The sequence below is a fragment of the Chitinophaga pollutisoli genome, assembly GCF_038396755.1.
Classification (GTDB): Bacteria; Bacteroidota; Bacteroidia; order Chitinophagales; family Chitinophagaceae; genus Chitinophaga; species Chitinophaga pollutisoli.
Genome location: NZ_CP149822.1, coordinates 2536129 through 2651471, shown reverse-complemented (window position 1 = coordinate 2651471; position 115343 = coordinate 2536129). Strand labels below are relative to the sequence as shown.

Here is a 115343-nt window from a genome sequence, read left to right as displayed (position 1 = left end):
GTTATACATTTCGCTGGAAGCGGCGTCGAGCGCGATGGCGATCTGGGAGCCGGGTTTGTAGCCAGCGGCTTCGATGGCCTGGAGCACGGTTTCGATCGCTTCTTCGTTCGACTGGATTTCAGGAGCGAAACCGCCTTCGTCGCCTACGTTGGTGCTGTATCCTTTCTTCTTCAGTACGGATTTAAGGTGGTGGAACACTTCCACGCCCCAACGGAGGCCGTCGGAGAAGGTGTCTGCACCCACGGGGATGATCATGAACTCCTGGAAGTCGATCTTGTTATCGGCGTGAACGCCGCCGTTGATGATATTCATGAGGGGCAGCGGCAGGGTGGTGCCGTTTACGCCGCCAAGGTAGCGGAAGAGGGGGAGGCCATAAGCTTCCGCAGCGGCTTTGGCTACTGCCATAGACACGGCGAGGGTGGCGTTGGCGCCCAGTTTGGCTTTATTTTCGGTACCGTCGAGCTCGATGAGGAGTTTATCGATGCCGGCCTGGTCGGAAATGTCCCAGCCGATGAGTTCGTCAGCGATCACTTCATTGACGTTTTTTACCGCTTTGAGCACACCTTTGCCCATGTAAGCCCCTTTATCGCCATCGCGCAGCTCTACGGCTTCGTGTTTCCCGGTAGATGCGCCGGAGGGAACGGCGGCACGGCCGAGGTGGCCATCTTCCGTGGTTACGTCTACTTCCACCGTGGGATTGCCGCGGCTGTCTAAAATCTGTCTGGCATGGATCTCTGAAATGATACTCATGGGTAAAATTTTTATTGTTAAATGCTAGAAAAGGTGACCGATTCTTACCACTAGTTTGTCAGTTCCCTGAACACGTCTTCGAGCGACAGCGAATTGCTCTGCAAAGAAAGGATGTTCCGGTTATTTATCAAAGCGAATTGCAGCAGGTTTTTCCGTACTGTTTCGGGTTCCGTGGTGTAAAGGCGCCAGGAATTCCCTTCGGCGGCGGTTACTTTTTGTACGCCGGGGAGTGATTGGAGGTCGGATGCGGCCGTTTCCTCGGCGAAGGCTACCTGGATAAACCCGGAAGCGCCCTGGCGGAGGGTGCTGATGGCGCCGTCGGCGATGATGTGGCCTTTGTTGATGATGATGGCGCGGCTGCAGAGCGCCTCCACTTCCTGCATGATGTGGGTGGAAAGCATGACCGTCTTGTTTTCGCCCAGTTCCCGGATCAGCTGCCGGATGTCTGCCAACTGGTTAGGGTCCAGGCCGGAAGTAGGCTCGTCGAGGATGAGGACTTCCGGGTCGTGCAGCAGGGCCTGCGCCAGGCCTACACGTTGTTTATACCCTTTGGAGAGCGCCCCGATCTTCTTGTGGCGCTCGGGGGTGAGGCCCGTCCGCCCGATCATCTCGTCAATCCTGGCGGTAGCCGCCTTGCCTTTCAGGCCGTGCATGCCGCCGGCGAACTCAAGGAACTCCCGGATGTACATGTCCGGGTACAGGGGATTGGCTTCCGGGAGGTAACCCACGCGGCGGCGAACCTCCAGCGGTTCGCTGGCCACATCGTGCCCGCAAACCGAAGCCGAGCCGCCCGTAGGCGGCAGATAGCCCGTGATAATCTTCATGGTGGTGGATTTCCCTGCGCCGTTAGGCCCCAGGAACCCGACGATCTCGCCTTTCTGGAGGCTGAAAGAGATGCCGTCTACCGCCTTTTGCTCCCCGTACTGCTTCAGCAGCGCCGTTACTTTGATTGACATGCGTCTTTTTTGCGGTGTCTAAATTAGGTTAAAAAAACAGTAACCGCTAATCCCTATAAAATAAACAAGGGCGGGGAATGATCCTCGCCCTTGGCATTTTTTGCTGTAATGAAGGTTAGTAGGAAATGGCGGGCTCCAGGTCTTTCGCCTGATCGATCATGGACTGGATTTCCGCCAGCGAAGGCGCCCGGCCGCTGAGGTTCTTCAGCTGGTTCAGTTCATACACTTTGGCGTGCAGGTTTTCCGCATTCCGGTTCCGCAATTCCTTCACGGTGTCCACGCCCGCCGCTTCGAGCAGCTCGGCGAACTGGTCGCCCACGCCGTTGAGGCGCATAAGGTCTGCATGGTTCACCCATGTCAGTATCAGTGTTTCGGGAATGCCGGTGGATGCCGCGATGCGGGACCTTCCGCTTTTCTGCCGGCCGTCTTCCAGCAACTTCGCCACGGTGTCGATGCCGATGCCTTGCAGTTTGCCTGCGTAGTTGGGGCCGATCCCCTGGATCTCTTGTATCGGGTAGCTCATAAAGAAGATTGGTTTTGGTAAATGGAAATTAAGGAAAACGGCACAGTTGTTGGCAAAAAATATGTTAATTCGCTGTCAATCATGGATTGCCGCCTTCCGGCTATCCTTTAACCATTACATTTGCACGATGAAAAGAACGATAGCTCTCTTGCTCATGCTCCCGCAGCTCGTGCAGGCGCAGTCATTGCCGGAGAAACATTACCCGAAAGGCTATTTCAGAAACCCGCTGAACGTTCCCATTGAACTTGCCGGTAATTTCGGCGAACTGCGGCCCAATCACTTCCATTCCGGCCTCGACCTCAAGACACAGCAACGCGAGAACCTCCCCGTTCACGCCGCGGCGGAAGGTTATGTGAGCCGGATCGGCGTGTCGCACACCGGCTTCGGCAACGTGCTTTACATCACCCATCCCAATGGCTACACGACGGTGTACGCCCACCTCAATAAATTCTTTCCACAACTCGAAGCATATATCGAGCGCCAGCAATACGAAAAGGAAAGCTGGGCCGTAGATCTCACCATCCCGCCGGACATGTTCCCGGTCACCAAAGGCCAGTTCGTTGCCTGGAGCGGCAATACCGGCGGTTCCGCGGGCCCGCACCTCCACTTCGAAATCCGCGACACCCAAACGGAAAAGCCCCTGAACGGCATGCTCTTCGGTTTCAATATTCCCGATACGCGAGATCCGGAAATCTCCCGCATCGTGATTTACGACCGCAACAAGAGCATTTTCGAACAAACGCCGGTGACGGTGCCCGTTCGCCGGGGAAAAGACGGTAAATACGCCGCCACGCGGCCCCTCGTGCAAATGCCCACCGACAAGGTGAGCCTGGGCGTCAGCGCGCTGGACAGGCAAAGCAATTCCCCCAACCCCAACGGCATCTACGAAGCCATGCTCATCCGCGACGGCGCGGTGGACCTCGGTTTCCAGCTCGACAATATCGGCTACGACGAAACGCGGTACCTCAACGCCCACATCGATTATAAAATGAAGAAAGGCGGCGGTCCGTATGTGCAGCTGCTGTTTTCGCTGCCGGGTAACCAGCTCGATATTTACAAAGAAGAAGGCGGCGACGGGGTGATTGATTTGTCGGACGGAAAGGCGCACCCGGTAACGGTGCGCGTAACGGACGCTTACGGGAACTACAGCGATGTAAAGATCTCGCTGCAGCAGAGCGGCGGTGCTTCGTCACCGGCGAACTGCGCCAACCGGATGTTCCCCGAGTCGATGAACATTTTCGAGAACAACCAGGTGGAATTCAGCCTGGATGAGGGCTCGCTGTACGACGAGTTGTGTTTCCGGTATTCGGAGATCGCGTCTGCCGCGGGTTATTCGAATATCTACCGGCTGCATTCGGCGCTGGTGCCGCTGCATGCGGGCTTCAGTTTGCGGATAAAGCCAACGCGCCCCGTGCCTGAGCATTTGCGGGATCATATGGTTTTGCAGCGCAAGGGGTTCGGGGAAAGTGTGACGGCGGCCGCGCCTGAGGCAGACGGCTGGTATCGCGGGAGCTCGCGGGACCTGGGGGATTTCCAGCTGATGGTGGATACCATCGCGCCGAAGATCACCGTGCTGGGCGGGGTGAAGCAAAACGCGAACCTCAGCGGCGCAGGGCGGATCGCATTCAGCATGAGCGACGGAAGCGGGATCAAATCCTACCGCGCGGAACTGGATGGAAAATGGTTGCGGTTTTCGAGGAAAAGTAACGTAGTTTCTTATAATTTTGATAAACATTGCCCTCCGGGGACGCACACCCTTACGCTCACCGTGACGGACATTGCCAATAACTCATCCACATATACTTTGACGTTTAAACGCTAGTAAAACCATGACGCATCTGCAACCTGGGGTAAGCGCCCCTGATTTCTCCGCCGTGGACCAGCATGGTAACACCGTATCGCTGGCCGATTTCAGAGGAAAGAAAGTAATCCTCTATTTTTACCCGCACGACATGACGCCGGGCTGTACAACCCAGGCCTGCAATCTCCGCGATCACCACTCCCAGCTCCTGGGCAGAGGGTATGCCGTGGTCGGCGTCAGCGAGGACGACGAGCAAAGCCACAAGAAATTTAGCGACAAGTACGAACTGCCTTTCCCCATCCTCGTGGATACCAGTCACGAAATTCTGAACGCGTATGGCGTTTGGGGTGAAAAGACATTCATGGGCCGCACTTACGACGGCACCCATCGCACCACTTTCCTCATCGATGAAAACGGCGTAGTAGCCCACATCATCGAGAAACCCGACACCGGCGACCATGCCCGCGAGATCATCGAGCTTTGGGAAGGTCATACCGACGGCTGGGTAGATGTGAAAGCTGAAGAAAAAGAAGAAGCCGCCGCTCCCGTGGCCGCCCCACCTGCCGCCGAACCGGTTGCTCCTGCTCCCGCAAAGAAAGCAGTGAAAAAGAAAGCTCCTGCCAAGGTGGCTCCCGTTGAAAAGAAAGCCGAGCCTAAGATTGCAGCGAAGAAGCCTGCAGCCAAAGCAGCACCCGCTCCTAAAAAAGCTGCCGCCAAAGCGAAACCCGCAGCGAAGAAACCTGCCGCCAAAGCAGCGCCTGCTCCTAAAAAAGCTGCCGCCAAAGCGAAGCCCGCTGCAAAGAAAGCCGCAGTTAAAGCGAAACCTGTAGCCAAGAAAGCTGCGGTTAAAGCGAAACCGGTTGCGAAGAAGGCAGCCGTTAAAGCAAAGCCGGTTGCGAAGAAAGCCGCTACTAAAGCGAAACCCGTAGCCAGGAAAGCCGCAGTTAAAGCAAAGCCCGTAGCTAAAAAGGCCACAGCCAAAGCAAAACCTGTTGCTAAAAAAGCTGCAGTTAAAGCGAAACCCGTAGCTAAAAAGGCCGCAGCCAAAGCAAAACCTGTTGCTAAAAAAGCCGCTGTTAAGGCAAAACCCGCTGTTAAAAAGGCCGCTGGTAAAGCAAAGCCTGTAGCGAAGAAAGCCGCTGCTAAAGCGAAACCGGTAGCCAGGAAAGCTGCTGTTAAAACGAAACCGGTTGCGAAGAAAGCTGCTGCTAAAGCAAAACCGGTAGTTAAAAAAGCCGCCGCCAAAGCGAAACCCGCTCCGAAAGCCAAGGCTAAAAAGAAATAATCTTCCTTTCTTTTCCCAACCAGGGAAAATGCGAAATAAAAAAGGCTGACCATTCGGTCAGCCTTTTTCTTGTATGCTATAAGAGCGGATTAGCGTTTCTGGCGCTGGGCGCGGAAAACCTGACCCGTTTTAAACTTGTTCCCTTCAGGGCTGCCCACACGGTCCATCGCACAACGGAAACCTACGGTGTTGGTCGCCATATCTTCCTGCATGTAACGGCGGGTGCCGGGAGAAAGCCAGTATGCACGGTCGTTCCAGCTACCACCTTTGATTACACGGGATTTATCGTTGATCAGCGTAGTTACGCCGTAACCATATTCCACCAGCGACAGGCTGTCACCATCGAGGTAGTTGATTACGTCGCCTTTCTGGTAGTTCAGACGGCTGGCGGATTCTTCATCCGTTACATCACGCATTTTCAGCGTACCCAGGCTGTCTTTTTCGAACTCCTTGTCTGCATTCTGATAAATCGTCTGGAATTTATTACCGCGGAAGTAGTTGAAGTCGTCGCCATCAATGGTGGTCAACGGCCTGTAAACGTCCTGCACCCATTCGCTTACGTTACCCGACATGTTGTACACGCCGAAGTTGTTGGGGAAGAAGGAACGAACGGGACCGGGGATAGAAGCACGGTCGTTCAGGCCGCCTGCCATACCCATGTTGTCACCGGAACCACGCTTGAAGTTCGCCAGGAACTGACCCTGCCAGTTGCCGCGGCGGATATCGCGGAGGCCTGCGTTGTTGGTGCCCCAGGAGTAAATCTGTTTGTTCAGGATCAGCTCTTCACCGCGTTTGCCTTCTTTCTTGGAAGGATTCGGGTTCTGGCCGATATATCCGAGCGCTGCATATTCCCATTCGGCTTCCGTGGGCAGGCGATAGGCCGGCAACATGATACCGTCTTCGAACTGCGCGCCGCGGGGAGAGCCGTCGGGGTTGGCGAATTGTTTCTTGGCGGATTTGGTCATCTTGCCGGGCGTGCCTTCGTACAGGCCTGCGAGGTAAGATTTGGAATCGAACGTGTTATCGTCGGCCTGGTTCATGATATCCGCCTGGGAAAGCAGGCCCGCGTCCATGAGGAGCTTTTCGTTTACACGGTTGGAACGCCATTTGGCATAGTCGGTCGCCTGTTTCCAGGAAACACCTACCACCGGATAGTCGTTGTACGCGGGGTGACGGAAGTAATACTCCACCAGGGGCTCGTTGTAAGCCAGCTCGCTACGCCAAACCAGGGAGTCGGGCAGCGCGCCGCGGTATACATCCGGGAAAGATTCCCCGTATACACGGTTGAGCCAGTACAGGTACTCGCGGTAGTTTACGTTGGAAACTTCGTTTTCGTCGATATAAAACGACGATACCGTAATACGGCGGGGGATATTGTTCCAGTCGCCCATCACATCCTGCTCCGTGGCGCCCATGGCGAACGTACCGCCCTGAACGAAAACAAGTCCGGGACCAGTGAACTGGTCCTTGCTCTTGGCAACGGAGAAACCACCCATTTTCGGGTCGTTATAATTCCAGCCCGTAGCGGAAGAAGATTCTTTCTTCTTTCCGAACAGCCCGCCGCCGTTCTTGCTGCAGGCAGACATCGACAGCATTACGCCGGCGCCTACAATCAAGGATAAGGAGGTTAATCTGTGCATGCGATAACAGCTTTTGATCGATACAATTTAGGTATTCAAATAGGTAAACGCAAATGTAATTCTTTTTATTTTATAGAAAAAATAAATAATCTGTAAACAGATGCTTGTAACGGGCGTTGTGAAACTCCCTGATATATATTAGGTTTGTATGATACAAGCTTTCCACCTTTATGCTCACCGCCCCCGGAAAAAGAGGTTCTTCGCCCTGGTAATCTGCCTGCTCCCCGCCCTGAACGCGGCGGCGCAGCGATACGCCAACCGGTCGGTATTGGCGGATGGCGATTGGCGGAAGATATCCGTCCCACGGGCAGGGGTGTACCGCATTTCCGTGCAGCAACTCCAGGCCTGGGGACTTGCCGCGGAAGGAAAACCCTCCGCCGCCGTCCGCCTCTTCGGCTCCGGCGGCGCCATGATCCCGGAAGATAATGCCATCCCCCGGCCCGACGACCTCCCCGAAACCGCCATCGCAGTGGCCGACGGGGGCGACGGTATCTTAAACGGCACGGACTATATTTTATTTTACGCCCCCGGCCCCCTCCGCTGGCGATATGCCGCCGGGGCCTGGGAACACCAAAGGCATCTCTACGCCGATTCCACCGTTTATTTTATTACACTCGGCAGCGGCGGTAGCCGTATAACGCAAGATCCCGCCGGCCCGGCGGTCAATACTTTCCAGCAAGACTATGATTACCGCGAAGTGTATGAAACGGACCGGCATAATATATTGTCAGGCGGCAGGGAATGGTTCGGTGACCGCTTTTCGTCGCTCCCGGAAGACGCCCTCGTGCGTAAGTACCCCATCGTCATACCGGACAACCTTTCGGAGGCGGTTTTGAAAGTGCGTGCCGCGGCGCGCTCGTCTTCCGCCGTCAAATTCGATATCTCCGCGGGCGGGCAGGTCCTGGGAACGCTCTACCCGCCGCCCGTGCCTGGAAATATCTTCGATACCTACGCTTCCACGGCCAGCGGTGCGTATCCGGTTGGGCCCGCCGCCGTTTTCACGATCTCCTTTGCGGGAAACGCAAGCGCACAGGGATGGCTGGATTATTATACCGTTGAAGGCCGCGCCCCGCTAAGGCTCCCGGCAACGGGTGCATTGCTTTTCCGGGATGGAAAAGATACAGGCCCCGGAAGCATTAAGGGATTCGCGATTATGGGCGCTGATGAAAGCACGCGCGTTTGGGACGTTTCTGATCCGCTGCAACCCGTGCAAGTGCCGGCAATTCTTATTAATAATGAGCTTCGGTTTTCCCGCGAGGCGGAGAAATTGAGAGAATTCGTGGCATTCAGGCCCGGGGGCTTCCCGCGCCGGATTATCTCGGGCCGGTTGCGAACCAGAATCTGCACGGGCAGGCGCCGGCGCAGATGCTCATCATCAGCCCGCCGGCATTCCAGCCGCAGGCAGAAAAACTGGCGGCATGGCGAAGGGAACACACCGGGCTGAGCGTGGCCTGCGTTCCTACAACCCTTATCTGGAACGAGTTCGGCAGCGGCATCGCGGAGCCAGCTGCGCTGAGGGATTTCCTCAAAATGCATTACGACCGGAAGTCGCTGCGATTTGTGCTGCTGATGGGCCGTGCTGATTATCAATATAAAAAAGCAGATCCGGAGAAAGTGCCCGTCTGGCAAAGCCCTGCGTCCCTGCATGGTTTAAATACCCATCCTACCGACGATTTTTACGGTTTCCTCGACGATAGCGACGATATCTCCCGCCCTGGTTCCCTCCTGGATGTGGCCGTGGGCCGGCTGCCCGTGACAACCACGGAAGAATCGGAAGCGGTTGTGAATAAAATCATTCGATACGAATCGCCCCGGACCTTTGGAGCCTGGCGGCAGGAGCTGACTTTCGCGGCCGACGATGAAGATGGCAATCTCCATTTCGAGGATGCGGAAATGGTTGCGGAGATGGTGGCGGAGGAAACGCCTGGCTTCCATATTCAAAAAATATACCTCGATGCATTTCCGCAGGTCTCCAGTTCCTCCGGCAGCCGTTACCCCGCGGTAAACGACGCCATCCGCCAGCGGATGAACGCCGGCAACCTCATCTGGAATTACAGCGGCCACGGCAGTGCCTTGCGGCTGGCGGAAGAAGCGGTTTTGAGCGAAGCTTCCGCCGCTGAATGGGAAAACAGCGACAGGCCGCCCTTGCTGATCACCGCTACCTGCGATTTTGGTCCTTATGACCAGCCGGAGATTTCGCCGCTGGGCGGGCAATTGCTGCTCCGCGAAACCGGCGGCGCCATCGCCCTGCTGACGACCACCAGGGCTGTGCTGGCAGCTTCCAATAAAGTGATGAATGCGAATTATTTCCGTGAAGCGCTCCGGCCAAACGCTTCCGGCAAAATGCCGCTCCTCGGTGAAGGCGCCATGCGCGCCAAAAATGCGACCTACGCGCAGTCGGGCGATGTGGTCAATAACCGGAAGTTTCAGCTGCTGGGTGATCCGGCGATGGCGATCGCTTTTCCGCAGCAGCGCGTGTTCCTCGATTCGGTGAACGGACAGCCCGCCAATGGCGCTGATTCGCTGAAAGCGCTGGGTTTTTACCGGTTGTCAGGCAGCGTGCGGGATGCGGGAGGTAGTGTGATGATGAATTTCAACGGCCGGGTAAGCATCACCGTACATGACGCGCCGGGAATAAAATACACCCGCGCCAACGATCCCGGCAGCCGGCAGGCGGCCTTTGGGGAAGACGACAGGGTGCTGTACCGCGGCACCGATACCGTGATCGCTGGGCGCTTTGCTACGGGGTTCGTGGTGCCGAAGGATATGTCGCAGTCGGGCGCCAGTGCCGTGATGCGATTTTATGCGCAGTCGGCTGGTGCGGATGCAGGCGGCGCCTGGCGGGGGATGCGGCTGTCGGGTACGGCGGCGGATGTGCAGCCCGATGGAGAAGGCCCGGAGATCGGGGCCTGGATGGATCACCGGGGCTTCAGGGATGGTGGGCATACTTCTTCTTCCCCTACGCTGCTGCTGCATTTGAAGGATATTTCCGGGATCAACGCGACGGGCAACGGCACGGGGCACGACCTTACCGCCGTGCTCGACGACAGCACGCAATTCTTCATCCTCAATAATTATTATACCGCCCTGCCGGGCACCTGGCGGGAAGGGGAGGTCATTTTTCCCATGGCGGGGCTTTCGCCGGGGAGGCATACGCTGACGATCCGGGCCTGGGATACCCGCAACAATTCCGCCACCCGGACCCTCCATTTTGTGGTGGGCGGGGAGGAAGAAGGCGGCCGGGCCTGGGTTTATCCCAATCCGGCCCGGGGTTTTACCCGGTTTATGGTCGATATCCCGTGGGAGAATGTGGATGTAAGCGCCGTTATCAGTATCTTTACAGCCGCCGGTCAACCGGTGCGGCAGATAAGAGGCACAATAAATACGAGCAACGGCCGTTTTGGGGATATACCTTGGAATGCAGACGCCAGTTCGGGAGCAAGACTGACCCCAGGAATTTACTTCTTTCAAATCAGCTTGAGCAAAAAGGAGGGCGGCCAACGTATACACGGCGGAAAGATGATATTATATTAATTCGTACATTATAAAATGGATGAATTTGAGCACATAATATTATGCCTTTGGTCCCCGTTTATTGCTTTTAATAAATTAGACATTATTTTTACATTTAAGCTAACTAAATAGAATTGCATGTTTTCCAGGATTTCGACAGCTGTTATTTGCATTTCCTCCCTTTGCCTTACCATGAATGCAAATGCGCAGGTTGACCCTACCGTTCCGGTTGACGGTAGGACAAATGTGATCAGCACGGCTGTTCCTTTCCTGCGTATATCCCCCGACGCCAGGAGCGGCGCGATGGGCGACGCGGGTGTTGCTATTTCCGCGGATGCGAATTCCGTATACTGGAACCTTTCCAAACTTCCTTTTGCCAAACAGAAATCCGCGGTAGCGGTAACTTATACGCCCTGGCTGAAAGAGCTGGTGCAGGATGTGTTCCTGGCCCAGTTGGCAGGGTATACGCAAATTGATGAGAACCAGGCGATCGGGGGATCTCTCCGGTACTTTTCCCTGGGCGATCTGGACATGCGCGCCGATAATGGACAGGAGTTGGGTAACTTCCGCCCCAGGGAGTTCGCCTTTGACGCGGGTTATGCACGCAAGCTGAGCGAAAACTGGTCAATGGGCGTAACGCTCCGTTACATCCACTCCAGCCTGGCCAGCGGTACCATCAACGACCAGACCATCCGTCCCGGGCGCGCCGTGGCTGCCGACCTGTCCGCCTTTTACACGAAGGATTTCGAGAATAACAACGGCATGACGAACAACTTCAGCGCCGGTCTTTCCATTTCCAACATCGGTAACCGTATTTCCTACACCCAGTCAGCGCAGAAGGATTTTCTGCCTACCAACTTCGGCCTGGGCGCGGCGTACACCATCGGCATCGATGATTACAACAAGGTAACTTTCACGGCAGACATTAATAAACTGATGGTGCCGTCGGTACAATACGTTGGCGATTCCGCCTACCTGCCCAACAAGAGCATGCTGGAAGGGATGTTCAGTTCCTTTGGTGACGCGCCGGGCGGATTCAAGGAAGAGTTGCAGGAGCTGATGTATTCGGTAGGTGCGGAATATTGGTATAATGACCTGTTCGCCGTTCGTGCGGGTTATTACAACGAGCATGCATCCAAGGGGAACCGCAAGTTCTTTACCGCCGGTGTGGGTGTGAAATACAACATTTTCGGCCTGAACTTCTCGTACCTGGTGCCATCCGGTACGGGCATCCAGCGGAATCCGCTGTCGAACACCCTGCGGTTCTCGCTGACGTTCGACCTGGGTGCAAATGAGGAATAGATAGTATATTTGCCATAATACTTTTTAAGATGCAATAAATCCTCCGGTCTTTTGGAGGATTTATTATTTTACGGAACTGCAAAAAATTGGATAATGAGTAAGTTAAGGATTGGATTGGGCGTAGATTTTCACCAGCTGGTGCCGGGCCGCGACTTCTGGCTGGGCGGGGTATTGGTACCGCATACGCAGGGCGCCCTCGGGCACAGCGATGCCGACGTGTTGCTGCATGCCATCTGCGACGCCATGCTGGGTGCCGCCGCGCTGGGCGACATCGGGACGCATTTCCCCGACACCGACAATACCTATAAAGACATCGACAGCAAAATATTGCTTTCCCGTTGCAGCGAGCTGATCAAGGCAAAGGGCTACAGCGTTGTGAACGTGGACGCCACCCTGTGCCTGCAGGCGCCTAAGATCAGGCCGTATGTTCCGCAGATGCAGGAGGTGATTGCGGAAAGGTTGGGGTTGACGGTGGAGGATGTTTCCATCAAAGCCACCACCACTGAAAAGCTGGGCTTTGTAGGGCGCGAGGAAGGCGTGGTAGCCTATGCCAACGTGCTCCTCGAAAAGCAATAACCTTTTATCGATAACCGTTACCTTTGTTCAATGGCTGATATTCAAGTAAAAATCATCAACCGTTCCGCCAACCCGCTGCCCGGATATGCCACGGCAGACGCGGCCGGCATGGACCTTCGCGCCAACCTCGAAGCTGCCGTTACCCTGCAGCCGATGGAACGTACCCTTATTCCCACGGGCCTTTTCATGGAACTGCCCGCAGGCTTCGAAGCGCAGGTGCGCCCGCGCAGCGGCCTGGCCATCAAACAGGGCCTTACCCTGCTGAACACGCCCGGCACGATTGATGCAGACTACAGAGGAGAAATCAAGATCATCCTGATCAATTTATCCACCGAACCGCAAACCATCCAGCATGGCGACCGCATCGCCCAGATGGTGATCGCCCCGTTCGTACAGGCCACGCTTACCGAAGTAGGCGAGCTGACGGAAACGGTACGTGGTGAAGGCGGATTCGGCCATACCGGCAAATCCTGAGCATGCGCGCCACCGGCATACTGATCCTGGCCATATCGGGGCTGCTCGCCGCTTCCTGCGGCAGCCAGCGCAAAAGCGCCGCCTCGATCCCCGCTCCGTTGCAACAGGAAATCCTGGCGCAGCGGGCGGACAGTCTTTTCTTTGCCGCGCAACGCTCCAAAATGCTCGGCGATTACAAGACTGCCATCACGCAGTATTCCGATTATCTACGCCTCAACCGCCAGAATGCGGCCGTTTATTACGAACTGAGCCGCCTTTTCATGGAAGCGCGCAACCCGCAATATGCCCTCGGTTTCGCGCGGCGCGCGGCCGGCATGGATTCTACCAATAAATGGTACCAGCTATCGCTGGCGGAAGCGTTCTCGGTGAACGATATGTTCGACAGCGCGGCGATCGTGTACGACAGGCTGATGCGGATTACCCCGCAGGACGACGATCTGCTTTTCAACAAAGGGCTTTCGCTCGCCAAGGCGAACCAGTTCTCTGAAGCCCTCCGCATTTTCGATTCCCTTGAAATGCGCGTAGGGCTGAACGATGAGATCGTATTCCAGAAGCAGCGGATTTACATGCGGCTCCGGATGCCCGACAATGCCGCGGCTGAAGTTCGGCGCCTCATCGTCCAGCAGCCCGAAGAACTCCGCTACTGGGGCCTCCTGGCGGAAATCTATGAAGCTGTAAAACGTACGGCTGATGCCAGGGCGGTGTACGACACGATCCTGTCTATCGACCCCCAGCATCCCCGCGCGCTCATCGCCGTAGCCAACCTGGAAAAGAAAAACGGCAACGAAGCCCGCTACCGCGCATTCCTCCTCAAAGCATTCCATAATCCCGATTTCAATATCGACGAAAAGGTGTCTTTCGTGTACCCTTATCTCCAGATGCTGGAAACGGATACTACCAAACGCGACGAAGGCATCATGCTGGCCAACCTTATCGTGGAATCGCATCCTGACGATGCGAAAGCCTACGCATTGAGAGCCGACATGTATTCGCAGGCCGATGTGCCCGACAGCGCGCTGATCAACTACAAACTCGCGCTGGACCTCGATTCTACCCGGTTCAGCGTCTGGTACCAGCTCATGTACCTGTATTCGCGTACCGAACAGCCCGACTCGTTGCTCCGTGTGAGCAACCACGTCAAGCAGCAGTTCCCGCGCGAATTCATGGGATATTATTTCAACGGTTTGGCCAATTATTTCAAACAACGGTATGACGCCGCGGTGAACGCCCTTTCCGGTGCGCTCGAGATCGGCGGTGAGAAACGCTTTGTGGCCGATGTATACGCCTTGCTGGGAGACACCTATCACGCCAGCGGCTTCCACAGCCGGAGCGACAGCTGCTACGAGATCGTGCTGGGCATGCGGCCGAAGGATCATATCGTCATGAATAACTACAGCTATTACCTGTCCATGCGCGGAGAGAAGCTCGATAAGGCGGAAGCACTCAGCCGGAAGTCCATCGAATTGAAACCGGATAGCCCGACTTACCTGGACACCTACGCATGGATACTATTCCGCCTCGGCCGTTACCGCGACGCCAAAGTCTGGATCGAGAAAGCGCTCGAATTCAACGAAGCGCAGCAGGATCCGGATGTGCTGGAACATTATGGAGACATCCTCTTCAACCTGAACGAGAAGGAAAAAGCCATGCAGTTCTGGCAAATGGCGAAAGCCCGCGGCGCGAATTCCCATGGCCTTGCCCGCAAAATCGCGGAGAAGCGTTACATAAAAAATATGGACCGTTGAATGGCGGGCTAAAAAAAATCGTCGAACAGAGTATCATGAATCGTAAAATAGAACTTCCAATTGTTGCATCGCTGATCAGTCTGGCATTGTTTTCCTGCCGTTCCACGCGCATCACCCGCGCCACTTTCCCGTCCGACTCCACTGCGCCCGCTACCCGGCCCGATACCGCCGATACGGAAAAGGCATTCGCCGAAGCCCGTGAGATCCGGGAGAAAGTGAACGCCAACCGCGTGACGTACGAGACGTTTACGGCGGATATGAAGATGGATTTTGAAGACGACAGGGGGAAGAAAGGGAACAATCTTGGCGTGAACATCCGGATACAGCGCGACAGCGCCATCTGGGTGCGGATCGGCGGCCCGCTCAATGTGGAAGGCGCCCGGATCCTCATCACCCGCGACAGTATCAAGGTCACCAACCGGCTGGAAGGTACGGTGATGCTGCGCAGCACGGCGGAAGGGCAGGAACTGATGAAGCTGAACATGAGCCTGTCCGAATTGCAGGACCTGCTGGTGGGCAACCCAGTGTTCCTCGGCGATACGGTGGAACAGGTGGTGCGCACGCAGTCGGTGATTTCGTTTGTATCGAAGATGCAGCAGCTGCTGAGCCAATTCAATATATTCGCCGACGATTATTCGGTGCAGCAGGTGAAGATAACAGATGCGGATGAGGCGAGGGCCACGCCGCGCGTGGTGGAGCTGACTTATGGTGATTTCCGTACAGTGGAAGGGCGCAAGCTGGCATTCCAGCGGAAGATTTATGTGGAAGAAAAACAGGTTATGAAAGTAGCGCTGGACATCCGGAAGATGGAATTCAACAAGCCCGTGAGCTTTCCGTTCCCCATTCCGGCGTCTTACACGCGTCAATAGAATACAATTTCGTTGTATATTTAACGTTATTAAACATCACTTCGGAACCATATGATGCAATTGAAAAAGTTCATTCCGGTATTCTTGCTGGCGCTGGTATTGGCGCCTGGCTTGCTGCATGCGCAGAACCAGAGCCGGGAAGAACTGGAGCAGCGGAAGCGTGAGATCCAGAAAGAACTGGATGATACGCAGAATATGCTGAAGGAGACCAAGAAATCGAGCCGGGAAAACCTGGGTCAACTGCGTGCGCTCCGCAACAAAATTGAGGCCCGCGCCAAGCTGATCCGCAATATCAACGAAGAGCTGAACTTCATCAACGGCGACATCAACACGGCGCTGCGCGATGTGAAAACCTTGCAGCGCGACCTCGATACGTTGAAGGAACAATACGCCCAACTGATCGTGTCCGCGTATAAGAACCGTAGTTCATATGCTTTGCTGAACTTTGTATTCTCCGCCAAAAGCTTCAACGACGCCGTTAAACGGTATAAATACCTGCAGCAATATCGCGAATTCCGCCGCCGCCAGGCCGATAACATCATCGAAACGCAGGAACAGTTGCGGATCAAGGTGAAAAACCTCCAGGACCAGCGGGAGAAACGCTCCGTAACGCTTACCGCGGAGCAGAAGGAACGCGAAACCCTTGAGAAAGACCGCAAGGAAAAAGACGAAGTGCTCAGCAAGCTGAAAGGCCGTGAAAAAGAACTCGTTGCCGATATCGCGCAGAAGCAGAAAGACCAGAAGAAAGTACAGGACCTCATCCGCGCCGTAATCCGGAAGGAGATCGAAGCCGCGCGCAGAAAGGCGGAAGCCGAAGCACTGGCCCGCAGGAAAGCCGAGGAAGCAGAGAAGAAGCGTAAGGAAGAAGAGCGTCAGCGCGCCCTGGCCGCAGCCCGCGAGGCTGCCAAAGCCGCGGCGGCCAACAATGCCGCCAATAACAACACGGCAGCCAATACCCCCGCGCCCGCTACGCCTGCGCCGCCACCGGCTCCCAAGCCCGAGCCCCCGGCCACGGCAACTCCCGAAAAACCAACCCGCGTTTACAACGTACTGGAAGCGACCCCCGAGATCGCCGCCCTGTCCGATAACTTCGAGGCTAATAAAGGCAAACTCCCCTGGCCCGTGGAATCCGGCTCCATCATCGGCTACTTCGGTATCCAGAAAAACCCGGACATCAGCCGCATCACCGAGGAAAACGACGGCATGATCTTCGCCACCCGCAAAGGCGGCAGCGTAAGGGCCGTGTTCAAGGGCGAAGTACGGTCCGTGTTCGCCATCCCCGGCGGCGGTGTGTGTATCACCATCCGCCACGGACAATACTTCACCAACTATGTGGGCCTGTCCAACTTCAGCGTGAAATCCGGCCAGGTAGTAAACACCGGGCAAGTGATCGGAACCGCCCGTACCAACGATGAAGAAAGCGCCGGTGTGGTGGAAGTGCAGATTTACAAAGTAGACAAGCTCCAGAACGCCAATTCCTGGTTCAAACAAAGATAATCCCGGGGTTACCGGACAAAAAAAGAGCGACGGGATACCGTCGCTCTTTTTTTATGTGATTTTACCGCATTAGTTACGCACTACCGACTGTTGGAGTACGGTGTCATACAGGGCTTCGTATTGCGGGATGATATTATCGATGTGGAACCGCAGGGCCTGTTCGAGGGCGCCTTTGCGCAGGGAGGCGAGCAGCTGCTCGTTTTTCAGGATGGCGATCGCATGGGCGGCCATCTGGTCAACGTCGCCAACGGGGCTGCTGTAACCGGTAACGCCGTCGATGTTGATTTCCGGGAGGCCGCCGGCATTGGAGGAAATGACGGGCACCTGGCTCGCCATGGCTTCCAGGGCGGCGAGGCCGAAACTTTCGTAGTCGGAAGGGAGGATGAAGAGGTCGGAGATGGACATGACATCTTCCAGCTGCTCCTGTTTGCCTACGAACCGGATATCGTCGCACAGGCCCATTTCGCGGCACATGCATTCGATCATGGGGCGGTCGGGGCCGTCGCCCACGAGGAGGAGTTTGGCGGGCATGGCGTCGCGCACCTGGCGGAAGATCTTCACCACGTCCGGAACGCGCTTCACTTTACGGAAGTTGGACACGTGCAGGAGGATTTTTTCCCCGTTCGGCGCGATGGCCTGGCGGAAATGGGGAAGGTCGCGGCGGGTGAAGCGCGCGGTGTCTACAAAGTTGTAAATCACCGAGATATCCTTTTCGATGGGGAAGGATTTATACGTCTCGTCCCGCAGGTTGTTGGACACGGCCGTGATGGCGTCAGATTCGTTGATGGAAAAAGTGACTACGGGGGCGTAGGTCTTGTCTTTCCCCACCAGCGTGATATCGGTACCATGAAGCGTGGTGATGAAGGGGATATGCCGGCCTTGTTTGGCCACGATCTGCTGCGCCATGTACGCTGTGGAGGCGTGCGGGATGGCATAGTGAACATGGAGGAGGTCGAGTTTCTGGTTGAGGATCACGTCCACCATCGTGCTGCTGAGCGCGCTTTCATACGGCGGGAAATCGAACAGCGGATATGTGGGGACCTGAACTTCGTGATAATAAATATTGGCGTGGAAGGCATTCAGCCGGACGGGTTGCTGGTAAGTGATGAAGTGCACCAGGTGCCCTTTGTCTGCCAGTGCTTTGCCCAGTTCAGTCGCCAAAACGCCGCTACCACCGTAAGTTGGGTAGCATACAATTCCAATGCGCATCCGTGAAGTGGATTTAATGAGTTGCTAAGGTAAGTATTTTAAAATTAGTTAGCTTTAAAGCCGTAAATCCGGATCTTATCATGATGAAGCCAATTTTAGCAGTGCTGGCCTGCATAACGGTGCAAGGAGCCGTTGCGCAGGACTCCGACTCGCTGACGATCCGCCGCCTGGCGGACGAGGTGCTGACAAACAGTGCCGCTTATGAGAATCTCCGCGTGCTCACCAAGCAGATCGGGGGGCGGCTGGCCGGATCGCCGCAGATGGTGAAAGCGGAAAAATGGGGTGCCGAAGTACTGAAAGCGGCCGGCGCGGAGAAGGTGTTTACGCAGGAATGCTTGGTGCCGCATTGGGTGCGGGGCGACAAGGAGCAGGCGAAGATTGTGAGCCGGCGCCGTGATTTGGTGCCGCCGCTGCATGTGATCGCTTTGGGGAATTCGGTGGGCACGGGCGCGAAGGGCGTTACCGCGCCGGTGCTGGAAGTGCGTTCCTTTGATGAACTGGAGGCGAAAAAAGACGCCGTGAAGGGAAAGATCGTGTTTTATAATTACCCGTTCAATCCGACGTTCGTTAAAACTTTTCATAGTTATGGCGATGCGGTGAAGTACCGGTCGCAGGGGCCCAGCCGGGCTTCGAAATACGGAGCGGTGGCGGTGATCGTGCGGTCGATGAGCCATAGCACGGATAACTATCCGCATACCGGAAGTACGCGGTACAATGATTCGTTTCCGAAGATCGCCGCGGTGGCTATCGGTTTGCAGGATGCGGAACGGCTGAGCAGGCGGATCGTGAACGATCCCACGATGCAGGTGTTTTTGCGGACCACCTGCGAGATGCTGCCGGATACGATCGGGCACAATGTGATCGGGGAATTACGCGGGAGTGAGTTCCCGGATGAATATATTACCGTGGGGGCGCACCTGGATTCGTGGGATAACTGCGAGGGAGCGCACGACGATGGGGCCGGCGTGGTGCAGTCCGTCGAGATCTTGCGGGCATACAAGTCGCTGGGGATGCGGCCGAAGCGGACGTTGCGCGTGGTGTTGTTTGCTAATGAAGAAAACGGGGTGCGCGGTGGAGCGAAATATGCGAAACTGGCGAAACTAAACAACGAGCGGCATTTGTTTGCGCTGGAGAGTGATGCGGGAGGATTTACGCCGAGGGGATTTATCATGGACATGAAGCCTGAGCAACGTGCGAAGGTGAAGAGCTGGGCGCCGCTGATGCTGCCATATGGGTTGTATGATTTTGATGAAGTAGGGTCCGGCGTGGATATTACGCCGCTGGGACGGGCGTTTGGGATTCCGATGGCTGAACTTTCTCCCGACTCGCAGCGTTATTTTGATATTCACCATGCCGCGTCGGATACATTTGAGTCGGTGAACAAGCGTGAGTTGGAAATGGGGGCCGTGGGCATGGGGGCGTTGATATACCTTGTCGATAAATACGGTTTATAATCCTGATATGAAAAAGTTCGTACTTATTATTGTTCTGATCATCCTGGTGGTGCTGGGAGGGTTCTTTTACTATCGCTACTATTTTGTATTCGGCCGTGGCGCGAAGGCGGGCGAGTTGAATTTCTTCGTGCAGAAGGGGTATATCTGGAAGACGTATGAGGGCAGGCTGATCCAGTCGGGTTTTAAGCCGCAGAGTATGGGCGGTGTGCAGTCGAACGAGTTCCAGTTTTCGGTGACGAATGAGAAGGTGGCGCAGTTGCTGATGAGCAGTAGCGGGAAGTTGCTGGAGTTGCATTACAAGGAGTACCTTGGAGCATTACCCTGGCGGGGTGTAAGTAATTTTATTGTAGATAGTGTGATATCCGTCACGGATCCCAAGACGGGTGTGCGAACGGCATTTTGACGAAGAAAGCCGGGCCTGAGGGTCCGGCTTTCTTATTTTGCACAATTTTATTTTCGGTTTTCTTTCCTTTCCGGAGATTTTCTCTTCTTTCCGGAGATATTCTCGCCCTTTTCTCATGGCGGGGTTCCCACCTCCCCTTAATTTTACCCATAGATAAAACCATTGTTTGTGAGATCCTTTTTTGATGTGGCGCACCTGATCGAGCTGCATGAGCGCCGTTTGATGTTATACGCGGAGAAGTACCAGCAGTATATGGACAAGTTGACGCATTTGCTGTTCATATATTCCGCGGTAGCGTTCTTCCTGATGCCGATCACCCGGGATTTATTCAAATCCGGGAGGGAAGTGCATGTGTTATACCATGTGTGTTACGTTACCATGCTGGGAATGTTGTCGGTTTCGATGATGTATGCCGCGCGCTTGGTGTTGGTGACGAAATCGTTATTACCGGCGCCGTTGGATAAATACTTTACGCTGTTGGAGAAGTTGATGTTGGAAGGAATGGAACCCGATGTCATTGATACGAATTTGCAGTTATTCTATATGGGCGACCTGGTAATAGTCGTGGAGAAGTTCGCGAAGTTGATCGTACGCAAAGAAAGATATCATAACTATATGTATGTATGGGGGTTGATGGCGATGGTACCGTATTTAGTTTGTTTAATTTTTCATTTGGTATATGAATTTGATGTATAAACTTTACGAAGAGACGTTGAAGGATTTTGTCGATTTTTTCCGCTTCATGTGGGATGATTATAAATGGCAGAAATATGAACGGACAATTCCGGACGTTGATGGCGCGGATGTGGTGCTCCGCTTCTTCGCTAAGCATTGGACTGAAGAGCAAATACAAGCCTATAGGCTCGAGCGGTTTAAGAGCAGAATGGAAGAGTGGGAGCGGGTTAAATGGATGCCGCGGTGGTTGCGGGAGGACAAGGGTTTGGAGGCTGAAAAGCCGGTTTTCAAGCCATTTGACATAGCAGAAATAGATGCCATTCTGGCTAAAAGGGAGGAGGCGCGCGAACTGGAAAGTAAACGGCGGGAGTATATACTGTGAATCCGGATATCATCCGGATTGCGAAATTACGGTCTGCAATTGTGGGATGGTAGAGGGGCCTTTTCAATTGCAATTATCCGGGGATGGCGGGCATTTATCCGGCGTATAATAAAAAAATCGCTGGTCTTTTATGGAAATCGGTGGTATCTTTTTTCCATTGCGCGACGGTTTGCGTGCGGATGAATTCATTGGGTGCGGTGAGGTCGGCGGCAACGCAGAGCAGGGTGCGGTCGGCGGCGTGCTGAAGGATGTCTTTCAGCAGTTGATTGTTGCGGTAGGGTGCTTCTATGAAGAGCTGGGTTTGCTGTTTTTTAGCGGAAAGCGCTTCCAGGTCTTTGATGGCTTTGGCCCGGTCGGGTGGTTTCACGGGCAGATAGCCTGTGAACTGGAAGTTTTGGCCGTTCATGCCGGAAGCCATGAGTGCCAGGAGCATGGAGTTCGGCCCTACCATGGGGATCACAGTGGCCAGCACCTGGTGTGCGGCTTGCACGACAAGGTTGCCAGGGTCTGCCACGGCGGGGCATCCGGCTTCGCTGATGACGCCGATGGAATGCCCTTCCTGCAGGAGTTTCTTCGCCAGTGCGGTGTCTGGCGGATGATGCTCGTTCATGAGATGGAGCTGCAGGGAGTCGATATCGATGGCGCGGTCGAGGGCTTTGAGGAACCGGCGGGCGGTCCGTTCGTTTTCCACGAAGAAGATGCGCAGTTGCCGTACCGTATCCGTGATGTACGGTGGCAGGCTGAAGAGCGCGTCTGCACTGAGGACCGTTGGAATGAGATATAATTTGCCCTTTTGCGTCATTGTCGGAAATGTTTGGAAGGCGCGCCGTTTTTTAACTGGCGGGCCGGATTCCCGCAAAGATAGGAATTCAGGCAGTAACGGGCGCCACGCGTTGAGGCGCTTTGCCGGCGTGAAAGGAAAGCTCTTTGAAATATTGTCAGTATTGCATGATGTCATCTGTCAGCTGTAACACTTCGCTGAAGCGCTGCTGCCGTGGCAGGTTCCTTGGCCATGATGTGCGGCGGGATGACCGCCCGGCGCAGGTTTTCAGCTGCACTGAGCAGTGGTTAATCTTCCGTACCCATGGGCAGCCGTTGCTGTTGCAGGTGGATGGTGGCTGCGATTACCGCGTAGCAGGGCGCCAGCAGCCAGCCCAGGACGGGAATGAACAGGAACAGGTAGAAAACGATGCCATTTCCCATCGCCATTCCTTTATGGTGCCGGATGTATGCGATGCTCTGCCGCATCGACCAGCGGTGGCGCTCGAAGCTGTAATCCATCATCGAAAATCCGAAGTAGTAACATTCGATGAGCATGGCGATCAATGGCGTCAGCCAGCCCAGGATAGGAACAAACGCCAGTATCGCCAGAATGAGCATGAGGGCGGTCTGGTAGACGAGGTTGCGGAGCGACAGGCGGATCCCGCGCACCAGGTCTTTCAGCAACTGCGAAGCGCTGAACGGAAAATCTTTCCCCTGCATGATGCTTTCTGTCTTCTCCGACAGGTAAGCGAACAAAGGGGATCCCACGATCAGGAATAGATATTTAAAAAAGAGAAATACATGATCAGGAAAATCATCCTGACCGCGAGCCCCACCAGGAGGAATAGGAAATTCACAAAACTGTTCTGCAGCTCTTCGATCCAGGTTTTCAGCGTCAGCAGGTTGAGGACATAATCAATGAACACACCCGAATATTCCCAAACGTAAATGATACCAGCCACAAACATGAGGCAGTAAACGATGCCTGGAATGATAATCCATTTCCAAAGCCGGTGAGCTGTGATAAAACGATGGGCGGCACCATAAGACTGAATGGCTCCCAGTACTTCTCTTAGTGAAAACAACGTTTGCGCTTTTTTAGAATGGTAGCAAAATATGGATGGAGTTTTTGCTCAAGCAACGGATGGGTCGAACGTAAATTAGTACTATTTTTCAGTATGCCTAAACTAGAACGTGCATTTTATCTGGAAAAAAATGTCCTGAAAGTCGCAAAGTCTTTGCTGGGGAAGGTTTTGGTTACGGAAACCGACGGAATCCGCACTTCTGGGCGGATTGTGGAAACCGAGGCTTATAACGGAGCCGTGGACAGGGCATCTCATGCCTGGAATAACCGTCGTACGGGGCGGACGGAAATCATGTTTGCCGAAGGGGGCGTGGCATACGTCTATCTCTGTTACGGCATCCATCATCTCTTTAATGTGGTGACTAACGTGCGGGAAGTTCCGCATGCGGTGCTGGTCCGGGCGTTGGAGCCCCTGGAAGGCATTCCCGTCATGCTGGAGCGTACGGGCAAGCCCAGGGTCGATTTCACACTGACCTCCGGCCCAGGGAGCTTATCCAAGGCCCTCGGCATCAATACGGCGCTTACAGGCCAGGATCTCCTGGGCAATCGTATTTGGATCGAAGACGCTGCACCTGTACCCGCGCGGGATATTCTCGCCGGGACCCGTGTTGGCGTTGCCTATGCCATGGAAGACGCCTATCTGCCTTACCGGTTTTCGATCCGCGGCAGCAAATGGGTGAGCCGGGGAAAAGGGCTCGCGCGCTGAGCGGGCCAGGGGGCTTCTGTACCTCTTACAATAGAAAGCCGGTGCCGACCCCGTCGTTCAGTAAGTGCCAGGCCGCTAATCGAACAAGTCGCAGTTGAGCCATGGAAAAGGTATGTGCGTTGAGCAGATCAAGTAAACTTTAATGCTGTAAGTTTTAAAAAAAACAGCGTCGGCTCCGGCAGTTCGGCGGTCGCGAACCCGCTAATTAAGCGAGTCGTGGTGAGCCGGAAAAAGGTCTTGAAGGTAAACTGGCCACGAAGACTTTAATGTTGTATGACCTCGAAGTCGGCATTGACCCCGGGCGTTCAGCAAACGCCAGCCAACTAATCAAGCAAATTGCAGATGAGCCGGGGAAAAGAGCCCGTGTGACGAGTAGCCAGGTTAACTGCAACACTTCTTGTTCCTGGAAGTCAGCATTGGCCATTCAGCATGCTTAACCCCGCAAATGCGATCTCGTTCCGGGCAAATGCGAATCTGCCGAAACGATGACAAAGTGGGAAACCTGAAAGAGAAAATAATAGCGAAAAGCCCGTCGGGAATGGATCAGAACTTCGGGCACAGCGTGCCGTTCTTGTTGCTGTCACCTTTCTTGCCGATGTAGATCACAGAAATCTCCATACCGCCGCGGTAATTGGAGGCCGGCTTCAGGGTAGACACGTTCATGTCGTAGCTCAGGCCTACTTTGAAGCTGTTGAACTCAAGACCCACATACGGATTGACTGCATCTTTCAGACGGAACCACGAACCCACGTAGAAAATGGTGGGTGCATCGGGCATATCGTTGAGCAGAAAGCCGTAAGCCGCGCCCATAGTAGTTTCTACAGCCTGGTTCTGACGCATGTAATGCGCGCTGAAGTGGATGCGGTTCCCGCCGTTCACAGGAAAAGATCCTCCGCCATGTACCGTGTAACGATAGCTCAGGCGGTTATTGTTGTTGTCAAGGAAAGTTTCTGTCGGTTGCGTGAAATGGTAATAGGAAGCGCCGAGGTAGATATTCGAAGATTCACCTACCAGGCCGCTATACAACAAACCTACGTTGTAATCCAGGTAAGAAATATTCGGATTCATGATCGTTTCGCCACTCGGCAGCGAAGGGTCGTATCCGTTATCCCCGATCTGCTGCTCGAAAATCAATTTACTCTGATCCACCCGCTTCTGTACCAACGCCATCTGAACCCCCAGCCCCAAAGTATGGTTGCCTTCCACATCCAGCCCTTTGTGATACGCCGTACTCGCCGCCACGAAGTTGGACGTAAGTGCCCCAGCGCCAGTCTTGTCGTACAATGCCAGGATACCAACTCCCCAGGTATCCGTGTAAGGAATGGAATTCTTCAAGATGCCAAAATCAGCCGCCAACGTGCCTGTAATATAAGGCGATGCGATACTGCGCCATTGACTGCGGTAATTGCCGGATAAACGAAGGTCGCCGGAGAAGTACCCCGTAAATGCAGGGTTCAGCGTGAGCGGAGACGCAAAAAACTGCGTGAAGTGCGGGTCCTGCGCCCTCACAGGGCTGAATGCATAAAGGGCTATGGTTAATAGGAGTAGTAGTTTTTTCATTTCGATACTTCGTCAGTTAAAGGCTGATAGGGACACTATACAATGCTAAGGTAGAAAATCAATTTCATATTCCAAATTAAATCTATATAATCGCGCGGTGCGTTGATTTAGATTTAGTTGTGAATGACAAGGCCAATTCGCAGGATAATTATTCTTCAACAGTGTCTGCTTTTAAAACGCGGATTTCCCTTTTTTGTTACTGCTGCACCTTCTCCCCGAAAGCCAGATCGCCCGCATCGCCCAGCCCGGGAACAATATAACCCTTGGCCGTCAGCTCGTCGTCGATATCTCCCGCCCAAATGCTGATGTTCGCATCGGCATTCCGCTGCACGTACTCGATCCCGATGGTACACGCAATTGCCGTAACAATATGAATATGAGCAGGTTTGCCGAACTCGCCCAGGTGCTCGATGGTTTTTACCAAAGAGGCGCCCGTCGCCAGCATCGGATCACTCAGGATCAGCACCTTCCCATCCAACGGGGGACAGGAAACATATTCCAGCCTGATTTCGAAAGTCCCGTCGCGGTTATGCTTGCGGTAGGCGGAAATAAAAGCATGGTCGGCCTTGTCGAAATAATTGACCAACCCCTGGTGCATCGCCAGCCCGGCCCGCAGGATGGTCCCGATTACCGGCTGATGCTTCAATACCTGAACATGCGCGCTGCCCAGCGGTGTTTCTACTTCCTTGTCCACATACATCAGCGTTTTGCTGATCTCGTAGGCGGCCACTTCGCCCAGCCTTTCCAGGTTGCGGCGGAACCGCATCCGGTCACACTGAATTACCTCGTCCCTTATCTCGCTCATCCACTCGCCTACCAGTGAGTTGGTGTCACTCAGATTGATTATCATAACCCTGCTGTTTTGCGTTCATGCCAAAATAGCATTTTTTTCGCTACCGGGGTGCTTTTTCCGCTATGATAACAAATGTTCTCTCCAGTGTTGACGGCCGTTTGGTAAAAGTCCGGCAGTGCCTTTCGGGCAGTCATAAAAGCGTAGGCCACACCTCCCTGTCATATGGGAGATGTGGCCCGGCATTGTTATAAAAACATGTTAATCCTTTCGGGCAATATCCTCCAGCGCCATCGCCTGTTTAATCATTTTCACGAGCTGCCCGCGGTACCCCTCCGCATCGGCCCCCTTCAATCCGCCAAGCAACGCCAAAGCCCCCGCGTAACTCGACTTCCCGGCGTATTCACTCTTCCGCAACAACATCCCGAATTGCGCAGCCGCCACTGCCAACCGGAAGCTCTCCGGGCTTTCCCCGACAGTGCGCGGACCACCCTTCAACGAATGCGCCAGCAGCTTGCTGGCACCGCCTTCGGGGTGCTTATACCGCACCTTGACCGTCAGCACCTCATCGCTTCGGATTACCGGGGCTTCCGTAGCCTGGTACTTCAGCGGGTCCACGTTCGGCCCCTCCAGCTTCACGCCCGGAGGCACCAATTCGTACAGCGCCGTTACGCTATGCCCGGACCCCATCTCCCCGGCATCTTTTTTGTCGTCGTTGAAATCCTCGTTTTCCAGCAGCCGGTTCTCATAACCAACCAGCCGGTAAGCCTGCACCTTTGCGGGATTGAACTCCACCTGCAACTTTACGTCTTTGGCGATGGTGAACAGTGTGCCGCCGAATTCCGTCGTGAACGTCCGGCGGGCTTCATCGAAATTGTCGATATAGGCATAGTGCCCGTTTCCTTTATCCGCAAGTGTTTCCAGCCGGTTGTCTTTGTAATTTCCCATGCCAAATCCCAGGACCGAAAGGTATACATTCCCTTCGCGTTCCTTTTCGATCAGGCGTTCCAGTTCCCCCACATCCGAAATCCCTACGTTGAAATCGCCGTCAGTAGCGAGGATGACGCGGTTATTGCCGCCTTTGATAAAGTGTTCCTTCGCCGTGGCATATGCCAGCTGGATGCCCGCGCCCCCGGCCGTACTGCCACCCGCTTCCAGGCGGTCGATGGCGCCGAGGATCGCGTCCTTGTTATTCCCCGGCGTCGACGGCAGGGAAAGCCCCGCCGCACCCGCATACACCACGATCGAAACGCGGTCTTGCGGGCGCAATTGCTTTACCAGCAACCGGAACGCCTGTTTCACCAGCGGCAACCGGTTGGCGCCTGACATCGAGCCAGACACGTCGATCAGAAAAACGAGGTTGCTCGCCGGCAGGTTGTCTATCGGGATCGTCTTTCCCTGTATCCCGATCCTAACCAACTGGTGCGCCGGGTTCCAGGGGCATTGCGCCATATCGGCCTGGATCGCCACGGGCGCGTCGCCGGCAGGTTGCGGGTAATCATACTCGAAATAATTAATCAATTCTTCAACCCGTACCGCATCTTTCCCCGGAATATTTCCCATGTTCAGCATATTCCGCACCAGCGAAAACGACGCCTTATCGACATCCGAAGAAAAAGTACTCAACGGCTGCTGCTGCACGAACCGGTAGCGGTTTTCCTTGATGGCGGCGAATTCGTCGCGGCTGACGGGCGTGCCAATGTAATCGGAACGCATTTCCGCCACCGGGGCCGTCGCGACTCCCCTGATCATCACGTTGGAAGCAGTAAGGTTTTCTCTTTTTTGCGGAGCATATGCGACTACCGCTACTTCCTGCAACGCTTGCACCGAAGGCGTTAGCTCGATAAGCACCGCCGTATCATTCATTGAAAATGATTTCACCAATTTATTGTATCCGATCCAGGAAACTTCCAGTGTGAAATTTCCCTTTGCCACCTTACAAATAAATTTACCCGTACTGTCTGTCAGCGAACCGAAATGGGTGCCGTCTATCCGGACCGTAGCACCCTGAATGGGATCTTTGGTGTTGATGTCGAGCACTTTGCCGGTGATCCGGACCGTCTGGGCAATGAGCTGCCCGCACGCCAATATACAGGCGCATAACAGGAGAATGCGTTTCATGATCGGGTAGGTTTGTTTCCCTACAGATGCAGATCACCCGCCCGATTCCATAAAAAAAGCCGGCCTTCCATTATCTTTACCAAAATTTTTCTAATGGTATATCACGTAATCGGGTTAATGTCAGGTAGTTCGCTGGATGGATTGGATATGGTTTATACGGAATTGACGGAGGTGAGGGGACAGTGGTCTTACCAGATCCACACCGCGGAATGCATTCCCTACTCGGAAGAGCTGAAAACCTCCCTGGCAAAGGCTACCAGCCTGAACGCCCGTGATTACCAGTTGTTGCACACCGCCTATGGCCGATTTACCGGCGAACAGGTGAACGCATTCATCAGCCGCCATGGCCTCGACCATAAGATTCACTTCATCGCATCCCACGGCCACACTACCTTCCACATACCGGAGCAAAACACTACCGCGCAGCTGGGCTGCGGCGCTACCATCGCCGCCGTTACCACGCTGCCCGTTATCAGCGACCTCCGGGCTGTTGACGTAGCCCTCGGCGGACAAGGCGCGCCTATCGTCCCCATCGGCGAAAAATACCTCTTCTCCGACTTCAGTTACCTGCTCAACCTGGGCGGTATCGCCAATATCTCCGCCAAAAACGGGGAACACTACCAGGCATTCGATATCTGCCCCGCCAACCGCGTCCTCGACGCACTGGCACAGGGCCTTGGCAAAGCTTACGACGAAAACGGCGCATTGGCGGCCGGCGGCGTCACCGATCAGGCGTTGCTTTCCGCGCTCAACGCATTGCCTTATTACGGGCAACCCGCGCCTAAATCCCTCGCTAACGACTTCGGAACGGATACCGTGCTGCCGCTTATCGCCAGGCACACGCTTTCCGTGCAGGGCAAACTACGGACCTATGTCGATCACATCGCCACGCAAATCGAAGCTTCGGTAAAAGGCATGAATCTCCCCACTAAAGGCACGCAAATGCTTGTGACGGGCGGCGGTGCGTTCAACCGCTTCCTCATCGAATCCATCGACGCGCGCCTCGACCCGCTGGGCATCACCCTCGTTGTGCCCGACGAGCAAACCGCCGCCTACAAGGAAGCCCTCGTGATGGCGCTCATCGGCGCACTCCGCTGGCGCCAGCAGCCCAATATCCTCTCTTCCGTAACCGGCGCCTCGCGTGATAGCGTGAACGGCGCACTCTGGGTGAGCGAAGCCTAAGCCTGGGCCAATTCCGTAAATGCAAATTTATCTCCGTCGAATAGCCCCCTGTCACTGAGTTTCAGGTGGGGGATGACGAGCAGCGCCATGAACGATAACGTCATGAAAGGCGCGTCGAGCTTGCTGCCGAGCGCTTTCGCGGCCTTGTCGAGCTGGCTGTAGCGGCGCGCCGCTACATAGCCATCGCCGGCGCTCATAAGCCCCGCCACCGGCAAGGGAAGAATGTATTCGTTGCCGCCGTCGATAACACAGATGCCGCCTTCCGCGCTGATAAGGACGTTCACAGCACGTTGGATGCTTTCATCATCAACGCCCACCGAAATAATATTATGGCTGTCGTGCGCCACCGTGGATGCGATGGCGCCGGCGCGCAATCCGAAGTTGCGGATGAATGCCACGGCCGGCGGCGCATCCTGGTAACGGTTAACCACCGTTATTTTCAGCACGTCCTGCGAAACGTCGCTGACCAGGAAGCCGTCTTTGGCGGTTAGCCGGAAGGTGAGGGGATGGGTGATGAGCTGGCCGTCCAGCGCTTCGATGACCTGCACGGTGGAAACGCCCGCCGGGGCGGGAACGCGGAAGTCGTGCGCGGATTTCGCGGTGCAGTGGAAGCGGTTGATGGGTTTCACTGGCACCGGGGCAATGAGGGTATTGCCTTCCGCCGCCACCTGTACGCCGCCGATCCAGGTTTCGAGGATGGTAAAATCGGAAAGATTATTGACGATTATGAAATCAGCCGGATCCCCCGCGCGCAGGAGCCCCGCGGGAATGCCGTAATGCCGCACGGGATTGACGCAGGCGGCCTGGAGGATGTTGAACAGATCGTGCCCCTTAGCCAGCGCTCTCTTCACCAGCAAGTTGATATGCCCTTCCTCGAGGTTGTCGGGGTGCTTGTCGTCGCTGCAAAACATCACCCGCTGGTGATGTGTGGCGATCAGCGGTTCGAGGGCTTCGAAGTTGCGCGCCGCACTCCCTTCCCGGATAAGAATGTGCATGCCCGCCGCCAGTTTGTCCAGCGCTTCATCGAGCGTGAAACATTCGTGGTCGGTGCTGATCCCCGCGGAAGCGTATTGCGCCGCCGTTTCTCCGCGCAACCCCGGCGCATGGCCGTCTACCGGTTTGCCGAATTTCCGGGCGGATGCGATCTTGGCCATCACTTCCGGATCGCCATGCAGCACACCGGGGAAATTCATCATTTCAGAAAGGTAATAGATATCGGGCCTTTGCAAGAGCCTGTCTACCCCATCCGGACCGATGACATCGCCAGCCGTTTCGAAAATGGTAGCGGGAACGCAGGAAGGCGCGCCGAAGCAGAAGCGGAAAGGCACCTGCCGCCCGTTTTCCAACATAAATTCCACGCCTGCCTCACCGCAGACATTGGCGATTTCGTGCGGGTCGGAAACGCTGCCTACCGTGCCATGCACCACCGCCATCCTGGCGAATTCGGAGGGGATCAGCATGGAGCTTTCCACATGTACATGCGCGTCGATGAAGCCGGGAAGGATGTAGCGTTGGGGCACCGGCTGATCCGTTGGAATTATGCCGGCGATCTTGCCGTCTGCCACGGAAACAACCGCGGGAAAGGTTCTTCTGCCGGGAACATCGACCACGATCCCCGCTAAATGCAATGCGTTCATAAGGTTAAAACTCGTAAAAAACAGTTAAAACAAGGTGAATGATTTTGCCAGTTTCCTGGAAAAGATACATTTGTGTTCAATAGACGTCTAAACATCCATCTATAAAATCCTGAACAATGAAAAAGATCCTCGCGTTAACCATCGCCATAGCCCTCAGCGGAGCGGCATTGCAGTCGAAAGCACAGTCAGCTGACGAAATCATCGGCAAGCACCAGGCCGCCATGGGCGGTGATGCCAAACTGAAATCCCTAAAAGCCATGGTCTCGGAAGGGAATATGTCGGTCCAGGGCATGGAGTTCCCCTTCAAGGTATCCGTTATCAGCAATACCGGCATGCGGATGGAATTTGAAGCCATGGGCACGCACAACATCCAGGTGGCCACCCCTACCGGCGGCTGGTATTTCCTGCCCATCCAGCAACAAACCGAACCAGTAGACGCGAGTGCGGAAGATATGAAAGACGTTGGCAATGACCTCGACCTCCAGGGCGAAATCATCGACGCCAAAACCAAAGGCCATAACCTGGAACTGGTGGGAAAAGAAAATGTTGACGGGAAAGAAGCCTACAAATTCAAGCTTACCCGTAAAAATGGCACCGTTGTAAATTATTTCATCGACGCCGCCAGCTATTATATCGTGAAGCGCATCCATTCTGCCACCGTTCAGGGGCAGACGATGGAGCTGGAAACGAAAATGAGCGAATTCAAGAAAACCGACGACGGTTTTGTATATGCTTCCGTTATCGAGCAATTGCCCATGGATACAAAAATCATGATCACCAAAGTGCAGGCCAATCCCGCCATCGACGCGAGCATCCTCCAGAAACCCGCGAAATAACCGCAGTACGGAATATAAATGAGAACCGCCCGGCAGCGCAAGCACCGGGCGGTTTTTTTATTGGTAACGATTTAATATATCAGTCGCTTCCTGACGGATCCTGTCGGCCAGGTGCTGCGGCTGAACGACTTTCACGCGCCCTCCGCTGCTGAGGATCAGCATCACCAGCTCGTGGTTCACCACAATCCGGAGGCGCACGCGGCATTCCTCTTCGTTATCGGTGATAATCTCCTGCGAAGGGTGCAGCGGCTGCGTCTTGACGTATTTGCCCTGTAGCGGCGTGTAGGAAAGGATGATCTCTTCCGGATCGCCCTCGGCTACGGTAATGCCGATGGCGTTTTTGAAATAGTCGGCATCGTCAAAATTCTTGGCGTCGAACTTATCGTTGGTGAGCCAGTGGTTAACGATACGGTCGAGCGCAAAGGTGAGCACCGTTCCTCCCCGTGATTTCTGGCTTTTGCCGATGAGGTAAAAGCGGTGGTTGTATTCGCGGAGATGGTAAGGCTCCACCCAGTGTTCTTTGGGCGCTGTGCGGTCGAAGGTTTGATACGCGATGCGGATGACTTCCAGGTTCTTGATGGCGTCCACGATGTCGGGGATGAGCTCTGCGCCTTTATAATGTGTGCCGCGGCTGAATTTGATAAGGCCGCGGTTCTCGAGGTCCTGCCGGTTCATTTTTACGCTGGCGGCGATTTTAAGGATCGCGTCTTCGAAGCGCTGGATCACTGGCAGGCTGCGGAACTGTTCCAGGATGCCGATGGCTACCTCCAGCCCCTGGAGGTCGGCTTCGTCGATCGGCGCGTTGCCGATGGAGAAGTTTTCGTCTTCATATTGATATACGCGCGTACTGCGGTTGTACACAATCGGCGCGAAATAATTGAGATCGGGATCGTTGCGCATATCCTCGATATCCTTCTGGATAGTACGCACGGCGATGGTTTTGTCCATTTTCTCCGACACGAATTCCACGAGGTCGTCCAGGCTGGGTTTGGGGAGACGCTTGTTGCGCAGGCGCTCGTCCAGCCAGCGGTAACGGGAAAGGGCGTCTTTGTTCTTGGGCATGGTAAGGTTGTTTTTCGGGTTAAAAATAAAACATTTTCACTACGCATATCCCCTGCGTAGGGCCCTTCTACTTTTGTATTGTCATCAATCACGAAACTATGAGAAAGGTATCCGTAACAACCGCAGCCCAACTGGAAGCCACCGCCATCAAGGTAGGACAGATTATCCTGGACGACTCTCATTACCTCACCTGCTGGGGGTATATGCAGACGGCCGAAGGCTGGCGCAAATGCGACTTCGTGACGAATTACGATGTGCTCAACACGATGCTCCGTGCGATAGAAGACAAGAGCGAAGCCGTTCAAATGGCTATTGTGCAGAAACTGGAACATATGGAACAGATCCCCGAAATCATTGATTTTGAAGCGCAATTGGGAGAGGCCGTTTTGTTCGACAATATCGCCTTCAGCCTGGAGCGCCCGGAATTCAACGGGGGGATTGGGCGGATTATACGAATGACGACTGTTATTACATCCGCCGGGCCGAGCCCGTAACGCGTGCGGAAGCCTACGCCCGTGGCGTGGAACATTGCATGCAGGCGCTGGGCAAAAGTTATGAGCTGTACCTGGGCTACCTGGAGCTGGAGTTCGACGAGGATGCCGCGCGCCAGCAGGCCGATCTGGCGGATGATATGAAATACACCCTTGCTTATTACGCGTACCGTCAGGCAGGTGAAAATAAGTAAAGCATTCCCCGCTATCCGTTGTTTTGAGAACCCTTGAAAGCGGTGGTTCCGGCAAAAGGCCGGTCCGCCCGAGCTGAACATCCCTTGTTACCCGGCCCGGAGGGGCTGCTGTGTCAAAACCCATCAGTAAAAGACGTTGCAGTTGTTCCGACATCCGTTGTAAAGAACCCCGGCGGCGGCTGGTCTCAGCCATGCGCCGCTTGTTTTAGATCCGTTGTTGTTAAACCGCTGATCGTCCATTGGAAGTCCGCAATACGTTGCGGGCTCTGTTAACCACGAAGCCGGTCCCCTGGCCTTTCACCCGCATGTAAACCCCAGACGGGCGCCATTGCCCGGGTTAACCCGCAGACGGACTGTTGAAATGACAGTTCCTTTATCCATTGTTGTCACCCGGCGGCGCTGCAATTGGCAACCGTCGCAGTTTTGCCTGATGTGAGCACCGGAGGCGGGCCTTTCTTCGAGAGCGGCCGTAAGCACCTTCCGGGCGATTAACCCAAGCGGCGGCCCCTGCATAATCTATGCGGGGCCGTCCGCGAGGCAAAATGAAATTCTGAGCGTTTCCCGCAGCAACCCGGCTGCCGTTAACCCAGGCCCTCCCGGAAACAACAAGCCCATATTGCTATCCCAAACGAATGCAACAAATATCCCTGTACCCCGGCCCGTAACTGCCGGAATGCGTACAGCGCACAGGTGCTGTCCTGTTTTGCGCCCTATACCTCCATGCCCCTCGCGCATTTTCCCTGGGGCGGCGCCGGTTTTCCCTGCCGGTTTACGTCCGGATCAGGCTCCTTCTCCAGGCCAGGTCCGGACCGCCGCTCCTTAAAATCTCCTTAACCCGCAAAAAAATATCGATAAAGTCTATTAAAATTGTAGGAAAATGCTATTTTTGAATTCCTTAAACAGGATATTGTTATGAGTTTAAGATTAGGGGACACAGCTCCCAATTTCACGGCAAAGACCACCATTGGAGAAATCAACTTTTACGATTACCTCGGCGACAGCTGGGGGATTCTCTTCTCCCACCCCGCAGATTATACCCCTGTTTGCACCACCGAACTTGGTAAAACTGCCCTCTTAAATGGCGAATTCAAGAAGCGCAACGTAAAAGTGCTCGCACTCAGCGTTGACCCGCTCGATAAACATAAAGGCTGGATCAACGATATCAACGAGACGCAAAACTGCAACGTTGACTTCCCGATCATCGCAGACGAAGACAAAACGGTGGCCAACCTCTACGGTATGATCCACCCCAACGCATCTGAAACTTTCACCGTTCGCTCCCTGTTCGTAATCGGGCCCGACAAGAAAGTGAAGCTGACCATCACTTACCCCGCTTCCACCGGCCGCAACTTCCATGAAGTGCTCCGCGTGATCGATTCCCTGCAGCTGACCGCCAACTATAGCGTGGCTACACCGGCTGACTGGAAAGACGGCGAAGACGTGATCGTTACCGCAGCGGTTAAAACGGAAGACATTCCGGGCAAATTCCCGAAAGGCCACAAAATTATCAAGCCTTATCTGAGAACAACACCGCAGCCGAATAAATAAACAACGTATCTTTGCCGCGGACGGCGCTTCCGTCTCACCGCGCGAAAGCTACTATCTTCCGGCAAGGAAGTTCAAAAATACTGGAGCACGAACCCTGTAACTCAAATAGTTGCAGGGTTTTACTCCTGATTCTTTTTTTAATGGTTGGTTTTTGATTTTACGAAACGGGGATTTTTCCCCGTTTTTTTATGCCCCTCCCGCCACAAAAAAAGAGGCTGCCGGTAAGGCAACCTCTTCTTGATATTGGAAAATCTTATGGATTTTATTGTTCTTTTACCTTGCGGCGGTCTTCCACCAGGCCGTTGAAGCGTTCTTCCCCGACTTCCTGGATCCGCATATTATCCGTATTCACCACTTTCCCGTTGGTCATGAGCACGGGAGCAGCCATCCTGGCGCCGGAGGTAGCCCCGGTATTAATCCAGTTGAGTGCGGTTTTGAGGCTGGATTCTTCCGGGTCGCCGAAATCGCGGGGGATGAAGTCCTGCGCAGCGATGTCCGGCGTCATGCCACCATAATAATCACCCTGGCTCAGGGCGTTTTTGCTAGAGAACTGAGCCATGTATACGGTGAATTTGTCGATCCCTATCGCAAAGAAGCCCACAGGCTTGCCATAAGTTTTAGTACCCACGGTGCGCACCGTCACGTTGTCCGGCCATGCCTTGAACGAATTGATAACCAATTCACTCGCAGATGCCGTAGCGCCTGATACGATGAAAACGACTTTTTTCACCGTGGTCAGCGGGCCTTGTTTATTGAAAAAGTAAGTATTCCCGTTTTCAGAGAAATCGAGGTCATCGTAAGTGAGCGCCTTCGAGCCCTGGTACACCTGCTGGTAGTTGGCGTCGAGGTAAGGGAGGGATTTGAGAATCGTGGCTTTTCCGGTTCGCACCAGTTCGTTGTAAACCTGCTTGTACATCACCTTCGTCTGCATCCCGGAAGGGGCGATGAGGTTGGTGACGTACTCCGCCGTGGATACATATCCGCCGCCGTTGTACCGGAGATCCACCACCACGGCGTTCACGCCATCGGTCGCGAATTGGGCGAAAGCTGCATCCAGCGAAGGCTTGGCGACCGTTTGCCGGGAAAAGTGCGCCAGCGCCAGGTACCCCGTTTTGTTACCGTTCTGCACCGGGAACGTTTTCCACATCACCACCGGGTCGCTTTTGTAAGCGGCTTTGGTGAGGGTAACTGTGGAGGTGGTGCCACCGTTCGGCCTGGTGAAAGTCAGTTTGGCCGTGGCGCTGTTCATGAGTGCATTGGCGCCGGCCGCGTCTGAGGGCGGATTGCCATCGTTCAGTTTCGTGATGAGGCAGCCGCGGGTCAGGCCGGCTTTGTCGGCCGGGGAGCCCTTTTCCACATTGCGGACATATAAAAATTTAGTGGGATCGGAACCGAAAGTGACGATCGTCAGGATAAGCCCCAGGTCGTTCCCGTCGCCTTCCAGGTCCACCGACGCTTTGATCCCCCGCGCCAGGTTCCCTTTTTCCACGTAGGAAAACTTGGCCCTGGTAGCCGACAGGTACTCATATGGCTTGTTGGTGGCCGGGTCGTTTTTGAGCTGGGTGATCTTAAACATCGCGTCCGACATGCTGGCAAACTCATCACTCCTGGCATATTGCCGGGGATTGAATGCTTCGTATGCCGGGATGGCGTCGTACCACAAATAAGTTTGTTTCGCGAAAAGGTAAAGGGAATCGAGGCTGAGTTGCAGCCTGGTGCCTTCGGAAGGCGTGGTGGGCGGCGGGTTAGTGTCGCCGGGAGAGGGGTTTCCGCTTTTTTTGCAGGCAGCGAAAGCCGCTATTCCTATGAATGCGGCAGCTGCGATCCGGAGCTTGAACATATATGCAAAGCAGTTTGACGGTAATTTACGCGAAAACACCCAAATGTAACGACATCCGGGTGTTAATGTATAGCAAACGGTAAAACCGTTGATTTAGTTGTCTTTAAGCCTTTTTATGTTTCCGCAATTGCTGGAGAACGGCCTGCATGTCTTTGGGAAGGGGGGCTTCCAGTTCCACGGTTTCCCCGTTGGGCCCGGTAAATTTCAGCTTCCAGGCGTGCAGGGCGAGCCTTTGCAGGAGGGGGCGCTCTTCTTCCGTGAATTTTCCCAACCGGAACTTCTTCTTAATGGCCGACAACAGCACCGGCGTAGCCGTGCCATACAACTCGTCCACCGCGATAGGATGCCCCAGGTGCTTCATATGCACACGGATCTGGTGGGTACGGCCCGTGTGGATGCGGAACCTCACCAGGCTGTATACCCCAAAAGCCTCTTCCACGGCATAATCCGTAAGGGAAGGGCGACCCTTGGCGTTTGTCACCATCTTTCCGCGCTGAACCGGGTGCTCCATAATGCCCGCGTTCACACTGCCCTCCGGCAGCGGCAGGTCGCCGTTGACCAGCCCCAGGTAGTATTTCTCCACGTCCCGCGACTCAAACAGCTGGGACAGGAACTTGTGCATCACTTCGTTTTTGGCGAAAATCACCAGGCCGCTGGTATCGCGGTCGATACGGTGAACGGTGTAGATTTGCCCGTATTTCTTTTTCAGCATCCCCGATAAAGAAGCCAGCTCGTTATCGTGCCGGTCGGGGATGGTCAGCAAACCCGAAGGCTTGCTGACCGCCACAAAATCGTCGTTCTCGAATATAATGAGGGATTCAATTCGCATGTTGCGCAGCCACTATTTAAAATGTTTGAGGAGGATCACTTCCTTCTCGCTGAGGAAGCGCCATTTGCCGCGGTTGAGGTTCTTTTTGGTGAGGCCTGCGTACATCACGCGGTCCAGCTTCTCCACGCGGTATTCGAGGTGCTCGAATATCCGGCGGACGATGCGGTTTTTGCCGCTATGGATCTCAATGCCGATCTGCTTTTTATCTTTCGTGTCCACCCAGGCCAGGCTGTCTACCGAAGCCATCCCGTCTTCCAGCTCCAGGCCGCCCAGGATGCGGTCGAAGTCGGCTTTGGTGAGCGGTTTGTCCAGCTCCACATGGTAGATTTTCTTCACGTTGTGCTTCGGATGGGCCAGTTTCTGCGCCAGCTCGCCGTCGTTGGTGAGCAGCAGCAGGCCTGAAGTATTCCGGTCGAGGCGGCCTACAGGGTAGAGGCGCTCTTCCGCTGCGTCTTCCACCAGTTCCATTACGGTCTGGCGGCCTTCGGGATCGTCGGTTGTGGTGATATAGCCTTTGGGCTTATTGAGCAGCACATACACGAGGTTTTTCTGCAGGTGGATGCGCTTGTCGTTCAGTTTTACAGCTTCCTTGCCGGTCACTTTGAAAGCTGGTTCCACGATCACTTCGCCGTTTACGGTCACCTTGCCTTCCTTGATATAATCCACGGCCTTGCGGCGGCTGCAGATGCCGCAATGGGCGATGAACTTGTTGAGGGGCATTTCGCCGCCCTCGATTTCCACCGGGGCCTCAACGGCAATACGCTTGCGGGTGCTCTTGGGTTTGTTGGATTTGGAACCGTGAACAGCGGCCTTGCGCTCGCTTTTACGCGGGCGGGGCTTGTCGCCACGAAGCTCTTTGTAGGATTTCTCGTCCTGGATCTCGCCGAAGGATTTGTCTTCCACGATATCCTTGGGATCTTTCGGTTTGCCTTTGCGGGAGCGGAGCTCCTTGAAGGGCGCGCCGTCGGCGAAGGCATGCTGGAAAAGCTTGTCGCCGGGTTTAACTTCGCGTTCCTTTTTAGGTTTGAATTCGCGGTCGCCGTCTGTTTTGGAAGATTTATCGAAAGTTTTTCCTTCTTTTTTGTCGCGGAAGGACTTTTCATCCTTATCGCCGAAGGTTCTTTTGGGCTTGTCGCCGTCGAAGGTTCTTTTGGATTTGTCGCCGAAGGGTTTGCCTTCCTTGTCGCCGCTGAATGATCTGCGGGGTTTGTCGCCGAAGGGTTTGCCTTCCTTGTCGCCACCGAAAGTTCTTTTGGGTTTATCGCCGAAAGGCTTGCCTTCCTTGTCGCCGCTGAAAGATCTGCGGGGTTTATCGCCGAAGGGCTTGCCTTCTTTGTCGCCACCGAAAGTTCTTTTGGGTTTATCGCCGAAAGGCTTGCCTTCTTTGCTATCCCTGTCGCGGAAAGATTTACCGGCGGGCTTGTCGTCGCCGGAGCGGGACGGTTTGCCGCTTTTATTTTCCTTGAACGGTGTGAAGCCTTTGCGGGGCGGTCTGCTTTGTTTCATGTTGTATGATTGTTTGCTGCATTCCTGCAGTATGTTTTATGCTTTGTTCGCGAGCTGTCCGCAGGCGGCGTCGATATCCTTCCCACGGCTTCTGCGGAGGCGGGCATTGACGCGGTTTTTACCGAGGTACTCCATGAAAGCCGTGGTTTTTTCTTCCGAGGGCTTCTGGAACCGGGCGTTATCGATCGGGTTGTATTCGATGATATTCACCAGGTCTACCGGTACCTGCCGGTAAATTTTGATCAGTTCATCTGCATCCTTGAGGGAATCGTTGAAGTCCTTGAACAGGATATATTCGAAGCTGATTTCGTTTTCGGTGGCCTTGTAGAAGTAATTAAGGGCTTCCACGAGGTTTTTGAGATTGTTGGAATCGTTTATAGGCATGATCTCGCTGCGTTTCTCATCGTTGGCGGCGTGGAGGGAAAGGGCGAGGTTGAAGCGCACTTTATCGTCTCCCAGCTGCTTGATCTGCTTGGCGACGCCTGCGGTAGACACCGTGATCCTTTTGGGGCTCATGGCCAGGCCGTCGGGCGAGGTGATCATTTCGATGGATTTCAGCACATTTTTATAGTTGAGCAGCGGTTCGCCCATGCCCATGTATACGATGTTGGTGAGCTTTTTACCGGCTGATTCCATGGATTGCCGGTTGATGAGCGCCACTTCGTCGAAAATTTCGTCGAATTCGAGGTTGCGCTTGCGGTCCATAAACCCGGTAGCGCAGAATTTGCAGCTGAGGCTGCAGCCTACCTGGGAGGATACGCAGGCGGTTTGACGGGAGGAAGTTGGGATGAGGACCCCTTCCACCAGGTACCCGTCGTGCAGGCGGAAACGGCTCTTGATCGTGCCATCGGTACTTTGCTGGGTCGCGTCCACGGTTACGGCGGGGAAGTCAAACCGCTCCTCCAGGCCGGCCCGGAGGTTTTTGCTCAGGTTGGTCATGGCGTCGAACCCGGGCGCCTGCTTGGCCCAGATCCATTCGTACACCTGCTGGGCCCTGAACGGCTTTTCCCCCATCTCTCCAAACACCTCCCGCAGCTGGGGGAGTGTCAGGTGCCGGATATTTTGCTTCCTCGTCATCCTGCAAAGGTACATCCGATTTTCGGATTGCCGAATTGTAGATTCGTTTGTGTGGCTGGTTATCCGGATTGGAAGCCCTACATTCGCAATTCCTAACCATTTCACGTATGCAAACTGCTTACATAGTTGACGCGGTAAGAAGCCCCATCGGCCGCTATGGCGGCGCCCTGAGCTCCATCCGCCCCGACGACCTGCTGGCCCTCATGCTGCGGTCCCTCCTCTCCCGGAACCCCACCCTCGACCCCTCGGCCGTGGAAGACGTGATCGCCGGCGCCACTAATCAAGCCGGAGAAGACAACCGCGACGTGGCCCGCATGGCCGTTCTCCTCGCCGGAATGCCCGTGTCCGTAGCAGGCAACACCGTCAACCGCCTCTGCGCCTCCGGCCTCCAGGCCATCATGGACGCCGCCAGGGCCGTTATGGTAGGAGAAGGGGACGTCTATATCGCCGGTGGCGTGGAAAGCATGACCCGCGCGCCCCTCGTGATGCCCAAGGCCGACGGCGCCTTCAGCCGCAAAACCGAGATCTACGACTCCACCATCGGCTGGCGCTTCACCAATAAACAGCTCGCCGACCGCTACTACCCTTTCTCCATGGGCGAAACCGCCGAGAACGTGGCCCGGGAATGGAAAATCTCCCGGGAAGACCAGGACCGCTTCGCCTTCGAATCGCAATCCAAATACAAAGAAGCCCTCCAGGCAGGGATCTGGCAGCAGGAAATCATTCCCGTGGAAATCACCCCCAACAAACAGGATAAAGTGGTTTTCTCAGCCGATGAGCACCCCCGCGAAACGAGCCTCCAGAAGCTGGCGGACCTCCGTCCCGCCTTCGCCAAAGACGGTACCGTAACGGCCGGCAACTCTTCCGGCATCAACGACGGCGCCTCGGCGGTGCTGATCGTCTCCGAAGCCGCACTCAAACGGTTCGACCTTACGCCGCTGGCTATGATCCGGGGGATGGGCGTGGCAGGGGTAGACCCGGCCATCATGGGCATCGGGCCGGTGCCCGCCACCGTCAAAGCCCTGCAGCGCAGCGGCATCCGCGTGGCCGACCTGGATGTGATCGAACTGAACGAGGCCTTCGCGGCGCAGTCACTCGCCTGCATCCGCGAACTGAAGCTCGATCCGTCGAAAATCAATCCCAACGGCGGTTCCATCGCCATCGGCCACCCGCTGGGCTGCAGCGGTGCACGCATCACCACCACCCTCCTGCACGAAATGCAGCGCCGCGAAGGCGCGAAATACGGGCTGGCCACGATGTGCGTAGGCGTGGGCCAGGGTGCGGCCATCGTATATGAAAAAGTCTGATCCCGGATTCCGGGATACCCAATAGCCGGTCCTGCCGGTGATCCCAACCGGCAGGGCCCTTACCAATACCATGAACAGGTCTAATTATGCGCTTGGCTACGCCATGGCCCTTGTGGGCGCGATGATGTTCAGCGCCAAAGCCATTTACGTCAAACTCATCTACCGGACGGAAGCCATAGACGCCATTTCCATGCTGGCGCTGCGGATGGCTTTCGCACTCCCGTTCTACGTCATCACCGCCATCGTACTTTACCGCCGGCCCGACAATGTGAAACTGACCCCGAAGCAATGGTGCTGGGTGGCGGGTTTGGGCCTGCTGGGGTATTACATCAGCAGCCTCCTCGATTTCCTGGGGCTGGCCTACATTTCGGCGGGGCTGGAGCGGCTGATCCTGTTCCTCTATCCCACATTCGCGTTGCTGATCGGCGCGGTGGCCTTCAAGCGGAAGGTGACCCGTACGCAGTTCCTGGCCCTGGCGATCGCTTACGCGGGGATGCTGGTAGTGTTCGTGGGCGACATCCGGCAGGAATGGAGCCCGGGGGTGATCACGGGGTGCCTGCTGGTGCTGGGTTGCGCGGTGACGTATGCTTTTTATATCGTAGGCGGCGGGGAGATCATCCCGAAAGTGGGGTCGATGAAGTTTACGGCGTATGCGCTTTGCTTTGCGTCGCTGGGAATTTTTGCGCAATATTTTGTAACCCACGGCGCGGAGGTGCGCCATTTCAGCAGGGAAACCTACTGGCTGTGTTTCCAGATGGCGATCGTATCCACCGTCATCCCAACCTTCCTCACCAGCGAAGGCATCCGCAAGATCGGGTCGGGGAATACGGCGATCGTGACCAGCATCGGACCGGTGGCGACTATTGTCCAGGCATATATTTTCCTGGGGGAACCGATTACCTGGGAGCAGCTGGCGGGAACGGCGCTCGTGCTCACGGGAGTATTGATGATAGGGAAGGGGAAATAAAAAAACGAGCGGTAGACTTGCATCTTACCGCCCGTTCATGGCAAGCAAAAAAAGGGCATTACAAACAAATCTGTTTTTCCGTCATCATCTTCCGGAGATTGATCAGGCCGTACCGCATACGGCCAAGGGCGGTGTTGATGCTCACCTGCGTGAGGTCCGCGATCTCCTTGAAGCTGAGGTCCGCATAATGGCGGAGAATAATAACTTCGCGCTGTTCTTCAGGGAGGAGGTCCAGCATGCGGCGCACGTTGTTGTGGCTTTGCCGCGTCATCATTTTCTCTTCGGCGCTGGGCTCGCTGAAATTCAGCACATTGAAAATATCTTTATCGTCTCCGGTCTTGATTACCGGCGTACGCTTGACTTTCCTGAAATAATCCACACAAAGGTTGTGCGCGATGCGCATCGCCCAGGGCAGAAATTTTCCTTTCTCAGTGTATCGGTCGGCACGTATGGTATCAATGATCTTGATGAAGGTGTCCTGGAAGATATCCTCAGCAAGAAAACTGTCTTTAACGAGTAATACGATGGAAGTGAAAAGTTTGTCCTTATGACGGTAAACCAACTCTTCCAGAGCGGAAGCATGGCCCTTTTTGAACAGTGTGATGAGTTGTTCATCGTTCAGCTTGTACATTACTTGCATATACGTCTACCAATAGCGGTTAGTAAATAGTACGGACGTTGCCGTCAGTAGGTTGTTTAGTAGCGTAAAAGTCGAACGATAATGTACAATTTTTTGTGATGAATCCAACCGGGGTGAACTAGGTATAAGCATACCGGTCAATGCAAATATAACGGAATAGTTGAATAAAACAACAAGCTTCCTGTAAAATACCCGTTAATACGTACATTTGTAATCCTTATGTGCGCAAAAGTCAAATCCAAGGAAAAAACCGTTGAACGTGAACCAGTTAGCGCTCCTGACGCCATCTTTATCAAGGGAGCGAGGGTGCATAATCTTAAAAATGTCAGCGTCTCCATCCCCAGGAACCAGCTCGTGGTTGTCACCGGTGTGAGCGGATCGGGAAAGTCCAGCCTCACGATGGACACCCTCTACGCCGAAGGCCAGCGCCGCTATGCGGAAAGCCTCAGCGCATACGCCCGCCAGTTCCTCATGCGGATGAACAAACCGGACGTCGATTATATAAAAGGCATCTGTCCCGCCATCGCCATCGAACAAAAAGTGGTGACCCGCACGCCCAGGTCCACCGTAGGCTCCATGACCGAGATCTACGATTACCTCCGCCTGCTCTTTTCCCGCGCCGGGCAAACCTTTTCTCCCGTTACCGGCCAGCTCGTCAAAAAGCACGAAGTGGCCGATGTGGTGGACTACATCTCAAAACTCCCCCAGGGCGCCAAAGTCCAGATACTCGTCCCCTTCCGCCAGCATGCCAACCGCAAGCCGCTGGAAGAGCTTAATATCCTCATGCAGAAAGGCTTTTCCAGGCTCTACGCAGGCGGCGCGCTCGTCCGGATCGAGGAGCTGATGGAAGAAAAAGCCCCGAAAATCGCCGCCGATACATTCGTGCTGATCGACCGCATCGTGGTGAAAGACTTCGAAGAAGACGACAAGCACCGCATCGCCGACTCCGTGCAAACCTCCTTCTACGAAAGCGAGGGATATTGCACCCTGGAGGTCGACGGCAAGCTGGGGCCCGTATTCTCCAACCGCTTCGAGCTGGACGGCATCCAGTTCGAAGAGCCTGTTCCGAACCTTTTCTCCTTCAATAACCCTTACGGCGCCTGCCCCACCTGCGAAGGTTTCGGCCAGGTGCTGGGGATCGACCGCGACCTCGTGATCCCCGACAAGCGCCTCAGCGTGTTCGAAGGGGCCATCGCGCCATGGCGCGGCGAAAAGATGGGCGAATACAAGGAAGCGCTCATCAAATCTTCCCGCAAATTCAATTTCCCCGTCCATAAACCCATCTCCGACCTTACCGACGAGCAGCTGGAGCTGCTCTGGTCAGGCAACGAGCACTTCTACGGTATCAACGAATTCTTCAAGATGGTAGAGCAGAATCTCTACAAGGTGCAATACCGCGTAATGCAGGCCCGTTACCGCGGGCGGACCATCTGCCCCACCTGCCACGGCGCCCGCCTCCGCCAGGAAGCCACGTACGTGAAAGTGAGCGGCAAGGGGATTTCGGAGTTGGTAGACATGCCTGTGGAGAAGCTGAAAGTCTGGTTCGACAACCTCGAACTGAGCGAATACCAGCAGCAAGTGGCCAAAAGGATCCTCATCGAGATCAACCACCGGCTGAAAACATTGCTGGACGTGGGATTGGGTTATCTTACCCTGAACCGGGTGGCCAATACGCTGTCGGGCGGCGAAAGCCAGCGCATCCAGCTGACGCGTACCCTGGGCAGCAACCTCACCAATTCCCTCTACATCCTCGACGAGCCGAGCATCGGGCTGCATGCCCGCGATACGCACCGGCTCATCCGGGTGCTGCATGAGCTGCGCGACCTCGGCAACACCGTAGTAGTGGTGGAACACGACGAGCAGATGATGGAAAAAGCCGATTACATTATCGACATGGGCCCACTGGCGAGCCACCTCGGCGGCGAGGTGACCTTCTCGGGCACTTATCCCGAAATATTGAAAGACGGCAAGAGCCTCACCGGCAAATACCTCAGCGGCCACTACCGCCTGGAGCCGCCGGCGCACCTCCGCAAGTGGAAGCGCTCCATCCAGCTGGAAGGCTGCCGGCAGAATAACCTGAAGAACGTGGATGTGGAATTTCCTCTGGGGATTTTCACGGTGGTGAGCGGTGTGTCCGGATCCGGGAAAACCACGCTTGTGAAGCAGATTCTCTACCCGGCGCTCATGAAGCTGAAAGGGGAGTTTACCGACCGTGTGGGCCAGTACCGCGTGATGAAAGGCGATATGGATTTCATCACCCAGATCGAAATGGTGGACCAGAACCCCATCGGCAAATCCAGCCGTTCCAACCCGGTTACCTACATCAAGGCATATGACGAAATCCGCGACCTGTTCGCCAAACAGCCCCTGAGCAAGATGCGCGGCTTCCAGCCCAAGCATTTTTCATTCAACGTGGACGGCGGGCGCTGCGACACCTGCAAGGGCGAAGGCGAAGTGATCGTGGAAATGCAGTTCCTGGCAGACGTACACCTGACCTGCGAAACCTGCGGCGGGAAGCGCTTCAAAGACGAAGTGCTCGAAGTGCAGTACAAAGGGAAAAATATCTTCGATATCCTGGAACTGGGCGTGGATGAGGCGATCGAATTCTTTAAAGAGGAGAAAGATGTTATCGCCAGGATCAAACCGTTGAGCGATGTGGGCCTGGGCTATGTGAAGCTGGGGCAGTCGAGCGATACGCTTTCGGGCGGGGAAGCGCAGCGTGTGAAGCTGGCGTCGTTCCTGGGCAAAGGCAAGGCGCAGGGGCATATCCTCTTCATCTTCGACGAGCCTACCACCGGTCTGCACTTCCACGACATCAAGAAGCTGCTGGATTCTTTCAACGCGCTCATCGACCAGGGGCACAGCGTGCTGGTGATCGAACACAACCTCGACGTGATCCGCTCGGCGGATTGGGTGATAGACCTGGGGCCGGAAGGCGGCGAAGGCGGCGGAACGCTGCTGTACGCCGGTCAGCCCGAAGGACTGAAGAAAGTGAAAGACAGTTATACAGGGAAATTCCTGTAAACGGAAATATATGACACGAAAGCCGGCTGATCCGTTCAGCCGGCTTTTTTGTTAATAAATGTAGGTTAACTCTGTAGTTAAAGGATGGATATGGGATATTTTCCGCATAGTTACTGTGTATTTTCGCCTGGGGGCTCGGTTACAGTTAGTATACAGTAACTATACAGTAACCATATAGGAACTATACAGTAACTATACAGTAATTATACAGTTGCCCCTGTCGAAACAGAAAAGCCCCCCGGCATGCGGAGGGCTTGCATATGGTGGCAATCGCGGATCAGCGGAGGCGGTCCAGCGATTTGATGAGCTTTTCATCTTTGTAGATGCCGCGTGCCGCCAGGAAGAGGCAAACAATCATCACCACGGGGAGGAAGGCGGGGATGAGATAAGAGCCGCGAATGCTCACGGCGCCGTCTGCCGCCAGCTTTTGCGCGCTTTCCCCGATTTTCAGGTAGATGAGCGCCAGGATGCCCACGGAAAGGAGCAGGTTCACGACCGTCAGGCGGAATTGCAGTTTGCGGTTTTTATACAGGAAGATACAACCGGCAGACAGGAGGATGCTAATGATCAACAGGATGAAAACCATGTAGTTGGATGTGGCGTTGAAAATATCCGTGCCTGCGGCGGCGCCTTTGGTGTAGGTGGCTTTCCACAGATCGAAGCGGGCGACGGCTACGCCGGCAACGGCCGCAAGAAGGAGCCAAAGGCTTTGTATGCGTTGTATCATATTAAAAGCGAATGTTTAACAGCGTAAAAGTAAGCAATTTTAACCAACAATGGGGAGGCATTTAAGGCCCGTTCGGCCCGAAGTCCGTATATTGCAGCCCCAATTCAATCTTTTTATGGCCAAGAAACTGAACAAGCAGGACGCGCTCGATTACCATGCAAAAGGGCGCCCCGGCAAAATCGAAGTCATCCCGACCAAAGACACCAAGACGCAGTGGGATCTTTCGCTGGCCTACTCGCCCGGTGTGGCGGAGCCTTGCAAGGAGATCGCGAGAGACGTGGAGAATGTGTACAAATACACCGCAAAAGGCAACCTCGTAGCCGTTATCAGCAACGGCACGGCAGTGCTCGGCCTGGGCGACATCGGCCCCGAAGCCGGCAAACCCGTGATGGAAGGTAAAGGCGTACTGTTCAAAATTTTCGCAGACATCGATGTTTTCGATATAGAACTGAATACGAAAGACGTAGACGAATTCGTGCGCGTGGTGAAAGCCATGGAGCCCACTTTCGGGGGCATCAACCTGGAAGACATCAAAAGCCCCGAGTGCTTCGCCATCGAAGACCGACTGAAAAAGGAGCTGAAGATCCCGGTGATGCACGACGATCAGCATGGCACCGCCATCATCTCCAGCGCCGCCCTGCTCAACGCACTGGAACTCGTTAAAAAGAAAATCGATAAAGTAAAAATCGTGGTGAATGGCGCCGGGGCTGCGGCCATGGCCTGCGTGCGGCTGTATGCCTCCCTGGGTGCGAAGCCGGAGAATTTCATCATGTTTGATAAAGACGGTGTGCTGAATAAGCAACGCGCCGACCTCGACGAGATGAAACAGGTCTTCGCCACCAGCGCAAAAGTTACCAGCCTCACCGAAGCGCTGAAAGGCGCGGATGTGTTCGTTGGGCTGAGTATCGGCAACGTAGTGACGGAAGAGATGGTGAGGAGCATGGCCAAGAACCCGATCGTGTTCGCCATGGCCAATCCCGATCCCGAGATCTCCTACGAAGCTGCCACCGCTGCCCGGAAAGACGTAATCATGGCCACCGGCCGCTCCGACTATCCCAACCAGGTGAACAACGTACTGGGTTTCCCCTACATCTTCCGCGGTGCCCTCGACGTGCGCGCCACGCAGATCAACGAAGCCATGAAACTGGCCGCGGTGCATGCTTTGGCTGACCTCGCCAAATCGCCTGTTCCGGATATCGTGAACCTCGCGTATAGCGAGCGCAATATTGTATTCGGTCCCCATTACATCATTCCCAAACCCCTGGACCCCCGCCTCCTCAGCACCGTAGCGCCCGCCGTGGCGAAAGCGGCGATGGAAAGCGGCGTGGCCACGGCTCCCATCACGGATTGGGAAGCATATGAGGCAGAACTGAACAACCGCCTCGGCCTCGACAACCAGCTGTTCCGCGTGATCGGCGTGAAAGCCAGGAAAGACCCGCGCCGCGTGGTATTCTCCGAGGCGGACAACCTCAAGATCCTCAAAGCCGCGCAAGTGGTGAGCGAGGAAAATATCGCCATCCCGATCCTGCTCGGGAGTGAAAAACGCATCCGGCAGCTCATGGAGGAAAACTCCATCGAGATCGATGATGCGATCATCATCGATCCCAAGAGTGATGAAATGGCGGAGAAGCGCCATCACTTCGGAGAGTTGTTTTTCCGGAAGCGCCAGCGCAAAGGGCTCAACCTGTACGAAGCCAAGAAAATCATGCGCGAGCGCAACTATTTTGGCTGCATGATGGTGGAAACCGGCGAGGCGGATGCACTCATCTCCGGCCTTACCCGCAAATATCCCGATACGATCCGTCCGGCCTTGCAGGTGATCGGTATGGAAGAAGGCGCCAAGCGCGTGGCGGGTATGTATATCATCCAAACCAAGCGCGGACCGCTCTTTTTGGCGGATACCACGGTGAACCTCAACCCCACCGCGGAAGAGCTGGCGGAAATCACGCTCATGGTAGCGAAGGAAGTGAAGCAGTTCAACATGACGCCGCGCATCGCGATGGTGTCGTACTCCAACTTCGGTTCGAGCCAGACGCCGGAAGCGCAGCTGATGAGCCGCGCCCGGGAGATCGTGAAACAGAAAGACCCCACGCTTACTGTTGACGGTGAGATCCAGGCGGCAATGGCTTTCAACAAACCCGTGCTGAAAGAAAACTATCCTTTCTCCGAACTGATCGGCGAAGACGTGAACACGCTCATCTTCCCCAACCTGGCGGCGGGCAACGTGGCTTACAATCTGCTGCAGGGCGTTGCGGGCTTCGATGCCATCGGGCCGATCCTGCTCGGTATGAAGAAGCCCGTGCACATCCTGCAGCTGGGCTCGACGGTGCGGCAGATCGTGAACATGGTGCTCATCGCCGTGGTGGACGCGCAAACGAAATGTAAAAAAGGAGCCGAAACGAACGGCAGGAAGAAATAACCGGGAAGGCGGGCTTTGCGGCCCGCTTTTTCTTTCATTATCTTACCCCGATATGAAGAAATTACTGTTCACACTGCTGTTGGCCGCTGTGGCCACGGGCGCCTCGGCGCAGGAGTCCGCCAAAACGATCAAGATCCGGGTGCTGCTGAGCCTGAACGGCGCTTCGCGGGTAGGCATGAATACCGTGAAGCAGATGCTGGCGCAGTACCAGAAAGCATATCCCTCGGTAGATACCGCCGTCTGGACGCGCATCGCCGGGTATTACAACGAAAAAGACCTGGCCAACCTGCTCGTTCCCATTTACGAGCGCTATTTTTCGGAAAAGGATGTGGATGGCATGATTGCATTTTATAAGTCGGATGCGGGAAAGAAGATGGTGGAAATGATGCCGCACATTACTGCAGAATCGCAGGTGGCGGGTAAAATCTGGGGAGAGGATATCGCAGCCAAAATCCGGAAAGACATCGAAGGCGCCATGAAATAGTCCCCGAAACCGGATAATTCGTAATTTCCGGCATGCAATCCATCTCGCGCAAGAAGATATTTTTTCCGCTCAACCCGGCATTCCGGAACTACCTGAAGCTGTATGAGCGGGAAATCAAACTGCCGGTAACGTATGAAGAACTGAAGTATTACGATTACGGCATCCCGGTATACGACAAGGAAGGCAAAGACTCGCTCTGGGAGTCGGTCCTTTACCCGCAGAGCATGACCCCCGGCCTGCATGCGGGGCTCAAGCGCATTTATTCCATCCTCAAGGCCGGCGGCGACCAGGCGGCCGAAGAACACCTGCACATCGAGCGGATCGATTACTGTACGTTCGGCAATTCCCACCCTTTCCGCATCAAGATCGTCAACAACTACAACGAGGTTTACGACTATTTTTACATCAAGATCGCTGACGCTTCGCGCATTTACGGCCTGGAGCTGGAACATATCCTTTCTCCGTACTGGATGAACTTTCTCGTAGACGGCAACACGCTGGTGGAGGAGCACATTGCCGGGGTGCCTGGCGACCAGTTCGCCAAATCCTGGCTGGACCGGCCCGAGTTCAACCCCAAGCGCATCGCCAAGGAGTTCGTGAAGTTCAACGAGCGGTGTTTTGTGCGGCTGCTGGGGGACATGCGGTCGTATAATTTTATTTTCGACATCACCCCCGATTTCGACGACGTGCAGTTCCGCATCCGGGCGATCGACTTCGACCAGCAGTTTTACGAAGGGAAGAAGACACTGTACATGCCGCAGTTCTTCAAGGAGAACCGGGTGTTCGTGGAGCTGGCGATGAAGCACCTCAACGCGGAGGTGGTGAAGCAATACCAGCAGGAAGAGCGGTCGCTGATCGCGCGGCGGATGAAGGTGCAGCGGCACCGGATCAAGGACCTGCGGGATGTGATCATGACCGACCGGGTGTCGTTTCCCGGGAAAATCAAACAGTTGGGGGAAGAGCTGGCGGAGCATTACCACGACCAGGTGTTTGCCCGGTGCAACACTATGGGCGAAATTATCGAGCGGAGCCTTAAACGGCTGCTGGTGGGGAGTTTGCGATAAAGGGGCGAAACAATTCATTTTCCCAGTATCTTTGACAAGTTATGGAGTTCAGGTTTTTTTATCATTTCGGCAGGTTTTTGCTGATGTTGAAAGGGATGTTCTCCCGCCCGGAGAACATGAGGATGTACTGGAAGGAGTTTATGAAACAGTGTGTGGACATCGGGATCGGATCCCTGGGCATCGTAGTGATCATCTCCACTTTCCTTGGCGCCGTTACAACGGTGCAAACGGCTTACCAGCTGGTAAGCGGGTTCATTCCCAAATCCACCATCGCGATGGTGGTGCGCGACACGATGATCATCGAGCTGGCGCCGACCATGATTTGTATCGTGCTGGGCGGCGTGGTCGGCTCCAAGATCGCGTCGGAACTGGGGAACATGCGTATTTCCGAGCAGATCGACGCGCAGGAGATCATGGGCATCAATACCAAAGCCTACCTGATAGGCCCCAAGATCCTGGCGGCTTTGCTGACGATCCCCGCGCTGGTGGTGATCGCGGCGTTCCTGGGCATTTTCGGCGGGCTGGAAGCGGGCAAGCTGAGCGGCATCCTGTCGCATGAGCAGTTCATGGAAGGGCTGCGCAGCTCGTTCGATGGGTACAATGTATTCTTCGCCCTGAGCAAATCTTACACATACGCCTTCATCATATCGAGCATACCGGCTTATTACGGGTACCATGTGCAGGGGGGCGCCCTCGAGATCGGGAAAGCCAGCACCACCGCGGTAGTTGTGAGCTGTGTGATGATCCTTTTTGCCGACTATGCCCTGGCGGCCATGCTGCTGTAACCCTCAAACCGAGAAGAACGATCTATGATAGAACTGAAAAATATCCGCAAGAGTTTTGGAGAAAAGGAGATACTGAAAGATGTGTCCGCCACCATGGAGGCCGGTAAAACGAACCTCATCATCGGCGCCAGCGGCAGCGGAAAAACGGTGCTCATGAAGTGCATGGTAGGCCTCATGCCCGTAGACAGCGGTCAGGTGCTGTATAGCGGGGAAGACTTCACCGCCATGGACGATAAGGAAAAGAAGCCCATCCGCCAGGCCATCGGGATGCTGTTCCAGGGCTCGGCGCTCTTCGACTCCATGACCGTGGAGCAGAACATCTTGTTCCCGCTGGACATGTTTTCCAGCATGAGCTACAAAGAAAAACGCAAGCGGATGCAGGAGTGCCTCGATCGGGTGGAACTGAAAGACGCGAATAAAAAATTCCCCGCCGAAATCAGCGGCGGGATGAAAAAGCGGGTGGGCATCGCCCGGGCTATCGTGCTCAATCCCAAATACCTGTTCGTGGACGAGCCCAACTCCGGCCTCGATCCACAGACCTCCCTCGTGATCGACAAGCTCATCAAAGACATTACCGTTGATTACAACATCACCACGGTGGTGAATACCCATGATATGAATACCGTAATGGAAAGCGGGGACCATATCATCTACATGCACCAGGGGCAAAAACAGTGGGAAGGCAGCAATGAAGACATCATTTTCAGTGAAGACAAGCTGCTGAACGACTTTATTTTCGCTTCCGAGTTCTTCCAGGACATCAAGGAAATGCGGAAAATGGAGATGTTCCGGGACAAGAAATGGCGGCAGAAGGGTGGAGAAGGCGGCAACAAATAGTTAATATTCCTCAACCAAGGCGGCTTTCCTTTTCTTTTTAGCCATTATCCGTTATTTTTGCCCCACCTTATCTAAAAAATAATTAAATCAGACGCGATGAGTGTTTTAGTTAATAAGAACAGCAAAGTGATCGTGCAGGGATTTACCGGTACTGAAGGTACTTTCCACGCCACACAAATGATCGAGTACGGCACCAACGTGGTAGGTGGCGTAACGCCGGGTAAAGGCGGCAGCTCCCACCTGGAGCGCCCTGTGTTCAATACCGTGGCAGACGCGGTAAAGGCGACGGGAGCGGATGTATCCATCATCTTCGTACCGCCGGCATTCGCGGCAGACGCGATCATGGAAGCTGCTGACGCGGGCATCGGCCTGGTAGTGTGCATTACCGAAGGTATTCCCGTTCAGGACATGGTGAAAGCCAAGAACTACCTCAAAGCGCATAATACCCGCCTGATCGGTCCCAACTGCCCGGGCGTTATTTCCGCAGAAGAAGCCAAAGTAGGCATCATGCCCGGCTTTATCTTCAAAAAAGGTAAAATCGGCATCGTATCCAAATCCGGTACCCTGACTTACGAAGCAGCCGACCAGGTGGTAAAAGCCGGTCTGGGTGTTTCCACCGCCATCGGTATCGGCGGCGACCCGATCATCGGCACCACTACCCGCGAAGCGGTGGAACTGCTGATGAACGATCCCGGAACCGAAGCCATCATCATGATCGGTGAAATCGGCGGTTCTATGGAGGCGGAAGCTGCGGAGTGGATCAAAGCCAATCCCCACAAACCCGTTGTAGGCTTCATCGCCGGCCAGACAGCGCCTCCGGGCCGCCGTATGGGCCACGCAGGCGCCATCATCGGTGGTGCGGACGATACCGCCGCCGCAAAAATGAAGATCATGCGCGCCTGTGGCGTTCATGTGGTAGACAGCCCCGCAGACATCGGCAAACGCATGGCCGAAGTGCTGAAAGGCGTTCCCGCCTGATCAACCCGGTAATATTTACCTATTATACATCCCCGTTGCGCATCGTGACGGGGATTTTTTTGCCCTTACCTTTGCTGCGGAATTTTTATGGAGACAGTAGATTACATACTCGCGGGCCAGGGCGTGGCCGGCACCTTGCTGGGATGGGAAATGCGGCAGGCGGGATTGAAGATCGCCGTGTTCGACGACGGGCGCGCCGATGCCGCGTCGCGCCTGGCGGCGGGGATCATCAACCCGGTGTCGGGGCGGCTGTTCGAAGTGTCGTGGCTATACGATACTATTTACCCGCTGGCGCTAGCCACCTATCGCGCCATGGAGGCGGCATTGGGCGTTTCCGTGTTCACGGAAAGGGATATCTGGAACGTGTGGCCTACCGCCCAGATGCGGGACGCATTTGCCGCGCACCCTACGCCATATAGCGTTTTCCCGGAAGGGGAAAGGTATGAAGGCTTGCTGGAAGCGCCTTTTGGCGCGGGGATCGTGAAGGGCGCGAACGTGGACCTGGGGGCATTGCTGCCGGCATGGGCGGCGCATATCGGGGCCCGGAGGGAGACATTCGAGATGGCGGCGCTTGAATTGAAGGATCATGGTGTTGTTTACAAGGACTTACAGGCAAAAGCAGTGATCTTTTGCGAAGGGGCGGCTTCCCCGCGAAATCCCTGGTTCGGAAAATTGAAATTCCATCCCAACAAAGGCGAAGCCCTCATCATCCGCCTCCCATTTGAAACCGCGGATATCATCAAAAAAGGCGTTACGCTCGTTCCCCTCGGCGACCAAACCTACTGGGCCGGCGCCACGTTTGCCTGGGATTATACCGATATCAACCCTACAAATGAGGCGCGGGCGCAGATCGAAGCCCAGCTGCAGCAACTGTTGCTAACGCCGTATGAAGTCATCGGGCACCGCGCGGCTGTAAGACCAACGGGGCCGGACCGGCGGCCGATGGCGGGGCTGCATCCGCATAACCCGCGGCTGGGGATTTTTAACGGTATGGGGTCGAAAGGTTGTTCCCTCGCGCCCTGGGCCGCACGGAAATTTGTGGGTAATCTCATCCACGGAGAAGCCATCCCGCCGGAAATTGACATAAATCGGTTTTTTAGAGCCTTGCGGTAGCATTTCCCGCAGCCTTTCTTATCTTTGACCTCCTTATTAAAAGAACAGCAAACAATGTACAGATCGCATACATGTGGAGAATTGCGCATGGAACATGTGGGCCAGCCGGTAACCCTGGCCGGATGGGTGCAAACCGTCCGCAAGTTTGGTAGCATCACTTTCGTGGACCTGCGCGACCGTTACGGCATCACGCAGCTCCTCCTCGGCGAATCGCTCAACGCACAGCTCGACCAACAGCCTATCGGCCGCGAATTCGTGATCCAGGTGAAAGGCACCGCCACCGAGCGTACCAATAAAAACCCCAACATCCCCACCGGAGATATTGAAATCACCGTATCGGAATTCAGCATCCTCAATGGTTCCAAAACGCCTCCCTTCACCATCCAGGACGATACCGACGGTGGAGACGAGCTGCGCATGAAATACCGTTACCTCGATCTGCGCCGCAACATCGTTAAACAAAACCTCACGCTCCGCTACCGCGTAAACCGCGCCGCCAGGAACTTCCTCGACGGCCGCGGGTTTATGGAAGTGGAAACGCCATACCTCATCAAATCCACACCGGAAGGCGCGCGCGACTTCGTAGTGCCCAGCCGTATGAACCCTAACCAGTTCTACGCCCTGCCGCAGTCGCCCCAAACCTTCAAGCAACTGCTCATGGTGAGCGGCTACGACCGGTACTACCAGATCGTGAAGTGCTTCCGCGACGAAGACCTCCGCGCCGACCGCCAGCCCGAATTCACGCAGATCGACTGCGAAATGAGCTTCGTCGACCAGGAAGACGTGCTGAACAACTTCGAGGAGATGACCAAACACATCTTCCGCGAAATCAAAGGCATCGAATTCAACGAGCCCTTCCCCCGCATGACCTGGGACGATGCCATGAAATACTATGGCAACGACAAACCCGATATCCGTTTCGAAATGAAACTGGTAGACCTCGGCGAGCCCGGCCGCGGCAACGGCTTCAAAGTGTTCGATGATGCAGAACTGGTAGTAGGGATCAACGTGAGCGGATGCTCGGAGTACACCCGCAAGCAGCTCGACGAGCTGACGGAATGGGTGAAGCGCCCGCAGATCGGCATGAACGGCCTCGTTTACATCAAGCACAACACCGACGGTTCCCTGAAATCGTCTGTCGATAAATTCTTTAACGAGCAAGCGCTGAAACTGTTTGCAGACCAGTGCCAGAGCCAGCCGGGCGACCTTATCCTGATCCTCGCGGGCAAGGAAGAGCGCACGCGCAAGGCGATGAGCGAGCTGCGCCTGGAAATGGGCGAGCGCCTCGGTCTTCGCAACAAGGACGTGTACAAACCGCTTTGGGTGATCGACTTCCCGCTGTTCGAATACGCGGAGGAAGATAACCGCTGGGTGGCGCGTCACCATCCGTTCACGGCGCCGAAACCGGAGCATATCCATTTGATGGATGATTTGTCGCAGTACGCGAAGATCAAAGCTAACGCGTACGACATCGTGCTGAACGGCACCGAGATCGGCGGCGGCTCCATCCGTATCTTCCAGCGCGACCTACAGGAGAAGATGTTTGCGGCGTTGGGTATGAGCAAGGAAGAAGCGGACCACAAATTCGGGTTCCTGTTGGGCGCGTTCGAATATGGCGCGCCTCCGCACGGGGGGATCGCTTTCGGGTTCGACCGTTTCTGCTCCCTGCTGGGCGGCAGCGAAACCATCCGCGACTTCATCGCTTTCCCGAAAAACAACTCGGGCCGCGACGTGATGTTGGATGCGCCGTCTTCCATCGACCAGGTGCAGCTGGATGAGCTGGCCCTTTCGCTCGTGAAAAAATAATCTTTCCGAAACGACATTTACCTAATGAAAGCCATATCCCCGCAGGGTATGGCTTCTCTTTTCAGCATACAGAAACAATGGAAACGACAATTCAAACCATCGCCGCCATACAAAAGCTGGATCTCCGCGACCAGGGGATTTTCCAGCTGAAGATCAATTTCGAGGACGAAACGATCGCCGTGACGCTTGCCGTGTACGACGAAAAATCGGACGAAGACCGCCTGTATCCTTTTGTATTCGACCAAACGGCTGATTTGCAGCTGGATATGGATCTGCGGGCATTTTACAACATGCAGATCGAAACCTGCGAGGTGATCCTGCTGGACGACGGCCGTTATTGGCTGAAGATGGTGGTGTACCAGGGACATGGCCTCCGCACCGGCCATCTGAATTTTACGTTTGCGGATTGCGCGCAGGATGAGAATTAACGCAACATGCAAAAATATTAGGGTGTGGTAGTTAATATGGTATTACGATATTGATGAATTAGAACATATTAACATATTACTTACATTTTATCTTTTAGAAAGGCGTAAATTTGCGGGGTGATAAGGAACCGGTGCAGATTGGATGATCTAAATAGTTCGCATGTTTTTATCCAAAAGAAGACTGCTGCTGGGCGGGATGCTGATAACCAGTTTATCCGTTTCGGCGCAGAAGACCCCTCAAAAGTACCTCGAGAAATTTAGCCCCGTTGCAGTTAGCCTCTCCCAGGAAACCGGTGTTCCGGCAAGTATCATCCTCGGCATCGCGATGCTGGAATCAGGAAGCGGTACGAGTAAGAATGCCCGCTTGCTCAGGAATCACTTCGGAATCGTCGGGAAAAACAACCTGGCGAAGCGCGGTTTCACTTACCGCAGCATGTACCGCGAATACACGACCGACACAGCGTCTTACCGCCATTTCACCAAAGTAGTCATGAAAAAGAAATGGTTTGCCACCATGAAGGGTAGCGATGATTATGAACAATGGCTCAATAAACTCATCCGTTCCGGGTATTCGACCGCGGGGCAGGTGTGGGTGAGCCGGGTACGGTCGATGATTAAAAAATATAAATTATACGAGCTGGATGATGCAATGAAGCTGGCCAAATATTAGATTTGCGACAGTTAGCGGCGGTACGTCCGCCTGTTTCGAATATGCCGACTTATGTCTTCCGGAAATAAACATCCCTATCCGCTTCTCATTACCCTGGGCGCTATCGCCGGCCTGGCCGCGATTTCGTTCGGGAAGCCAGTCGTAACCGCGGGAAACCACACCCTCCGCCCGATGGATATTTTTGCGGATCTCCGTACGCCCGATCCCGTTATGGAGCCGGCGGCGGATACTGCTTTGCTTGCCGCAACTGATCCCGCGGGCGGTTTGGATTCGCTGCAACGGGCGCCCCTCCCGCCGAGGGATTACCTCACTTACCCCGGTATTCTCGATTACGGCTACACGACGGGCCCCTCCGGTTCCGGTATGCACCATTTCATGGAAGCGCTCCGCCAACTCCGGACAGGATCCCGCAAAAAAGTACGCATCGCTTATTTCGGGGATTCCATGATCGAGGGCGATCTCATCACCATGGACCTCCGTGACAGCCTGCAATCCTACTTCGGCGGCGAAGGCGTCGGCTTCGTGCCCGCCACCTCCGTGGTTTCCGGGTTCCGCACCACCATCACCCACAGCTTTTCTCCCAACTGGACCGACTATCATTTCAAAAATTCCCCGCCCGCAGGCGTGGAATTAGGTATTTCAGGGCACGCCTTCGTGCCCGCGCCGGAAAGCTGGGTGCGCTTCTCGCCCGTCAAACGCCAGCGGCTCGACGAATTCGGGGAAGTCAGCATCCTGTACGGGAAAGGCTCCGGGAAAGTGCGCATCAACGACCGGCCGGCGGATCTGCAAGGCATCGGAAAACTCAATTCCTATTCTTTCTATACGGATTCGGCTACACGATCCCTCACGTTCAAATTTCCCGGCAATCAGCCACTGCCTTTGTATGGCGTGTGCTTCGAAAGCCGGGAAGGGATTTTCCTCGACAACTATTCTTTCCGCGGTATCAGCGGCGTGGAGCTGGGAAAGCTGAGCAGTGATATGTGGAAACAGGTGCAGTCCGTTCGGCCATACGATCTGATCGTGCTGCATTACGGCGCCAATGTGCTGTTTATGCCGGAGAACACGCGGTTCGACTGGTACGAGCGGCCCATGGAAAAAGTGGTGGATTCGCTGCGGCGGTACTTTCCGCAATCGAGTTTCCTGATCGTGGGCACGGCGGATAAGGCGTATCGCAAGAATGGCAGGTATGTAACGGCGCCGGGCGTGAAGGCGTTGTTGAAAGTGCAGCACGAATTCGCGGAAGAGAAAGGACTGGCGTACTGGAACCTGTACACCGCTATGGGCGGCGATGGGGCGATGGCGCGCTGGGTGGAAGGCGAGCAGGCGCTGGCGAATAAAGATTACACACATTTTAATTTCCGCGGGGCTTCCAGGGTGGGCGCCCTGTTGTATAAAGCGATCATGGATGAATTCAGGCAGGAAGCTATGTAGGCGGTTGGTTGCGGCGATGCTGGTTACCGGCAGCTGGATGGGCGCTTCCGCACAGAAGCTCCTTAACGATACGGTATTGTACCCGTTGTACGAAAAACTCGCTTCAGATTCAACGCGAATATCCATCCTTCACATCGGGGATTCCCATGTGCAGGGCGGCTTTTTCCCCGACGCGGCGCGAAAGGAATTGCAGGAAAGGTTCGGGTACGCGGGAAGAGGGTTTGTATTCCCCTACAAATTGGGCGGTACAAACGGTCCGGCCGATTACACCTGGAGCAGTCCCCAACGATGGAAAGGTGAACGGATGGTCGACCGGCATATCAGTGAGTGGCCGGGGATGGGTGGTTTGATGTTGTCGCGCGATAAAACCGCGGCGAGCATCACCTATACTTCCGACAGCACTATCGGGAAGCTGACTTTCTGGTTTAAGGGGCCCGACTTCCCGGAAGTGGAAAACGGCCATGTGTACGACGGCGGAGAGGATTTGCCTGCCCGGCGCGGTGTATATGTGGCAGACAGCGGTGTAACATCCGTCACGTTGCGGTTCCCTTCCATCTGGCGGTTTTATGGCGGAATGGAAGCGCGCGGTGATAAAGGGATTACATACAACGCCATCGGCATCAATGGCGCGCAGCTGATGCATTACAATCAGCAGTATGGAACGGAAGATGGGCTGATGGTTTACCTGGCGGAAGAATTTGTGCCGGACCTGGTAATTTTGTCATTAGCCACCAACGAAGCGTTTGGCGGCGTTTCGGCGGAACAGCTGAAGGCGGAGATGAAGACGGCCGTGCGGGATTTACAGCAGGGCCCCGGTGATCCGGTGTTTATTTTCACCACACCGCCTTCCGGGATGATGAGGAAGCGATCCGTTCCTTACCGTCCGAAAGGATCCAAAAAAACGCGTTACCGCACGACTTACGTAGCGGTGCCCCAGGCCGCAGTGCTCCGGCAGGCGATCATGGAGTTCTGCCGGGAGGAAGGGCACGCCTGCTGGGACCTGTTCGGCGATATGCGCGGCGATGCCAGATTCTCCCGCGCCTGGAGCCACGATCGTGTACATTTCAATGCCTATGGATACCGGCTGCAGGGCGAATTGCTCGGCAAAGCCATCCTGAACGGATATCAACAATGGCAACAAACCATACGGAAAAACTGACGCATGTCTTTCGAGAACCTCGCATCCCTGTTACTTTACAATGAAAAGTCGCCGATACTTTTCAACAGCGGTTTCTTTCTTTTCTTCCTCGCCGCGTTCCTGCTCTGCTACCAGCTGGTGCGCAACAGCGAAAGGGGCGCGTAGCGGTATTCAGCGGATTCAGCCTTTATTTCTTCTATCTCGCCTGCGGCGAATACGTATTGCTGGTCATCATCGCCGCCATCGTGGATTTCTATCTCAGCAACCGCATCCACCGGGAAACAAAGGAAAGCGTCCGGAAGGGGTTGTTGTGGTTTAGTGTGGTGATCAACCTCGGGCTGCTGTTCTATTTCAAATACACCAACTTCTTCATCACCTGCATCAACGACCTGGCCGGCGGAAACATCCATCCCATCCAGGTGCTGCTGCCGATCGGGATTTCCTTCTATACCTTCGAAAACCTCAGTTACACGGTGGACGTATACCGGCGGGAAATCAAGCCGGTGGACAAGTTCATGGATTATCTCTTCTTCCTGTCCTTTTTCCCGAAACTGATGATGGGGCCGATCGTGCGCGCGGCGGATTTCATCCCGCAGATCCGCAAGCCGTATGTGCTGAACGGGGAAGATGTAGGGAAGGGGATGTTTCTTATCATCAACGGCCTGTTCAAAAAGGTGGTGATCTCCGATTTTATTTACCAGCACTTCGTACAATATATTTTCGACGATCCTTCGCGCCACACGGGTATTGAGTGCCTGCTGGGCGTGTACGGATACGCGATGGTGATCTACTGCGATTTCTCCGGTTATTCGGATATGGCCATCGGGATCGCGCGGTGGACGGGCTTCGTTATCCCCCCGAACTTCGACAAACCTTACCAAAGCAGTTCGATCACGGAATTCTGGCGGAGATGGCATATCAGTTTGTCGAGCTGGTTGCGGGATTACGTATACATCCCGCTGGGCGGCAACCGCAAAGGGACGTTCCGGCAGTATATGAATCTGATGCTGACGATGCTGGTCGGCGGGTTCTGGCATGGCGCCAGCTGGAATTTTATTTTCTGGGGCGGCGTGCACGGCGGTTCGCTGGCGGTGGATAAGTTATGGATCAGGTGGCAGAAAGGCGTAAAGTGGTTGAAAACGGGCCCTGTGCGGGCGGGTTTGTGGAAGCTGGGCGGCGTGTTGTTTACGTTCCACCTGGTGTGTTTCTGCTGGGTGTTTTTCAAGATGGAGACGTTTGCCGGCGCCTGGGAACTGCTGGGGCAGGTGACGGGTAATTTCCAGGGGCATTTGGTGTGGGATGTGATGGCGGGTTATCCGCAGGTGATGTTGTTGATGGGTTTGGGTTACTTATTGCATTTTTTGCCTTCGAAATGGGACGACAGGCTGGCCGGGAGCTTTTCGCGCCTGCATTGGGCGGGAGCGGCGGCGGTGATGGTATTGTTCATATGGTTGTTGAATGAAGTGAAGACGCAGGAGCCGATGATGCCTATTTATTTGCAGTTTTAAGGGGGATTTGGTGTGTGGGGATTTAAAAATCAAACTATATGTGTCTTTTTTCTCATGCGTATGCACAAACGTGATAATAAACGAGTAACTTTGCGTCCTAACTTTTGTCATTCAAAGTAAAACTTATGCGCACTGTTACACTGAGGAGAGTCGTAATCACCGGGATGGGAGCCATCACGCCGATCGGTTTGGATGTAAACTCCTTCTGGGAAAACCTGAAAGCCGGCAAGAGCGGCGCGGGTCCGATTACCCGGTTCGACACCACAGCATTCAAGACTAAATTCGCCTGTGAACTGAAGGGACTGGACATTGAATCATATATCGAGAAGAAGGAAGCGCGGAAAATGGACATGTTTACGCAGTATGCGATGATCGCTGCCACGCAGGCGATCGAGAACAGCGGCGTGAACCTGGAGACGGTGGACCGCAGTAAGTTTGGGGTGATCTGGGCGTCGGGTAACGGCGGTATGCAGACCTTCGAGGACCAGATTGTGGAGTTCACGCAGATGAATTTTGTGCCGAAGTTCAACCCGTTCTTTATTCCCCGTTTGATTTCCGACATTGCCGCCGGTCAGATTGCGATTAAGTACGGTTTGATGGGTATTAACTATTGCACGGTTTCCGCATGTGCATCTTCCAACAGTGCGTTGGTAGACGCGTTTAACTATATCCGCCTCGGTAAGGCAAACATGATTGTGGCCGGTGGTTCGGAGAGCCCTGTGACCCGTGCGGGTATTGCGGGTTTTAACGCGTTGAAGGCGTTGAGCACGCGAAACGACGATCCGGAGCATGCATCGCGTCCGTTCGATAAAGACCGTGATGGTTTTGTGATGGGTGAGGGTGCGGGAGCGATTATCCTGGAAGATTACGACCATGCGATTGCGCGTGGGGCGACGATATACGGTGAAATGGTGGGCGGCGCGATGAGTTGCGACGCGTATCACCTGACGGCCACGCATCCTGAGGGCGCCGGTGCGCAGCTGGGCATGAAGGAAGCGTTGGATGACGCGGGTTTGTCGCTGACGGATGTGGATTACATCAACGCGCATGCTACATCTACGCCTTTGGGCGATGTGAGCGAGCTGAAAGCGATCCAGACTTTATTTGGCGAGCATGCGAAGAAGTTGAACATCAGTGCAACGAAATCGATGACGGGCCACTTGTTGGGGGCAGCCGGGGCGATTGAGGCGATTGCATGTATTATGGCGGTGAAGGACGATATCGTTCCGCCGACGATTAATACGACTGAGTTGGGCGAGGATATTCCGCAGGGGTTGAACCTGACGTTGGGTAAAGCGCAGCAGCGCACGGTGAATGTGGCGTTGAGCAATACGTTTGGCTTCGGCGGGCACAATGCCATCGCGGCTTTCGCGAAGTTCAAGGGGTAATTTTAATGACATAACTGACGATAAAAAAGGGCGGAAATATAACTTCCGCCCTTTTAGTTTTTTACGCATTATCAAATCAAATATCCGGTTCTTTTCTTTCTTTTTGCTAAAAAATTTAGTAATTTTATATCCGTTAACCTTCCATCCCAAAACGATGTAGGCTTTTTAATGATCACAACATTTTGATTTCCGATTGTAATGTCAGCCTTTGGTGGCCGGCTTGAATGGCAGTCCTGGCAGTTGTTCCGGGTAAATCCTGCGGTAAAGGGCTTTTATGGCCTTGTGTGTCTGCGGAATGCGGGCATCATGTAATAATGGCGCAGGTAATGGAACGGCGGAAGCGGGGTGCCGGTCGTGGTAAGTATACTGCGGCGGGCCTTGTAATGCCTTTCGGGAAAGTAGTTCCCTGGCAGCGTGCGGCGTAAGATGCGCGGCGTCCGGTGCGGTGCGCGTAGTTTTTGCGGGCTCGGGGCATTGTATGGCAACGGGGGATTTCGGTCGCGGAGGGGCTGGCATGTCTTCTCCAATAAACGGAAATCGCAGGTGTGGGGAAGCTGATGATCGCGGGATGCGTAATCAAAAAAGAAAATTAAACGAAGAGATGAAACATTGTAAAACCCTGTTTGTGCTGGTATCAGCCGCCATTGTTATGTTGACTGCGGGATGTTCCCGGCAGACGGTTCATCCGGTTCCGATCCGGTACAATTTTTTGGATCAGATACCGGATGCCGACCCCATGTTGCTGGACACGGATTTCGTGTCGGCCAGCCTTTTGGTTCCCGGCGATACGTTGCCTGTGGCGGGCTCCGCAGGGATGCCGCATCAACCTGCTCCCATTCGCTACCGCTTTGAAGTAGCGTCTGAACCGGATCGTGATCCCATGCTGCTGGAAGCTTCTCTGGTAATGGGTTCTGTGGCATCGAAGCCTACCGCTATCTGCTACCGCTTCGAAGTATCGTCCGAACCGGATCGTGATCCCATGCTGCTCGAAGCGCATGAGATGCTGGAAGCTTCACTGGTAGGAGGTTCTGTGGCATCAACGCCAGGGCCTGCTCCCATCCGTTACCGCTTCGAAGTAGCTTCCGATCCGGATCGTGATCCTATGTTGCAGGAAGCTTCTCTAATAGCAGGTTCCGTGGCATCGAAGCCTGCGCCTATCCGTTACCGCTTCGAAGTAGCGTCCGAACCGGATCATGATCCCATGTTGCTGGAAGCGTGGAACATACTGGAAGCTGGGCTGGTAAAAGGAATAGCGAATTCAGTAGTTATCCCGGCAAGAAAAACGGATGCCCGGCAGCACGAGGCCGCGGGTATAACAGCCGCCAGTCTCGTAAGGATCTTTCGTTAATGGAAACCCTCCGGTGAACGGCCGGCGATGTACGTCACATTGCCGGCTGCCATCACCGGTTCAGCAGAGAAACGGCCTTTCATAGCATATCAGCCCGAGTCCGACAATTGGTAATTGATACATGCCGGTGTTGACCGGCGGGAAAGTAAGACAACGGGCGCAAATGTTTCATAATGGGGCAAAATATGAGGGTATGAATGGGGTGATAATCATTTTCATAAACAATACCAGCATCTTTCCGGCTACATCATGTCCGCAACCGGAAAGATGAACGTCTTTAGATTTTCTTGTGACCGGATTTACACTTGTACGTCAATGTAACGGTGCGGATGTAAAGCCCCTGGTTCGGGCCGCCATCGCCAACACGGTGCACATAGGAAACCACCTTGTCCCTGCTGATCACGACATCAGTGATTTGTTCTGTATCAAACTGGTATCCGCTCATGTTGTAAGCAATCGATTTGGGAACATGGCGCGGCCGGAAATCGATCAGCCCGAATTGTTCCAGCAGGAAAGTGGTGGACCAGATCGGGGTTGAATTTGTTACATAATAGATCTGCGCCGGCTTGATGGGTTGGTTGTAGTCGTAGGTCCATTCCGTTATGCTCATGCCGTCCGTCAGTTTGAGCACATTGCCGTGGGCGTCGCGGATGATTTGTACATCTTTCTTTACCCCGGGACCATATTCTTCATTGAAATACGTTGTAAAACCGGTGAGTTTTTTGGTGGAATTGTATTGGTAGTAGGTTCGGGTAGGGAACTCGTTCGGCAGCCCGGTGGGATACCATTTGGCGGAATCCGGTTGTCCGCAGCTATTGAACCATACGTCCATCCGTTTGATGCCGCTGCCGCTGTCGGTCAGCGTCATGCGGTTGCCGGCGTAAGTGATGTTGCTGACGATTTTCGTTTCCCAGCCGGTCATGTAACCACGATGTTTGTAGGGCCGGTTATCGGGGTTGCGGAAGATCTCCGAGGAATTCTCCGGTCCTTCGGAGTCGCGGGAGAGGCCTTGCGTGGTATGCAGCGCGGTCAGTAGGCAGTCTTCGGTGGCGGGGCAGGGTTTGGGCTGATGGGGGAAATGAGGTTTCTTGCAGGCCGTAACAATCAACATGGCCAGGAAAAAAGCATTGTGGATTTTGTGCATAAAAGCGGGTTTAAGTGGGTGAGTATATCAGGTAAAACAGAACAACAATGGCCTCATCCGGTCGGAACAACCGGGAAGGCATAAAAATCCAGGCGGGGCGCATAGTATGATGCGATCGGTAGGGGATAACATCCGCATTTCAGAAATCGGGTTAATGTGATTTCAGCAGGGGGATTTCGGGCTAACAGGTCGCACAAGCGTGACGATCACTGAATTTAAAACGGAAATCAACAAGTTGGTTATCTAACCATACATATTTGATTTATTGATATTCATTTTATTGTAATGTGAGGTGCAAATTCGGATTTTTCCATCCCTTGTTAAATGCGTAGTTTTATACCCTCAATTTGCGTTCGGGATCTAATATGGCAAAGCAAAAGCAAAAAACAACGGAACAACCGGCTCCAATCGTGCAGGGAGATGAAATGATCGAAGTTTACGGCGCCAGGGAACATAACCTGAAAAACCTGGATATACGTATTCCGAAGAATAGCCTGGTCGTTATTACGGGCATCAGCGGCAGCGGCAAATCGTCGTTGGCGTTTGATACGATTTATGCGGAAGGGCAGCGCCGGTATATGGAAAGCTTCGGCGCCTACGCCCGTCAGTTTATCGGCGACATGGAACGGCCGGATGTGGACAAGATCACAGGGCTTTCCCCGGTGATTTCCATCGAGCAGAAAACGACCAACAAAAACCCCCGCTCCACCGTGGGCACCATCACCGAGATTTACGACTTCCTCCGCCTGCTCTACGCTCGCGCCAGCGAAGCCTATTCCTATAACACCGGCAAGCGCATGACCCGCTTCTCTGAAGAGGAGATCATGGCGCATATCTTTTCCCATTTCCCGAAAAAGAAACTCGTCATCCTCGCCCCCTCGTCCGCGGCCGTAAAGGCCATTACCGCGAACTTTTCGAACAAGTCCGCAAACAGGGCTTCGTGAAAGTACGTGTGGATGGCGAAGTGATGGACCTGAAGGAAAGAATGCAGGTGGACCGGTACAAAATCCACGACATCGAACTGGTGATCGATCGCATCCAGGTGCAGGACGATGCCCGCGTCCGCATCAGCCAGAGCGTGCAGAAAGCGCTCCAGCTCGGTAAAGGCCTCATGTTCGTTATGGACCACGACACCAGCAAGGTGAGCCAGTACAGCCGCCAGCTGATGTGTGAAGACACCGGCATTTCCTACGAAGAGCCTTCGCCCAACACGTTCTCCTTCAACTCGCCTTACGGCGCCTGCCCCCGCTGCAAAGGCCTCGGCACCATTTACCAGATCAATATGGACGAAGTGCTGCCCGACCGCAGCAAATCCATCAACGAAGGCGGCCTCGTGCCCCTCGGCGAAGCGCGCGACACCTTCACCTTCAAACAAGTACAACAACTCGCGAAGAAATATAAATTCTCCCTGACCGCTCCCATCGATAAAATCCCCGAAAAAGCCCTCAACGTGCTCCTTTTCGGTGATGAGAACGGCAAACTGGAAGTAGATTTGGATTTCGGTGACGAAGGCGCGCAGGAGGCGTATGCTACGGAATACGAGGGCGTGGTGAACCTGGTCCGCCGCTACTTTAAAGATTCTACTTCCGATTATGTGCGCAATTGGGCCGAGGGATTCATGCAGCTGTCGGCCTGCCCCGAGTGCAACGGCACCCGCCTGAAGAAGGAAAGCCTGATGTTCAAGGTGGATGGGAAGAACATCGCCGAGCTCGGCGAGCTTAACCTCGCCAGCCTGGCCGAATGGTTCAGCGATATCGAAAAGCGCCTCGATAAAAAGCAGAACGTAATCGCCAAAGACGTGCTCAAGGAAATCCGCGAGCGCCTCGGCTTCCTGCTCGATGTGGGGCTTACCTACCTCACCCTCAGCCGCGCCACCCGCACACTGTCTGGCGGCGAAAGCCAGCGTATCCGCCTGGCCACGCAGATCGGTTCCCAGCTCATGGGCATCACATATATCCTTGACGAACCCAGCATCGGCCTGCACCAGCGCGACAATATGCGCCTCATCGACGCGCTCCGCAACCTTAAAGAAATGGGTAACTCGGTGCTGGTGGTAGAGCACGATAAAGACATCATGCTGCATGCGGATCACCTCATAGATATCGGTCCGGGTGCGGGTTTGCACGGTGGCCAGGTGGTGGCGCAGGGTACGCCCGCGGAAATGCTGAAGCTCAAAACCGCGACGGCGGGCTACCTGAACGGGATACACGAAATCCCTGTTCCCCAGGTGCGCCGCAAAGGCAACGGGAAGTTCCTGGAGCTGAAAGGCGCCACGGGCAATAATCTCAAGAACGTCAGCCTGAAACTGCCGCTCGGTACGTTCATTTGCGTAACGGGCGTATCCGGCAGCGGCAAATCCACGCTCATCAACGAAACATTATACCCGATCCTTTCCCGCCACGCTTATAACTCCAAAATGACGCCCATGCCGTACAAAAGCGTGAAGGGGCTGGAGGAGCTGGACAAAGTGATCGAGATCGACCAGTCGCCCATCGGCCGGACGCCGCGGAGTAATCCGGCAACGTATTGCGGGTTTTTCACGGAGATCAGGGCGCTTTTTGCCGCCGTGCCGGAGGCCAAGATCCGCGGGTACAACGCAGGCCGGTTCTCCTTCAACGTGAAAGGTGGGCGCTGCGATGTTTGCGAGGGCGCCGGCGTGCGGGTGATCGAAATGAACTTCCTGCCCGACGTGTACGTGCATTGCGAGAAATGTAACGGCCGCCGCTACAACCGCGAAACCCTCGAAATCCGTTATAAGGGCAAATCCATCAGCGACGTACTGGATATGACGGTGGAGGAAGCTGTCGAGTTCTTCCACGCCGTGCCGTATCTTCACCGCAAGATCAAGACCTTGCAGGATGTGGGGCTTGGTTACATTACGCTCGGGCAATCGGCTGTAACCCTCTCCGGAGGTGAAGCCCAGCGCGTGAAGGTGGCTACCGAGCTGTCGAAAAAGGATACCGGCAAAACCATTTATATCCTCGATGAACCTACTACCGGGCTTCATTTCCAGGATATTCAGCTGCTGCTTAATGTGTTGAATAAGCTGGTGGACCGTGGCAACAGCGTGCTCGTGATCGAGCATAACCTGGATGTGGTGAAAGTGGCGGATTACGTGGTGGACCTCGGGCCCGAAGGCGGCGAAGGCGGCGGGCGTATCCTGGCTACCGGTACCCCGGAAGAAGTCAGCAAGTGCAAAGAAAGCCATACCGCCATATTTTTGAAAAAAGAACTCAAGCAATAGGCTTCCATGCCATCAGCCCGCTATATGAAATATCTGATCCTGTTACTTTGTAGTTTCACGGCGCTGGCCGCCTGCAACGACGATACAAAATCGTGCGACCAGGATACGCGCACCTTTGCCAACGCCCGCTTTCGTTATACAAAGCCCGGCACCAACACCATCGTGGATACCGTGATGCCGAAAGTGACGGTTTGGGGGCTGGGGAAAGACAGCCTGATCCGCAAGCGCACCGGCATGAGCGGCATGCAATTGCCGCTGGATGCCAATAACGATACTTCCCGGTTTTATTTCCAGACGGATAGCACGCGCGTCGCGGATACGCTTACTTTCGCCTATAAGCGCCAGCCTCACTTCGTGTCGGCCGGTTGCGGGGTGGCGATGTTTTACAATATCGACTCCGCCTGGTCTACCCAAAACGTCGTTAAATCGGTGCAACTCAATGCCAAAAACATAACCACGATTAATGAAGTCCACATTATCCTCCATTTTTAGCGCCTGCTTCCTGCTCATGGCACTCGCGGCCGGCGCGCAGGACAAAAAGAAGGACTCCGTCAAAGGCCTGGTGGTGGAAGTGCCGGCAGGCCTGCGCATCGGCACAGACCTCACGCGGGTGGCGATGCACTTTTTCCAACCCTACCGGACAGACGCGACGATCACGCTTGACGCCCGGTACCGCGACCGTATTTTCCTTGCGTCGGATATTTCCTGGAACCGGACTTCCCATTCCGATACTTCCTATACTTACAAAGGCGGCGGCCTGGCGATATCGCTCGGGGCGAATTACAACCTGTTGAAAAAGCAGGTGCCCAAGGAGAATTTCATGTTGTATGCGGGGATGAAGTACGGTTTCGCCCTGTTTAACTACGAATTGCCCGCCTATACTGTGCCTGGCAGTTATTGGGGTGATTATCACAGTTCCGTGAATTCAGCTACCAAATCGGCCCATTGGGTGGAATTGTCGTTGGGGATAAAAGTAGAAGTGCTGAAGAATTTCTATGTTGGCTGGAGCCTTCACGACCGCTTGCTGTTGACGAAGAAGCTGTCGAAGGGGGATTATCCCCCGATGGTAATACCGGGTTACGGCAAGGGTAACAAGGGAAATGTGTTTGACGTGCAGTACACGGTGTCGTACTTGTTGCCAATGTGGAAAGTGAAGCAGAAGATGAGTCTTCCTTAATTAATAGGGTACGTAAAAAATCCCCGGTTGGCAGGCCAGCCGGGGATTTTTTTATTTGGGGCGAATAAAAGAAATCCCCGGCCGGATGACGGCCAGGGATGATGTATAGCTATTAGAAGTTGATTATCTGTTGAAATCACGGTCTTCGCCGCCACCGCGTTCGCCGCCACGGTCGTATCCGCCGCGATCACCGCCACGGTCGCCGTATCCGCCGCGATCGCCGCGGTCATCTCCGCCGCTTCCGCGATCATAACCACCGCGATCACCGCCGCCATATCCACCACGGTTGCCGCCGCCGTATCCGCCGCGATCACCGCGATCGTAACCGCCGCCGCCACCGCCGCGATCATATCCACCGCCACCGCCGCCATAGCCACGGTTTCCACCGCCGCCATAACCGCCTCCGCCGCCGCGGTTGCCGCCATAGCCTCCGCCACCGCCGCGATTACCGCCACCGTAGCCTCCGCCTCCGCGGTTGCCGCCGCCGTATCCGCCACCGCCACGGTTGCCGCCGCCAAAGCGACCGCCGCCGCCGCCGAAGCCTCCGGGGCGAGGTGTCTTCTTCTCGATACCCCAGAGATATCCTTCCTTGAGACGGATGATGCCGCGGGGATCGGTGCTGAATTTGCCCCAGGCGAACCCGGAACCTACTTCACTGAAACGCAGGTCGCCCAGCATGTAATAATGCGGGAGGCGGCGCGCGAAGTCGGACAGTTCGGGATCTTCGGAATAGCTGGCTTCGTCGCGGGAAACAAGGCCGTCTTCACGGTTCCAGATATCGTTTACCACGATTTCATGCACCATGCCGATGCTGGATTTGCGGGGATCTTTACCGTATTCGTGGAGTTGTTCGAGGAATCCGGTGAGGGAATCCGCTTGTTTCACGATAACGGCGGGAGAGTGGCCCACGTAGAAAACGCTGCCCCAATCGCCTTCGGTATCCACATCGATCACCCAGCTGTTGCCGTAGCCGTCGCCGGCGATACGGATGGAGCGGGGGATCAGGTTGGGGATTTCGAACTCATTCACCGCATCAAAGGTGATGGCGTCCAGGCCGTAAAACAGAAAACCGCTGGAAAAGGCCAGGAGTTCCCTGATCTCGTCCGGGATATAATTGGTGCGCAATTGGTTGCCGATGTCGTCAATTTCTTCTTCGGAAAGCCCCGGGAATAATTCTACCGAGTATTCCTCTTTCTGTTGCGTATAATACTGCTCGTCCAGCATTTTACGCAGCTGTTCAAGTGGCGTCATTTGAATGTATTGCTTTATATAAATATGTTAGTCTCTGATCATTTCGATATGGGGGATATTATCCTCCATATACGTATCACTTCGTTGTACGAACCCCAAAGATTCATAAAATTTCTGTAAATATTGCTGTGCGCTGATCTTAATTGGCATTTTCCCCCATTTATCCTGCACCGTGGCGATTGAAACGTGCATCACCTCCCGGCCGAAACCGTGCCTCCGGGCAAAGCCCGCCGTTACCACCCGACCGATGGATGCCATGTCAAACTTGATGCCGGGACCGAATACCCGCGTATAAGCTGCCAATCCGGCACGCGTCATCCCCATAACGTGGACCGCCAACTGGTCGTAATTATCCGCATCCTGATAGGCGCATTGCTGCTCCACGACAAAAACTTCATTACGGAGCCGCAATATCTGGTACAACTCTTCATTGCTGAGCGCTTCGAATGTCCTGATTTCCCACCTGATGTCCATTATATGCCTCCTTTTAGATAAAATTTCACGTTTGGGGGTTTGATTTCAGGTTTAGAGTGCCGAAATTGGCCCCGGAAACCATACAGCCTTATTATTATGAGCAGCCATTCTCTCCCATTCCTGTCCATGGACCACATCACGGTCCGCAACCAGCAGCACACCCTCCTCCGGGATTTTACCTGGCAGGTGAACACTGGCGAGCACTGGGCTATCGTTGGCAGGAGCGGGGCCGGTAAAACCAGCCTCCTCGACACAATTATCGGCAAAAATAATGTGATCGGCGGGAGTATCCGACATTATTTTTATGAACGCTACCGCGAAACGCACCAGATCAGCGACCCTTACTTCAATTATCGCCGCCTGGTGGCCATGGTAGGGCATCACAACGATTTCAGGAATAAGTCAAACATGCCTGACTTTTACTACCAGCAACGGTTCAACTCCATGGATTCGTCGGATGCCCCCACTGTCAGCGAATACCTCGAAGACTGCCAGGACGACCCGCTGCTGGCGCCGCTCAACATCGGCCCCCTCCGCCATAAAGAGCTAATAAAGCTCTCCAACGGCGAAACCCGCCGCGTGATGATCGCCAAAGCCCTCCTCCGCCAGCCCTCCCTGCTCCTGCTCGACAACCCCTTCATCGGGCTCGACGTCCAGGCGCGCCAGGCCTTCCGCGGCATCGTAGACCACCTCGCCGCCTCCGGCGTGGCTGTGGTGCTCGTTACCACCCCGCAGGAAATCCCCGCCGCCATCACGCACGTCCTCGAACTGGAGGAAGGCCGCGTCGCCGGCTCCTGGTCCCGCGACGCCTTCCTGGCGCAATACCGCCCCGAAGCCCCCGGTTCCGCCGTTACCTCCATGGACGCCGCGCTCGTGGCTTCCCTCACCGAAAATACCCCGGCAGACGACTTCCCCTCCATCGTGCAAATGGAAAAAATCCATGTGAAGTATGGAGAGAACGTTATCCTCGAGGGCATCGACTGGCTCGTGATGCCCGGTGAGAAATGGGCGCTCCTCGGCCCGAACGGCTCCGGGAAAAGCACCCTGCTCAGCCTCATCACGGCGGATAATCCCCAATCCTACGCCAACCGCATCCACCTCTTCGGCCGTAAAAGGGGCAGCGGCGAAAGCATCTGGGACATCAAGCGGAAGATCGGATTCGTTTCCCCAGAATTGCACCAGTATTTTCAGTCCAACGCTACCTGCCTCCAGGTGGCCGCTTCCGGGTTCTACGACACCATCGGCTACATGCGCCCGGCCACCCCGGAGCAATTGGCCGTCGCCGGCAAATGGCTGCAGCTGCTCGAATGCGGTGATTATGCCGAAGAATTTTTCAAAAGCGTGCCTGCCGGCATCCAGCGCCTCACGCTGCTCGGCCGCGCCCTTGTCAAAAATCCGCCGCTGCTTATTTTCGATGAACCCACCCAGGGGCTCGACGACCACCAGCGCAACCACTTCAAAAAAGTCATCGAAATGCTCTGCGAACATATGAACGTGACCATGATTTACGTTACGCATTACGAAGAAGAGCTCCCCGCGCCCGTAGACCGCTTCCTGCGCATCCGGAATGGGAAAATGATATAAATCCGATACCTTTAGTCCGTCCAAATTAAAACCTTTACTATGCACCCGAACAAGAGGCTATTGCCCCTGGCCTGCCTGTTAACCGTATTTGCAGCAGCACTGTACCTGGCCGGATGTGGAACGAAAGCCAAAGAGGCAGACCCAGCTTTCGCCCGTTACATCGACGCCTATACGACCGGCATTATTTCCAAACAAAGCGCGATCCGTATCCAGCTGGCGGGAGATGTGAACGTGACCCACGCGGTGAACGAACCCGTGGCCGATGATATCTTCTCCTTCTCACCGTCCATTTCCGGGAAAGCTTTCTGGGTAGATGCCACCACGCTGGAATTCAGGCCGGAGAAAAACCTGGAACCCGGCAAACGCTACACCGGCAAGTTTAAACTCGGTAAAGTGATGACCGTGCCGGCGCAATTCAAAGTTTTCACGTTCGGGTTTGAAGTGATCAAACCTTCTTTTGAAGTGGAATTGCTGGGGCTCAGGACCGCCGGCAACAGCCGGGAAAAAATGCAATACACCGGCGTAGTGCGCACTTCCGACGCGGAAGATGTGCAGGCGGTCGAGAAACTCATATCCGTGCAATACAACGGCGAAAAAACGACCCTGCAATGGCAGCACGACGTCGCCAACAGAACCTATCGCTTCACCATCGGTAATATCACCCGGAAATCCGTCGCCGCGAAGCTGCACATCCTGTGGGACGGCGCGCCGATCAAATCCGATGTGAAAGACAGCCGGGAAATTGAAGTGCCGGCGATCGGGGATTTTAAAGTACTGGACATTCAGCCGAGATATGAACCCGAAGAGCACCTGCTGGTGCAGTTTTCCTGCCCGCTCCTGCCCACGCAGGCGCTGGAAGGCCTCATCACCATCAGCGGCACCACGGATCTGAAATATACCATCGAAGGCAGCGAGGTGAAAGTTTTCGCACCGGGCCGGCTCGAAGGGAATTACACCGTTGTGGTGAATGAAGGGATTTTGAGCGCGTTTGAAGACAAACTCGACAAGGCGTTTACCGGCAGTGTGAATTTTGAAAACCGCCTGCCGTCGGTAACCATCCCGGGCAAGGGCGTGATCATGCCGCAGAGCGGGAAGCTCGTGATGCCGTTTGAAGCAGTGGGATTGAACGCGGTGGATGTAACGGTGGTGAAGATTTATGAAAGCAACATCCCGCAATACCTGCAGCGCAACAACCTCAACGGCGACAACGAGCTTCGGCGCGTGGCGGCCCCCGTGGCGGAAAAAACGATCCGCCTCGATGCCGATAAATCACTGAACCTCCGTCACCGTAACCGCTTCAACCTCGACCTGGAGCAAATCATCAAAGCCGAGCCCGGCGCCATTTACCGCGTGCGCATCGGTTTCCGGAAAGCGTACGCGCTCTACACCTGCAAAGGCGAAGAGGCAGGTTCGGCGGAAGAGGAAGCAGAGATGGAACGCGAATATTATGGCGAAGATATCGATCAGGACGACGCGTTCTGGCGCCGGTACGACGATTATTACCCTTACGGATACAGCTGGAACGACCGCGACAATCCCTGCCGCAACAGCTACTACCATTACGAACGCTGGGCTTCCCGGAACATCGTCGCTTCCAACATCGGCCTCATCGCCAAGCGCGGGAACGATAACAGCATGGTGGTGGCCGTAACCGATATTCGCGATGCCAAGCCTTTGTCGGGCGTGGATATCAATCTGCTCGACTATCAAAACCAGGTGATCTTCTCCACTAAATCCGACGGCGACGGCTTCGCGAAATTCGAGTTGAAGAAGAAGCCCTACCTGCTGGTGGCCAAACGTGAGAACGAGCGCGGCTACCTGAAGCTCGACGATGGTTCCTCGCTACCCCTGAGCCGCTTCGACGTAAAAGGAGAGCAGGTGCAGCAGGGGATGAAAGGGTTCCTGTACGGGGAAAGAGGGGTTTGGCGCCCGGGAGATTCGCTGTTTCTGACTTTCCTGCTGGAAGACAAGGAGCACAAGCTTCCCGAGAACCATCCCGTTACACTGGAACTGTACAACCCGAAAGGCCAACTGTACAAGCGCATCAATCAGCATATTTCCCTGAACGGATTCTATAATTTCAACACCGTGACCGATGCCGGTGCCCCTACGGGCAGCTGGCTCGCCAAGGTGAAAGTGGGCGGCGCGGAGTTCCGGCGCAATGTGCGGATCGAAACCGTGAAGCCCAACCGCCTGAAAGTGAAACTCGATTTCGGGGCGCAGCCATCGCTCGTGAAGGATCAGCAGCCGAAAGGCACCCTCACGGCAGCCTGGCTCTTCGGTGCGCCGGCGCAAAGCCTGAAAGCCAAAGTGGACGTGTCGCTCACGTCTTCCCGCACCGCATTCCCCAGGCTGGAAGGATATTCATTCGATGATCCTGCCGGGAAATTCAGCACCGAAAACAAAACCATCTTCGACGCCAGCCTGAACGAAGAAGGCTCCGCGCCCGTGGCCGCCAATATTCCCGTCGGGGAGCGCGCGCCGGGTGTGCTCAAAGCCAATTTCGAAGTGAAAGTGTTTGAGCCGGGAGGCGATTTCAGTATCGACCATTTCTCCATGCCCTACCACGTTTTCGACACGTATGTGGGCGTAAGGGCGCCGGAAGGCAACCGCCTGACCGGCATGCTCGTTACCGGAAAAGACCATGCCGTAAGTATTGTGAACGTGGATGCCAACGGCAGGCTCCTCAGCGGCAGCCGCAAAGTGGAAGTACAGTTGTATAAAATCCGCTGGCGCTGGTGGTGGGATGAAAGCGATGACGACATCAGCAACTTCACCAACGATAATTATAATCAACTCATCAGCACCGACCAGGTCACGCTCGCAGCCGGCAAAGGCAGCTGGAACCTGCGTGTGGAGCAACCTTCGTGGGGGCGTTACCTCATCCGTGTGAAAGACCTGGAAAGCGGGCACATTACCGGTCAATCCGTGTACATCGACTGGCCGAACTACGAAGAAAGGCTGTCGAAGGAGAATCCTACGGAGGCTTCCATGCTCGTATTCACCGCCAGCAAAACGAAATACAACGTCGGGGAAGATGTGGTCCTGACCATCCCCAGCAGCGAAGGCGGCCGCGGGTTGATCAGTATTGAGTCGGGCAGTAAGGTGCTCAGAACCGACTGGATCAATACCGAAAAAGGGCAGACCGTTTACAAGTTCAAGGCAGAGCCGAACATGGCGCCGAACATCTATGTGAACGTGAGTCTCCTGCAACCGCATGCGCAAACCATCAACGACCTGCCCATCCGCATGTACGGTACGATTCCGGTGCTGGTGGAAGATCCGAATACCATCCTCAAGCCTGTGGTGACGCTGCCGGCCACGTTGCGCCCTGAGTCCGGCGCCTCCATCTCCGTATCGGAAGCCAACGGCAAGGCGATGACATATACCGTGGCCATCGTAGACGAAGGCCTGCTCGACCTCACGCGCTTCAGGACACCGGACGCGCACGGCGTTTTCTACTCTCGCGAAGCGTTGGGCGTGAAAACCTGGGACTTGTTCGATTATGTGATCGGCGCCTGGGGCGGCGACCTGGAGCGGATCCTGAGCATCGGCGGCGACGAAGGACTTAACCGTGGCGCCAGCCAGGCCAAGGCCAACCGGTTTAAACCCGTGGTAAAATTCATGGGGCCGTTTTATCTGAAGAAAGGAGAGAAGCAAACGCATAACTTCCAGCTGCCGCCTTATATCGGTTCCGTGAAAGCCATGGTGGTGGCGGGCCAGGAAGGCGCTTACGGAAACGCGGAGAAAGTAGCTGCGGTGAAGAAGCCCCTCATGCTGCTGGCCACCGCGCCGCGCGTGTTGGGCCCCGGCGAAACGATCCAGTTGCCGGTGACGGTTTTTGGATTGGAACCGCATGTCAAACAAGCCAGCGTTTCCCTCAGCTCCAACCCGTATTTCGAGGTGGTGGGCGATGCCACCAAAACGGTTAGCTTCCCGAAACCGGGTGAGCAGCTGGTGTATTTCGACGTGAAGATCCGCAGCCAGGTAGGCATCGGGAAATTCAAGGTGGTAGCCACCAGCGGTAAGGAAAGGGCGGAAGAAAACGTGGAACTGGATGTGCGCAACCCCAATCCTTTCACCACCAACGTCATCGAAAAAACACTCGAACCCGGCACGAAATGGGACGCGCCCTTTGCGCCGGTGGGCATGGCGGGCACCAATACCGGTGTACTCGAGGTTTCCACCATCCCCGCCCTCAACCTCGATAAACGCTTGAAATTCCTCATCCAATATCCCCACGGTTGCGTGGAGCAGACCACTTCCGGTGTGTTCCCGCAGTTGTCGCTCGGTACCATCATGGACCTCAGCGATAAACAAAAAGCGGATGTGGACCACAATATCAAAAGCGGCATCAACAAACTGAAATCCTTCCAGAATACAGATGGCGGATTGTCGTACTGGCCGGGATCAGGCGAGTCTGACGAATGGGGCACCAACTACGCCGGCCACTTCATGATCGAAGCGCAGGCGAAAGGGTACACCCTGCCCCCGGGCTTACTCGACGGCTGGCGGAAGTTCCAGCGCAACAAAGCCATCAGCTGGGCGCCGAGTTCTTACAATTACGTTGGCGGCGACCTCGTGCAGGCATACCGCCTCTATCTCCTTGCCCTTTCCCGCACGCCGGAAATGGGCGCCATGAACCGCTTGCGCGAATTCCAGTACCTGTCCGTAGCCGCGAAATGGAGACTGGCCGCCGCTTACAAACTCGCCGGCCAATCCGAAGCCGCGAACGCATTGGTGCGTGGCCTCAGCACTACCATCCAGCCATATAATCAGCTGGGCGGTACCTTCGGTTCCACCCTCCGCGACAAAGCTATGATCCTCGAAACGCTCACCCTTCTCGAACAACGCGCCGCCGCCGGCGCATTGCTGAAAGAAGTGGCGTTCGATCTCGGCCAGGAGCAATGGTACAGTACGCAAACCACGGCGTATGCGCTGATCGCCATAGCGAAATATTGCGGTACGAACAAAGGCAGCAAGATGGCGTTTGCTTACACCCTGAGCGGTACCGGCGGAAACGTTAATTCGGAATCCTATCTTACTCAGATCCCGGTGGCATTCAAAGCCAATAACAGCGTTTCGGTACAGAACAAAGGCCAGAATGTGCTCTACGCCCGCCTGATCCTTCGCGGGCAGCCGGAGTCGGGGCAGAACCCCTACGCCGAGAATAACCCGGAAGTGATGGCGATGACCGTGCAGTACAACACCCGAACCGGCAAACCCGTGACCGTGGAAACACTGAAACAGGGCACGGACTTCGTAGCCACGGTTAACGTCCGCAACCCCGGCAAGCGCGGTTACTACGAACAACTGGCGCTCACGCAGGTGTTCCCTTCGGGCTGGGAAATCATCAACACCCGGTTGATGGGCAACGACAGCACGCTGCGCATGTCGCCGTACACTTACCGCGATATCCGCGACGACCGCGTATATACGTATTTCAATCTCGAAGAAAACAAAACCGTTACCTATCAGGTGCTGCTCAACGCGGCGTACCTCGGGCGGTATTACCTCCCCGCCACCAGTACAGAAGCGATGTACGATAATACGATACACGCATTCGTGCCGGGCAAATGGGTGGAAGTAGTGAAGTAATTAATAAACATGAAACTCAAAGCCGGCGCGGAAAACAGCGCCGGCTTTTCTTTCCTTATGTGGACGCGATTCAAAGCATGGGCCTACCGGAGAAGATGGCGGTTAGCGATAGCGGCGTTGCTGCTGGTGGGATATTATTTCCTGCTCCCGCGGCAGTTGTTTACCGCACCTACTTCTTTTGTGATCGAAGACGAACGGGGCGACCTGATGGGCGCGGCCATCGCGAAAGATGGACAGTGGCGCTTTCCGGCGGATAAAGACGTGCCGGATAAATTCGCCAAATGCATTGTGGCATATGAGGATAAACGGTTTTATTACCACTGGGGGATTGATCCCGGCGCGCTGTTGCGCGCAGTGAAACAAAACCTGGGCGGCGGTAGGGTAGTAAGCGGCGCGAGCACCATCACCATGCAGGTCATCCGGTTGCACCGGAACAAGCCCCGCACCATCTGGCAGAAGCTGGTGGAAATGACGATGGCCACGCGGCTGGAGTTCCGTTATTCAAAAAATCCATCCTTGGATTATATGCAGGCAATGCACCTTTCGGCGGAAATGTGGTGGGATTGGAAGCCGCTTCGTGGCGTTATTACGGGAGGAGACCGGACCAGTTATCCTGGGCAGAAACGGCTACCCTGGCGGTTTTGCCGAATAGTCCCGCCCTGATACACCCCGGCCGCAACCGCCAGCGCCTGCTGGAGAAGCGCAATGCCTTGCTGCATAAACTCTGGAGCAACGGCACTATCGATAGCGCGACCTGCGCGCTTTCCTGTATCGAGCCCCTTCCCGACAAACCTCACCCCCTTCCCGAATTCGCTCCGCACCTGCTCAGCCGCTTCCGGCAGGAGTACCGCCTGCGGGGAGAAGATGGACCCACCCGCTTGAAAACCACGATTACAGGCGATCTCCAGCAAAACGTCATCGATATCGTAAACCGGCACCACCTGCAACTGAAAGCCAACGGCATCAACAACGCCGCCGCACTGGTGCTGGACGTGGAAACCGGGCATGCACTCGCGTATGTTGGAAACGTGTACCGGCCGGAAGATCCCGAGCTGGAGGCGTATGTAGATATCATCCATGCGCCACGGAGTCCGGGCAGCACGCTGAAACCACTGCTTTACGCCGGCATGCTCAACGACGGGCTCATGCTACCCCATACGCTCCTGCCCGATGTGCCCACGCATATCGCGGGGTATACGCCCCAGAACTTTGATCAGGCATATGATGGCGGGGTGCCTGCTTCACGCGCCCTGGCACGCTCGCTCAATATTCCCGCCGTAAAAACCTTGCAGCTGTACCGCAGCGACCGCTTCCTCAACCTGCTGCGCCAGCTTGGCATCACCACCATGCGCAAGCCCGCCACGCACTACGGGCTATCGATGATCCTGGGCGGCGGTGAAACAACGTTGTGGGAACTGGCCGGCGTATACGCCAGCATGGCGCGTACCCTCCTGCACCAGGAGCAATACAGCGGCAAGTACGACTCTGACGATTATCATCCGCCCATGTACCGCAGCGGCGATAAAAAGCCCGCAAAACACAACCTTGCCCGCTTCGGCCTTCTCGATGCAGGCGCCATCTGGTATACTTTCAATGCGATGGAAGAAGTCATGCGCCCGGGTGAAGAAATGCTCTGGCAAGCCTTCGCCTCTTCCAAGCGCATCGCCTGGAAAACGGGTACCAGCTTCGGATTCCGGGACGGATGGGCGGTGGGCGTTACCCCGCAGTTCGTAGTGGCGGTGTGGACCGGCAACGCCGATGGAGAAGGGCGCCCCGGGCTGACGGGCGTTTCCGCCGCCGCGCCCGTGATGTTTGATATCTTCAGGTTATTGCCCAATACACTGCCGTTTCCCGTTCCCAACGACCATCTCAACACCATTGCCGTGTGCAGGCAAAGCGGATACCGGGCCGGTGAGCATTGTACCGACCGCGATTCGCTACCCGTGCCGCAGGCGGGACTGCGTTCGGCCGTATGCCCCTATCATCAGCTCATCCATCTCGACCCCTCGGGCAAATACCGCGTCACGGCGGACTGTGAACAACCCGACAAGATGCTGCACAAGCCCTGGTTTGTATTGCCGCCCGCCATGGAGTACTTCTACCGGGCCACGCACGCCTACGAGCCCTTGCCGCCCTATCTTCCCGGATGTGCCACGGAAGACCGTGGCCGCGCGATGGAGCTTATTTACCCCAGGCCCAACGCCCGCATTTACGTGCCCGTGGAGCTCGACGGCTCACTCGGCGAAACGGTCTTCAAAGCCACGCACCGTTCCCCCAACGCCAGGATATTCTGGCACCTGGACGCGGAATTTATCGGGGAAACGCGGGACTTCCACCAGCTGTCGTTCCGACCGAAGGCTGGCAAGCACGTGCTGACGGTCGTTGATGAAGACGGGGAGCAGATCAGGTTGAATTTCGAGATCCTGGATAAGTCGAAGGATCAGTAATTGTATTTTTCTTTCCACAACGCTTTGAGGTAGCGGCGGAGCTCATCTTCCCGGGGATTTCTTCCCGGGTCGTAGAAGCGTGTGCCCGCGATAGCGTCGGGCAGGTATTCCTGTTCGGAGAAGTTGTTCTGGAAGTCGTGGGAATAGCGGTAACCTTTGCCGTAGCCCTGTTGTTTCATGAGTTTGGTGGGCGCGTTGCGGATGTGCAGCGGAACGGGGAGGTCGCCGGTTTGGCCGACTACGCTCTGCGCCGTGTTGATCGCCATGTAGGAGGCGTTGCTCTTGGGAGAGGAGGCGAGGTAAGTGGCGCATTGCGACAGGATGATCCGAGCTTCGGGGTTGCCGATGACGGTCACTGCCTGGAAGCAGCTGGTGGCCAGGAGAAGCGCGTTGGGATTGGCGTTGCCGATGTCTTCGGAAGCGGAAATGACGAGCCTCCGGGCGATGAACTTGATGTCTTCCCCGCCTGCCAGCATGCGGGCGAGCCAGTACACGGCGCCGTTGGGATCGCTGCCGCGGATGGATTTGATGAAGGCGGAGATGATGTCGTAATGCTGTTCGCCGGATTTATCGTAGAGGGCTACGCGCTGTTGCGCGATGTCCATTACTTTTTCGTTGTTGATGAGGATGGGGGATTCGCCTTGCAGTGTGTCCACGACCAATTCGAAAAGGTTGAGGAGTTTGCGGGCGTCGCCGCCGGAGATGTTGAAGAGGGCTTCCGTTTCTTTGAGCTCGATGGTTTTTTCGGCGAGCCATGCGTCTTTTTGCATGGCGATGCGCAGCAGTTTGAGGAGCTCTTCCGGCCCGAGGGGCTTCAGCACATACACCTGGCTCCGGGAGAGCAAGGCCGCGTTGACTTCGAACGAAGGATTTTCGGTGGTGGCGCCGATGAGGGTGATGATCCCTTTTTCCACGGCGCCCAGCAAGGCATCCTGCTGGGATTTGTTGAACCGGTGGATCTCGTCGATGAACAATACCGCGTGGCGGCTCTTGGCCAGGTCGATCACTTCCCGGATATCCTTCACGCCGGAAGAAATGGCGCTGAGGGTGTAAAACGGTACCTGCAGGGTATGCGCGATGATATTGGCGATGGTGGTTTTACCCACGCCGGGAGGGCCCCAGAGGATCATGGAGGGGATTTTTCCCGCTTCAATGGCCTTCCGCAGGATGCTGCCCTGGCCTGTCAGGTGTTCCTGGCCCACGAGGTCGTCCAGCGTTTCCGGACGGAGTCTTTCTGCCAATGGTGCGCGCATGGTCCTTTTTGATTATACGTCGAAGAATTTTTCATTTTTCTCGGCTTCCTCCCGGTCTTTCTTCCATTTGTTGAGGAAGAAGCTGGAAAGAACGCAGTTGATGGCAATGGCCGCGGCATGGATGCCAAACAGGATATTGATCATGCGCATCATCGTGCTGATGAGGGTTTCTTTCGTATATCCGGAGTCTTTGGGTACGTCGCCGATGGGCCACATCTTTTCCAGCTCCGCGGGCGTCAGCCGGTTCATCTGGATCAATACCGACATGAAATACATCGCGTACAGGAAAGCCAGCACGCTCAGTATGATCATTTGCTTAGGAAAGCCCTCCGGCAGCGGTGCTCCCGGATGATTCAAGGTGCGTTGCAGCCGCAGGCAATAGTAGTTATGAAAGATCGCCGTCGCATACATCATCAGCATCATGAGCGCCGGTATGGATGGGCTGAGCAGGGTCGACATCAATACGAACACCGCCAGCAGGCTCAATGAGATAATATTGCCCCAGGAGAGAAACCGAAATAGTCCAAACAGAAGATTCATCCTTTTCCACTTTTTAGTCACTGCAAACCTACGAATTTACCATTTAACACAAAGCCCGCGCCGGAAGTGCCAAATCTTCAATAAATTTAGCTATCTAAACCTGAGCATATGCTATCACTTAACACCTCCGCCAGGCGCACGACGGCCGCTATCCTGCTGGCTATCGCCGCCGCGGGGCCTGCCGCCGCACAAAAAGTGCCGGCATTCGATAATTCGTCTCTCGACAAGAGCATTAAACCCTGCCACGACTTCGACGGCTTCGCCAACCAGGGCTGGAAGAAAAACAACCCCATCCCCGGCACCGAGAGCCGCTGGGGCGCATTCAACATCCTCGACCGGGAAAATAAAGAAGTCCGCCTCAAAGGCATTATCCACGAAATCGCTGGAAAATCCGGCCTCGCCAAAGGCAGCGAAGAACAACAAATCGCCGATTTTTACGCGGCTTTCCTCGACACCGTTACCATCGAAAAACGTGGCATCGCCCCTCTTAAAATGTGGATCGACAAGATCGACCGGATCGGTACCATGGGCGATTGGGCCATCGTTTCCGGTGAGCTGAACGTCATGGGCGTAAGTACCTGGGCGGGTTTTGGTGTGGAAGGCGATCTCAAAGACAGTAAAGTAAACGCTGTTTACGGCGGTCAGGACGGTCTTAGCCTCGGGGAACGTTCCTACTACGAGCGCACCGACGAAAGCACCCAGAACGTCCGGAAAGAATTTGTGGGGCACGTCAACAAGATGTTCGCCCTCGCCGGATTCCCGGAAAAGAACCCCGGCGAAACGATCCTCGCATTCGAAACGGCACTCGCCAAGCTCCAGCTCACCAACGTTGAGCTGCGCGACCCCGTGAAAACCTACAATAAAATCGCATTCAAAGAGCTCCGCACCCTCGCGCCGGAATTCGATTGGGGCGGTTTCTCCATCGTGCAGGGCATCCATACCGACACGCTCGTGTTGCAGAACAAGGCCTATGTCACCAACGGCGCGAAACTGCTGAAAGCCACGCCGATCGAAACGCTCAAAACATACACCAAATTCAAGCTGCTGAGTACTTTCGCCGGATTCCTGCCGAAGAAATTCGACGATGAAAACTTCCGCTTCTTCGCCACGGTGATGACGGGCCGCAAAGCCCAACGCCCCCGTGTCGACCGCGCCATCCGGTCCGCCGACGGCGTGCTGGGCATGCCCCTGGGAAAACTTTTCGCAAAGAAATATTTCCCGGAATCCAGCAAGCAGAAAGTGTCGGATATGATCGAGAACGTGCGCACGGTGTACGGCGAACGCATCGACCAGCTCGACTGGATGAGCCCGGAAACCAAGCAGATGGCCCACAAAAAACTAAAAGCCTTCACGTATAAAATCGGCTATCCCGACAACTGGAAAGATTATTCCAAAATCGATATCCAGCGCGATAAACTGGTAGAAAATATCATCAGCGCCAACAAATTCAAGCATGAGGAAACCGTGAATAAGATCGGTAAGCCGGTGGACAAAACGGAATGGCTCATGACTCCGCAGACCGTAAACGCATATTACAACCCGCTGAACAACGAAATCGTTTTCCCCGCGGGCATCCTGCAGCCGCCGTTCTTCAATCCCGATGCCGACGACGCGATCAATTACGGTGGTATCATCGCCGTGATCGGCCACGAGTTCACGCATGGTTTCGACGACCAGGGCTCGCAGTTCGATGCCGAAGGCAACCTGCAGAACTGGTGGACCGAAGCCGACCGCAAAAACTTCGACGGACTGGCAAAACGCTACATCGATTATTTCGGCGGGCTGGAAGCCTTGCCTGGCTTCAAGATTAATGGTGCGCTCACGATCGGGGAGAATATCGCCGACCTGGGCGGTCTTACCCTGGCGTATTATGCGCTAAAGAAATCTTTTGAGGGGAAAGCAGAACCCGCTCCCATCGATGGCTTCAGCTGGCAGCAACGATTCTTCCTTGGCTGGGCGCAGGTTTGGCATGCCAATATCACGGACGCCGCTTTGCGCAACCAGATCCAGACGGATCCGCATAGCCCGGCACGTTACCGCATCAACGGGCCCATGCCGCACCTGAAAGAATTCCATGACGCATTCAAATGCGGCGAAGGCGATGCCATGGTGCTCCCCGCCGCGCAGCGTGTGGTAATTTGGTAAATGCAGTTTTTGCTGAAATAAAAGTGAACGGCCGGGAGGAGACTTCCGGCCGTTTTCGTATGGTATTTTGCCTGAAATTTTTAACGATGGCGTTGGCGGAAGATAAAATACAGGTTTTGTTGACGCTGGCGTTATGGTTGTTGCGTAGTTCTACGCTCATGATTTTCGGTATTAATACGCTTTCCTAACGATTTGAAAAACATGAACTTTGGGACTGGATCTAATGGTCATCAGTCATCCACTAGACCCATCGGCCTGTCCACCGTTGTAACCCCAAATTTTTCCCCTGGAGGCCGGTGCAGGTTCCCGTACTACCTGTGCCGGCGCCAACGGTTTCTTCCTTTCCCCCAGATTAATACGCTTTCGAGAGTTTGTTTTCCCGCCAAGGGGAAACCTTTGCCCCTGCCCGCGCAAATACTATCAGTAACCGCTGAATAGATCATATATCAAACACGAGCCACCAGTATTGCGCAGGTGGTTTTTTTTCGTCTAATGCCTATCTTTAACCCCAGCCCGCTCCACATAACGGGCCGGATTATTCGGGGATGAACGGCGGCATAGATATCAACCAGGCGATTTTGACGGACTTCTCCAATGGAGACGAAGCCGCTTTCCGGCAGGTGTTTGACCTGCTCTACCGGCCGTTGTGCTTCTTCGCCGGCAAATTCACCGGGCAAAAGGAAGAGGCCGAAGACATGGCCGCACAGGCTTTTCATAAACTTTGGCTCCGCCGCGAAGGCTTCGATGCCCTGCCCGCCATCCGCTCCTTCCTCTACACCACGGTTAAAAACCAATGCCTCGATCTTATCAAACATAAAGCCGTTGTTTCCCACGCGCACCAGCAGCTGGCCACCTCCCCTGAAGCGGCGGACTCTTTCGCGGAATCGCACCGGATGCAGGCGGAACTGCTGGAGCTGATATTTGGGCAAATCGCGAAACTGCCGGAGAAATACCGGCTGGTATTGGAAATGAGTTTTAAAGAGGAATTAACCGTCCCCGAAATCGCACAACGGACAAATAAGGCGGAAAACCATGTCCGGGCCGACAGGTCGCGGGCGCTGGCCATGCTCCGCGCTTCCCTGAAAGACCAGCATCTGCTGGAAGCAGCGCTGGTCCTCTGGAGTATATATGAAGCGGGGCATTTTTACCGGTAAAAAATATTCTTAAAAAAATCTGGCCAAAACTGCTGCGTTTTGCGGCGGTGGTCGTTTCAATCTATATGCAACCCGGATTTTCATTCAACGGACAGCAGCGGGAGGCGATCCGTAAACAGTGGGCGGGGCAGCCGCTCAGCCCACAGGAACAGTCGCTTTTCGACGACTGGCTGGCCGCGTCGCCCGAAAACAGGGCGGTTTGGGAAGAGCTGGATGGCGAAGCTTCGCTGGAAAGGCTTTTCGCTGAATGGAAAAGTTATGACGGGGAAGCCGTCTGGGAAAAAGTAGCAGCGCTGCGCCGTCGACCGTCTGTAGCGCCCCGGCAGCCCCGGAAAATCTATCGCTGGGTGGCCGCTGCGGCTATTTTGATCCTGGTGGCGGCGGGGGCTTACCTGCTGACAAACCGCCCGTCTACACAAATTCCTGTTGCGGAGGCAGTCACAAAAGACGTTTTGCCCGGCGGCAACAAAGCGGTGCTGGTATTGGCCGACGGCTCAGAAGTAACGCTCGACAGCGCAGGCAGCCAGGTAATCCGCCAGGGGGCAACCGCCATCCGTCAGCAAGCGGGTCAATTACAATACGACGCTTCCGGCGAGGAAGCCGCCATACAGTATAACACGCTAAGAACCCCGCGCGGCGGGCAATTCAGGATTACGCTGCCGGATGGTACAGCGGTTTGGCTCAATGCAGAATCCTCACTCCGCTTCCCTACCGCTTTCAGCGGGAAAGAACGGATGGTGGAGATGACGGGTGAAGTGTATTTCGAAGTAGCGCAGGACGCCGCCAAACCTTTCCGCGTTATGGCCAGGAACGGCGCTGCGATCGAAGTGCTGGGCACGCAGTTCAACGTTAATGCGTACGAAGATGAGCGCGCCATCCTCGCAACTTTGCTGAGCGGCGCGGTGAACGTCAGGAAAAATGGGCGCGCCGCACGGTTGAAACCCGGCCAGCAGGCGCAGGTAACCGCCGGTATCGAGGTGGTGGAGGGCGCCGACCTGGAGAAAGTGATGGCATGGAAGAACGGCGTTTTCAATTTCAACGACGCGAAACTGAAGGATGTAATGCAACAATTGTCGAGGTGGTATGATATCGAAGTGGAATACAGGGGAAACGTTCCGGATACCGAATTCTGGGGTAAAATGGGCCGTAATCTTACGCTCATGCAAGTACTCAGCGGGCTGGAAGGAACCGGCATACATTTTAAACTGGAAGACGATGGGAAAAAACTGGTCGTGTTGCCATGACCATAAAAATAGCCGCTGCGTCTGAACCACGAAGCGGCCGAAGTTTCAGGCTTATACCTTAATTAATCAACCAGAAACCGTTACAAAAGTATGTTTTTTAGCACATTTTGTGACCGGAATCCTCATGTCCCGCCACGGCGGGCCAGGTTCCGGCTATCGACCAAAATTGAACGTTTCATGAAACTGACCACCTTTATGCTCCTGGCGGTATGCTTGCATGTTTCCGCTGGCACGGCTGCGCAGGGCATCACCTTTGCCGGCCGGCAGGTTCCGCTGGAGCGGGTCTTTACCGCCATCGAGAAGCAGACGGGCAACGTGGTGTTTATCAGCAAACAGCTGCTCGGCGAATCCAGGCCGGTATCGGTGGATGTGAAGAACATGCCGTTGCAGGCTTTTCTTGCGTTGGTGCTGAAAGATCAGCCGCTGGAATTTTCTCAGGAAAAGGAAACGATTTTCATCCGTAGAAAAGCGGCGGTACGCATGGCCGGCCCGCCGGTAGCCGCGACCGCCTTCTTTCCGGTGAGCGGCGTGGTGATGGATTCTTCCGGCCTGTTTCTCGCGGGCGCGTCCGTGCGGGTAAAAGGCACCAACGTATCCACGGTGTCGGGCGTCAACGGGCAATTCAATCTCAATGCCAACACCGGCGATGTGTTGGTGATCACTTATGTGGGATATAAGACGGCCGAGTTCAAGGTGATCAATTCCATCCCCGTCATGATCCGGCTGAGCCGCGAGAGCACCACTATCAGCGAGGTGTCGGTAACGCTGAATACCGGTTACCAGAGTATTCCCCGCGAAAGGGCGACAGGTTCATTTTCCATCGTGAGCGGCGCGCAGCTGGAAAATAAATTGCGCCCCGACCTGAAAGCCGCGCTGGAAGGGCAGGTAGCAGGTATGCAGCTCACCCGTGAAGGGAACCTGGAAATCCGCGGCGTGTCTACTTTCATGCTCGCAGAGCGGGCGCCGCTGATTATCGTGGATGGGTTCCCCATCACCGGGGGCCTCGAAACGCTCAACATCGACGCCATCGAAAGCGTAACGGTGCTGAAAGACGGTGTGGCCGCATCCATTTACGGCGCGCGCTCTTCCAACGGCGTGATCGTGGTAACGACCAAACGCGGGAAGAAAGGGGGGCTGAATGTTGCCTACAACGGTTCTTTCGGCATCACCCAGGCGCCCGACCTCAAATACCTCCGCCGTGCCAGCGCCAAAGATTACGTGGAAGCGGAACTGGATATTTACGCCCAGGATCCGAATTCTTACCTAAATTCCTACAACGCTTACCGCTACCTGTCGCGCGTTAATTACCTGAAAGTAGCCGAGTCGCAGGGGATCATGTCGTCGCACGATGTGGCGGCGGAACTGGAGCAGCTCAAATCCAACGATGGTATCGGGCAATTGCAGGATTATCTTTTCCGGAATCAACTCACCCAGCAGCATAACATCAGTTTGTCAGGCGGTAACGATAAGAACCAGACGGTAGCCACGGCGAAGTTCATCGGCAACCGCGGCAATACGTTGTACACGAGGGATAACAGGTTGATCATGGATATCCGCAACGACTGGAAGCCCGCAAAGTGGCTGCAGTTCCGGCTATTCTCCAACATCAACTACAGCACGGGCCAGGCGCCGCTGCGGCCGATGAGCGATTTCCTCAATTACTATTCCCAGTTCCTGATCCATCCTTACGACCTGGTGGTGGACCCGGCCACGGGGCAGCCGCTGGAGATACACGCCACCAATCCCCGGAAGATCGCGCGGTATGATGCACTGCCCGGATTGAAGGATATGTCGTACAACCCGCTGAACGACCTTGCGGAGGAGATCACCCGGCAACAGAACTTCCAGTTCCGCATCGGCGGCAACCTGAATATATTGCTGGCCCAGGGCCTCACCCTCGAGGCAGGCGGCAGCTGGACGCGGGGCAATTCTTTCGTCCGCAGTTTGTCCGGCAAGGATTCGTACCGCATGCGCATGGGTTATAACGACGCCACGTCGTCCACCGTGCCTTCGAAACATTATATCCCCGAAGGAGATATGCTGAACGAATCGCGCAACATCAATCAGGCTTACACCCTTCGCGGGCAGCTCAACTTCAACCGTGATTTTGGCGCCCACAGCGTGATAGCGCTCGCAGGGACGGAAGTGTCGCGCGATGTATGGGATAATAATACCCTGCCCACGCGCTTCGGTTACAACGACCAGGCGGGTACGTTCAATACCTTCAACTACGCGGATTACATCGCAGGGAATTACAATGCGGACATGCTCATGTCGGCCGGGAGGCCCACGGCCAGCATTGGTTCCATGGCTTTCCGGGATAACCGGTTTGTATCGTGGTACGCCAACGGCTCTTATGAATACGACCGCCGTTTCCTCGTGAGCGGGAGCATCCGGTTGGATCAGACCAACTTCTTCGGCACTGATGCCCGTTACCGTTACAAACCGTTGTGGTCTGCGGGCGCAACGTACAAGATTTCCAACGAAAGCTATTTCGACGTGCCGTGGTTGAGCAAACTGTATGTGCGGGGATCGTACGGCATCAACGGGAATATCTCGCTGAGTACGGGGCCCTTCCTGATCGTGGCGCCGGGCAATTATTCGGATCTGACAGGCGACATTTCCTGGAACATCGCTTCCCCGCCCAATAATTCCCTCCGCTGGGAGCGAACGAACACGACCAACTTCGGCACCGACTTCTCCCTGTTTTCCAAACTGAATTTTTCTTTCGATTACTACCTGCGCAAAAGCAAGGAACTCCTGGCCGCCGATCCCGTAGACCCCACGCTGGGCTACACATCGCTGGTGAAAAACGTGGGGCAGATCAACAATACCGGTCTGGAACTGTCTATTGACGGGGATGTGATCCGGAAGGGGGATTTCACCTGGAATGTGTTGGGGACGATGAGTTACAATGTGAATAAAGTGGTGGCGTATAATGTCAATTATTTGTTTTCCACTTCGCTCACATCCAATTCCGTGAATAAGGCGGGCATGCCCGCGAATTCGCTGTGGGCTTTCCGCTTTGCCGGGCTGGATGGCAACGGGGCGCCGCAATATTTCAATACGAAGAACGAGAAAATTACCGGTGGCGCGGTGTCGGTAGATGATGTGCAGTACATGGGCACCCTCCGGCCGAAGTTCGCTTACAGCCTCACGAATACTTTCAAGTACAGGAACGTGGACCTCGCGTTTATGCTCCTGGCGAAGACGGGGCACATCATCAGGCGGCATTCCTACGATGGTTCTTCCATCCAGCACGAGGATGTTGGCAAGCGCTGGCGGAAGCCCGGCGATGAAGCCTTCACGAATTTCCCCGCGCTCAACCAGATGTCGTTTGATTTCTTTTACTACACCTCTTCCGACATTTTCGTGGAAAGCGGCAACTTCCTCAAACTGCGCGACGCATCTGTCACCTATCACTTCAACAAACCCCTGCTGCGTAAAATCGGCGTGGGCAATGCGAGCCTGATGTTACAGGGGCGTAACCTCCTCATGATCACGGCCAACAGCAATAACCAGGATCCCGAAGCCTGGGAACTGGGCGGAGGTGATCCCGCACAAGCCGAACTGGGTTTCACGCCCTGGCGGCCCATGCCCGAATTTTATCTCGGCCTTCGTGTCAATTTCTAAAACTTAACACTAACCGGTCATGCGACTTTCTTCCATATTACTTTTTGCTTCCGCCGTTTCGCTAACGGCCTGCAACAAATTCCTGGACGTCAAACCCAAAGGGAAACTCATCCCCCGGGAGGTTTCGGAATTCAATAAACTGCTCGATAACGCGGATGTGGTGCGGTATCCGTTCCTCAACAACAACACCACTTCCATGCTGGGATATATGACAGACAACCTGACGCTGTCGGAAGGTATCGGGAAAGTCTTCTACAAAGCGAACAACAGTCCGAACATCGATAATTACTACAGTTATATTTTCCGCCCGCCTTTCAGGAACCCCACGCTGATAGATTACTTCTGGGAATGGGGTACCTACCGTTCGATGAAATATATCAACAACGTGATCGACGGGGTGAAGGAAATCCGCACGACGCAGAATGCCGAAGAGGCAGACGCGGTGCTGGCGCAGGCGTATGTAGCCCGCGCCTGGAGCTATTTCCATGCCACGCTCGTGTATGGCCCGGTGTATAAACCCGGTGGCGGCAACACGGCCAAAACCATTCCTTACCTTACCACGGCCAATGTGGACGCGCCAATGCCGGATTTGTCGACGCAGGAAGAAGTGTTCGCCAAAGTGCTGGCCGACCTGCATGCGGCATTGCCCATCAGCCCGGTTTCGGTAAACCATCCTTCCCGCGCCAATAAGGTGGCTACGCAAACGATGCTGGCATATTACCACTTGTTTACGCAGAAATACGATAGCGTAGCTTATTACGCGAACCTCGCCTGGACCGCCGCCGCGGCCAATGGCGTGGATAAAGTGCTGTATGATTTCAATACGCTGTCGCTGGCGAACCCCGCGAACCCCGCGGCCAGCCAGGTTAATAGCCCTGATAGTAAAATCCACCTGCCCACGAGCCGAGAGATGCTGTTCTTCCGCGCGTCGGATGTAAGGTCGGGCCGTTCGAACAATTCCTATCCTTCCGCGGAATTCATCGCCTTGTTCGATCCTGCCACGGACCTTCGGTACCAGTATTGGTTGCTGACGGCGCCGGGGTATAAGACCACTTACAACGGCGTGGTGTACGACGACGGGCCGAAGCTGCAGTATTTCCGTGGCGAAACGGTATCCGGCGGTTTGCCGCGGTTCCAGATGACGGCGGGATTTTCTTATCCCGAGTTGCTGCTGATGCGCGCGGAAGCCTATGCGCGCACCAACCGGCTCGCAGAAGCGATGGCGGACGTGAACCTCCTGCGCAAATTCCGCATGGCGCCGGGGACGCCGGATCTTACCATGCCGGCCGGCCAGGATGCGGTAATCGATCTTGTTTTGCAGGAGCGCCGCCGCGAGTTGCCGCTGGCGCATATGAAGCGGTTCTTCGACCTGAAGCGCTTCTGCCTCGAAAGCGGGAAGCCCTGGGGCAAAACGACGATCTCACATACCGTGGGTACGGAAATGTACGAAGGAAAGATCGACGATCCGCTTTTCATTTTACCTAAAACCAATTCCGTACTGATGTTCAACCCCCAGTGGGGAATCGCGCCGGATACAAGACCTTTTAACTGATAACGCAACGCACCATGAAACAATACCTGAAAAGCATATTAGCATTAACGATGTTGGCGGCGCCGGTGGCAGCCATGGCCCAGCAGGGCGTGTCGTATACAATAAAGGGAAAGATAGATGGGATGACGGCATCCAAAGTGTACCTCGGTTACCGCTCGGGAAAAACGTATGTACGGGATTCAGCGGAAGTGAAAGCCGGTGTTTTTGAACTGAACGGGAAAGTGACGGATCCCGTTTCCGCGACGCTGACTTCGCAACTCGCGGGCGGCTACGACTACCTGACAGTATATCTGGAAAACGCCACCATTACGGTGACCGGCGAAAACAAGCTGGCCGGCGCGAAAGTGGAAGGCGGCAAGGATAACCGTTATTATGCAGAATTGCAGCAGTTGATGGCGCCGCTCGTGCAGCGGGATAAGGAAGCTTCGGCGGCATATGCGGCGCTGACGAAAGAGGAAAAACAAACCGAATCCGTGAAACAACAACGGGTATCGTTCGACGATTCGCTGACGGATGCGCGGAAAGCCATCTTCGCCGCGTTCATCGATAAACATCCGAACACGGTGGTGAGCCTCGACCTCCTGGATTCCTACGGCGGCCTGTTCCCCGAGGCGGGCGTGCTGGAACCCTTGTATAAAAAGCTTTCCAAAAAAGTGAAAGCTACCGGCAAAGGCAAGATATACGCTGAAACCATCACCCGGCTGAAGCGTATTGAGATCGGCGCGCAGGCGCCGGATTTTGTGCAGAAAGATGTGGCCGGCAAGCCTGTCAGGCTGTCGGATTACCGCGGCCAGTATGTACTGTTGGATTTCTGGGCGTCGTGGTGTAAGCCCTGCCGTGCCGAGAATCCCGCGGTAGTAAAGGCTTACAGCGATTATAAATCGAAGAACTTCACGGTGCTGGGCGTTTCGCTCGACAATGAACAGCTGCGCGGCGCATGGCTCAAGGCTATCAAAGACGACGGCCTCACCTGGAAACAGCTCATCGACCTCGACGAACAGAAGGCGTCGGACATTTATCATGTACAGGCGATTCCGCAGAATTTCCTGATCGACCCGAAAGGTAAGATCGTGGCGAAGAACCTGCGCGGGGAGGAGCTGGCCGGCAAGCTTGCGGAAATCCTGCATTGAACGCTATACGGCGGGCTGGCGGGTGATTTTCCGCAAGGCGAAAGCCAGCCGGCCTGCCTTTCTACACATAATAAAAAGATAGGTTTTGATCCGTTTGAAGGAGCGTTGCGGCGGGTCCGCGAGGGTTAGGGGAATATTTTTAATCTTAATTCATTCCCAGTTTGGAAAATTCTAAATAATTCCTATTTTTGCAACCCCGCAAGGGGATGGTGAGGTGCCTGAGAGGCCGAAAGGACCGGTTTGCTAAACCGGCGTACGGGTCAAACTGTACCGAGGGTTCGAATCCCTCCCTCACCGCAGACTCCGCCAGGTTTAACTGGAGAGTGTTTGAAGGCTCGGGATGTAGCGTAGCCCGGTTATCGCGCCTGGTTTGGGACCAGGAGGTCGCAAGTTCGAATCTTGCCATCCCGACAAGTTTGAATTTGATTTTCCCGAATTCATAAGATTTTAAACCTGCCATTTGGCAGGTTTTTTTGTTTGGAATCTGATGGGTTCCCTCGTATGGTGCTCGGCGTGAGTACCGGCGCCTATTTATCCTTCACCGGCTCCTTCGCATAGAAGCCCGTTACTTTGTATTCCGTTCCCACTTTGCCGAAGATGAAGGCGAAATAATGCTCGCCGTTCCCGTTGGGTTGGGGATATTGATGGTACACCTCGTACAGGGGCGCCGAGCTGTCCAGCCCGGGGCGCAGGCGGCGGTAATAGTCATCTTCCGAACCCACGGCAATCTCACGGACTTCTTCCCCGTTTTCTTTTTCCAGCGCAGCCTTTACTTCTGGCGTAAGTATCTTATCGCGGTATCGCGAGAATTGCTTTTCTGTGATCCGGCCGGCGGATGTGTCCGGCGATGTTGAACGAAGGTCGTCGTCGCTCCATTTGGGCGCCGTTTGCAGGGGGAAGCGCATCATTTTTTGGATTGTTTCCCCGTCGCCGGCGGTGGCGGCGGTGCGGAAGGCGGTCAGGGAGGTGCGGAACAGCTGTTCATTGGTGCTACTTTGCGGTCTGGGGCCGCCGCCGGGCATCTGTGCAATCGTGTCTTCTGCGGGCGGAACGGCCGTTTGGCTCGTTTGTTTCGGCTCCGGCTGGCCGCAGGATGCAACGGCGGCGCAGAACAACAGCGTGATGGACAGGTTTTTCATACGGAAAATATTTGGTGGTCCCCTTCAACATTACAAATACGGTGCCTCCCTGCCCGTACCCCTCCGGAAATATCAGGGAACAGCGGCAGTGTGGCATCCGGACTGCAATCTGTTGACCGCCGGGGCCTATTGTTGCTTCAGGAGGCTTTCCAGTGTTTCTACAATCTTTTTCGTTTGATGGGCAGGACTGGTAGCGGCGTTGACGGCCGTTATAATCGTTTTTTGCCGGCTTTCCGGCAGTGCGAGAAAGGCTTCGAGCGCCGCGGGCTCATCGTCAAGGCACGCCTGCAAGGTTTCCGGGATGCTCACGGCGGTGGTATCGCGGAATAGAACGATATACACGCGGTCACCCTCTTTTTTACAGAGTTTTTTACGCAATGCGGCTTTTATGGGAAGGAAAAGGCGTCCCTGGCCCATGGGCATCAGGCGGGTCAGGCCGAGGTCTATTCCGTCGATGGTGCCCGTTACCCGGATCCATCCGAAGGCCACGCCGGAATCAGGGGCGATTTCGGGGATGTAGGCGTAAGTCCATCCGCCCTTAGCCTGGAAGCGTTCCAGGACGTAGTGGCTGGCGATAAGCGGGGTGACTGTCATGGCGATAGGATTGAATTTTAAAGTTACACGAAAAAAATAGGGCCGGAGGTGTAGGGGGAGGTCCGATTCCAGTACATATAAGTACAAGGTTATGGACAAGCATACATTTATTTTACTGGCAGACCGCTACCGGGATGGTTCGGCATCTGATGCGGAAAAGCGCCTGGTGGACGCGTATTGCGAACGCCTGGAACAGCAGCCCCGTGAGGAATTGTCGCCTGAGGAGGCAAGCAGCCTGGAGATGCTGATGTATGCCCGTATCATGCGTTCCATTCATCAAAAATCCGCTCCCCGCCGGTTATACTGGTGGTATGCCGCGGCGGCCGCTGTGGTGCTGGCCGCGGGAGCCGCTTTCTTCCTGCTACGGCCTTCCGCCGTGCCTGCCGGGCACCTCGCCCGGGAGGAACGTTTCAAAAACGATCTCGATCCCGGTGTGGACAAGGCCACGCTCACCCTGGCCGACGGTTCCGTCATCGCCCTGGGTAACGAAAGCCACGAAACCATCGCCCGCCAGGGCGGTGCCGCCGTGCTCCAGACTGCTGCCGGCGTGCTGGAATACCAGTCGTTCGGCGCAACTGAAAAGCCGGTCTACAATACCCTTTCCACGCCTGCAGGCGGCCAGTTCCGCCTCACCCTGCCCGACGGCAGCAAGGTATGGCTCAATGCGGGCTCTTCCTTGCGCTTTCCGACCGTTTTTACCGGTCTGGAGCGAATGGTGGAGCTGAAAGGGGAAGCATATCTCGAAGTCAGCAAAGACGCCGCGCGTCCTTTCCGCGTCATCGCCAAAGGCATGACGGTGGATGTTCTGGGAACGCATTTCAACATAAACGCATACGACAACGAGCCCTCCATTCGTACGACTCTCCTGGAAGGAGCGGTACGTGTGGGGAAAGACGGGCAGAGCCGTATCCTGGCGCCCGGCGATCAATCCAGCCTCATGCCCGACGGGCAAATCAGGGTGGCGTCGGGAGTAGATATGGGTGCCGTTACCGCCTGGAAAGACGGGAAGTTCAGCTTCCACGAAGCGCCCATCACCGAAGTGATGCGCCAGGTGGAACGTTGGTATGGGGCCGAAGTGGTGTATGAAGGAGAGGTGACGCATCATTTTGTGGGCACGCTGCCCCGCAACTTGCCGGTATCGCGCTTGTTGGAAATGTTGGAAATGACCGGGCGTGTGAAATTTATGATCGAAGGGAATAAGATTATCGTAAAACCGTAAGAAACATGAGACCGTTATAGCCAAAAAAATCCCGGCTTTGCGGCCGGGATCCGGCAACAGGAGGTACCAGCTCCGGTTGCCAGGGCGCAACAAATGTTCCGTTGAGAGAAAATTTATTTATCACCCAAAATCAAATGTATGATTTTAAAAGCCAGGTGCCAACACCGGCAGGGTAATCCGTACCCTCCAGATTGTACCACCTCCCGTCTGATGCTACCCGGGAGCAAAATGTGGAAGATTATGAAACTAACCGCTGTGTTTATGCTGACGGCGTGTATTACGGTCAGCGCCGGAACTTACGGCCAGTCTGTCTCTCTTTCCGTAAAGAAAGTATCGCTCGGCAGGCTTTTCAATATGCTGGAAAAGCAAACGGGGTATTCCTTCCTGTATTCGCGGGAGGACGTCCACCAGCTGGAGGCAGTGAATCTTGAACTGAACGGGGCGGATATGCCCACTGCGCTGCGCGCTGCTTTCCGTGACCAGCCGCTTACCTATTCGATTGTAGAAAAAGTGGTAATCGTGAAGCGGAAGCCGGTTGCCTATGCTCCTCCCGCCACCATGGAAGCTTTGAAGCCCGTGGTGCTGGAAATCGGGGGGACAGTTACAGATAACGAAGGCACTCCGCTGCCGGGGGCTTCCATCCAGATCAAGGGCACTAAACGCACCGCGGTGTCTGACGCCGTTGGTAAGTTCGTGATTTCCGCTGACGCGGGAGATGTGCTGGTGATCCGGTATGTAGGGTTTAGCGAGAAGGAAGTGAAGGTAGGGCCGGAGACGACGCTCAACATCAAACTGGAACAGCTGCCTTCGCGCCTGCAGGGTGTTTCCATCGTGAGCACTGGCTACGCGACATTGTCGAAAGAACGTGCGGCAGGATCGTTTTCAAATATCGGCGCCAAAGACCTGGAGAACAAAATGCAGACCAACCTGACAGAAAGGCTGGAAGGTTTGGCGGCGGGTTTCACCTACTACAAGGGAAATGCGCAGATCCGTGGGGTATCTACTATCCGCGCCGAGAAAGCGCCCTTGTATGTAGTTGACGGAATGCCGTTTGAGGGAAATATCAATGTAATCAATCCGAACGATGTATCTTCTGTGACGATGTTGAAAGATGCATCCGCCGCATCAATTTACGGAGCTCGGGCGGCAAATGGTGTTATCGTTATCGTTACAAAAAATGGTAAACCCGGCCCGCTGTCGGTAAATTATACTAACTCGTTCAGAGTAACGCCGTTGCCGGACAGGAGCTACATGAACCGGATGTCCAGCGCTGAGTTGGTGAATTTTCAGCGGGATGTTTTTCAATATTGGTCAAATGATCCTGCTGGTCTCGACCAGCGGAAATTCATCAATGATGTATACCGGCTGATGTATGCCCATAAGGCAGGTAAACTTACCGATGCCGAGTTGGAAAAGGAGTTGGATACATATCGCCACCTCGACCGGTACGACCAGGTGAAGGATGAGTTCCTGCGTAACATGGCCCTTGTTCAACAACATAATCTTTCACTTTCCGGCGGTACCGAAAAGCACCGCTATAACCTTTCTGTAAACTATTTAAGGAATAATCCTTACGAGAAGATTCAATCGAACGACCGATTCGGTTATAATCTCAAGAACATGTTCAATCTGAACAAATGGCTGCGGTTGGATGTGGGCGTATTGGGAAGCCATACCCGTGCGGACTATGACAACGGGTTCAACGGATACAGCAACCTGAATGGCGGCCGTGCCAGCTATTACATGATTCGCAATGCGGATGGTACGCCTGCACAATGGTATGGCCAGAAATCCCAGTTCGAAATCGACCGGCTTATAGCACGCGGTTCGCTGGATGAAACAATGTTCCCGTTGAATGAAGTGAGCCAACAGCACTACATCAACAAATCCAACTACCTGAATCTTAATGTGGGTGGAAACATCCGCCTGATGCAGGGGCTTTCGCTCGATGTGCGTTACCAGAGCGAGCGGACCGAAGGGCTGAGCAGCCAGTTGTACCGCCCTGGATCCAATTATGTGAAAACAATGGTGAATGATGCCACCACCAGCACCGGCGGTATTGATACCATGTGGATCCCCAACGGTGGGCAATTCAGCGAAGAACGTACGGCCCTCAATTCCTATACCCTCCGCGCTCAGTTGAATTTCAACAAGATTTTCAGCCGCGACCATGAAGTCTCTTTTATCGCAGGTACGGAGCGCCGCCGCGTCCTGGCTACCGGAACGGACATTTACAAGTATGGCTATGATGAATTCTCCCTGGTTTATAAACCTATCGATGAATCAAAACTGGGCAGGCCTTTACAGAAGACACAATCCGTCTTTAACAATTTCACCTATACCAGGAAAGAGCGTGGATTTTCCGAAGTGGAAAACAGGTTTGTTTCTTTTTATGGCAACGGCTCCTACACCTATAAAAGAAGATGGACTGCCTCTGGTTCCATCCGCATGGATCAGAGCAACCTTTTTGGCACAGATCCCAAATACCAATATCGGCCGCTTTGGTCGGCGGGCCTTTTGTATGTAGTTAGTGAGAATGACCTGCCGTGGCTAAACCGCCTTGCCGTTCGGGGAACATATGGTGTGAACGGTAATATTGCCAAGGATGCCGGACCTTACATGATTACGCGCGACGAAACCAATCCGCATTATTATACGAACGAGCTACAGTCCTCCGTATCATCTCCCCCGAATTCCGGCCTCCGCTGGGAAAAAACCAATGTGGTGAACTTCGGGATTGACTTTAACGTACTCAATGGCCGGCTTACCGGTTCTATGGATTTCTATAATAAGAAGTCAAACGATCTGCTGGGGAATCTGCAATCTGACCCCACCATCGGCTGGTCTACCATTCTCGTGAATTATGGTGAGATGTACAATAGAGGGGTGGATGTTTCACTGACCAGCGTAAATATCCGGACAAAAGACTTCCGTTGGTCGAGCACGTTCAATTTCAACTATAACAAAAATGAACTGACGAATCTCTATATCTCCGCCAACGATGTTAGCAGCCATTTAGTTTCGGCTCAGAACAGACTGGGTATTCCCATGCAATCGTTGTACAGCATCAGGTATGCCGGTTTGGATGACAAAGGGCGCCCGCAAGCTTTTACTAAAGACGGGAAAATTGTAGCGGACGCCACGCAGTTGAAGGTAGACGATTTGGTATATTCCGGTACGACGGTTCCGCCCTATTCCGCTTCACTTCAAAATAATATCCGTTTCAAAAACTTCGAGTTGTTTGCGATGTTCATGTATTATGGTGGACACAAGATGCGCGATGTTGTCGCGCCGTTCCTCACCAAACTTCCGGAACTGAACTACACGACGAACATGGATCGCCTTGCGATGAATTATTGGAAGCAACCGGGCGATGAGGCCAACCCTGATTTGGCGCCTGCATTTATTTCACAACCGTCTTCCAACCTCACGATGGTATACGAAGCCGCTGATAAACATATTTCCAGCGCCAGCTACATCAAACTGCGCGACGTCACGCTGAGCTACAACCTCCCTTCGGCGCTGCTGCAAAAAGCGAGTATGAAGGCGTTACGTATTAGTTTCCAGATGCAGAATATTTGGAGATGGTCCGCCAATTCCCAGAAACTTGATCCTGAAGTGTGGTCGGGAAGCGGGCTTGGAAGCGCTTCAAGAGGGATTCTCGTACCGCCTAGCTATACGCTCGGAATTAACCTTAACCTTTAAACGCTGGTAACAATGACGAAACGAATTATATTATCCATATTTACCGGGGCGGTGTTAGTATTAGCCTCCTGCAACAAATTCCTGGATATCACACCGAAAGGATTTACCATTCCGGAGAAATTCGGTGACTATGAGAAATTGCTGAATAACCTTTCACTTTCCCGCGCAGTTTCCGCGTACCCGAATTATCTGACAGACGATGTGCAGGCCGGGCTTACCAATGACGTGAGCAAATCGGCAGGATTCAACCGTTACCCGGCATTCAAGCAACGGCTGTACCGCTTCGACGGCGGTCAGATTATGGATATGGGAGCGCAGGATTCGCAATGGGAACCCTCCTATCAACACATTTATGTCTATAACACGGTGATCAACAATATCATGGACGTGACAGACGCAACTGATAAGGAGAAGCGCCGGGTGCGCGCTGAAGCGCTTGTCGGCAGGGCATTTGAATATTTGTTGCTCGTAAATCTGTACGCTAAGCATTATGATCCGGCTACCGCTGCCACGGATTATGGTGTACCGATGGTATTGTCGGAAGACATCAATGTTCCTTACGAAAGGGTAAGTGTCGCCGCCGTTTACGATCAGATAAAGAAGGACCTGGATATGGCCACACCCGACCTGGCAGAGAAGGTGCCCAATAATTTCCATCCCCTTAAAAGCGTAGGTTTTGCATTTCTCAGCCGCATGTACCTCTATATGGGTGACTATGAAAAGGCACTCCTGAATGCAAACGAAGCCCTGAAAAGAAATGCGACTTTGATCGATTATAAAAACTATGTCAATATTGAAGGAACGACTTTTGGCAGGGTTTGCCTTCCGGCTGACAGTACTGGGTTCCCCAATGCAGACCTCAATCCCGAAAGCGTTTGGGTTCGCCTGGGCAGCTCCAGTAATGGTACTATTCATGGAGAAGTATACGCACCGGACGACCTGATCGCTACCTATGCGACTGATCTTGCTCCCGGAGCAACAGACATGCGCTTCCAGTTGTTTTTCTGTCATGGCAGTTCGAAATTCGGGTCTGGTTCATCTGTGAAGTTTCCCGGCAGGGAATTGTGGGCGCCGTACATAGAATTCAATACCGGCCTTAGTTCGCCGGAAGTGATTCTCATCGCCGCGGAGTGCGAGGCCCGCATAGGCGATAAAAACAAGGCGCTCGCGCATCTCAATACCCTTCGTAATATGCGCATTAAAGGCAACCAGCCCGTTTCCGCCGCTACAAAAGACGATGCACTGCGTATCGTACTCGATGAGCGCAGACGCGAATTGCGCTTCATCGGTGCCAGCAGACTGATTGATCTGAAACGCCTCAACAGGGATCCTCGTTTCGCCAAAACCGTAACGCATAAGCACGAATCGGAAACCTGGACACTTGCGCCGAACGACAACCGGTACATCCTCCCCGTTCCGCCGCGTGTACTGTCCATGAATCCTGGCATCCCGCAATACGAAAGATAAAGCCAGCCATTCTTTACCACGAATGACAAACCCATACAACCCAGTGGCGCCGGTAAGGCCGGCGCCCTTTTTAAAACATCATCATGAAACCATTCTTACTGATTTGCGCCCTCTTCGCTGCTTTCACCGCCAAATCCCAGGACGGCATCCAGTTCGGCACCGCCTCCTGGAACGAAACGCTCGCGCAGGCCGCAAAAGAAAATAAACTCGTGTTCCTCGATTGCTACACCTCCTGGTGCGCACCTTGCAAATGGATGGACAAAAACGTGTTTGTGCTGAAAGATGTGGCGGACTTCTACAACGGCCAGTTCGTGAACACGAAAATCGATATGGAAAAAGGCGAAGGACCTGAACTGCGTAAAAAGTACAATGTGCAATCTTACCCTACATACCTGTTCATTAACGGTAAAGGAGAAGTGATCCACCGCAGCGGCTCCCGCATGTCGGCCGAAGAGTTCCTGGAAGAAGGGCGCATGGCCGCCGATCCCCAACGCAATACCGCCGCCCTCGCTAAACGGTATGCAGACGGTCAGCGCGACGTCCCTTTCCTCCTGAATTACTACCTCGCCCTCAACCGCTCCGACCGGCAAACCGCCGAGAAAGTAGCGGGAGAGATTACAAGCAAAATGACCGACAGCACTCTGGGCACGCCCCTGGGCTGGAAGGTGATTAAAAACCTGGCGCGCAGCAGTAACGATAAGCTGGGGAAATTTTACCTGGCGCATCAAAACGACTTCAAACACTTCGCACCAGCGGAAGAACAAAGCGCGCTGACCGATCGCCTGCTATCCAGCACCTTGTACCAACATATCTACGCGGGCCGCGAAGCCGAGTTTTACGAAGGACTGAAACATTTCTCGAAATCGTCATCCAAAGACCACCAACAGCAGGCCGTGATGCTGGAAGCAGAGTTCCTGCTCCGGGAGGGCCGCGCAAAGCAATATGTCGCGCTCACCGATAAGGCGATGAAAGGGGTATTTAAGAACGACGCGGAAAAACTGAGCTTTCTGGCCCGGCGCATCAGCGGAAAGAAGGAAATCGACGAGAAAATGAAACCCTTCCTGCCGCAGGCATACAAACTGGCGAAGAAAGCCGTGGAAATCGCTCCGGAAGAGTACAGCGTGCAAAGCACCTTCGGCTGGATCTGCCTCTCTCTGAAGAATAAGGAAGAAGGCCTGAAAGCCGCGCAGAAAGCGCGTTTACTGGCCGACGCTGAAACATCCAAAATCCAAAAACTTGCACAGGAACTGGTGGATGAATTCAATAAAATATAAACATAACGGTTGATAATTATATGCGATTACAGGGCCCCGGACTTCTCCGGGGCCCTTCCCGTTCGCGCCCGTCTACGAATTCCAGTCGCTGAAAATAGTTGGATTTCGGACAATCTGTTAGTCATTGTGCCCGGGCCGCTTATCCCCGAAAAGCGCCGGGAATGCAGTCCGGGAGCCATACGGTTGTGTATCCGGGTTACTTATTTGGCCGAAAAACCCGTACTTTTATAGTTTAATGCCGGCATATTCGACATATACGGATGAGCAGTTATATGAATTGCTGCAGGGGGACGATCAGGATGCATTTACCGTAATCTACCAACGCTACTGGAAGGGGCTCTACCAGCGGGCAAGCGCCATGCTGAGCGACGGCCAGCTGGCACAGGACGTAGTGCAGGAAGTTTTCATCTCCCTTTGGAACCGTCGTGCCGACGCCCGTATTGAAAAACTTCAGGCCTACCTTTACCAGGCCGTCCGATTCCAGGAACTGAAAGCTTTGCACCGGCTGCAGTCCGACGCCGCATTCTACGACCGGCTCGCCTCCATCACCCAGGACATGATCGATCACGAACCGCTGCTTTATAACGAAATGGAGCGGATCATCCGCAACGTGCTCGACCGCCTGCCCGAAGACCAGCGCCGGATCCTGCACATGAGCCGGGAAGAAGGGCTTACCTATCGCCAGATCGCTGAAAAACTGGGTATCTCCATCAAAACCGTGGAAAAGAAAATATCCCTTTCGCTCCGTGCCATCCGCAAAGGGATGGACGGCTCCTTCCCCGTTTTGCTCACTATGGCGGCCGCCGGTGCGGCACATTTGTAACGGGTTTGAAAAAACCGGTTTGCTGTGTATCTTGATGGCCGCAAATACCTTTTATGAAGTCAATGTTTTTGTCCCTGACGGCAGTATTGCTGCTGGCCGTTAGTCCCGCTTTCGCGGCGAAGGTGGATACCGTACAAGTCTGGAGCGCCGCAATGAAGAAGAACATCCCGACGGTGGTGATAACGCCGGAAGCTGCCGGAGACGCGGCTTTGCCGGTGGTATACCTGTTGCACGGCTACAGCGGCAACTATGCGGATTGGGTGAAGAAGGCGCCGGCAGTGCAGGAGTTGGCCGACCGTTTCCGGATGATCATCGTATGCCCCGACGGCGGATTTGGCAGCTGGTATTGGAACAGTCCGGTGGATAAGGGATTTCAGTACGAAACGTATGTTGCGGAGGAGTTGGTGAAGTGGGTGGATGGGAAATATAAGACAATTGCCACCGCGAAAGGCCGGGCGATCACGGGGTTGAGCATGGGGGGCCATGGCGCTTTGTACCTGGCGATGCGGCACCAGGATGTGTTTGGCGCTGCGGGGAGCATGAGCGGCGGGGTAGATATCAGGCCTTTCCCGAAGAACTGGGACATGGCGAAGCGGCTGGGCGCATATGCGGAGCAGCCGAAGCGTTGGGAAGAGCATACGGTGATCAACCAGTTGCACCTGCTGACCGCGGGTGCATTGGCGTTGATGATAGACTGCGGGACGGAGGACTTCTTTTTCGGTGTGAATGAGCGGCTGCACGAAGCGCTGGCGTACCGGAATATTCCGCATGATTACCTGGTGCGGCCGGGGGCGCACAACTGGGCGTATTGGGCGAATGCGATTGAGTACCAGCTGTTGTTCATGCACCGTTATTTTACGAAATAATTTTTTACGGATAGTTTTTTGGGGTAATGAAGGAATCAATTCCGGCATTGCCCCAATTTTTATTGGAGGAAGTTCCCTGGGAGGAAGAAGTACCGCGGCGATGCGTTACCACATGGTAACGAAAACGGCGGCGATGAGGATGCTGGTCAATTTGGATTTAAGGATTTGTTTGGCGTAGCGGAGGTGGGTTTTGATGCTTTGTTTGCTGATACCCATTTTGAGAGCGGCTTCCTGGTAGGAGAGCTCCTGCTGGTAAACGAGCTCCATGGCGCGTTTGCGTTGCGGGCTGAGGGCGCTGAGCCAGGAGACTACTTTGTTTTCTTTTTCCTGGGGGGTGGCGTTGTTGTTGTAGGACTCCGGGAGGGAGACGTCTTCTGCGGCGGATTTATTGTAGTATTGAAAGACTTCGTCTTTTTGCTGTTGCATATCTCTTTTGCGGATCACGCCAAGGCATTGGTTTTGAACCATGCGCATGAGGTACCATCGGATATCGCGGATAGACTTCCAAAGCTGCGGTTTGTTCAGCAGGGTGGCGAAACAATCCTGCACTACATCGGCTGCATCGTCCCTGTCGCGCATGAAAGTGTATGCGATAGTGAGCATCGAGGGAGCATACTTCTTATAAGCCTGGTCAAAGGCTTCCGCATTTCCCTGCTGCAGTTGCTGAATAAGTTCTTGGTCCTCCACGGTTGCAGATTTTTTAAAGTAACAGTATCAGAAATTGTTTAACCCCTGTCTCGCCATTGCGGCGCTGCGATACTGTCTTAAGCATGGATATAGAGAAAAAAAGCGCAGTTCAAAAAATGTATTCCAACGCAGTTGTAAGGTGGACATGGTCTCTGCTCTGCTTAAAATTCGGTAAAAAGGGCACTAGAAGTCGTTATGTAATTGTTAACGATTTGGGTAAAAGCCCAACAGTCGTAGCCGTTATGCACCCGATTACCGATACTCTCGCTATATTTACGGCTTCGTTGGCCGGATGGATTTATTTTCACGCCATTTCACCCTTCATCCACCCACCTGCATCTATTAACATAGACTAAATCTTGCATGGAAGATAACATGTATACACGATGGCTCCTGGTTCGCAGGATACTCGGGCAGATTACGCCCGGGGAATCGCTGGAATTGGACGCCATCCTTGAGTCAGACCCCGATGCCCGCGCACTTCGCGACGAACTGCAATCCATCCCCCCGGAAGAACTGCAGGAAGCCTTCTCGTCGTTCGACGTGCACACCGGCCTGCTCGATGTATACGACCGCGAACAAGATATGCGCCGCCGCCGCCGCAATACCATCGTCCGCTCCATCCTCGGCACCGCCGCCGCCGCCCTCGTCGCAGGCGCAGTCTGGTTCACCTGGCTCTCGCCCGGCACCCAAATCGAACAAGCCCCGCTCGCCACCGGCAACCCCGACGGATCCGCCTCCCTCGTCCTGGAAGACGGTACCACCATCTCCCTGGCAGACACCGGCCTCCAGAAACACAACGGAACAGCCGCCAGCTTTACCAATAATAACCGCGTGCTCGAACTCGGCGGCGACCAGTCCCCCTCCGAAGGATGGACCACCCTCGTCGTCCCCGCTCGCCTCGACTACCAGGTGAAACTCTCCGACGGCTCCACCGTTTGGCTCAATTCCCGCTCCCGCCTCCGGTTCCGCTTCGAACAGGGCAAACAGCGCGAAGTATTCCTCGAAGCCGGCGAAGCCTTCTTTAAAGTGCAAGGGGACGCTAAAAATCCTTTCACCGTTCACACCCCCGAAGGGGACGTCCTCGTCCTCGGTACCGAATTCAACGTCAATACGTATTCCGAAAAACGAATGGTTGCCTCCCTCGTCAGCGGTAAAGTCGCCATCCGCCACGGCGTCGACCGCATCGAGCTACACCCCGGCCACCAGGCCCTCGTCAATGCCGGAGAAACCATCACGGTCGAAGACTTCGATCCCGCCCGCACCCTCAGCTGGCGCGAAGGCGTCCATTATTTCGATAACGTAGCCATCAACGAAATTTCCGTCATGCTCGACCGCTGGTTCAACGTAGACCTGGTGATCGACTCCCCCGACGTAGGCAGCCAACGCTTCGTCGGCCGGCTCGACCGGAACAAGCCTATCCAGGACTTCGTAAACGCCATCAACCTCACCGGCGAAGTCACCTTCTATTGGAAAGGCAATAAACTCCACGTAAAGTAATCCGCCTCCAAACGTACATAGTTGTTGAATACCCGGTAGTTATGTGGAATTTCTTCCCCCAAACCATTCTTTCCTGCCCAAACATTTCCCGTAGGTAGCATGTTCTTTCATTCGGCATAGATTATGTTCCGCAATAAAAAAAAACATATGAACAGATACCTCACACTTTCCGCTATCGCATTCCTCACCATCTCCCTGTCCAGCTGCGAAATCGTAGGCGGCATATTTAAAGCCGGCGTTTGGACCGGGCTTATCCTCGTTGCCCTCGTCCTCGGCCTTATCATCTTCCTCTTTACCCGCGGTGGCCGGAAAGATTGATCTTTCCCGCATATCGGTTAATTTGCATCCGGCAACGGCACGCCCGCTGCCCGGATCACCATGAAAAACATATATCTCTTTTGTCTTGTTTCCCTGTACGCCTGCCAGCCTGGCGTTTCCAGTAAGGAACGGAATACCCCGGCCCAAACCGATTCCCTGCCGGTAATCCCTGCGGATACCGCTAACCAGGCCCCTCTGCCCGTGACCAGCGCCGGAGAAGCCATTGGCATTTCCGGTGATTTTAACGGCGACGGCGTCATTGATTCCGCCTGGCGCGAATTGGTGAAACGTTCCTCAGGCCCCGACGAGCCCGACTTCTTCGCCCTGAAATTCAATACCACCGCTATCCCGGGAATAGACAGCATCGCCGGCCATTTCCGTATAATCAATGAAGGCGATCTCAACGGCGACGGCCTTCCGGAGATATCACTCTTCCAAAGCCCCCTCCATGGCACTGTTCATTACATGACAACCTGGACGCTCACGCCCGCAGGTTGGAAAAGCATCGCTGGCCCCTGGTTAATCCCTGCCGCCGGGGAATACCAGTCGGATGCATCCCTTCAAAACCGCATCGTACTTGAAAATGATACCGTATATTTCTGGCAGGAAGACGTGAACGATGATCATTTCACCTTGCAGAAAAATGTGCTCCCACTGGAAAAATAAACCGCATGACGCGTAACCGATTCTGGAAAAGACTGGCCTGGTTCGCGGGCGTCTTCTTCCTGCTGCTCAACCTGTTCTGCGCCTGGCACGCCTGGAAATTCACGCATTTTACCGATACCGCCGCGCCGCGTACAAATCCCAACCGCCTCTCCGCTTTCGGGAAGCTGAAGACCGTGGTGCTCGGGGTGGATAATCCCCGGCCGGTGAACAAAGGAGTACCGCCCGTTCCTTACGAAACGATTACGCTGCAAAGCGACTTCCCGCTGGAAGCGTGGCTTGTCCGCACGCCGCATGCAAAGGGTACAGTGGTGCTTTTCCATGGTTATAGCGGCAAAAAATCCAGTATGATCGACCGGGCCATGATCCTCCGGGGGTTGGGTGTAAATACCCTGCTGGTGGATTTCCGGGGCAGCGGCGGCTCCGGCGGCAATTACACCACCGTGGGTTTCCAGGAAGCGCGCGACGTGAAGGCGGCGTACGATTACCTCCGAAAATCGGGAGAACCTAATATCTGGCTGCTGGGCACGAGCCTCGGGGCGGCGGCGGTGCTGAAGGCGGTGAAAGATGGTGGGGTGGAACCGAAAGGCGTCATCCTCGAAGCGCCCTTTGCCACATTGTATGAGGCTACCTGCGCCCGTTTCAGGGCCGTCAACGCGCCGGAATTCCCCTTTGCGGGCATGGTGGTGTTCTGGGGCGGAGCGATCCACGGTTTCTGGGGGTTCGGGCATCAACCGATGGAAGACGCCCGCGCGGCCAAAATGCCGGCGTTGGTATTGTACGGGGAAAAGGATGAAAGGGTGGAAAGATGGGAAATCGACGCAGTGTTCGAAAACCTGGGAGGGCGGAAGGAGCTGGTGACGTTCCCCGGCGCGGGGCACGTTAATTTCCTGTCGCGCCACCGCCCGGAATGGACGGCTGCGCTAAGGGAATTTATAAGGACAGAATAAGTTCGTACAATCCGGTTGTATGAATCATACAATCCCATTATACAAAAAGCCGGTGCTGAGCGCCGGCTTTTTTATTCCAGGTGTCTCAAGTCTAAATTTGGGGAACGGGGATTCTTGTCTGATTTCTTTGTCTTACGCTAAACTGGAGAAAAACACTAAGGGTATTGTCTCACAGTGATTTATAAATGCATTACCAGTTTTCAGGAAGAGGGCCCGGGCCGGTTCTTCGGGGTGAGTCAGCCTCAGCCAGGCGTGTCACCTTGTACCGTAAAATTGACAAAAGGAGGCCATGCGGCATTGTATGTGCCGGGCCGGAAATTGTACGAAGTGAAAAAAATCACCCTGCGCGGTGTAGTCTATTCTTTTCGCGGAATTCTTCGGGGGTGATGCCGTGTTTGCCGCGGATAAGGCGCACGAGATGGGATGCGTCGGTGAGGTTGGTGAAAGCCGCGATTTCCCAGACGAGCTCGTTGGTGGTAATCAGGCGGTATTCCGCTTCTTCCAGCCGCTTTTGGGTGAGGTACTGGCGAACGTTTTTGCCGTATTGATCTTTGAACAACTTGTTGAGCGCCATGGAGTGCGATCCTACTTTCCGGGCAATGGTGGCGGCGGAAAGGTCTTCTCCCAGATTTTCCTGGATGTAATCGCACGCGTGGAGGAGGGTTGGCGGCACCTGGCGGCGGTTGAGGAGGAGATTGAAGTACTGGGCGGTGAGCACCATCACGTTCCCCTGCAAATGGAATTCCATCATGGCTTCGCTTTGGTCGTAGCTGCGCATGGCTTTAAAAAGCTCCTTTTCGGCGTGGCCCGTGGGGATAAGGTTTTTCTGTTCCCCTTCCTGCTCTCCACGCAACTGCTTATCCACGAGCGTTTTATATGCCTCGTATTTGTTGGTGAACCGTTGCATGAAGGAATTGGAAAAGGAAATGTACACCGCAGTATAATGCGCCGGTGCGAATTCCGCACGGTTGAATGCCATGGGCGGCACATAGTAGAAAGCAAACTTCTTTTCCGGAAGCATGAGCTTCGCCGCCGAACCTTGCAGTTCGCAGGGAATATTGCCTTCAAATCCGGTGTAAAGCGCCAATAACGGGGTTTCCGTGATGGGATAAAGGTAAACGTGCTCCCGGATGTCGAAATTCAACCAGCCGATGATAAAATCATCACTGATAAATTCCTGTTTGAAATATGCGCCGAATGAACCTTCGGTATAATGCACCTTCGTTCCCGGTACGCGATGGGAGTGGTATTGGGACGGTAGCCGGTCTGAAATGGTAACGCGGTTTTTCAGATGCTCCGGGACGTCGAAATTCATGATAGCAGGACGATCTACTACGAACATAGGATAACAGTTTGGCTGAGGACTGATACCCGTAAATTACAATATTAAATCCGGATTCCGTATCCCTACAGAATATACAACTTGCCCACCGGTTCCACCGGCGAAGGCAGCGGGCTGTGCCCCAGCATCTCCAGCAGGTTGATCTCGATCGTCCGGGAGATGCTGTTCAATGGCAGTGACATGGGGTTGGTTTCGAAAGGGTCCATGATACTCAATCCGTTCTGATGGGTAACGTGGAATACGAACCCTACCGCCCAGCCGAAAAGGATCGCCCAGCCGCCGATGTTTTCTGTGAGGCTGAAGGTGGTCATCATCACGTAAAACCAGATGAAAACACGGGTAAAGAATAAGTAACTGGGTGGAAAAATCGTGTTCCGGATCCGCTCGCACATGCCTAGCTGGTCGGAAAATGCCGTGAGCCGGGAGTTGAGATCCCGGAAAAGGAAGCCGTCTACCGCGCCCAGTTCGCGGAGGGTGCGCAAATCATTGGCCTGCAGCTGCAGGATGGCGTTCGGCGCGTTCTTGCTTGCCGCCACAGCATCGACTTCATCGGGATTAAGGTACCCCTGGTAATATGTATCCCCGTCTTTCCGCAAAGCCGACTTCAATGCGTACACGAACGCCAGGTGCCGGAACACCATGCGCCGCGCCAGCGTGTACCCTTGTCCCACCCCGTCATCTTCCCCCACAAAAGCCATGAGATCCCTGGCCCAGGTGCGCGAATCATTCACCAGCGAACCCCAGATCTTGCGGCCTTCCCACCACCGGTCGTACGCCTGGTTGTTGTTGAACCCGATGAAAAATGCCAGCGCCGTTCCCAGCACCGCCGTAATGCTCAGTGGAATGGATATATGCTCCCGCAACCAGTAGGTGTCAATATAATACGCCATCGTACAAAAAACGATCATCGTTATATCCAGCTTCCAGGTCATCCGGAACACCTGTACCAGTGATAGCTTGTCGCGTAGGAGCATAATTGTGGGTTTGATTCAGGAATTACAAAATGCGGCGCCCGTTTGTTGACGCCAAAAAGTCTAATTTGCGCGAATGATATCCGAACTGACGGCCCATATCGAAAAATTCGCGCCGCTGCCCGAAGGAGCCGGCGATATCCTGCAAACCTATCTCGAACGGCGCAGCTATCGCAGGAAAGACCTGTTGCTGCGCGCGGGGCATATCTGCACGGCGAACTACTTCATCATCCAGGGCTGCTGCAGAACATTCCAGGTCACGGAAAAGGATACGGAGCTCACCAATCACTTCGCCATCGAAAACTGGTGGATCACCGATTACTTCAGCCTCGAATCCGGGAAGCCTTCGGCATACAATATTCAGGCTATTGAAGATACGGAATGCATGGTTTTGTACCGCGACCGGCAAGACGAACTTTTCGAAAAACTCCCGCAGCTGGAGCGTTATTTCCGCATCATCTCCCAACGCGCGCTGGCCGCGGCGCTGCAACGCGTGACGTATATTTTCGGGAATACAGGCGAGGAACGGTACGATCATTTCCGGCAATTATTCCCCGGCTTTCTGCAGCGTGTGCCGCAATATATGCTGGCGTCTTACCTCGGCTTTACGGCTGAGTTCCTGAGCCGGATCAGGGCGAAGCGCGGTTAGTTTTCTTGAACTGGATCAAGAAATGGAACTCCTTTTCTGCCGGAACTTTGTGTTACAAAAATCGAAACATCATGTCACAAAGAGTCAACATCCGGAAAGCCGCCCCCGCAGGATACGCCGCTGTCGTTCATCTCGAAAAATATCTCACCACCACCCGCATCGCGCCGCTGCATCACGAACTGATCCGCATCCGCGCCTCGCAAATCAACGGCTGTACGTATTGCATGGACATCCATGGGAATGATGCGCTGGCGCTGGGAGAATCTTCGCGGAGGTTGTTTACCCTCACCAACTGGCGCGAAACGGATTTCTTTACGGAAGAAGAACAGGTAATTTTAGCAGTAACGGAAGAAGTGACACTCATCCACCAGGGCCTTTCCGAAGAAACATATGCCCACGCGGCCAGGGTTTTCGACGAAGAATATATCGCGCAGCTGATCATGGCCGTGATCGTCATCAATGCCTGGAACCGCATCGGCGTGGCTACGCATTTGAAACCGGCGCTTGATTAACATAAACACAGCTATCAGGAATAACCATTAACAAACGGGCGCTTGCTGGAACAGGCGCCCGTTTCCGTTTACGGCAAAAAAATTTAACTTGATGAAAACCCTGTTGCATATGGATCAAAATATCATCGACCTTTTCGACGAATATACCCACAAGCCCCTCCGCCGCGACGAATTCATCAGCCGGCTGGCGAAGCTCACCGGTACCATGGCCGCAGCGCTGGCCGTTCTCCCGTTGCTGGAATCCAACTACGCCCGCGCAGCCGAACCGCTGCGCGACGATCTGATCGAAGAAGACGTCAGCTACCCGGGCGACGGCGTAACCATGAAAGGATATCTCGTTCGCCCGAAAGCGGGCGGTAAACGCGGCGGCGTCGTGGTAATTCATGAGAACCGCGGATTGACGCCGCACATCAAAGACGTGACGCGCCGCGCGGCCGCCGCGGGATACACCGCGCTGGGCGTGGATGCGCTGTCGGTTTTCGGCGGTACGCCCGCGAACGAAGATGAGGGCCGCACCAAAATCGGTCAGCTCGACAAGGCGCAGAATCTCAGAAACTATTTGCTTTCCCTCGAATACCTGCGGAACCGCTCCGATGCCAATGGCAAAACCGGCTGCGTAGGATTTTGCTGGGGTGGTGCGATGGCTAACCAGCTCGCCGTGAACGATCCGAAGCTGAATGCCGCCGTGGCTTTTTACGGGATGCAGGCGGATGTGGCGGATGTGCCGAAAATAAAAGCGCACCTGCTGCTCAATTACGCGGAAACCGACGAACGCGTGAACGCTGGCATCACTGCATACGAAGCCGCTCTGAAGGCGGCGGGTGTCAAATATGAATTGTACATCTATCCCGGAACGCAGCACGCGTTCCACAACGATACTTCCGCCGCGCGCTACAATGAGGCGGCCGCGAAGCTGGCGTGGGAAAGAACGTTGAAAGTGTTTAAGGAAACGCTCGCCTGATCAGGCTTTGGGCCGCCTGTACCAATACCAGGCCGTGAGCACGATGGGCAACCCCACGCACACCATGTGAATGGCGATACCCGTTAACGCACCCTGTAACGTAAGCGGCCCCTGCGGCGCCAGCGATAAGGGAACGATGAAAAAAAACATGGCCGCCCACACGAAAATGCCGTAAACGCAACCGGTGATCCAGCGATGGCCTTGCAGCAGGCTTGCCTTCGGGTATAGCCAGAAGAACAACAGGCTCCATCCGAATGCCACCAGGAAGTGAAGGAATAATCCCAACAAGATGAATTCACCACCGCCCGCAAAAGCTGAACGCCCCGCGGCCGCGCTCGCCACGTATTTGAAAACCCGGTCGGCCCGGAAATCCGTCTGGATAACCGCCGCCGTTCCGTCCAGCAACCAGACGAGGAGTCCCGCAAAAAGCGCACCCTGCAACAATCTCGTTGTCTGGACGGAAGTAGTGGTCGGCATGATTGGTGGATTTGGGGATAAGAAGATTTAGATTCTGGTTGACGATCAGCGGTATACTCAATTTAAGTTTTTCCGGCCATATGGCGATAGCACATTTATGTCGAAATAAACATTATCTTTTTAATAATGCGTATTATAGCAGCTTTCAACTTCATCCAGTATGTACAACATTGAACAAACGCAGTATGTCAAAGCGCCGGCGGATAAAATATTCGACGCGTTAACGACGAAGGAAGGTCTTTTCGAAATCTGGACCGAAAAACTCATCGTTAAGCCCGAAGTTGGGTTTATCAACGAATTCGATTTTGACGATAACTACGCCACCCGTTTCAAGGTGCTCGTGATGGACCGCCCGGAGCGCATCCGCTGGGAGTGCGTGGAATCCGACCAGGAGTGGGTAGGCACTTTCCTTTCATTCGATATCGAACAGCGGGAGAAAACCACCGCCGTCACCCTCAAACATAGCAACTGGCGCGAGCTGACGGAATTTTACCGCGCCTGCAACTACAACTGGGGATGGTTTCTTTACAGCCTGAAATTGTACTGCGAAATGGGCAAGGGTATCCCTTATCAGCGCCGTCAGTTCTGATAACGGCGCAGGATCCGCATGATCTTATGGAAGATTTCCGTGTTTTCATAAACGCCGCGGAAGTCTCCGGAATGCGGGCCATAAGCGAAAACGGGCACCATCAAGGCGGTATGGTCGTTGGTGCTGAAATGCCCGTCGACATAGCCTTTTGAGATATCGCCATCCAGGAGCGTGAGGCCGCCGGTTTCATGGTCCGCCGTCACGATCACCAAAGTTTCGCCGTTGCTGTCGGCAAATCGCATGGCTTCGCCGATGGCGCGGTCAAAATCCAGCATCTCCGAAGTGAGGTAAGGTACCGAATTCATGTGGCCGCCCCAGTCGATCTGTGCGGATTCCTCCATGATGAAGAATCCCCCGGGCCGCCGTTGCAACGACCTGATTGCGGTTCGCAAAGAACGGGTGAGGAAGTCGCCGCGGCCCTGTGCGATGCGCAGCTGCGCACTGTCGGTCAGCACCATGAATTTCCTGCTCCTGATCGTATCTGCTGCGGTGAGCTCCCGCACGATGGTGAAACCTTTTTTCCGGAGGTCTGCTTCCACCCCTTCGAAGTGTTTTCCGCCGGCGCCGATGAGCAAGCTCACAGGGCTTTCCCGCAATCCGGCCGCAATTTCCGCGTGCCGGTCGCGCTCGGTGGTATGCCCGTAAAACGCGGCGGGCGTGGCGTCGGTCAGGTCGCCGGAGGTAATGAGCGCGCTCCTGATGCCCAGCGGCGCCGCCAGGTCGGGA

At 54.8% G+C, this 115343-nt stretch carries 95 protein-coding genes, 2 tRNA genes and 2 pseudogenes (2 of these 99 only partly in view); 66 read left to right on the top strand and 33 right to left on the bottom strand.

Annotation, left to right across the window (positions count from 1 at the left end; genetic code table 11):
• From eno to WJU16_RS10785, 3 genes are all read right to left on the bottom strand, one after another.
• On the bottom strand, window positions 1–750 hold the 5' portion of the coding sequence (gene eno, locus WJU16_RS10795; RefSeq protein ID WP_126245602.1) for a phosphopyruvate hydratase. It extends 543 nt beyond the left edge of the window; the window shows 750 of its 1293 coding nt (coding positions 1–750); its start codon is at window positions 748–750; its stop codon lies off the left edge, out of view.
• Between the two features lie 50 nt (window positions 751–800).
• Window positions 801–1706, bottom strand: coding sequence for a gliding motility-associated ABC transporter ATP-binding subunit GldA (gldA, locus tag WJU16_RS10790; protein WP_341838323.1), 906 nt, complete (start codon window positions 1704–1706; stop codon window positions 801–803).
• 115 nt (window positions 1707–1821) lie between these two features.
• Window positions 1822–2229, bottom strand: coding sequence for a DUF4332 domain-containing protein (locus tag WJU16_RS10785; protein WP_341838322.1), 408 nt, complete (start codon window positions 2227–2229; stop codon window positions 1822–1824).
• A 127-nt stretch (window positions 2230–2356) separates the two neighbouring features.
• Here WJU16_RS10785 and WJU16_RS10780 point away from each other — a divergent pair, with 127 nt between their 5' ends.
• Window positions 2357–4051: a peptidoglycan DD-metalloendopeptidase family protein gene (locus tag WJU16_RS10780; protein WP_341838321.1), complete on the top strand. Its 1695-nt coding sequence runs from the start codon at window positions 2357–2359 to the stop codon at window positions 4049–4051.
• A gap of 7 nt (window positions 4052–4058) precedes the next feature.
• Complete coding sequence (bcp, locus tag WJU16_RS10775; RefSeq protein ID WP_341838320.1) at window positions 4059–5315, top strand: thioredoxin-dependent thiol peroxidase; 1257 nt, start codon at window positions 4059–4061, stop codon at window positions 5313–5315.
• An 89-nt stretch (window positions 5316–5404) separates the two neighbouring features.
• Here bcp and WJU16_RS10770 read toward each other — a convergent pair whose 3' ends face one another.
• Window positions 5405–6955, bottom strand: coding sequence for an SUMF1/EgtB/PvdO family nonheme iron enzyme (locus tag WJU16_RS10770; RefSeq protein ID WP_341838319.1), 1551 nt, complete (start codon window positions 6953–6955; stop codon window positions 5405–5407).
• Window positions 6956–7103: 148 nt separating this feature from the next.
• Between WJU16_RS10770 and WJU16_RS10765 the strand changes: the two genes are divergently transcribed.
• The 8 genes from WJU16_RS10765 to WJU16_RS10730 all read left to right on the top strand — a co-directional run bounded on the left by WJU16_RS10765 (window position 7104) and on the right by WJU16_RS10730 (window position 16931).
• The gene (locus tag WJU16_RS10765) at window positions 7104–8399 is read left to right on the top strand and encodes a hypothetical protein (RefSeq protein ID WP_341838318.1); all 1296 of its coding nucleotides are present in this window, start codon (window positions 7104–7106) and stop codon (window positions 8397–8399) included.
• Complete coding sequence (gene porU, locus WJU16_RS10760) at window positions 8297–10489, top strand: type IX secretion system sortase PorU (RefSeq protein WP_341838658.1); 2193 nt, start codon at window positions 8297–8299, stop codon at window positions 10487–10489. Before WJU16_RS10765 ends, porU begins: the two co-directional genes overlap by 103 nt.
• A gap of 117 nt (window positions 10490–10606) precedes the next feature.
• Window positions 10607–11770, top strand: a complete 1164-nt coding sequence (gene porV, locus WJU16_RS10755) for a type IX secretion system outer membrane channel protein PorV (protein ID WP_341838317.1) — start codon at window positions 10607–10609, stop codon at window positions 11768–11770.
• Between the two features lie 93 nt (window positions 11771–11863).
• Window positions 11864–12346: a 2-C-methyl-D-erythritol 2,4-cyclodiphosphate synthase gene (gene ispF / locus WJU16_RS10750; RefSeq protein WP_341838316.1), complete on the top strand. Its 483-nt coding sequence runs from the start codon at window positions 11864–11866 to the stop codon at window positions 12344–12346.
• A gap of 30 nt (window positions 12347–12376) precedes the next feature.
• Window positions 12377–12820: a dUTP diphosphatase gene (gene dut, locus WJU16_RS10745; protein WP_341838315.1), complete on the top strand. Its 444-nt coding sequence runs from the start codon at window positions 12377–12379 to the stop codon at window positions 12818–12820.
• Window positions 12821–12822: 2 nt separating this feature from the next.
• On the top strand, window positions 12823–14565 hold the full coding sequence (locus WJU16_RS10740; RefSeq protein ID WP_341838314.1) for a tetratricopeptide repeat protein: 1743 nt from the start codon (window positions 12823–12825) through the stop codon (window positions 14563–14565).
• A 35-nt stretch (window positions 14566–14600) separates the two neighbouring features.
• Window positions 14601–15434 (top strand): DUF4292 domain-containing protein, encoded by an 834-nt coding sequence (locus tag WJU16_RS10735; RefSeq protein WP_341838313.1) that lies wholly within the window; start codon window positions 14601–14603, stop codon window positions 15432–15434.
• A gap of 51 nt (window positions 15435–15485) precedes the next feature.
• A complete protein-coding gene (locus tag WJU16_RS10730; RefSeq protein WP_341838312.1) occupies window positions 15486–16931 on the top strand; it encodes a peptidoglycan DD-metalloendopeptidase family protein in 1446 nt (481 codons plus the stop codon).
• Window positions 16932–17000: 69 nt separating this feature from the next.
• Here WJU16_RS10730 and bshA read toward each other — a convergent pair whose 3' ends face one another.
• On the bottom strand, window positions 17001–18140 hold the full coding sequence (bshA, locus tag WJU16_RS10725) for an N-acetyl-alpha-D-glucosaminyl L-malate synthase BshA (protein ID WP_341838311.1): 1140 nt from the start codon (window positions 18138–18140) through the stop codon (window positions 17001–17003).
• 80 nt (window positions 18141–18220) lie between these two features.
• On the opposite strand from bshA, the gene WJU16_RS10720 reads away from it, so the two are divergent.
• Both WJU16_RS10720 and WJU16_RS10715 read left to right on the top strand, forming a co-directional pair.
• Window positions 18221–19594, top strand: a complete 1374-nt coding sequence (locus tag WJU16_RS10720) for a M20/M25/M40 family metallo-hydrolase (RefSeq protein ID WP_341838310.1) — start codon at window positions 18221–18223, stop codon at window positions 19592–19594.
• A 7-nt stretch (window positions 19595–19601) separates the two neighbouring features.
• Window positions 19602–19997, top strand: coding sequence for a hypothetical protein (locus tag WJU16_RS10715; protein WP_341838309.1), 396 nt, complete (start codon window positions 19602–19604; stop codon window positions 19995–19997).
• Between the two features lie 368 nt (window positions 19998–20365).
• Here WJU16_RS10715 and WJU16_RS10710 read toward each other — a convergent pair whose 3' ends face one another.
• Window positions 20366–20515 carry a hypothetical protein gene (locus tag WJU16_RS10710; RefSeq protein ID WP_341838308.1) on the bottom strand — a complete coding sequence of 50 codons (150 nt, stop codon included), beginning with the start codon at window positions 20513–20515 and terminating at the stop codon, window positions 20366–20368.
• 161 nt (window positions 20516–20676) lie between these two features.
• Here WJU16_RS10710 and WJU16_RS10705 point away from each other — a divergent pair, with 161 nt between their 5' ends.
• A complete protein-coding gene (locus WJU16_RS10705; protein WP_341838307.1) occupies window positions 20677–21054 on the top strand; it encodes a hypothetical protein in 378 nt (125 codons plus the stop codon).
• Window positions 21055–21148: 94 nt separating this feature from the next.
• Here the strand turns inward: WJU16_RS10705 and WJU16_RS10700 are convergent, their stop codons facing one another.
• The 3 genes from WJU16_RS10700 to WJU16_RS10690 all read right to left on the bottom strand — a co-directional run bounded on the left by WJU16_RS10700 (window position 21149) and on the right by WJU16_RS10690 (window position 22901).
• Window positions 21149–21856 (bottom strand): SAM-dependent methyltransferase, encoded by a 708-nt coding sequence (locus tag WJU16_RS10700; protein ID WP_341838306.1) that lies wholly within the window; start codon window positions 21854–21856, stop codon window positions 21149–21151.
• A gap of 266 nt (window positions 21857–22122) precedes the next feature.
• Window positions 22123–22584, bottom strand: coding sequence for an EI24 domain-containing protein (locus WJU16_RS10695; protein WP_341838305.1), 462 nt, complete (start codon window positions 22582–22584; stop codon window positions 22123–22125).
• 2 nt (window positions 22585–22586) lie between these two features.
• Entirely contained in the window at window positions 22587–22901 is a 315-nt protein-coding gene (locus WJU16_RS10690; protein ID WP_341838304.1) for a hypothetical protein, read from the bottom strand.
• 18 nt (window positions 22902–22919) lie between these two features.
• Between WJU16_RS10690 and WJU16_RS10685 the strand changes: the two genes are divergently transcribed.
• Complete coding sequence (locus WJU16_RS10685; RefSeq protein ID WP_341838657.1) at window positions 22920–23606, top strand: DNA-3-methyladenine glycosylase; 687 nt, start codon at window positions 22920–22922, stop codon at window positions 23604–23606.
• 543 nt (window positions 23607–24149) lie between these two features.
• On the opposite strand, the gene WJU16_RS10680 is transcribed toward WJU16_RS10685, so the two are convergent.
• The 3 genes from WJU16_RS10680 to WJU16_RS10670 all read right to left on the bottom strand — a co-directional run bounded on the left by WJU16_RS10680 (window position 24150) and on the right by WJU16_RS10670 (window position 28077).
• Window positions 24150–25166 (bottom strand): PorP/SprF family type IX secretion system membrane protein, encoded by a 1017-nt coding sequence (locus WJU16_RS10680; protein ID WP_298716088.1) that lies wholly within the window; start codon window positions 25164–25166, stop codon window positions 24150–24152.
• Between the two features lie 196 nt (window positions 25167–25362).
• Window positions 25363–26016, bottom strand: a complete 654-nt coding sequence (upp, locus tag WJU16_RS10675; protein ID WP_341838303.1) for a uracil phosphoribosyltransferase — start codon at window positions 26014–26016, stop codon at window positions 25363–25365.
• Between the two features lie 201 nt (window positions 26017–26217).
• Entirely contained in the window at window positions 26218–28077 is a 1860-nt protein-coding gene (locus WJU16_RS10670) for a von Willebrand factor type A domain-containing protein (protein WP_341838302.1), read from the bottom strand.
• 93 nt (window positions 28078–28170) lie between these two features.
• On the opposite strand from WJU16_RS10670, the gene WJU16_RS10665 reads away from it, so the two are divergent.
• A complete protein-coding gene (locus tag WJU16_RS10665) occupies window positions 28171–29259 on the top strand; it encodes an anhydro-N-acetylmuramic acid kinase (RefSeq protein WP_341838301.1) in 1089 nt (362 codons plus the stop codon).
• On the opposite strand, the gene ade is transcribed toward WJU16_RS10665, so the two are convergent.
• Window positions 29256–30896 (bottom strand): adenine deaminase, encoded by a 1641-nt coding sequence (ade, locus tag WJU16_RS10660; RefSeq protein WP_341838300.1) that lies wholly within the window; start codon window positions 30894–30896, stop codon window positions 29256–29258. The genes WJU16_RS10665 and ade overlap by 4 nt on opposite strands.
• A 116-nt stretch (window positions 30897–31012) precedes the next feature.
• Here ade and WJU16_RS10655 point away from each other — a divergent pair, with 116 nt between their 5' ends.
• Complete coding sequence (locus tag WJU16_RS10655) at window positions 31013–31732, top strand: hypothetical protein (protein WP_341838299.1); 720 nt, start codon at window positions 31013–31015, stop codon at window positions 31730–31732.
• A gap of 57 nt (window positions 31733–31789) precedes the next feature.
• On the opposite strand, the gene WJU16_RS10650 is transcribed toward WJU16_RS10655, so the two are convergent.
• On the bottom strand, window positions 31790–32794 hold the full coding sequence (locus tag WJU16_RS10650) for a WYL domain-containing protein (protein WP_341838298.1): 1005 nt from the start codon (window positions 32792–32794) through the stop codon (window positions 31790–31792).
• Between the two features lie 98 nt (window positions 32795–32892).
• Between WJU16_RS10650 and WJU16_RS10645 the strand changes: the two genes are divergently transcribed.
• The 3 genes from WJU16_RS10645 to WJU16_RS10635 all read left to right on the top strand — a co-directional run bounded on the left by WJU16_RS10645 (window position 32893) and on the right by WJU16_RS10635 (window position 35027).
• The gene (locus WJU16_RS10645) at window positions 32893–33288 is read left to right on the top strand and encodes a hypothetical protein (RefSeq protein WP_341838297.1); all 396 of its coding nucleotides are present in this window, start codon (window positions 32893–32895) and stop codon (window positions 33286–33288) included.
• Window positions 33289–33314: 26 nt separating this feature from the next.
• Window positions 33315–33479 (top strand): hypothetical protein, encoded by a 165-nt coding sequence (locus WJU16_RS10640; protein ID WP_341838296.1) that lies wholly within the window; start codon window positions 33315–33317, stop codon window positions 33477–33479.
• 912 nt (window positions 33480–34391) lie between these two features.
• Window positions 34392–35027 carry a peroxiredoxin gene (locus tag WJU16_RS10635; RefSeq protein WP_341838295.1) on the top strand — a complete coding sequence of 212 codons (636 nt, stop codon included), beginning with the start codon at window positions 34392–34394 and terminating at the stop codon, window positions 35025–35027.
• A gap of 262 nt (window positions 35028–35289) precedes the next feature.
• On the opposite strand, the gene WJU16_RS10630 is transcribed toward WJU16_RS10635, so the two are convergent.
• From WJU16_RS10630 to rlmN, 4 genes are all read right to left on the bottom strand, one after another.
• Window positions 35290–36867: a S41 family peptidase gene (locus WJU16_RS10630; protein WP_341838294.1), complete on the bottom strand. Its 1578-nt coding sequence runs from the start codon at window positions 36865–36867 to the stop codon at window positions 35290–35292.
• 103 nt (window positions 36868–36970) lie between these two features.
• Complete coding sequence (locus tag WJU16_RS10625) at window positions 36971–37696, bottom strand: RluA family pseudouridine synthase (RefSeq protein ID WP_341838293.1); 726 nt, start codon at window positions 37694–37696, stop codon at window positions 36971–36973.
• Between the two features lie 12 nt (window positions 37697–37708).
• A complete protein-coding gene (locus WJU16_RS10620; protein WP_341838292.1) occupies window positions 37709–39202 on the bottom strand; it encodes a pseudouridine synthase in 1494 nt (497 codons plus the stop codon).
• A gap of 36 nt (window positions 39203–39238) precedes the next feature.
• A complete protein-coding gene (gene rlmN / locus WJU16_RS10615; protein WP_341838291.1) occupies window positions 39239–40279 on the bottom strand; it encodes a 23S rRNA (adenine(2503)-C(2))-methyltransferase RlmN in 1041 nt (346 codons plus the stop codon).
• A gap of 107 nt (window positions 40280–40386) precedes the next feature.
• On the opposite strand from rlmN, the gene WJU16_RS10610 reads away from it, so the two are divergent.
• Window positions 40387–41586, top strand: coding sequence for an acetyl-CoA C-acyltransferase (locus WJU16_RS10610; RefSeq protein ID WP_341838290.1), 1200 nt, complete (start codon window positions 40387–40389; stop codon window positions 41584–41586).
• 70 nt (window positions 41587–41656) lie between these two features.
• Window positions 41657–42553, top strand: coding sequence for a DMT family transporter (locus WJU16_RS10605; RefSeq protein ID WP_341838289.1), 897 nt, complete (start codon window positions 41657–41659; stop codon window positions 42551–42553).
• A gap of 58 nt (window positions 42554–42611) precedes the next feature.
• Here the strand turns inward: WJU16_RS10605 and WJU16_RS10600 are convergent, their stop codons facing one another.
• Window positions 42612–43193, bottom strand: a complete 582-nt coding sequence (locus WJU16_RS10600; protein WP_341838288.1) for a sigma-70 family RNA polymerase sigma factor — start codon at window positions 43191–43193, stop codon at window positions 42612–42614.
• A gap of 219 nt (window positions 43194–43412) precedes the next feature.
• On the opposite strand from WJU16_RS10600, the gene uvrA (WJU16_RS10595) reads away from it, so the two are divergent.
• Complete coding sequence (uvrA, locus tag WJU16_RS10595; protein ID WP_341838287.1) at window positions 43413–46217, top strand: excinuclease ABC subunit UvrA; 2805 nt, start codon at window positions 43413–43415, stop codon at window positions 46215–46217.
• A gap of 277 nt (window positions 46218–46494) precedes the next feature.
• Here the strand turns inward: uvrA (WJU16_RS10595) and WJU16_RS10590 are convergent, their stop codons facing one another.
• Window positions 46495–46944, bottom strand: a complete 450-nt coding sequence (locus tag WJU16_RS10590) for a DUF4293 domain-containing protein (protein WP_341838286.1) — start codon at window positions 46942–46944, stop codon at window positions 46495–46497.
• A 115-nt stretch (window positions 46945–47059) separates the two neighbouring features.
• Here WJU16_RS10590 and WJU16_RS10585 point away from each other — a divergent pair, with 115 nt between their 5' ends.
• From WJU16_RS10585 to fabF, 15 genes are all read left to right on the top strand, one after another.
• Window positions 47060–49363 (top strand): NADP-dependent malic enzyme, encoded by a 2304-nt coding sequence (locus WJU16_RS10585; RefSeq protein WP_341838285.1) that lies wholly within the window; start codon window positions 47060–47062, stop codon window positions 49361–49363.
• 52 nt (window positions 49364–49415) lie between these two features.
• Window positions 49416–49847 carry a DUF2059 domain-containing protein gene (locus tag WJU16_RS10580; RefSeq protein WP_341838284.1) on the top strand — a complete coding sequence of 144 codons (432 nt, stop codon included), beginning with the start codon at window positions 49416–49418 and terminating at the stop codon, window positions 49845–49847.
• Between the two features lie 32 nt (window positions 49848–49879).
• A complete protein-coding gene (locus tag WJU16_RS10575; protein ID WP_341838283.1) occupies window positions 49880–50911 on the top strand; it encodes a hypothetical protein in 1032 nt (343 codons plus the stop codon).
• A 41-nt stretch (window positions 50912–50952) separates the two neighbouring features.
• Window positions 50953–51696, top strand: a complete 744-nt coding sequence (locus WJU16_RS10570) for an ABC transporter permease (protein ID WP_341838282.1) — start codon at window positions 50953–50955, stop codon at window positions 51694–51696.
• Between the two features lie 24 nt (window positions 51697–51720).
• The gene (locus WJU16_RS10565) at window positions 51721–52533 is read left to right on the top strand and encodes an ATP-binding cassette domain-containing protein (RefSeq protein WP_341838281.1); all 813 of its coding nucleotides are present in this window, start codon (window positions 51721–51723) and stop codon (window positions 52531–52533) included.
• Between the two features lie 96 nt (window positions 52534–52629).
• Entirely contained in the window at window positions 52630–53511 is an 882-nt protein-coding gene (gene sucD, locus WJU16_RS10560; RefSeq protein ID WP_341838280.1) for a succinate--CoA ligase subunit alpha, read from the top strand.
• An 87-nt stretch (window positions 53512–53598) separates the two neighbouring features.
• On the top strand, window positions 53599–54624 hold the full coding sequence (locus tag WJU16_RS10555) for an FAD-dependent oxidoreductase (protein WP_341838279.1): 1026 nt from the start codon (window positions 53599–53601) through the stop codon (window positions 54622–54624).
• A 54-nt stretch (window positions 54625–54678) separates the two neighbouring features.
• A complete protein-coding gene (gene aspS / locus WJU16_RS10550; protein ID WP_341838278.1) occupies window positions 54679–56430 on the top strand; it encodes an aspartate--tRNA ligase in 1752 nt (583 codons plus the stop codon).
• A 77-nt stretch (window positions 56431–56507) separates the two neighbouring features.
• Complete coding sequence (locus tag WJU16_RS10545) at window positions 56508–56858, top strand: hypothetical protein (protein WP_341838277.1); 351 nt, start codon at window positions 56508–56510, stop codon at window positions 56856–56858.
• A gap of 160 nt (window positions 56859–57018) precedes the next feature.
• The gene (locus WJU16_RS10540; RefSeq protein ID WP_341838276.1) at window positions 57019–57528 is read left to right on the top strand and encodes a glucosaminidase domain-containing protein; all 510 of its coding nucleotides are present in this window, start codon (window positions 57019–57021) and stop codon (window positions 57526–57528) included.
• A 51-nt stretch (window positions 57529–57579) separates the two neighbouring features.
• Window positions 57580–58959 (top strand): hypothetical protein, encoded by a 1380-nt coding sequence (locus WJU16_RS10535; protein ID WP_341838275.1) that lies wholly within the window; start codon window positions 57580–57582, stop codon window positions 58957–58959.
• Window positions 58934–60118 carry a GDSL-type esterase/lipase family protein gene (locus tag WJU16_RS10530; RefSeq protein ID WP_341838274.1) on the top strand — a complete coding sequence of 395 codons (1185 nt, stop codon included), beginning with the start codon at window positions 58934–58936 and terminating at the stop codon, window positions 60116–60118. The genes WJU16_RS10535 and WJU16_RS10530 overlap by 26 nt, the downstream gene beginning before the upstream one ends.
• Before the next feature lie 3 nt (window positions 60119–60121).
• Window positions 60122–60262, top strand: a complete 141-nt coding sequence (locus tag WJU16_RS10525; protein WP_341838273.1) for a hypothetical protein — start codon at window positions 60122–60124, stop codon at window positions 60260–60262.
• A 56-nt stretch (window positions 60263–60318) separates the two neighbouring features.
• Window positions 60319–61605 (top strand): MBOAT family O-acyltransferase, encoded by a 1287-nt coding sequence (locus tag WJU16_RS10520; RefSeq protein WP_341838272.1) that lies wholly within the window; start codon window positions 60319–60321, stop codon window positions 61603–61605.
• 125 nt (window positions 61606–61730) lie between these two features.
• Window positions 61731–62993 carry a beta-ketoacyl-ACP synthase II gene (fabF, locus tag WJU16_RS10515; protein ID WP_341838271.1) on the top strand — a complete coding sequence of 421 codons (1263 nt, stop codon included), beginning with the start codon at window positions 61731–61733 and terminating at the stop codon, window positions 62991–62993.
• A 201-nt stretch (window positions 62994–63194) separates the two neighbouring features.
• On the opposite strand, the gene WJU16_RS10510 is transcribed toward fabF, so the two are convergent.
• Window positions 63195–63509, bottom strand: coding sequence for a hypothetical protein (locus tag WJU16_RS10510; RefSeq protein WP_341838270.1), 315 nt, complete (start codon window positions 63507–63509; stop codon window positions 63195–63197).
• A 193-nt stretch (window positions 63510–63702) separates the two neighbouring features.
• On the opposite strand from WJU16_RS10510, the gene WJU16_RS10505 reads away from it, so the two are divergent.
• Window positions 63703–64341: a hypothetical protein gene (locus tag WJU16_RS10505; protein WP_341838269.1), complete on the top strand. Its 639-nt coding sequence runs from the start codon at window positions 63703–63705 to the stop codon at window positions 64339–64341.
• Window positions 64342–64618: 277 nt separating this feature from the next.
• Here WJU16_RS10505 and WJU16_RS10500 read toward each other — a convergent pair whose 3' ends face one another.
• The gene (locus tag WJU16_RS10500) at window positions 64619–65485 is read right to left on the bottom strand and encodes a hypothetical protein (RefSeq protein WP_341838268.1); all 867 of its coding nucleotides are present in this window, start codon (window positions 65483–65485) and stop codon (window positions 64619–64621) included.
• 365 nt (window positions 65486–65850) lie between these two features.
• Here WJU16_RS10500 and uvrA (WJU16_RS10495) point away from each other — a divergent pair.
• The 3 genes and pseudogenes from uvrA (WJU16_RS10495) (at window position 65851) to WJU16_RS10485 (ending at window position 69906) form a co-directional block, all read left to right on the top strand.
• Window positions 65851–68729, top strand: a pseudogene (gene uvrA, locus WJU16_RS10495) (excinuclease ABC subunit UvrA).
• Between the two features lie 24 nt (window positions 68730–68753).
• On the top strand, window positions 68754–69221 hold the full coding sequence (locus WJU16_RS10490) for a DUF6452 family protein (RefSeq protein WP_341838267.1): 468 nt from the start codon (window positions 68754–68756) through the stop codon (window positions 69219–69221).
• On the top strand, window positions 69193–69906 hold the full coding sequence (locus WJU16_RS10485) for a DUF6048 family protein (protein WP_341838266.1): 714 nt from the start codon (window positions 69193–69195) through the stop codon (window positions 69904–69906). The genes WJU16_RS10490 and WJU16_RS10485 overlap by 29 nt, the downstream gene beginning before the upstream one ends.
• Before the next feature lie 123 nt (window positions 69907–70029).
• Here the strand turns inward: WJU16_RS10485 and WJU16_RS10480 are convergent, their stop codons facing one another.
• Entirely contained in the window at window positions 70030–71157 is a 1128-nt protein-coding gene (locus WJU16_RS10480) for an SMI1/KNR4 family protein (protein WP_341838265.1), read from the bottom strand.
• Between the two features lie 27 nt (window positions 71158–71184).
• Window positions 71185–71631 (bottom strand): GNAT family N-acetyltransferase, encoded by a 447-nt coding sequence (locus tag WJU16_RS10475; protein ID WP_341838264.1) that lies wholly within the window; start codon window positions 71629–71631, stop codon window positions 71185–71187.
• Window positions 71632–71727: 96 nt separating this feature from the next.
• Here WJU16_RS10475 and WJU16_RS10470 point away from each other — a divergent pair, with 96 nt between their 5' ends.
• From WJU16_RS10470 to pbpC, 3 genes and pseudogenes are all read left to right on the top strand, one after another.
• Window positions 71728–73215, top strand: coding sequence for an ATP-binding cassette domain-containing protein (locus tag WJU16_RS10470; RefSeq protein WP_341838263.1), 1488 nt, complete (start codon window positions 71728–71730; stop codon window positions 73213–73215).
• Window positions 73216–73254: 39 nt separating this feature from the next.
• Window positions 73255–78813, top strand: a complete 5559-nt coding sequence (locus WJU16_RS10465) for an MG2 domain-containing protein (protein WP_341838262.1) — start codon at window positions 73255–73257, stop codon at window positions 78811–78813.
• 9 nt (window positions 78814–78822) lie between these two features.
• Window positions 78823–81260: pseudogene (gene pbpC, locus WJU16_RS10455) on the top strand (penicillin-binding protein 1C).
• Here pbpC and WJU16_RS10450 read toward each other — a convergent pair.
• Window positions 81254–82513: a replication-associated recombination protein A gene (locus WJU16_RS10450; RefSeq protein WP_341838259.1), complete on the bottom strand. Its 1260-nt coding sequence runs from the start codon at window positions 82511–82513 to the stop codon at window positions 81254–81256. The pseudogene pbpC and the gene WJU16_RS10450 overlap by 7 nt on opposite strands.
• Window positions 82514–82525: 12 nt before the next feature.
• Window positions 82526–83053: a hypothetical protein gene (locus WJU16_RS10445; RefSeq protein WP_341838258.1), complete on the bottom strand. Its 528-nt coding sequence runs from the start codon at window positions 83051–83053 to the stop codon at window positions 82526–82528.
• Window positions 83054–83161: 108 nt separating this feature from the next.
• Between WJU16_RS10445 and WJU16_RS10440 the strand changes: the two genes are divergently transcribed.
• The 8 genes from WJU16_RS10440 (at window position 83162) to WJU16_RS10405 (ending at window position 94322) form a co-directional block, all read left to right on the top strand.
• Window positions 83162–85198 (top strand): M13 family metallopeptidase, encoded by a 2037-nt coding sequence (locus tag WJU16_RS10440; protein WP_341838257.1) that lies wholly within the window; start codon window positions 83162–83164, stop codon window positions 85196–85198.
• A 545-nt stretch (window positions 85199–85743) separates the two neighbouring features.
• Entirely contained in the window at window positions 85744–86352 is a 609-nt protein-coding gene (locus WJU16_RS10435; RefSeq protein ID WP_341838256.1) for a sigma-70 family RNA polymerase sigma factor, read from the top strand.
• 65 nt (window positions 86353–86417) lie between these two features.
• Window positions 86418–87596: a FecR domain-containing protein gene (locus WJU16_RS10430; protein ID WP_341838255.1), complete on the top strand. Its 1179-nt coding sequence runs from the start codon at window positions 86418–86420 to the stop codon at window positions 87594–87596.
• 177 nt (window positions 87597–87773) lie between these two features.
• Window positions 87774–91229 (top strand): SusC/RagA family TonB-linked outer membrane protein, encoded by a 3456-nt coding sequence (locus WJU16_RS10425; protein ID WP_341838254.1) that lies wholly within the window; start codon window positions 87774–87776, stop codon window positions 91227–91229.
• A gap of 19 nt (window positions 91230–91248) precedes the next feature.
• Window positions 91249–92781, top strand: coding sequence for a RagB/SusD family nutrient uptake outer membrane protein (locus tag WJU16_RS10420; protein WP_341838253.1), 1533 nt, complete (start codon window positions 91249–91251; stop codon window positions 92779–92781).
• A gap of 14 nt (window positions 92782–92795) precedes the next feature.
• A complete protein-coding gene (locus tag WJU16_RS10415; RefSeq protein ID WP_341838252.1) occupies window positions 92796–93911 on the top strand; it encodes a TlpA disulfide reductase family protein in 1116 nt (371 codons plus the stop codon).
• Between the two features lie 208 nt (window positions 93912–94119).
• A tRNA-Ser gene (locus tag WJU16_RS10410) sits at window positions 94120–94208 on the top strand.
• A gap of 39 nt (window positions 94209–94247) precedes the next feature.
• Window positions 94248–94322: transfer RNA gene (locus tag WJU16_RS10405), tRNA-Pro, on the top strand.
• A gap of 116 nt (window positions 94323–94438) precedes the next feature.
• On the opposite strand, the gene WJU16_RS10400 is transcribed toward WJU16_RS10405, so the two are convergent.
• Together WJU16_RS10400 and WJU16_RS10395 are read right to left on the bottom strand one after the other, a co-directional pair.
• Window positions 94439–95050 (bottom strand): hypothetical protein, encoded by a 612-nt coding sequence (locus tag WJU16_RS10400; RefSeq protein WP_341838251.1) that lies wholly within the window; start codon window positions 95048–95050, stop codon window positions 94439–94441.
• 126 nt (window positions 95051–95176) lie between these two features.
• Window positions 95177–95644: a YdeI/OmpD-associated family protein gene (locus WJU16_RS10395; RefSeq protein WP_341838250.1), complete on the bottom strand. Its 468-nt coding sequence runs from the start codon at window positions 95642–95644 to the stop codon at window positions 95177–95179.
• Between the two features lie 91 nt (window positions 95645–95735).
• On the opposite strand from WJU16_RS10395, the gene WJU16_RS10390 reads away from it, so the two are divergent.
• From WJU16_RS10390 to WJU16_RS10365, 6 genes are all read left to right on the top strand, one after another.
• A complete protein-coding gene (locus tag WJU16_RS10390; RefSeq protein WP_341838249.1) occupies window positions 95736–96863 on the top strand; it encodes a FecR domain-containing protein in 1128 nt (375 codons plus the stop codon).
• A gap of 240 nt (window positions 96864–97103) precedes the next feature.
• Entirely contained in the window at window positions 97104–100568 is a 3465-nt protein-coding gene (locus WJU16_RS10385; RefSeq protein WP_341838248.1) for a SusC/RagA family TonB-linked outer membrane protein, read from the top strand.
• Between the two features lie 12 nt (window positions 100569–100580).
• Entirely contained in the window at window positions 100581–102035 is a 1455-nt protein-coding gene (locus WJU16_RS10380) for a RagB/SusD family nutrient uptake outer membrane protein (protein WP_341838247.1), read from the top strand.
• A gap of 83 nt (window positions 102036–102118) precedes the next feature.
• A complete protein-coding gene (locus WJU16_RS10375) occupies window positions 102119–103309 on the top strand; it encodes a thioredoxin family protein (protein WP_341838246.1) in 1191 nt (396 codons plus the stop codon).
• Between the two features lie 235 nt (window positions 103310–103544).
• Window positions 103545–104132, top strand: coding sequence for an RNA polymerase sigma-70 factor (locus WJU16_RS10370; RefSeq protein ID WP_341838245.1), 588 nt, complete (start codon window positions 103545–103547; stop codon window positions 104130–104132).
• Window positions 104133–104185: 53 nt separating this feature from the next.
• Window positions 104186–104998, top strand: a complete 813-nt coding sequence (locus tag WJU16_RS10365) for an alpha/beta hydrolase family protein (protein WP_341838244.1) — start codon at window positions 104186–104188, stop codon at window positions 104996–104998.
• Window positions 104999–105103: 105 nt separating this feature from the next.
• Here WJU16_RS10365 and WJU16_RS10360 read toward each other — a convergent pair whose 3' ends face one another.
• On the bottom strand, window positions 105104–105685 hold the full coding sequence (locus WJU16_RS10360; RefSeq protein ID WP_341838243.1) for an RNA polymerase sigma factor: 582 nt from the start codon (window positions 105683–105685) through the stop codon (window positions 105104–105106).
• A 363-nt stretch (window positions 105686–106048) separates the two neighbouring features.
• On the opposite strand from WJU16_RS10360, the gene WJU16_RS10355 reads away from it, so the two are divergent.
• From WJU16_RS10355 to WJU16_RS10340, 4 genes are all read left to right on the top strand, one after another.
• Entirely contained in the window at window positions 106049–107185 is a 1137-nt protein-coding gene (locus WJU16_RS10355; protein ID WP_341838242.1) for a FecR domain-containing protein, read from the top strand.
• Between the two features lie 147 nt (window positions 107186–107332).
• A complete protein-coding gene (locus tag WJU16_RS10350; protein WP_341838241.1) occupies window positions 107333–107503 on the top strand; it encodes a phosphatidate cytidylyltransferase in 171 nt (56 codons plus the stop codon).
• 60 nt (window positions 107504–107563) lie between these two features.
• Window positions 107564–108169, top strand: coding sequence for a hypothetical protein (locus tag WJU16_RS10345; protein WP_341838240.1), 606 nt, complete (start codon window positions 107564–107566; stop codon window positions 108167–108169).
• A gap of 5 nt (window positions 108170–108174) precedes the next feature.
• Entirely contained in the window at window positions 108175–109116 is a 942-nt protein-coding gene (locus WJU16_RS10340; protein ID WP_341838239.1) for an alpha/beta fold hydrolase, read from the top strand.
• 337 nt (window positions 109117–109453) lie between these two features.
• On the opposite strand, the gene WJU16_RS10335 is transcribed toward WJU16_RS10340, so the two are convergent.
• Together WJU16_RS10335 and WJU16_RS10330 are read right to left on the bottom strand one after the other, a co-directional pair.
• Window positions 109454–110458: an AraC family transcriptional regulator gene (locus WJU16_RS10335; RefSeq protein ID WP_341838238.1), complete on the bottom strand. Its 1005-nt coding sequence runs from the start codon at window positions 110456–110458 to the stop codon at window positions 109454–109456.
• Between the two features lie 65 nt (window positions 110459–110523).
• Window positions 110524–111432: a bestrophin family ion channel gene (locus WJU16_RS10330; RefSeq protein WP_341838237.1), complete on the bottom strand. Its 909-nt coding sequence runs from the start codon at window positions 111430–111432 to the stop codon at window positions 110524–110526.
• A 73-nt stretch (window positions 111433–111505) separates the two neighbouring features.
• Here WJU16_RS10330 and WJU16_RS10325 point away from each other — a divergent pair, with 73 nt between their 5' ends.
• The 3 genes from WJU16_RS10325 (at window position 111506) to WJU16_RS10315 (ending at window position 113551) form a co-directional block, all read left to right on the top strand.
• Window positions 111506–112078, top strand: coding sequence for a Crp/Fnr family transcriptional regulator (locus tag WJU16_RS10325; RefSeq protein WP_341838236.1), 573 nt, complete (start codon window positions 111506–111508; stop codon window positions 112076–112078).
• Between the two features lie 71 nt (window positions 112079–112149).
• Window positions 112150–112590 (top strand): carboxymuconolactone decarboxylase family protein, encoded by a 441-nt coding sequence (locus tag WJU16_RS10320; protein WP_341838235.1) that lies wholly within the window; start codon window positions 112150–112152, stop codon window positions 112588–112590.
• 109 nt (window positions 112591–112699) lie between these two features.
• On the top strand, window positions 112700–113551 hold the full coding sequence (locus tag WJU16_RS10315) for a dienelactone hydrolase family protein (protein WP_341838234.1): 852 nt from the start codon (window positions 112700–112702) through the stop codon (window positions 113549–113551).
• On the opposite strand, the gene WJU16_RS10310 is transcribed toward WJU16_RS10315, so the two are convergent.
• Window positions 113552–114028: a hypothetical protein gene (locus tag WJU16_RS10310; RefSeq protein ID WP_341838233.1), complete on the bottom strand. Its 477-nt coding sequence runs from the start codon at window positions 114026–114028 to the stop codon at window positions 113552–113554.
• Between the two features lie 160 nt (window positions 114029–114188).
• On the opposite strand from WJU16_RS10310, the gene WJU16_RS10305 reads away from it, so the two are divergent.
• The gene (locus tag WJU16_RS10305) at window positions 114189–114617 is read left to right on the top strand and encodes an SRPBCC domain-containing protein (RefSeq protein WP_341838232.1); all 429 of its coding nucleotides are present in this window, start codon (window positions 114189–114191) and stop codon (window positions 114615–114617) included.
• Here the strand turns inward: WJU16_RS10305 and WJU16_RS10300 are convergent.
• Window positions 114608–115343, bottom strand: partial view of an alkaline phosphatase gene (locus tag WJU16_RS10300; RefSeq protein WP_341838231.1) — the 3' end only. It continues 1076 nt past the right edge of the window; the window shows 736 of its 1812 coding nt (coding positions 1077–1812); its start codon lies off the right edge, out of view — the gene reads right to left on this strand; it ends in the stop codon at window positions 114608–114610. The genes WJU16_RS10305 and WJU16_RS10300 overlap by 10 nt on opposite strands.

Bases quoted from the DNA above. Each gene is read 5' to 3' on its own strand.
- aspS (WP_341838278.1), top strand. From the start codon at position 54,679: ATGTACAGATCGCATACATGTGGAGAATTGCGCATGGAACATGTGGGC.
- WJU16_RS10740 (WP_341838314.1), top strand. From the start codon at position 12,823: ATGCGCGCCACCGGCATACTGATCCTGGCCATATCGGGGCTGCTCGCC.
- bshA (WP_341838311.1), bottom strand. From the start codon at position 18,140: ATGCGCATTGGAATTGTATGCTACCCAACTTACGGTGGTAGCGGCGTT.
- WJU16_RS10435 (WP_341838256.1), top strand. From the start codon at position 85,744: ATGAACGGCGGCATAGATATCAACCAGGCGATTTTGACGGACTTCTCC.
- WJU16_RS10580 (WP_341838284.1), top strand. From the start codon at position 49,416: ATGAAGAAATTACTGTTCACACTGCTGTTGGCCGCTGTGGCCACGGGC.
- rlmN (WP_341838291.1), bottom strand. From the start codon at position 40,279: ATGACGAGGAAGCAAAATATCCGGCACCTGACACTCCCCCAGCTGCGG.
- sucD (WP_341838280.1), top strand. From the start codon at position 52,630: ATGAGTGTTTTAGTTAATAAGAACAGCAAAGTGATCGTGCAGGGATTT.
- WJU16_RS10425 (WP_341838254.1), top strand. From the start codon at position 87,774: ATGAAACTGACCACCTTTATGCTCCTGGCGGTATGCTTGCATGTTTCC.
- WJU16_RS10575 (WP_341838283.1), top strand. From the start codon at position 49,880: ATGCAATCCATCTCGCGCAAGAAGATATTTTTTCCGCTCAACCCGGCA.
- WJU16_RS10620 (WP_341838292.1), bottom strand. From the start codon at position 39,202: ATGAAACAAAGCAGACCGCCCCGCAAAGGCTTCACACCGTTCAAGGAA.
- WJU16_RS10545 (WP_341838277.1), top strand. From the start codon at position 56,508: ATGGAAACGACAATTCAAACCATCGCCGCCATACAAAAGCTGGATCTC.
- bcp (WP_341838320.1), top strand. From the start codon at position 4,059: ATGACGCATCTGCAACCTGGGGTAAGCGCCCCTGATTTCTCCGCCGTG.
- WJU16_RS10415 (WP_341838252.1), top strand. From the start codon at position 92,796: ATGAAACAATACCTGAAAAGCATATTAGCATTAACGATGTTGGCGGCG.
- WJU16_RS10570 (WP_341838282.1), top strand. From the start codon at position 50,953: ATGGAGTTCAGGTTTTTTTATCATTTCGGCAGGTTTTTGCTGATGTTG.
- WJU16_RS10645 (WP_341838297.1), top strand. From the start codon at position 32,893: ATGAGAAAGGTATCCGTAACAACCGCAGCCCAACTGGAAGCCACCGCC.
- WJU16_RS10395 (WP_341838250.1), bottom strand. From the start codon at position 95,644: ATGACAGTCACCCCGCTTATCGCCAGCCACTACGTCCTGGAACGCTTC.
- WJU16_RS10635 (WP_341838295.1), top strand. From the start codon at position 34,392: ATGAGTTTAAGATTAGGGGACACAGCTCCCAATTTCACGGCAAAGACC.
- WJU16_RS10530 (WP_341838274.1), top strand. From the start codon at position 58,934: ATGAATTCAGGCAGGAAGCTATGTAGGCGGTTGGTTGCGGCGATGCTG.
- WJU16_RS10730 (WP_341838312.1), top strand. From the start codon at position 15,486: ATGATGCAATTGAAAAAGTTCATTCCGGTATTCTTGCTGGCGCTGGTA.
- WJU16_RS10680 (WP_298716088.1), bottom strand. From the start codon at position 25,166: ATGAAAAAACTACTACTCCTATTAACCATAGCCCTTTATGCATTCAGC.
- WJU16_RS10600 (WP_341838288.1), bottom strand. From the start codon at position 43,193: ATGCAAGTAATGTACAAGCTGAACGATGAACAACTCATCACACTGTTC.
- WJU16_RS10490 (WP_341838267.1), top strand. From the start codon at position 68,754: ATGAAATATCTGATCCTGTTACTTTGTAGTTTCACGGCGCTGGCCGCC.
- WJU16_RS10480 (WP_341838265.1), bottom strand. From the start codon at position 71,157: ATGACGCCACTTGAACAGCTGCGTAAAATGCTGGACGAGCAGTATTAT.
- WJU16_RS10475 (WP_341838264.1), bottom strand. From the start codon at position 71,631: ATGGACATCAGGTGGGAAATCAGGACATTCGAAGCGCTCAGCAATGAA.
- WJU16_RS10365 (WP_341838244.1), top strand. From the start codon at position 104,186: ATGAAGTCAATGTTTTTGTCCCTGACGGCAGTATTGCTGCTGGCCGTT.
- WJU16_RS10780 (WP_341838321.1), top strand. From the start codon at position 2,357: ATGAAAAGAACGATAGCTCTCTTGCTCATGCTCCCGCAGCTCGTGCAG.
- upp (WP_341838303.1), bottom strand. From the start codon at position 26,016: ATGATAATCAATCTGAGTGACACCAACTCACTGGTAGGCGAGTGGATG.
- WJU16_RS10355 (WP_341838242.1), top strand. From the start codon at position 106,049: ATGGAAGATAACATGTATACACGATGGCTCCTGGTTCGCAGGATACTC.
- WJU16_RS10305 (WP_341838232.1), top strand. From the start codon at position 114,189: ATGTACAACATTGAACAAACGCAGTATGTCAAAGCGCCGGCGGATAAA.
- WJU16_RS10340 (WP_341838239.1), top strand. From the start codon at position 108,175: ATGACGCGTAACCGATTCTGGAAAAGACTGGCCTGGTTCGCGGGCGTC.
- WJU16_RS10370 (WP_341838245.1), top strand. From the start codon at position 103,545: ATGCCGGCATATTCGACATATACGGATGAGCAGTTATATGAATTGCTG.
- WJU16_RS10335 (WP_341838238.1), bottom strand. From the start codon at position 110,458: ATGTTCGTAGTAGATCGTCCTGCTATCATGAATTTCGACGTCCCGGAG.
- WJU16_RS10605 (WP_341838289.1), top strand. From the start codon at position 41,657: ATGAACAGGTCTAATTATGCGCTTGGCTACGCCATGGCCCTTGTGGGC.
- WJU16_RS10650 (WP_341838298.1), bottom strand. From the start codon at position 32,794: ATGCCCAAGAACAAAGACGCCCTTTCCCGTTACCGCTGGCTGGACGAG.
- dut (WP_341838315.1), top strand. From the start codon at position 12,377: ATGGCTGATATTCAAGTAAAAATCATCAACCGTTCCGCCAACCCGCTG.
- WJU16_RS10325 (WP_341838236.1), top strand. From the start codon at position 111,506: ATGATATCCGAACTGACGGCCCATATCGAAAAATTCGCGCCGCTGCCC.
- WJU16_RS10350 (WP_341838241.1), top strand. From the start codon at position 107,333: ATGAACAGATACCTCACACTTTCCGCTATCGCATTCCTCACCATCTCC.
- WJU16_RS10610 (WP_341838290.1), top strand. From the start codon at position 40,387: ATGCAAACTGCTTACATAGTTGACGCGGTAAGAAGCCCCATCGGCCGC.
- WJU16_RS10400 (WP_341838251.1), bottom strand. From the start codon at position 95,050: ATGAAAAACCTGTCCATCACGCTGTTGTTCTGCGCCGCCGTTGCATCC.
- WJU16_RS10705 (WP_341838307.1), top strand. From the start codon at position 20,677: ATGAATTTGATGTATAAACTTTACGAAGAGACGTTGAAGGATTTTGTC.
- ispF (WP_341838316.1), top strand. From the start codon at position 11,864: ATGAGTAAGTTAAGGATTGGATTGGGCGTAGATTTTCACCAGCTGGTG.
- WJU16_RS10590 (WP_341838286.1), bottom strand. From the start codon at position 46,944: ATGATACAACGCATACAAAGCCTTTGGCTCCTTCTTGCGGCCGTTGCC.
- WJU16_RS10585 (WP_341838285.1), top strand. From the start codon at position 47,060: ATGGCCAAGAAACTGAACAAGCAGGACGCGCTCGATTACCATGCAAAA.
- gldA (WP_341838323.1), bottom strand. From the start codon at position 1,706: ATGTCAATCAAAGTAACGGCGCTGCTGAAGCAGTACGGGGAGCAAAAG.
- WJU16_RS10465 (WP_341838262.1), top strand. From the start codon at position 73,255: ATGCACCCGAACAAGAGGCTATTGCCCCTGGCCTGCCTGTTAACCGTA.
- WJU16_RS10630 (WP_341838294.1), bottom strand. From the start codon at position 36,867: ATGTTCAAGCTCCGGATCGCAGCTGCCGCATTCATAGGAATAGCGGCT.
- WJU16_RS10420 (WP_341838253.1), top strand. From the start codon at position 91,249: ATGCGACTTTCTTCCATATTACTTTTTGCTTCCGCCGTTTCGCTAACG.
- WJU16_RS10450 (WP_341838259.1), bottom strand. From the start codon at position 82,513: ATGCGCGCACCATTGGCAGAAAGACTCCGTCCGGAAACGCTGGACGAC.
- WJU16_RS10685 (WP_341838657.1), top strand. From the start codon at position 22,920: ATGGTAGCAAAATATGGATGGAGTTTTTGCTCAAGCAACGGATGGGTC.
- WJU16_RS10655 (WP_341838299.1), top strand. From the start codon at position 31,013: ATGAAAAAGATCCTCGCGTTAACCATCGCCATAGCCCTCAGCGGAGCG.
- ade (WP_341838300.1), bottom strand. From the start codon at position 30,896: ATGAACGCATTGCATTTAGCGGGGATCGTGGTCGATGTTCCCGGCAGA.
- WJU16_RS10470 (WP_341838263.1), top strand. From the start codon at position 71,728: ATGAGCAGCCATTCTCTCCCATTCCTGTCCATGGACCACATCACGGTC.
- WJU16_RS10310 (WP_341838233.1), bottom strand. From the start codon at position 114,028: ATGCCGACCACTACTTCCGTCCAGACAACGAGATTGTTGCAGGGTGCG.
- WJU16_RS10555 (WP_341838279.1), top strand. From the start codon at position 53,599: ATGGAGACAGTAGATTACATACTCGCGGGCCAGGGCGTGGCCGGCACC.
- WJU16_RS10540 (WP_341838276.1), top strand. From the start codon at position 57,019: ATGTTTTTATCCAAAAGAAGACTGCTGCTGGGCGGGATGCTGATAACC.
- WJU16_RS10535 (WP_341838275.1), top strand. From the start codon at position 57,580: ATGTCTTCCGGAAATAAACATCCCTATCCGCTTCTCATTACCCTGGGC.
- WJU16_RS10390 (WP_341838249.1), top strand. From the start codon at position 95,736: ATGGACAAGCATACATTTATTTTACTGGCAGACCGCTACCGGGATGGT.
- WJU16_RS10445 (WP_341838258.1), bottom strand. From the start codon at position 83,053: ATGAATCTTCTGTTTGGACTATTTCGGTTTCTCTCCTGGGGCAATATT.
- WJU16_RS10345 (WP_341838240.1), top strand. From the start codon at position 107,564: ATGAAAAACATATATCTCTTTTGTCTTGTTTCCCTGTACGCCTGCCAG.
- uvrA (WP_341838287.1), top strand. From the start codon at position 43,413: ATGTGCGCAAAAGTCAAATCCAAGGAAAAAACCGTTGAACGTGAACCA.
- WJU16_RS10440 (WP_341838257.1), top strand. From the start codon at position 83,162: ATGCTATCACTTAACACCTCCGCCAGGCGCACGACGGCCGCTATCCTG.
- WJU16_RS10525 (WP_341838273.1), top strand. From the start codon at position 60,122: ATGTCTTTCGAGAACCTCGCATCCCTGTTACTTTACAATGAAAAGTCG.
- porV (WP_341838317.1), top strand. From the start codon at position 10,607: ATGTTTTCCAGGATTTCGACAGCTGTTATTTGCATTTCCTCCCTTTGC.
- WJU16_RS10720 (WP_341838310.1), top strand. From the start codon at position 18,221: ATGATGAAGCCAATTTTAGCAGTGCTGGCCTGCATAACGGTGCAAGGA.
- WJU16_RS10330 (WP_341838237.1), bottom strand. From the start codon at position 111,432: ATGCTCCTACGCGACAAGCTATCACTGGTACAGGTGTTCCGGATGACC.
- WJU16_RS10785 (WP_341838322.1), bottom strand. From the start codon at position 2,229: ATGAGCTACCCGATACAAGAGATCCAGGGGATCGGCCCCAACTACGCA.
- WJU16_RS10375 (WP_341838246.1), top strand. From the start codon at position 102,119: ATGAAACCATTCTTACTGATTTGCGCCCTCTTCGCTGCTTTCACCGCC.
- WJU16_RS10485 (WP_341838266.1), top strand. From the start codon at position 69,193: ATGAAGTCCACATTATCCTCCATTTTTAGCGCCTGCTTCCTGCTCATG.
- WJU16_RS10710 (WP_341838308.1), bottom strand. From the start codon at position 20,515: ATGACATCGGGTTCCATTCCTTCCAACATCAACTTCTCCAACAGCGTA.
- WJU16_RS10430 (WP_341838255.1), top strand. From the start codon at position 86,418: ATGCAACCCGGATTTTCATTCAACGGACAGCAGCGGGAGGCGATCCGT.
- WJU16_RS10565 (WP_341838281.1), top strand. From the start codon at position 51,721: ATGATAGAACTGAAAAATATCCGCAAGAGTTTTGGAGAAAAGGAGATA.
- fabF (WP_341838271.1), top strand. From the start codon at position 61,731: ATGCGCACTGTTACACTGAGGAGAGTCGTAATCACCGGGATGGGAGCC.
- WJU16_RS10315 (WP_341838234.1), top strand. From the start codon at position 112,700: ATGGATCAAAATATCATCGACCTTTTCGACGAATATACCCACAAGCCC.
- WJU16_RS10735 (WP_341838313.1), top strand. From the start codon at position 14,601: ATGAATCGTAAAATAGAACTTCCAATTGTTGCATCGCTGATCAGTCTG.
- WJU16_RS10380 (WP_341838247.1), top strand. From the start codon at position 100,581: ATGACGAAACGAATTATATTATCCATATTTACCGGGGCGGTGTTAGTA.
- WJU16_RS10500 (WP_341838268.1), bottom strand. From the start codon at position 65,485: ATGCACAAAATCCACAATGCTTTTTTCCTGGCCATGTTGATTGTTACG.
- WJU16_RS10320 (WP_341838235.1), top strand. From the start codon at position 112,150: ATGTCACAAAGAGTCAACATCCGGAAAGCCGCCCCCGCAGGATACGCC.
- WJU16_RS10625 (WP_341838293.1), bottom strand. From the start codon at position 37,696: ATGCGAATTGAATCCCTCATTATATTCGAGAACGACGATTTTGTGGCG.
- WJU16_RS10385 (WP_341838248.1), top strand. From the start codon at position 97,104: ATGAAACTAACCGCTGTGTTTATGCTGACGGCGTGTATTACGGTCAGC.
- WJU16_RS10665 (WP_341838301.1), top strand. From the start codon at position 28,171: ATGGTATATCACGTAATCGGGTTAATGTCAGGTAGTTCGCTGGATGGA.
- WJU16_RS10670 (WP_341838302.1), bottom strand. From the start codon at position 28,077: ATGAAACGCATTCTCCTGTTATGCGCCTGTATATTGGCGTGCGGGCAG.
- WJU16_RS10715 (WP_341838309.1), top strand. From the start codon at position 19,602: ATGAAAAAGTTCGTACTTATTATTGTTCTGATCATCCTGGTGGTGCTG.
- WJU16_RS10700 (WP_341838306.1), bottom strand. From the start codon at position 21,856: ATGACGCAAAAGGGCAAATTATATCTCATTCCAACGGTCCTCAGTGCA.
- WJU16_RS10765 (WP_341838318.1), top strand. From the start codon at position 7,104: ATGATACAAGCTTTCCACCTTTATGCTCACCGCCCCCGGAAAAAGAGG.
- WJU16_RS10510 (WP_341838270.1), bottom strand. From the start codon at position 63,509: ATGCCAGCCCCTCCGCGACCGAAATCCCCCGTTGCCATACAATGCCCC.
- WJU16_RS10770 (WP_341838319.1), bottom strand. From the start codon at position 6,955: ATGCACAGATTAACCTCCTTATCCTTGATTGTAGGCGCCGGCGTAATG.